Below are 115,343 nucleotides of genomic sequence, written 5' to 3' on the forward strand. Positions count from 1 at the left end.
CCTTTTATAAATAAAGGAATGATGACCGATGCAGCAGCCATTAAAAACCCAATGTAAATACACTTTTTCATCACATTTTGGTTATCTCCAATTTTTTTGCCAGCCATATATGAACTAATTGACAGTACAAGTAACGGGATTGCAAGTACACACCCTTTCCAAATACCATGAATGTCATACTTTGATTCCAGTATAGTTGACAAATAAAAGAGAATTCCGAATAAAATAAGCATAATAATTGCACCTAATGCAAAAATGGCAATTAACCATCTTCCTTTTTCTCGAAATGTAGCAAGAATTGATTTTATAAACTCTTTAAGCGGTGGTACTTCTCCTTCTTGTTTCTTTGCCTTTACTAGAACAAGTAATAAAACAATTGATACTACGCATAAAACTGGAATCGCCCAAAACGGCAAGAACCATACAATGGCAGCAAGAGCAGACCCTAAAATAGGGCTCAACACTTTCCCAAATGTATTGGATGTTTCGATGATTCCTAAACCTGTACTAACTTGTTTTTCATCTTTGTATAAATCACCAACACACGGTATAACAACTGGCATTGCACCAGCAGCACCAATACCTTGAATCGCTCTACCGATCAATATCCAAGTGTAGGGATTATCAACTTTCCAAGATACCCAACCAGTTATCGCTCCTCCTATAGCCGCAATCAGCAAACTCGGAACCATTACCATCTTTCGTCCCCATCTATCTGATAAATAACCAGCAATCGGTATAAGTAGAATCGCTACGATAGAATAAATGGTAATAATCATGGATACTTGAAACGATGAAATATGTAATTTCTTTTCAATAGTCGGCAGAATTGGGATGAGCATTGAATTCCCTAATGTCATAACAAGTGGAACTGATGCAAGCGCAATCAAACAACAGTTTTCTTTTTTTAACATGTTGGCTTCGAAACCTTTCATCATATATTTCTTACCATATAATAGCCCTGCTGGAACGTAACTTTTCATTCCACCAGGGCTATTACATTTTTACTACTTCCCATTCACAACAAAAGAAATTGGGGAAAATATAGTATTATTCCTATTCTTTGAATCCAGTTCACAATATATCCATACCAATTAATTGAAAAAAAAAGAAAGGAAGAATCCTTCCTTTCTCCTATAACCTTCTACAATTAGCGAGTATATCCGCCACCAAGTTGTTGTTCTGCCATCGCTACAAGGCGTTTTGTAATTTCACCGCCTACAGAACCGTTTGCACGTGAAGAAGTATCAGCGCCAAGTTGTACACCAAACTCTTGTGCAATTTCATATTTCATTTGATCTAAAGCCGCTTGTGCTCCATGTGATGCTAATTGATTAGAATTACGATTTCTAGCCATTACCAATCACCTCCTTATTTATATATAAATTGTGTTAAATTTCAATTTAGATACATGGTAATTTTTGGTTATTTATATTTTTAAAAAAGAGTCTCTACAATGAGAGACTCTTACATCATTTTATATTAAGAAGTTACTACTTCTAAATTTCTATTTGTTAGTACTTTCATTTCTTTTTTTTCATATATCTTTCGCATTATGTCCAAACCATTCGAGTGAAACAAAAGAGGTATACTTTACATAATAATATTATTGATATCTTTCCAACAATATGCTGTCTCTTCCACCTGTAATCTCTCTAAAAATTTTGTATCAATTTTTTCTGGATTAAATTTTTCATAAAACGTTTTAGAAGGGTTATTCGTAACAACCCATACTAAAAGTGATCGCATATTATTGTTTGTACATTCAGATAGTAAAGCTTGAAATAACTTTTGTCCTATTTTCATTCCTTGATACTCTTGTAAAAGGTAAATCACATATAATTCTCCATCACAATTATATGTACCAGTTCTTTCTGCTCCTCCATCGATGAATCCAACTATTTCTCCATTTAACGTCTCTGCTACAAATCTAAATTGATGATTACATTCTTTTTGAAAAATATTTTCCCATTGTTTTTCCCGTTGCTCATATGTTATATTTTCTAAAATCTCGTTAGGGAATATGCCTTTATATGTCGTTTTCCAACTATCAGCGTGGACCTTTGCTATACCTGGTATATCATCTTTTATCGCTCTTCTAATATGTATTTCCAACATTTCTCCCCCCTTGTTATTCACCATTATATCAATTTCTTTCCTTAAAAATCCAAATAAAAAAGAGTGAATTCACTTCACTCTTTTTTATCATCTTTATCTACTTTCCACTTCAACTGAAACAACACGATCTATCTCTTTTAGGGAACTATATAACTCTGTTGTATATAAATCTTCTGGAGCTAAAATAACCATCTCCAGTTGCTGAAATGCTCCACTATCTATATCTTTAATCTTCACGCGTTTTACATGCATTCCTAAATTTTTAATCTGCTTAAATATACCATCTAACTCATGATGCTCTTTTACAGTAATTTTAATAGACAAGTCCTTTTGTCTTAATGAATACGGTCCTGCAATTTTCACCAGTTGCGGAAGTACATTAATTGCTAAAATAATTAAAATCATAGCAACCGTCGCTTGTAAATAAAATCCTGCTCCAATCGCTATACCTAAAGCTGAAGCAGCCCACACCATAGAGGCAGTCGTTAATCCAGAAATAACGTCATTACTTCTTCGTAAAATAACACCTGCTCCAAGAAAACCAATTCCGCTCACAATTTGAGCAGCTAAACGCATGGGATCCATATTGGTATGCCCTGGAACAGAATATACATGTACAGATTCAATTGAAACCATCGTAATTAAACAACTTGCTACAGAAATAACCATACTTGTTTTCACACCAAGTGGTTTATTCTTTAGCTGTCTATCTATCCCAATGAATAATCCTAAAAAGAGTGCTAAACCTAATTTGAGTAAAAATTCATATGACATATTTCCATTCTCCTTACTTAACAATGTTTCCCTTAGAATAATTCACTATAACTCTTTTATGATATCAATTCCAGTCTTTTCTATTCATTTAACGTAAAAAACCGAAAAAACATTTGTGACGATGTTTCTCCGGCTTTTTATTACGCTTAAAACTCTTCTTTATTTCTGATCTTTAATCTTAATCTCTGCATCTTTGTAAAATGCTAATTTACTGTCATTATACTCTTTTGTAAAATTGTTAAATTGCTCTTTTGATTTTTGTGCTTCCACAGTTAATTCATTAACAGCCTTAACTTTTTCACCAATCTCTTTTAATTTCGTTTCTTTTACTTTTAATTTTTCATACAGTTCTTTTTCAGTCGCCAACGCCTTCGTATAATTTTCATTCATCTTTTGGAATGCATCATAACGGTTTTTATAAGACTCTTCTACTGCTTTCGCTTGTTTTTGTAACTTTTTATCTTCAAGCTTCTCTATATTTCCTTGAACAGATTTTGTTTCTTTCTGAGCTTTTTCTAGCATTTCTTTCTCATTTTTCAATGCTTTTTCACGATCATCTACATTTGCAGTAGCTTGCTCTATTTTCTTCATAACAGCGTCATTATGATCTTTACCTTCTTGTAAAATTTGAGAATATAGTTCTTGACCTTCCTTCTCTAACTTCTCTAATTTTTTCGCTTCATCAACTAATGATTTCTCTTGTGTCGCCGCTGTTTCAAAAGCTGTATATAAGTTTTCTTCTGGTTTTTCACCGAAACAACCTGTTAATAGTCCTACTGATAGTGCTCCAACTACTGCTACTTTTCCATACTTCAACGTTCATTCCTCCATTACATACGGTTATCATGCCAGAAATTCACTGGGAAGTGACTCTCTTCATGATAAGCTTCAAACTCATAACCCTTTTCTTTTAACCCTTTTAAAATTGCTGGCACAGCAGCAACTGATTGTGGGTGAATGTCATGCATTAAAATAACTTCCTGTGGTTTTGTTGCATTTGTTATTACATTTTGAGCAATTTGAGCTGCCGCTGCATCAACTTGCACTTTGTTATATTTCCAGTCTAATGAATCAATTGTCCAATCCCATACTTTAAAACCGCCCTCTACTACTTTATTTCGAAGACCTTCATTTAATCCAGGCATCGAACCGTATGGCGGACGTGTTAATTTAGGTGATTTTCCAATAATATTTGCGATTAAGCTTTGATCTTCTTTCATTTCATTTACATACTCGCCATTTTTATATAACTTTGCAAAATTATGTGTCATACTATGCATACCTACATAATGACCCTCTGCATTTTCACGTTTCACTAAATCCGGAAATTCTTTTACATTCGCTCCAATTAAAAAGAATGTCGCCTTCGCATCATGCTGTTTTAACATATTTAATAATTCAGCCGTATATTTCCCTGGGCCATCATCAAATGTAAGATAAGCAACTTTTCTTTCTTTCCCATTAAAACGACTTGGTGCCGTTTTATTCATTTCTACTTTCGGTTGTTCACTTGCAAGCTGTACTACGTTTTCTTGTTTTGCAACAGCCTTTGCTGGTGAAGTAATGGATTGAAACATGAAATACCCAATAGCTACTGCTGCAATCGCTATTAAAACGACTACTACTCGTTTAATGTTAAAAGCTTTTTCCATTCTATCGAATTCCTCTCCCTATTAATCTTATATATAAATCACCCAATATAATTATACATCTATTTATTTTATTACACTATATAAACAGACCTATATATGTATTATAATGGGAGTTTTATCAAAATAGTTGTTCCTATTCCTTCTTTACTTATAAAACTAAGTGTACCTCCATGAAGCTCTACCATTTTTTTAACGATAGCTAAACCAAGACCGGCACCTGTAGCATGGTTATTAATCTGGTAAAATGACTGTTCTATATACGGTAAATGCTCTTTAGCAATTCCAATCCCTTCGTCTTTCACCTTTATCACTGCTTGTCCTTCATTTTTAGTCGCTTCAATATATACTTTACCATTTTTATGTGAATATTTAATGGCATTTTGAACAATATTCAAGAAAATTTGCTTTAGTCTATTTCGATCTCCTATCAATTCGATTCGTTCTATAGTTTTGATGAATTGCATTTGCTTCTCTTCAGCATTAGGAGTTAATTGCCAAATCGTCTCCTCTAGTATATCGTATAATTGCACCTTTTGTTTATATAAATTGAAATGATTTGATTGTAATCTTGAAAAATCTAGCAATTCTTCTACTAAATGAATCAATCGGTCTGTCTCACCTGATATAATTCCCATGCCTTGCTTTATCTCTTCTTCCGTTAAATGATCTATCGTTTTTAACGTCTCACTCCAACCTTTAATTCCAGTTAAAGGCGTTCGTATTTCATGAGAAATCGAAGCAATGAATTCATTTTTCATCTGTTCCGCTTTTTCTATTTTATTAGACATATGATTTAAACTATGTGCCAATTCACCTAATTCACCAGGATAATCCTCTTTAATTTTTTTCTTTAATGTACCTTCTGCAATTTGTGAAGAAGCATGAATAATAGATTCGATAGGTCTAACAAACGAATTTGCTAATCGTCTACTGATTAAGAAGACAATTCCTGAAATAACAATGCCTACAGAAATAGTAAACATAATGATTTCGATAATCTTTGCATTTACATTCGTTAAAACAGTCGTATATTTCAAAACACCTATCGTTTGTCCTTGATGAATAAGCGGACTAATCACTTCTAATTGTTTCACATTATCTTTCGTAGTAGTCACTTGATGATACATTTCTCCTTCTAGTAACGAATACGGAATAACTATTTTACCTTTTACCTTTTGTCCACTTGAAGACTGTATAATCGTACCATGTCGATCAATTAATTGTAATTCTGTTCCTTCTAACTGAAAGCTCTCAATTATATCACCGCTGTATTCTTGCAAACGAATAAAGTATAGGGAATTGTATTCAGAGAAAAATCGTGTACTTGTCTTCGCATGAGATTCTATATATTGCACAATACCATTATAATAATAACGATAAATGGAGACTGAAAATACGACTTCAAATAATACAAGCATAAGTATAATGACCGTCATAAAATATAAAGTCACTTTTCTTTTCATCTTATACTTTCCTTCCACACATATCCTTTTCCCCACACAGTAAGAATGAATTCAGGTTCTGACGGATTACATTCTATCTTTTGACGTAATCGCCTCATATTTACATCTACTACTTTCGTCTCACCTACATAATTCGTTCCCCAAATCATATTTAAAATTTCATCACGTGAAACCGGCTTTGCAGCCTGATTCATTAAATAATGTAATATCATATACTCTGTAGGGGTTAAATCAACTAATTGTCCACTTTTATATAATCTTTCTTCTATAACATTTAATGAAAACGGGCCAGATGTGATAATATTTGCTTTTTCATCATGTACTTCTATTCTTCTTAATAACGATTGTATACGTGCAGTTAATTCCACTGGACTAAACGGCTTTGCGATATAATCATCTGCACCAATTCCTAATCCTTGTACCTTATCTTCATCTTGCACACGTGCGGTTAACATAATAATACCGATTTTTTTATTTTCTTCCCTGATCGCTTTACAAACTTGAAAACCATCCATTCCTGGTAACATTACATCAAGCAATGCTACATCAACAGTATGTTCACATAAAATCTGTAACGCCTCTTCTCCCGTACTAGCTTCTAATACATAAAATCCAGCGCGTTTCAAATTTAATACGATAAAACTACGAATAGGTATTTCATCTTCTAAAACTAAAATTGTTGGCATAATTCCCACCTCCCTACTCTTGTTGATAATCCGCTAGCGGTTTTACATATTCTTTCACCTTTTCAAAATCTGGTTGTTTCGGTACGGCATATACGTGAGAAGCCGTTTTTACTGCTGCCTCGTATCCTTTTATTTTGAACCATTCTTTCCGCTTAAATATATGGACTTCAAGCCATAGTTCATTTTTCGTAGTATCTATAAATTTTTGTACATCTGATGCTTCTTGCTGAACTGGAACAGTTATTTTTCCAATTAACGCTTGCGGGATTTTGACAAAATAACCTTTCTCTATATTTACATATCTTTCTTCTATCGGTTTAATTCCCTCTTCACTCCACTGAATATAACGTTCAAACATCGTACTCTCTCCGTACGATACCTCTTCCCAACCTTTTGGACGCACTGTACGAACAAATTCAATAATGCCGTCTTCATTTATATCTTTGCTTTCCACTACATAATCATTGAATAAGTCTTCTTTTCCATCTATATGTAGTGGCTCATAATGACCCTTATCAAATTTTGCTACATACGTTATCCCTGAATGAGCGCCAACACCTGCATCAATTACAACCGCCTTTAGTGATTTAGAAATGCGGCCCATTTGTATTCTTTGAATGCTATTTATAAACGGATCGAATGACGTTTCAGATAAAGTCTTGAATTGTTCCATGAACTCAACTGTCAATTTCTCATCCTTTTCATACGTAACTAGGCTTATATCTTTCAGTCCATTTTTATTTAAATCCTCTATGAATAACTTCGTATAACTTCGATTATATATTTCCTTCATATCTTCATTTTCTTCCGAAAAAACATACATAACATGTTCTAACGATTCACGATTGACAGAAATTCCGATTAATAGCTCCCGCTTCCCGTTCCCTGTAAAATCACCAACTTCAACGATATCTACATCTCCACCATCAAATCTATGCGTGGACTTTACTTTCCAGCCATTTCCGAATTCTTCATATACAGCTAAATATACGCTATGATCTTCATTCGGCAATTTATAAAATAAGATGGCTTCTTTCTTATTATCTTGTTTAAAATCCATTGACCAGATCATCTGTTTATCTTTATTAGACATTGGAGTTAGCAATCGATAATTTACAGGCAAATCTTTATCTATTTGCTCTTTTAGTTCATTAATCCATTTTTCATTGGCAGGAGCACCCATTAAACTTGTTGGAGCTTCAGACATTTTACATCCAGTTAACATAAAAATGATTCCCATAATGCCTATCCATTTCTGCATATGATATCTTTCCTTATTACAGATTTTAATTATTCCCCTTTACTTTTTGCTTCTCCAATATTCTCATACATATGAGTATAATTTTTCTAAAATAAAAAATCGTTACAGAAAAGTTACAAATCCATTCCGATAAAAAAAGATTGGCGAAAGCCAATCTTTTTTTATTATTCGTTTCGAACTGGTTTTGGTGTTACACCTAGATGATTATTTAATTTGTTCGAAATATCTTTCACATTTTTTTCATTTGGAATGTAATAATAAATACCTCCGATACGTTTATCTGTACCTTCTACTTGCATTTTTTCCATTTCCAAATTAGATCCTGCCATATTTTTTGTAATAGCAAGCATATCATCAAAAGTTAAGTTCGTTTTCATATTTTTATCAACCGCATCAAGTAAAGAGCCCATTTTGCTAATTGATTGAACAGACATCGCTTTTTTAGCAATTGCTTCTATTACAAGTTGTTGTCTTTGACCACGCATTGCATCACTGTCAATTTTACGCGTTCTTGCAAGTGCAAGTGCTTGTTCCCCATTTAAATGTTGGTAACCTTTCTCTAAATGAATCATACCCGCTTGGTCTTTACTATCTTGTTCAGTGAAAGTAACTGGTACATCAATGTCAATACCACCAATTGAGTCGACAATTTGTACGAATGATTCAAAGTTAAACTTCACATAATAATCCACAGGAACATTTAAAAATCTTTCCACTGTATCTCGTGTACTTTCAACACCACCAAATACGTGTGCGTGTGTAATTTTATCTAATTTCTTTCTAGATGGAATATAAACACGTGAATCACGCGGAATACTTACTAACTTAACGGACTTATCATTTTTATTAATTGTTGCTAATAAAAGTGCATCTGTTCGAACAGCTTCACCGTATTGACTTTTCCGCATTTCACTACCATCTACACCCATAATTAAAATGGAGATGTTATCCTTTAAAGGTTCAACTTCTTTATCACGCTTCGATGACTTATCAATTTGTGCATACGCATCACTTACAACCGCTTTTGCTTTGTTATATATAAACGATCCATATCCTACTCCTCCAAAAATAAGTAGGAAAAATGGAATTAAAATGAACCATTTTATTGACCTTCTTTTAGAACGTTTTTTATTGCTTCTCGTATTTTGTTCTAATTCAGAGCTCATCTTCATTCGCCTCTCTTTCTCTTTCCCTAGTATAATGTATGTCTAGCAATCTTCATATTGAATTTCCTTTCAAACACCTTACATTTTTGTAAGGTTACATAATGAATCCAATATGTATTACATTTCACATTATACTCTCGTGCTTATTTTTGGCAAGTCACTATTTTTTAACTTCAAAAATTTAACATTTCCCAACATCCTAAATTACAGATTTATAAATTTATCCGTTTCAAATCCTTCAATTTTTATGTGAAAAATTAGTAATGCAACAATACATTTCACATTATTTTTTCTCGAGCGGTGTATACATTGTTTTTTTTCCATGATTATAAATGAAAGCGGATTTTGCTTTTAGTTTCGCCTTATCTATTTCTATCTCTTCATTTGAGAAATTCACAATAACTTTAATATCTTTTCCATATGATGCAGATTGAACTAATTTATCTTCTGACAAATATACAAAGTTCGTCATTTCTTCTTTTACTGCCTTTTCATGAACTTCATTCCAAACTTTCAGGTGCTGCGTAATTTCTTGTTTATGCTTATTCCACTCTACTTCATCTAAATGATACAACGGAGGAACATTATACAATAACTCATATAACATACGGCTTCCTACCTCATCTTTTACTTTCAAACTTCCCCATTCCCAGTGATGCGTTGTAATTACAGAATCATTGTATACTAATTTATATAACGGTACCGAATATACTGGATTTAAATATACTTGTTTATATTCTTCTTTTAATGGTACTTGTTTTGCATATTTTTCTGGAACATTTTGATTCGGTGACCAATATCCGCCCACATAATACGGACTATTTTTATTTTTCCTCATATCTTCATCGTCCCATTTAATAACAGGCGTTTCAATGCCGTGAGCAAATGCAATCGTGCTACTTGCAAAGTCATTTCCGCCTTCTGAACCAACTACCATACCTTTTTCTTGCGCAATATAATCCATTCGTTGCAACCTTGCTTTTAAATCTTGTTCTTGTGTTGTTATATGTTTGGCCGAATAGTCATCATAAATTTCACCTGTCGCATCACAATCAATAAACCATGAATTATATTTAGGTCCATTTTGTAATATATCGTTCATTCTCTCTTTTACACTAGGAAGAGATAAAGTTGGATTTAATTTTCGCCCTCTACCTAAAAATCCTTGTACCTTTTCTCCATTTTTCTTCGTCACAGTTGCCTCTTCATATAACGATGGATCAGTAAAAGAAGCTGTATTCCAATTTTTATCAGCTTTTTCGTGAATAGAATGGTAAGAATCATACGGACCAACTAAATACCCCATTTTCTTAGCTTCTGTCACGAAATCAGGCTGCATATACCCTTGTTCCCAGTTCGGTAACCCAATCCATGCATTATCTATTCCTGCAGCTTTCATTTCCTTTATAATATCCGTTCCATCTGCCTTACCCCATTTACTTACTTCTTCAACTGCATCATCGAGCGCTGACTTTAATACATGCTTATTTAAGTTATATAACTCCATCTTTGATAAATGATCCACACCTTTGTTTAATAACTCACTAGCCTTCTGATCCACTCTTTGGAAAATATCCTCTTTATATAATTCCTTCATTGATAATACTTCATTTATATAACGCAAAATAACATTTTTTTGATACTTATCAATGAAATCTTGTTTACTTACTTGATCGAATACATTTAATTCTCCAGGCTCTGAACTATATTTTTGAATAAGCTCTTTTATATGGCTAAACACAGGGCTATTTATTTTCTCTCTTAGCTTTAGCCAATTTACATTACTTTCTGATAAGCCATTTTGATTCCAAAAATAAAAATGAGCTGCACCGTAAAGCTTTTCTATCTCTTTATTTTTTCTAGCCTTTTCTTTTAATGTTTTAAATTCACCTTTTCGAGCGATATTGTCTTTATACAGTTTAGCAATACTTACTGCATCATTATTTGTCACATATACTTGAAATCCATATGTTTTATTTTTATTTATACGCGGAAATTCATGTATAAAATCAAATCCTATTTTCGGATCCGAATGAAATTTCAATTCATTATTAAACATATTGTTCGAAATATATACAATCGAATATTTCGAACCATTTAACGCGAAAAACTTCATAGAAAATGATTCAGCAAATGAATAGGCATCATCCTTTAAAAACTTCTTCCAATTTTCATCATTACTCGGAATTTGTTTCCCTTCCCATAACGGAAGTGTATAATTTTCAGCTTGTACTTTCGGCCAAGTAAAGCTTTCTGCACCAGTCGATTCCACTTCAATATTTAAGTGATCTTTTTTCTTCTCTAGATTCACTTTTACTTTTTGATCTGGATATTCCCAAGATGTACGATCCTTATCTTTTTTTACATTCAACACCTTCATTTTCGGCAAAGGCTGTGATGCCAGTTCCTTTACGCCATCATGTTCTACAATTAACGTGAAAGTCTCTGGATTTACATCATAAGTAAACTCTTTATACGTCGCTTTCTTTATTTTAGACTCTTGAACAGTATTGCTACCTTTTACATCACACCCGACTAAAGTCGACAATGATATCGTTGTAAGAAGACATATTGCTATCATTTTTTTCATCTTCTGCACCTCCACCACTGAATATACAGAGGCTTTGTTACAGGAATGTGGCAAAAAAATAGAACCAGCATAATGCTAGCTCTATTTTGGGTATTAAAAATAAATATATATGGACAACTATAATCTGCTTAATATATGTAGTACAATAACCGTGTTTTTTTCATCCTCACTAATTATAAAAGCAAATCATTCAAAGCTTTAACATGCATTTCTTAACTAAAAAAATAAGTGTATATAATATACGCTAAAACTAGCAATAAAATTACTAGCGCTGTACCTTTCCAATTCATACCACCCGTCATATCAACTGGACTTCCCGTTTCAGCTCTGTTGAGTCCATCATGTAAAGAACCGGTAGGATTGTTTTTCAATTCATTTTGCCTTATACGTTCTCTTTTTTCTTCCGGTGACTCTTTCTTCATACGATCACCTCCAAATGAATACACTCTTTACTAAATTATACATTAATATTTTTCTTTTATACGCAAACATATTTACAACATAAAAAAAGCTAGCGATGCTAGCTTTTTTTATAATCCAATATGTTCTTCCTTATTTACAGTAATCCCTCTATGATCAATTTCTAGCTCACACACTTTCATAGACGTAAATACTCTTGCTAATTGCTCAGCAATTTCTTGACGTTTCTCATACGGCGTTAATATAAAAATAGACGGCCCTGCACCGCTAAGCGCTGTACCGTATGCACCGAATTCTTTTGCACATTTACGAATAGATGGTAATAACGGTACAAGCTCTAAACGATACGGCTCGTGAAAATGATCCCTCTCCATCATTTCGCCTACAACTTCCCATCTCTTTTGACATAAAGCAGCTACTAATACATTACTTATTGCACTAGCCTTAACAGCTTCATGAAACGGGAATACATCTGGTAATACAGATCGACTTTCATCTGTATTTAGCTCTTCATTTGGAATAAGAGAAATGACGCCTAATTCCTTACTTTCAATTCTTACAACCGAAACATTCTTTCCATCAAGTGCTCCGATTACAGTTCCTCCTAATATAGAAGCAGCAACATTATCAGGATGACCTTCAAAATTTGTAGCAATTTGAACTTTTTGATCAGTCGTTAAGTTCAAGTTGCCTATTTGATTCGCAAGCTCTATCCCAGCTACAATTGCTGACGCACTACTTCCTAGCCCTCTTGTTAATGGGATATTACTAGTAACTTCGATTATATGAGGTGATAAAGAAGGACTCACTTTACATGCCGTGCTAACGATTAAATTTTTATCGTCTGTCGGAATCGACTCATCAAAAGAATGGATCACTTGCCATTTATTAGATTTCTCTTTTACTACTACATGTAAATACAATGACAATGCTATTCCTACTGAATCGAATCCAGGTCCAACATTCGCTGTACTAGCAGGAACACGAATACTGAATGGTATCACGACATAATCACCCCTTTAATATGCTCTTTAATTTGTTCTATATTATTTGAAACACTTGCAATGTCTAATGTATTAGAAGAAATTGCAATATCAGGATCTTTCAAGCCGTTTCCAGTTAAAACTGCAACAACTGTTTCTCCTTTTTTGATTTTTCCAGATTGAACATGTTTCATTACGCCAGCTAATGAAGCATTCGATCCTGGCTCAGCGAAAACCCCCTCCAATTTTGCTAATACTCTATACGCATGTAAAATTTCTTCATCTGATACCATATCTATTTCACCGTGAGACTGCTCAGCAGCCTCTACTGCATATGACCAACTTGCTGGGTTACCGATGCGAATCGCTGTTGCAATTGTTTCTGGCTCGTCAATTACATGCCCTTTTACAATAGCAGCTGCTCCTTCCGCTTCAAATCCGTGAATTCGTGGCTTCTTATAGCCTTTTTCTTTCTCATATTCACAGAAACCTTTCCAGTACGCTGTAATATTCCCGGCATTTCCAACAGGAATCGCTAAAACATCTGGCGCATTTTGTAACTGATCACAAATTTCAAACGCTGCTGTTTTTTGCCCTTCAATTCGATAAGGATTCACTGAGTTTACTAATGTAATTGGCTCTTCTGCTGCAATATTTCTTACAGCCTTTAATGCATCATCAAAATTTCCTTCTATTGAAATGATTTCAGCACCATAGGCAACTGCTTGCGCTAATTTTCCATGTGCAATCTTCCCTTCCGGTATTACGATAATACATTTCATTCCAAGGCGTGCCGCATATGCGGCAGCCGATGCTGATGTATTACCTGTCGATGCACAAATAATGGCCTCTGAACCTTCTTCTTTCGCCTTCGCAACTGCCATTACCATACCACGATCTTTAAAAGAACCTGTCGGATTCGCTCCTTCATACTTACCATATAACTGAATTCCTAATTGTTTTGATATATTTAATAACGGAATAAGCGGTGTATTACCTTCCATTAAGCTCACATCAGGTGTATTTTCATTGACCGGTAAATAAGAAGCATACTGTTTTAATAATCCTTTATACATATTGTTTTTCCTCCTCAATAATGTAGTAACTGTTTATTTCACTTGCGACATCTTCTATCGCTCCTAAAACTCGTTCGAATTGATACTTTGAAGTTTGATGTGTTACAACAACGACTTCTGCAAGTTCACGATTTAAAGGTAATTGAATCACTTCTTTTAAACTTACAGAAAAATTAACAAAACATTCTGTTACTTTTTGCAACATCCCAGGTTCATCTCGTAATGAAATACGTAAGAAATATTTCGAAACAACTTCTTCATCCCCTTGTAATTCATACGGTTCTGGTTCTTTTAACGCACTTTTATTTTTCTGAACTTGATTCATATTTTTAACGATTGAAATAATATCACTTACTACAGCAGATCCAGTCGGTAACTTCCCAGCTCCTGGTCCGTAAAACATTACTTCTCCTACCGCTTGACCGTGAACATATACCGCATTAAATTCATTATTTACATTCGATAATGGATGATGACTGGGTAAAAGTGTCGGTTCTACACTTAAATGAATGGCTGACCCTTGTTTCTCTGCTTTACCAATTAATTTCATAGTAAATCCTAACTTTTCAGCCATTTGTAAATCTTCTTTTTCAACCTTTCGAATCCCTCTCACTTGCACATCATCTAAAGAAACATTCATCGAAAAACCTAAGTTTGCAAGAATCGCTACCTTTCTAGCCGCATCTAGCCCATCTACATCCGCAGTCGGATCCGATTCTGCAAAACCTAATTTTTGTGCTTCCTGTAAAGCCTCTTCATACGACCATCCATTTTGACTCATCTTTGTTAACATGTAATTTGTTGTCCCATTTACAATTCCCATTATTTTTTCAATTTGATCTGATGCTAATCCGTCTGTTAACCCTCTTAACACCGGAATACCGCCCGCTACACTTGCCTCATAACATAAATCACAATCATTATCATTTGCCAGTTGGAGAAGTTCTGCACCGTATACAGCCATTAAATCTTTATTTGCCGTTACGACATGTTTCTTATTTCGTAAAGCCCTAACAATATGCTGCTTCGCTTCTTCAATTCCGCCCATTACCTCTACTACAATATCAATATTTGAATCATTTAGAACTTCATCGACATGACTTGTTACTACGATTCCATCAATACAAACATCACGTTCTTTTTCTAAATCACGTACAACGACTGTCTTCACTTTCACTTCATATCCTGTATCAAGTGCAATTTTTTTGCAATGTTCTTTCAAAATATGGACAACACCACTTCCGACCGTACCTAATCCTAACACCCCTACATTAACAACGTTATTCATCTTCTAATCTCCTCCTACAATTTTATTTTTTATCTTTATCAATCACCTTGCTCTGCTTTTCAATCATGCAGCTGGTGGTTATTTCCGTACGTACAAATCGTTTCATGTTACAGCACCTCCTTTCAAAGTAATAAAAAAACACACTCATCCCTAGGAAAGGGACGAATGTGTTTTCGTGGTTCCACCCTTGTTCCAATCCAGACATATTTCCTCCTAGATTGCTCAAGTTCAGATAACGGCTAATACCGTCAATAATTACTAGATTACTCGTTCACTATTGAAGTTCAAAGGTGGTAAAATCATTTCTCGTGTTAGGAAGCTCACACCCTTGACTTCCCTCTCTGTAAACCGTAAAAATGATTTCGTGTCCTTATCGTTACTTTTTCGTTCATGTTTATTTGTTAACTCATTATACTCGCATAAAAAACAAAATCAATACTATTTTTTGATTATTTTAAATTTTCAATCTGTAATCCATAAAAAAACACACTCATCCCTAGGAAAGGGACGAATGTGTTTTCGTGGTTCCACCCTTGTTCCAATCCAGACATATTTCCTCCTAGATTGCTCAAGTTCAGATAACGGCTAATACCGTCAATAATTACTAGATTACTCGTTCACTATTGAAGTTCAAAGGTGGTAAAATCATTTCTCGTGTTAGGAAGCTCACACCCTTGACTTCCCTCTCTGTAAACCGTAAAAATGATTTCGTGTCCTTATCATTACTTTTTCGTTCATGTCTATTTGTTAACTTATTATAGTTATCAATTTTTTAAAAAGCAAGCCTATTTTTGTTCATTATTTTTAAAAATACGAATCATTTTATTTTAAAATAACAAATCATCTCATATAGATTTCTACTCTTGCACATGTATTCATCACTTACAAACTAACAAGATTGATATTAAAGTCTCATTCTAAAACGTTTAGAGTTTCACACCTCAACACTATATTTAAAAAGTAATTTTTTTAATATAATCTTTCCCTATAACTTTCTTCTAAAGAACGTGCAACATCTTCTTCTGAAGCATTCACTTTGGCATGCTCCAGCAACATTTTTGCTGCTGAAGGTAACTCTTTTTTATGTAACCAAGATTCCGGATCCCACATATTAGAACGAATAAAAGCTTTTGCACAATGAATATAACACTCTTCTATTTCAACAACAATTCCAAGTAGCGGATTGCGTCCATTTACCTGCATTTCTTGCAAAATTTCTTCGTCGTTTGTTATATACGCTCGGCCATTTATTCTGAGTGTCTCCCCAAGACCTGGGATGAAAAAGATTAATCCTACACGTGGATTGGAAATAATATTCAAAATGGAGTCTATACGACGATTGCCCGGTCTTTCTGGAATGATAATTTTATTATGATTTAATACGTATACAAATCCAGGTGCATCTCCTCTCGGCGAAGCGTCACACTCTCCTAATTTATTTGCCGTAGATAATACTAGAAAAGGAGATTTAGACAGAAAGTCTACGCAATGGTGGTCTAATGATGAAATAACTTTTTTTAAAGCTCGTTCACTTGGTTGCCCCAATATTCCCCGTAATTCTTCCTCTGTTGAAATAATCGATTTTATTTTCTTACTCTCTATTCCCACTAATAACGACCCCTTTTTCTTTATTTTCCCAAAATTCAATACAGTTATTGTATAATAAAATTTGCAGAAAGGGGAATTAAAATGACAGAGTGGTTAACGATATTTGATTCTGAAAGAAATACACTTGGGAAGAAATTACGTGATGAAGTGCACCGTGACGGTGATTGGCACGAAACATTTCATTGTTGGTTTGTAGAAAAAGATGATGAAGATATGTTCTTATATTTCCAATTACGCTCTAAAAATAAAAAAGAAGCCCCATGTATATGGGATATTACTTCAGCTGGACATATTATGCATGATGAAGATGTACAAATTGGTGGCCTTCGTGAAATTGAGGAAGAATTAGGTCTTTCCTTTCAAACTACTGATCTAGCATATAAAGGAATCTTTACAATAGATTATGAAATTTCAAATCTTACGGATCGCGAGTTTTGCCATATGTATTTTCACAATGTCATCGATCCACTTCCATTCGCACCGGGTGAAGAAGTAGACGATGTGATGAAAATACATGCAACTTCTTTTCTACAACTATTAAAAAGAGAGATTTCATCTTTGACAGCTACTTCTGTTTTGAGCAATAAACCGATAACGATAACCTTTGATGATATTTATCCATATGATCTTGCATACTATGAATTTGTTGTTGAACAAGGAAAAGACTTACTAGAAAAGAATAGTTTATAAATAAAATAGGACTCCTAGCATCATACTGCATGGAGTCCTATTTTTTCATTATTGTTCAAGTATTTTTAATCTACTCTCTACTCGTATAAATAAACGAATAATTAATAACAGCATAACCACCATAATCGCTATTATTGTATGTGGATATCTAAACAGTATACTAATAACACTTCCAATTAACATCATGATGAATCCGTTTTGCTTCATTACTTCTGCACTATACCTGTTACCCGCATCCCATAATTCCTTATTTTTCATAGATCGTTTCGTACGATAACCATATGCCGCATTAATATCGGTCGGTGGATTTTTTTGAAGGATAATTGCCGCAAGTATAAATATAACACCAAGCAATATGCTTATTCCTATGTTTACTAGTGCATCAATCAATTATATCCCCCCTAACTTACACTTTCATTATACGACACAAACCTTATTTTTCTAATTTATAACACATTCACTTTCTTTCTTTTGATGTCTGGAACATACTTGGAAGTGTTACAAAACGTGCCCCTTTCGTTTTTAACTGCGGAATGATTTTGTCTAGTGCATCTACAGATCCTTGTAAATGCCCACCTGGTGTTGAATGCTGGAGGATGACACTTCCAGGAAATGAATTCCCTAACACATTATTTGTAATCGTATCAGCACTTACACCTTTCCAATCAACTGTATCCACACTCCACTGTACAATCATAAAATTTTGCTCTGTCGCCCATTTTAATTGATTTTCAAGTATTTCACCGTATGGCGGACGTATAAACTTCGGTGCATAACCAGCTAAACGATTTAATATTTCTTCCGTTTTTATAATTTGATTACGGTACTCAGCCTCATTTACTTTCGCTAAATTAGGATGACTGTACGTATGATTACCAATTACATGTCCTTCATTTGCAATACGCTTTACGACATTCGGAAACTTTTCTGCATTTTCACCAAGCAGGAAAAAAGTCGCTTTTACATTATGTTGTTTTAACTTATCTAATATTTTTGGCGTGAATTCTAAATCCGGTCCATCATCAAATGTAAGAGCAACTTCCGCTTTATTGTACGGTCCTGAAAATGCGTACGCATATTTTTCAACCCAAGAAAATGGTGTCCACGATCCACGCTCATCTGCTTTTATTTGTACTTCATAATTTTGAGGGATATATGCGTATGGCAATGAGTTTATATAGTCTCCATAATAAAATGAGTTATATGGCATATAAGTATACGAAACATTTCGTTCTAGTCCCCATTGATATGGAGCAAACATTTGTGGCGAATAAAAATAATACATGATAAAAACCTCCCTAAAATTTCATATGTGATTCCTCTACACTTTGTTAGAGAAATTCTTATTCATAAACCAAAATAAGACTGTCCATAATTTGGACAGTCTTACTGCTTACTATTATTAATAAATTGATGTACTACCTTTCGGCAAAGCTTTCACGTGTTTTAAATAACTGGTCACTCTATCATCATCACCTTGCGGGTACTGATATCCATAAGCGCTAGCAATTTCATTCGCCACTTCCCTAAATAAATCACCCATGACAAAGAATGATTCCCATATGTTTTCATATTCTGCATTAGAAAATGTCTTTTTAAATTGCTCCCACATATCTCCTTCGAAATATTGCTCAAAATGCTTTCCAAACTTACCTGCATTAACTGTAAAGTCTGTTTTCATACCAATATGCCATTCTAGCATTACAATTAACATATCTCGCACTGGTCCTTCAAGCATTCCTTTTACATAAGAAAGTTCCTCGCGCCATAACCCTTTTGCCACATTCGTACTACACCACCAAAATTCATTACAGCAACCTAAAAACTCTTTTTCTGTAGGCTTTTTTATTAAGTAATCTTTATCGCTTGCTGGCGGGAATTCTTCCATACAATTATCTTTATCGAGAAGTAATTTACTTAAGCTATCTTGTCCAACGAACTTTTTTATTAAATCAACCGGAACTAATGTTAAATCAATCCGATTTCCATCCATGAACTGCATTAAATACGGAAACTTCCCGTCTCCATCTGGTGGAACTAATGACATTTCTTCTGGCATTTGTACAATCATTATTGCTCCAAATCTATGAATCCAATTATGATTAGATGTAAAAGATTGTATATCTTTTACAACATACATAATATCAAAGTCTTGAAAACAATCTTTTTTCACATTTGGATTTACACGCGATCCATTCATGATGACAGCTCGAATTCTTTCATCCTCTTTTGCTGTATTCATAATTAAGTCTAGCATTTCTTTTTCAGTTCTCATCTATTCTTAACCTCCAATTTTTAATATAAATTTATATTTTTAAGTATGCTGGAGGTCCACGAGCTAACTGCGTTGTATACGATACATGTTATAACTTTTCAAACATCTTTTTCATTCTATTTATCTCCTTTCGTTATTCTTTTACGACTGCCATTATAAATCCATCGTACCCTTTACTTCCGACTGTTTGAAGCGCTGTAGCACTTACACGTGGCTCAGCAGCTATTAGCTCATAGAAGCGACGTATCCCTTGTACGCGAGGATCATTACTCGTATTGTCAATAACTTCTCCTTCACGTACTACGTTATCCCCAATAATTACAGTGCCAGGGTGTGATAGTTTCAGTGCCCATTCAAAATAAGCAGGGTTATTTTGTTTATCGGCGTCTATAAAGATAAAATCAAATGGTTCATACTCCTCATTTTCTATTTGCTGTAAAGAATCTAAAGCTAATCCTGTTCGCACTTCAACTCTAGCATTCAAATTAGCGCGTTCAATATTGCTACGCGCAATGTCAGCATGCTTTTCACTTGCTTCCAATGTAACAACTCGGCCTCCCGATGACAATCCTCTTGCAAGCCATATCGTACTATATCCACCTAGAGTACCAATTTCCAAAATGTTTCGAGCTCCTTGAATTTGAACTAATAGTTGCAAAAACTTCCCTTGCGTTGGCGATACGTCATGTGCTGGTAAATTAGCTGCAGCGTTTGCTTGAAGAACTTCTTCTAATGTAGAATCTTTCGGTATTAATACATCACTCACATATTGATCAACGGCCGTCCATTTCTCAATCATACTCATGAAAATACCATCCCTTCAATTTTCCAATGCTTTTCTACTATCCACTTTTGATTATACCGAAAATTCTGTCTCATATACAAAAAATAAAGAAGGGATATCTACTTCATTACAAAATAGATATCCCTTCTTTTGTTTATACATGTATCCCTTACGGATTAGTAGACCAAAGTCCTGCTGATTTAATAAATGTACGTTTATTTAATTTCAACTGTGCTACGATAAACTCTGCAATATCTTCTGCTTGCATAACTTTATCAGGATTTCCATCAGTTAATCCTAAATCTACAGCCATATCAGTTGCTACTGTACTTGGTGTTAAAGCTGTTACACGAATGTTATGCTTACGAACTTCCATCGCTAACGATTCTGTTAAACCAAGAACACCAAATTTAGAAGCACTATATGCACTTGTTACAGGTGCGCCTTTTTGTCCTGCTGTAGATGAAATATTAATAATATCACCAGATTGTTGTTCAATCATGCTCGGTAAAGCTGCACGAGTTGCATAATATACACCCATTAAGTTTACTTGAATGATTTTTTCCCAATCAGCAACGTCTAGTTCTAAAAACTTACCGAACTTAGAAATACCAGCGTTATTAATTAAAATATCGATAGATCCTAAACCGTTTTTTAACGTCTCAATCGCAGTAGTCACTTCTTCATATGAAGAAACATCAGCAGTCGCAATAACAGCCTTTACGCCTTCTGCTTCTACTTCTTTCGCTACAGCTTTTAAGTTTTCTTCTGAACGAGCTAAAAGACCTACATTTACGCCCTCTTTCGCTAATGCAATCGCTACAGCACGACCAATACCTCTACCTGCTCCTGTAATTAAAGCATTTTTGCCTTGTAATAATTCTGCCAAGTATAACACTCCTTAATCGTCTCAGTTGTTTATTATTATATTAAAAGTGTAACTATATTTATGTAAAAAGGCAATGATGCACTTTCATGTGCGTAGGTTACTTGTAGGTAACTATCGAAAGTTCTTATTTATAATTCTCATGTTTTTGCCATCATTCATGTAAAATAGAAATAAATTCCACACAGGAGAGTGTATGTGTATGCGTATGAAAAGAAAAAACGGTTCTTATCACTAACCGCAGTCGGACTATGTATCATATTTTTGGCCATGTACTTTATATTTGGTAATCCACTACATTATAAAGTAATAGAAAAAGATACTAACGAATATCTCCATACTATAAAAAAGATATAAGCAAAAAGAAATACAAAACATAACCGGAAAATATACTCCTCTTTATAATATCGGCTATTATGCAGAAGTCGTATATAAAGACGAACCTTATTTTACATACTCTTATACATACGATAATAATAATATAATCCAAGACAATGGCATTTTAGGAAGACATACTGAGTCATTTGAAAATCTTAATTTAAACTGGTCATTGTTTGACGAGTTAGTAGACAGTATTCATACAAACTTACAAGAAAGAAGTTTAAGTGAAAAGATAGATTATTCTATACGCCATGTTCAATTCGTTGATATTGATGATGATAAAAACGGTGCAGAAGCATACGTTGACTTTAAAAAGATAAAGAATCTGATTACTCATACCGTATGAATAGTGAAGGAAAAGCTTATCAGTATAGCTGCAGCAATGGTAAATGTATGTATAAAGAAAAATAGTGTTAGAAGATATGCCCCTAACACTATTTCTCTTTATACTTAGGAATACACACAATAAATTCCGTACCCTTCCCTTCCTCACTCTCGACTTTTATTTCTCCTTGATGAAGGTCGAGCACTTTCTTTACAATAGCTAAACCTAAGCCACTTCCTCCATAAGCACGATTTCGTGAAGAGTCCGCTTTATAAAAACGTTCAAAAATATGTTGTTTCTGTTCTTCTGATATCCCAATTCCCGAGTCGCGAATACGCACTTCCACTACTTTCTCATATTCTTTTAATTGGATTGTAATTGTGCCACCACTTGGAGTAAATTTAATACTATTATGAATTAGATTAATCCAAACTTGACTCATACTTTCTTGATCAGCAGTAATGTGCACTTTCTCTAAATCAAGTTCCAATTCAATTTCTTTTTCAGCCCAGAGCGGTTCACTATTTAACACAATTTGTTTTAACTGCTGATCTAATCGATAAGTCGCCCTTTCTGGTGTATATTCTTCCGACTCTAAAAGGGTAAGCTTCAGTAAATTTTGACTTAGTTTAGATAATCTCGTCGTTTCCGTTTCAATAATGGTAAGATAATGCTTTCTTTTTTCCTCAGGAAGATTAGTATCTTGTAGTGCTCTAGCAAATCCTTTTATAGAAGTTAATGGTGACTGTATTTCATGAGAAACATTCGAAACAAATTCCTGGCGCATTTTCTCCATCACATTCAGTTCATCTGTCATATCGTTTATACTTTTTACGAGCACACCAATTTCCCCATCATACTTCTCTTCATTTCTTATTTTTACGGAGAAGTCCCCTTTTGCAATTTTTTGTATTGGCTCAATAATCGCCCAAATCATCGCCTCTCGCTTCGGTCTCATTAATACTCCAATCAATACCCAAATAAGAATAATAAATACAAAGCCGACCATATCACTAATTAAAAAAGTAATAAAAGGCGATACTCGTATTTCAAGGGCATTCATTACACTTGATGATACATAAAAGGCTATAGACCAAATTATAGTCAGGAAAGAAAATAGTACTATTACCGCTCCAATTACTTTCAGCACCTTCAACTTACTCATTCGTTCTCTTCTTCTCATTTACTTACCTCTAAGCGATACCCTAATCCTCTTATCGTTTTAATACTAAATTTCGACTTCTCTTCTTGAAACTTCTCACGTAACCGATTTATATGAACGTCTAGTGTGCGTTCATTCCCTTCAAAATCATATCCCCATACATCTTCAATTAATTGCTCTCTCGAACAAGTTCTCCCCGCTTTAGAGCCTAAAGTAAAGAGCAATTCGAATTCCTTTAACGGTAACGTAACCGTTTGTTCTCCAATTGTAACTTCAAATGTTTTACGATTTAACAGTACATTCCCAACTTGAATGGATTGCGATACTGTAATTTGGTAACGTTTCAATAACGCCTTAACTCTCACTACTAATTCTATCGGATCAAATGGTTTTACAAGATAATCATCCGTTCCAAGATGAAATCCTTTTACTTTTTGAGACGTTTCTCCTTTAGCAGTTAACATTAAAATCGGAATATCATAGTATTTCCTTAATTCGAAACATACATCAAACCCATCCATATTCGGCATCATAATATCAAGAATAACCATATCAACTTTCACTTCATCTATTTTTTGAAGTGCATCTATACCATCAATTGCCTCATATGTTTGAAAACCTTCTCGCTCTAAAAATACAGACACAAGTTCTCTAATATGTGGATCATCGTCTACTATTAAAATGTTAGGTATCAAAGAAACCATTTCCTTTCTAGTTAGCATCCTTAATCAAACTTTTAAAAATGAATAATCAGCGGAGTATGAGCCCCACTGATTATTCATTTTATAATGCCGCCTCTTTAATTTTCAATTGTTGCGTTGCAAATTCACGATACATGTCATGTGTGCGTAACAATTCATCATGTGTACCACTACCTGTAAGATTCCCTTTTTCTATAAAGATAATTTTATCTGCATCTACAACAGTAGAAAGTCTATGTGCAATAACTAACGTTGTTCTGCCTTTCATTAAGTTATTTAATGCCTTTTGAACGACAGACTCAGATTTACTATCTAAACTAGAAGTTGCTTCATCTAACATCAGAATTTGTGGATTTCTAAGTAACGCTCGAGCAATGGCAATTCGCTGTCTTTGTCCTCCAGAAAGTTTCACACCACGTTCTCCAACTTCTGTTGCATATCCATTTGGTAAGTCATGAATAAATGCATCAACATATGCCATCGCCGCTACTTTTTCAATTTCTTCATCTGTCACTTCTCCCTCAACACCGTAACAAATATTATCACGGATCGTTCCATCAATTAACGGACTATCTTGTGAAACGTAACCAATTTGACGTCGCCATGACTGTAATGAATAGTTCGTAATTGCATCTTTCCCTAATTTAATAGCACCGCTAGTTGGCTCATAAAAACGCTCTAATAGTGAGAATAACGTCGTTTTCCCGCTACCACTTGGCCCTACAATTGCTGTTACTTTTCCTGATTCAATTGTGAAATCAATATTCTTTAACACTTGCTCTTCTTCGTTATACTCGAAATGTACATTTTCAAGAACAATTGGTTGCTTAGCATTTGTGACTTTCACACCAGTTTCATGGTCTTCTACTTCATATTCTAAAATAGTATTAATTCTTTCCGTTGCACCAATTGCCTTTTGGAATTGTGTAAAGAACATAGATAATTGACTCATCGGCATTATAATTTGAACTAAATATAAAATAAACGCTACAAGTTCTCCTGTTGTTAATGCACCGCTAGAAACTCTCATTCCACCATATCCTACGATAATAACAAGCAATGCCATTAAAACAAACGACATAACTGGTGAAATTAACGCTTGCACTTTTCCCTCTTTCAAACCAAATTGCAATAACTTCTCGATACCTTTATTTCCAGTTTCATATTCTCTTTTTTCTGTGTTCGAAGATTTCACTAAACGAATTTCTGATAATACTTGCGTTAGCACACTTGTAAAAGAAGCTGTTTCATCTTGAAGTGCTTTTGAAATCTTATACATTTTTCGTCCTAGTGGAACTAAGATCAGTACTGATAATGGAATAACCGTTAAAAGTAAAAGTGTCATTTTCCAATCTAAAACAAATAATACGATTAATGATCCGACAATTGAAATACCGCCTGTTAATAAATTTGACAAATGCTCAGAAATCAATGTCTTCACAACACCTGTATCATTTGTCATTCGGCTAATTGTATCGCCTGTTCTATTTTGATCATAATAAGATACTGGCAATATAAGTACCTTTTTCCACAAACGTTCTCTCAGTCCGGCTACAATTTTCTGCCCGATATAATTTAGTAAATATATAGATAATCCTGCAGCTATAGTTTGCATAATAAAGAATGCAACTAGCCCAACAATTTGTCCTGTACTAATTGACGAAAGTGAAAAATTATCTACTAATCCTTTTGTTAACATCGGAATAAATAAACTCGCTCCCGTAGAAAGCAAACTCATGAATAACGCAAAAACAAGAATCCCTTTCGGAGGATTTGTATCTTGAATAAGGCGTAAAAACTGCCTCCAACTCCCTTTTTTCTTTATTTCATTTCTAACTTCCATTTCTGTCATCTCCTCGTGTTAAACAAAACTGTTCTTTCTAAAAATAGAATACAATACAAATGTAAACTGAATGTAAACACACTTTTTCTGTTTTTACAAAATATACATAAAAACTCATCTTTACAACAGATATAAATATCTGATATTATTACCTGGTGCTTAATATTGTTCTATGTGAATGATAGATAACCAATTTACAATACTATATAAATCTCCAGTTATTGAAAGGAGTATCCTTTTTGCAAACAAATATACATTCTAAAAAGGAAACAATTATTTTTATTCATGGTTTAGTCGGCAATCGTCGTGCTTTCAAAAAAGAGCATAAACGATTTTCCGCCTCTTACAACATTATTACTTATGACTTATTAGGTCACGGCGATGATAAAGGAGAAGCTATCGAATTTTCATTACAGCGTCTCGTTGATCAATTATTGAATTTATACGAAAAAGAAGGCATTCAAAAAGCTCATATTTGCGCTTTAAGTTACGGCTGTTATATCTCTACCATTTTTGCACAAATGCATCCAGAAAAAGTTTTGAGCATTTGTCATATTGGTGGACATTATAATAACCCTTCCCTTTTATATAACGTATTTCAAAAGTTTTGGGAGAAGCGAGGAGACGATTACTCGAAATGGCTCTCTCAATACGCAAATACCATTTTTCCAAGTGGCATACTAAAGGCAAATCCATTCGCAGTCATTTCAAGAAATATTTATTATCGGTTCGGATTGCAATTACATTCATCAATTATTGCCCAATCATTACGTCATCGGTTAGAATTCGATTTAAAATCTAAATTAAAATCACTTCCCCACCCTATTCTATGGGTAATGGGCGAACATGATCATCTCTATAAATCTTGTCTTTTTGATTTAAAGTCCATTCTTCCTAACGTTTTATATAAAGAAATACCGTTAGCAGGACATGCAGCAAACTTATTCCGCCCCAACTACTTTCATGATCTATACGCTCGATTTTTAAACGGGAAGTTACAGTGAAAACTATTACATCCCAATTTATGAAACTATAAAAAGGCTTCCCAAGTTTCCCTGGAAAGCCTTTTCTCTATAGGAAAAGTATATAATCTACTTTTTCTTAGTATGCTTTTGTGTAACCTAATAGGTGCTTGCTCCAGTAAGAGTTACTTACAGAACTAATACGTACACCAGTTGCATCAGTTTCTGCACTAATGAACTGACCGTTTCCTAAGTAAACACCCATGTGAGAAGGACCTGATTTATAAGTGTTTTGGAAGTATACTAAATCACCTGGTTGTGGATTGCTAGTTTTTGTTTTAGAGCTCCAGTATCCAGCAACTGTTTGACGAGCGCCTTTATGACCAGTTTGATTTAATACGTAGTGAATGAATCCACTGCAATCAAAACCAGCAGGTGTTGTACCAGCTGTTCTGTATGGTGAACCATTTAATGATCTAGCGAATCCAGCGATTGAAGATGTATCTCCACCAGTTGTTGGTTTTTGTACGTCTTTACCTGGTTGTTGAACGTTATTTGTAACGTTATTGTTATTTGTAACGTTGTTTACTCCGCCTTTTACAAACTTAACGAAGTCTGCACTTACGTAACCTGTGCGGCCGTTATGGTTAATTTTGTACCAACCATTTTCAGCGCCAGTAACGTTTAATACTGTACCGTTTGTTACACCACCGATTACAGCGTTGTATGTAGCTGGGCCTGTACGTACTTTTAAAGCACCAGTGTTAACAACATAAGAACCACCAGTTTGAACTGTAGTAGTATTGTTGTTTGTAGTTGGTTGTTGTGTTTGGTTAGATACAGCAGAACCACCTTTTGTTACGAAGTCTTTGCTTACGTATCCAGTTCCACCATTGAAGTTGATTTTAAACCAATCTTGTACTTCACCAACAACTTGTACTGTTTTACCTTTATTTACAGAGCCTAATACTGTATGAGATGTACTTGGGCCTGTACGTACGTTAAGTGAAGAAACGTTTACTGTGTAAGTACCAGTTCCTTGTTGAACAGTAGTTCCTGTTTTACCACCAGTCGTTACGAAGTCACCACTTACATAACCAGTTTGACCGTTTACAGTTACTTTGAACCAACCGTTTTCTTGTCCAATTACTTGTAGTACTTGACCTTGTTTTACTTTAGAAATAACGCTATGTCCTGTACCAGCACCTGAACGAACATTTAATACATCAGCAGTTACTGTGTATTTTAAGTCGGATTTTGTTTCTACAGTTTTTGTTTCAGTTACAGTCGTTTGTGTTTGAGTTTGTCCATTAATTTCTTTTAGCGCTTCGTTTGAAACTTGTGCATGAGCAGAATCCATACCTGGAACTGCAACACCTGCTACTGAAGCTGCTGCTAAACCTGCAATTACTTTTTTCATAAGTTGTCTTTACTTCCTTTCCCTACTATCCTCTTAAAAAAAACTTATAAACTTAATACTTTACAATATTATCAAAGTAAAATATTCATTAAGTTCCATTTTTTAACAAGAGTTTTATTTTTCACACAGAGTTCATTTTAAACGAGCGAAGTGAAATCTGTGTGAACTTCATGTGAACTTTACCATTAAACTTACTCTTTTTGCAATGCTTTTTTTATATTTCTTATGTATTTTATTGAAAATTCGACATACCATTCATTATCTTAGTATATATTTTCTATCCACTTAAAAAAATTCTATTCATCTAACACAATGCAAAGAATGTATTTCCTATTATAGTTCTTCCTATGAAGTATACTCTTATCATGACGAAAAACACTTTTTTTATCAATAGTATAATATTTTTAGAAAATTATTTTTGATACTATCTATCGCTTTTAAAAGATTTGACGATTTGTAAGATTTAACTTCAAAAATTCTGTTCTTATTTGACGAAAATGTATATTCCACTAACTATTTTCCACTGCATATGGAATTTTAAGGATATTTATATTATCATATATACAGTGGTGCCTTAATCCATACAAATATTATCCACCCTACCCGGAAACCAATCGAACTTTTACAGGTCGGTATTCTCCACTTAACATTGAATTTTGAGATGGAAGCCTTATTGCCCACAAATAGCGAAATCAAAAAGGAGGTATATTTATGAAAAATATAATAGATAATCCTATCAATAAAAATATAGAACTGTACTATGCTTTTTTTCAATTCGTTTCAATTATTACCTTACAAAAAATATCAACTATTGAAACACGTAAAAACGAATTAAAAAATCAGATGAAAAATTCCTATCAAAAAAATCCTTATTACTTATAAAAGGTGAACAGGTTGTATCCCTGTTCACCTTTTATCCCGCTATTCGCCGGACAGTAAGACCCCGATTGGTTCAACTAATAATGAGTGGGGGATGAAAAATCCCCCCACTCATTCCTACATTATTTATAAATTTTCACACGGTTTTCTAAAGGTTGGTATTCTTTTTCACCAGCAGATACCACCGGTTTACCAAACGGCATTTGCGCAGTAAGTTTCCAACTTTTTGGAACTCCCCATTCTGTTCTCACTTCTTCATCAATTAACGGATTGTAATGTTGCAATGTAGCACCGAATCCTTCAATTTCTAAAGCTGTCCAAATTGCAAATTGTAACATTCCTGAGGATTGCTGAGACCAAATCGGAAAGTTCTCTTTATATAATGTAAAGTTTTCTTGCAGTTGTTCCACCACTTGACTATCTTCAAAATATAAAACCGTTCCATAACCACTTTTAAATGCATTCATTTTTTCTTCAGTAGATGCAAAGTTATTTTCAGGTACAATTTTTCGTAACGTTTCTTTCGTAATATCCCATAACTTATCATGTTGTTCTCCTAACAAGACGACAACGCGAGCGCTCTGAGAGTTAAAAGCTGAAGGTGTATGTTTTACAGCATGATAAATCACTTCTTGAATTTTCTCATCAGAAACTACTTGCTCTTTACTAATTGCGTAAATAGATCTTCTGTCTTCAATTGCTGAGTAAAAATCCTTTGCCATCATAATTCCCTCCAATTTTCATTTGAGGCTGTTTCATATGTATATATTATAATCTGCCTCCTAAAACTTATCATTAATAAGTTTCTAACTTTATAATATCAATAAATAATATTAAACTCAAATAATAATACTCACATATTTTACCTTTTTATTCCCTAATATTAAAAATAAAAAGGCGATGTATTGTTACTGGTAATAGGTAACAATACATCGCCTTTCTTATATGAGGATCCAACTCAGTATTTCACTTAATTAACTAAGCCAAATGCATAAGACATTAGCTTATTCGTCTCTGTAAAACGCTTCGTTTTACCTTTTGTTCCCATAACAACTGTAATAATACGAGTATCACCTTGTTTTGCTGTACCCGTAAAACAATACCCTGCGCTATCTGTAAATCCTGTTTTTAATCCGTCTATTCCTTCTATATATAAAGCTTTATTATTTTTGTTTAACATATCATTTGTACTTATAACATTAATATTATTAAATGCTAACTGACTTTGACGTAAGTGAGTCACTTCTAATATTTCTGGGTAATCTTTTATAAGATGATACGCCAAGTTTGCTACATCACCAGCCGTCATTTTTGTTTCACTTCCATCTGGCTCTTGTAATCCAGAAGCATTTGCAAATTTAGCATGTTCCGACATTTTTAACTGTTTCGCTTTTGCATTCATAAGCTGAACGAAATCTTTCTCCGATTTTGCCATATGTTCTGCTAAAGCCACAGCTGAATTATTAGCTGACTCAATCATTAATGCATGATATAAATCTTTAACAGTTAATGTGTCATTAACTTGTACTGGGATTCTCGCTCCCTCTGTTTGTGCCGCCTTCGCACTCATTTTTACTGGATCTTCCCAGCGAACTTTTCCGTTATGTATACTCTCTAGTAAGAGATACGCTGTCATCATCTTAGACATACTAGCCGGTGCAAAAGCCTCATTTTCATTATATTGATAAATAATATCTCCATCACTCGCATCGATAATCATAGCTGCTTTTGCGTTAATTTCTGGTGGGATGTACTTTGGCGGGACTACTTTTTCAGTAAATCCTGCTTTAGGTAGTTCTGCCACTTGCAAAGGTTGTCCCTCTACATTCGCTATGCTCTTTTGATTTCCTTGGAATAAGAACCAACATATCCCTAAAATAATGACTAATAGGACTGTCATCCTTCCCCATTTTAACCGATTCATTTCAAAACTCCTTTAGCAAACCTTTTATACACTCACATTTAACCTTAACAACAATTCCTTTATATAGTCAAGGTAAAAAGTATATTTATTCATATACAGCAATGATTATTTTAATTTATTTATGTTAAACTTACAATATTGAAACGTAAGAATATTCAATAATAAAATCTCGTTTTAATCAGCCCCACCAATCGGGCTATCCATCAAATAGCGAGATAAACTATTTAATAGAAGGGATTCATACAAATGCTACTTCCAAAATCATTAAAATACGGAGACACAGTCGGGATCTACACCCCTTCTTCACCAGCAACCTACACTTCTCCAAAAAGATTTGAACGAGCAAAATCTTACTTACAACAGAAAGGGTTTTATATATTAGAAGGTTCATTAACAGGTCGATATGATTTCTATCGTTCGGGTAGTATACAAGAGCGTGCTGAGGAACTGAATGCTTTAATAAGAAATCCAAATGTTTCTTGTATCATGTCAACAATTGGTGGCATGAATTCAAATTCAATATTACCTTATATTGATTATGATGCTTTTCTAAATAACCCTAAAATAATGATTGGGTATTCAGATGCAACTGCTTTATTACTAGGAATTTACACCAAAACAGGAATCCCTACATTTTATGGACCAGCTCTCGTCCCTTCTTTTGGCGAATTTGAACCTTTTGTTGATTACACATATAAATATTTTGCTGAAACTTTACTACATGATCATTCTCTTCCTTATCATATAAAACAACCATTATTTTGGTCAGATGAATTTATTAATTGGGAAGAAAAGACGAAGGAGAAAGAACTTCGACCAAACGATTGGATTTCAGTAATTGACGGAAAAGCTACTGGACGTATTATTGGCGGGAATTTAAACACGATACAAGGAATTTGGGGTAGCCCTTATATGCCACATATTCAAGAGGGTGACATTCTCTTTATTGAGGACAGTTCAAAAGATGCAGCTACTATTGAAAGAAGCTTTTCATTCCTTAAAATTAACGGTGTATTCGATAAAATTTCAGGTATCATTCTTGGAAAACATGAGCAATTTGATCATTGTGGTACAAATCGAAAACCTTTTGAAATACTATTAGAAGTACTTCAAAATCAAAGAATTCCTTTTCTAGCAGACTTCGATTGTTGCCATACACATCCAATGATTACCATACCTATCGGTGTTCAAGTAGAGTTGGATGCGACAAATAAAACGATACATATTATAGAATCTTGGAAAAAATGAATACATGGCTTTTATTGTTTTACAATAAAAGCCATGATACTATATAATTTGGAATGTGAAAGATTAAACTAAATACGTTCCAATATCTATCATTAAAAAAATTAGGTATAAATATATATTTATATGCAAAAGAGAGTGAATAAATGAAACCAACTATTAAAAATTACTTATTTTTACATGTAGCTTTTTTGATATATTCTATCATTATGGTTTACATGAAATGGGCGGCTAAATTTCCCATTGCTTCCATCTCATTTTTTATTGCTTATTTCGGACTAGTTATACTTTTATTTGGATATGCAATTTTATGGCAACAAGTAATTAAACATTTCGAAATATCAAAAGCATATTCACATCGCGGGATTATTATACTATGGTCAATGCTTTGGTCAGTATTTCTATTTGGAGATACGATTCAGTGGAATCATTTACTTGGTGCAGCTATTATTATCGGCGGAATTGTGGTGGTGACAAAAGATGAATAGTTATATGTTATTGTTTATTTTCGGGATAATTTTAGCTAATTACTCACAAATATTATTAAAAAAAGCTACTTTGCAACAATACGATTCTAGAATAAAAGAATATGTAAATCCTTATGTTATTATCGGCTACTCTTTATTTGTAATTAACGCTGGATTAAATGTTATCGCCATGAAGGGCATGGCATTAAAACAAGCATCAGCATTAGAATCCTTAAGTTATATCATCATATTAATTTTCGGTTGGTATTTCCTAGGAGAAAAAATAACGAAACGTAAACTCATCGGCAACACGATTATTATCGTTGGTGTAATCGTTTATTGCATCCAATAGTAAAAGGCTCCGTTTGTGATAAACGGAGCCTTTTACTATTGACCTAAATTTTGCACCTTCTCTTTCAACTCTCGAACTTGATCTACCGTCTGCATAAGCTCAGAGTTTTTAAACTCTTCTACATTCACTTTCCCTTCTTCTATCTTTGTCATCGCCGTATCAATTAACGTATTTAACTTTTCGTTATATCCGACGATTTGCTGATGAAGATCCTTTGCTACATCAGGCGGTGTTAATTCATTAAAAACGGGTATATCTTGTTTAATTTCACTAAGCTTCGTTTCTAATTCTTTTCGAGCTTCGCTATCATTAACGGCCTTTTCAGCTAAAGCTGGTGCATCATTTGCAAACGCACTTATTTCGTTTACATAGTCTGTCGCTTTTTGAGCATAATCTATGGAGTTTTTTCCTTGTTCAACGAGTGAACATCCCATCAAACCAATTGTAACTATAAATACTACTAAAATTGATTTTTTTTTCATTTTAGGCTCCCTTCGTCTTTATAATTGTCTGTAAGTTTCTCTATCCTAACTTCTAGCTACATTACTTATAACCTTTTTTCAAATAGCTATTTACCCTCTTACATGCCCGATTACCGTTACAACATCTACTTCTATATGTACGCTAATAATATCTTCAATTATATCCGTATATCCTTGTCCTATAGCTGTTCCATAGTGTAATATAAGCCCCTTCTTTTCATACACTGACTTTGGTACTGAAAAAATAAATCTCCTCAAATTTCTTTCATCAGCCGGTTCCATAATTAAAACAATCCCATCCTCATCAAACATATACGCTCGCCCTCCAACTTTACATTCACTATGGCTCAGTATTGCCTTGGTCAGCAAAATTTAAAACATAATAAGTTAAGATACACACTCTGCTGCACCATAAAAATAAAAAACATTCCTTCTTTTTGTTAAGAAGGAATGTTTTTTAAAAAATCAATTTCTAACTCTAGCATCTTTCTTTGACGAGGTTTTATTTTTCTTACGGGAACTCCAGCATAAATATACCAATCTTCTAAACTCTTTTTCACCATACTCATCGCACCTACTGCCGTGCCTTCTCCTATAGTTACATTTGGAAAAAGAATAGAATTAGCACCAATAATCGCATGTTTTTTTAAAATAACTTTTTCTGTTTTCACATTCCTATATTGATTCGGAACGGTTGGCCCCATTAATGTATTCCCACTAAAATCATCTAGTACTGCATATACGATTGTCTTAGCTGAGATATTTGCAAAGTCATGCATTTCTATCCCAACTTCCCCTCCATATAACGCTGTATACGCTGATATGTGCGAATAACTTCCAATTGTGATTTTGCCACTTAAAATGCAAAAATCATCAATTCTTACATGATTACCAACTGATATAACACCTGGATTATATATACTTGCTTTTTTACTAATCAATACATTTTTCCCAACAGATAAAAATCCAATTTTCTTTAGCTCTTCTTGACTATAAAAACTATTCATCTGCCGACACCACCTTCTGTCCTAAACAGATTACAATTTGTTCTACTATTTCTTTCGTCATTCCTTCCCATAAAGGCAAACTTACTATTCGTTTTGCTATTTTATCCGTTTCTATTAAATCTGTAGACTTATAATTTCTAAAAAAAACTTGTTGATGGCATGATGGCGAAAAGTATAATCTAGCTTCTATTTTCTGTTTTTTCAGTTCTTCTATTACTTGTATATTGCGAACTTCTTCCGGACAAAGAATAGGCATAAATTGCTGAATAACTGCTTCTGTCTTTTGGAGTTGCCACCCTTTTTTCATTAATCCATTACTTTGTAACAATTGTTTATACCATTCAGAAATACGGGTGCGTTCTTTTAATTTGTCACCCCATTTTTTCATAGTTGCAATCCCAATCGCGGCTGCATATTCAGACATTTTACAATTAAACCCCATCATCGTACATTCACGATTTGTATCAAATCCGAAATTACCCATTTTTTTAATACGTTGTATATCTTCTTCGTTTTTACTATATATGAGCCCTCCTTCACCAATTCCAAAAGGCTTTGTTGCATGAAAGCTATATACGATCATTCCACTAAAATCTTGACCGTAATGCATCCCTCCATTCATTAATCCAAATCCCGGTGCCGCATCTACGACAACCGGAACACCCTTTTTCTCTAATTCTTCATATTCTTCTAAGTTCATCCATGAGCCAAAAGTTGCGTACGGGACAACAATTGCAACCTCTTTTTTTAATTCTTCAATCTTATCCCAGAGTACTGTTTTATCCATATACCAATCATCTATTCCAATATCAATAAAATAAGGTTCCAAACCACACCAAATAGCCGCTAATGGAGTTGCAGGGAATGTAAAACTAGGCATGAGGGCATACTTTCCTTTTTTTCTTTTCTTAAGTTGAATGGCCGTCATTAACCCTAACGTTGCGTTTGCTACTGTTGTAACAGCTCCCCTGTTCTGAAAAAATCCCGACATAATTGTTTGTTCAAAACGTTGATTTATAGGTCCATAATTCGTATATATGTGCGATGCATCAATTTCCTTCAATTCATCTAAATACTCAATTACTGGTACAGTTGAAGCACGTAAAAAAGGAATATTCTCCATATCTATCTATTCCTTCCTATCATTTTCGGACAATATAGAGCATATCTGTTTCAGATAATCCAAATTTCCTCGCACTTTTCATTCCTTGTCTTTCAGCTATGTTATATAATTCCACCTTAAATCCTGCATTCGTTAATCGTTGAATGAATCCCGATTGATTATAAATTCTCACATGATCTTCTTGACCAAAAGCTAATTTTCTTAATTGTGGTGTTACAATTAATTTATTCTCTATAATAGAATCTACATTCATTACGATTGGTACTTGAATAATTCCCCATCCATTTGGTTTTAAAACCCTATATAACTCTCGCATTGCTTTATCATCGTCAAGAACGTGTTCTAATACATGGCTACATAAAATTACATCAAACGTATTACTATCATATGTAATACTTGTAACATCAATTTCCTTCATTAATGGATCCTTTGGTTCTATATCTCCACATACATACGTAATATTTTTATACTCGTTAAACCAATCCCTTAAATTCACTTCAGGTGCAATATGAAGCATAGTATATTTTCTACTTAACAAGTCCGTTTCCGTTTCAATGTACGCACGATACAATCTTTCACGATCCATTGAACTACAAACTGGACATATCCCTGTATCTTTATTCCACATCTCAAATTTATATTTCGGAAAATCATAATCTGCTGGCCAAGGTAAAAATTTTTCAAATTGTTGATTGCAATATTGACAATAACAAGATTCTTTCTCAAACATATGAGCAACTAGCTTATTTAATCCTTTTTTAATCTTTTCATTATAAATTTGATCTAGTTCTCCATTTCTTACTGCATCCTTAACTATAAATCCCGCATTTTCTAAACAATAAGATAGGCTCTCTTTATAATCCCTCTCAGAACTTAAAAATCCACTATTATATGCATCTATAATTAATTCAATCCACTCGTCAATTGTCATGAAAATAAAATGCATTTGTTTTTGATTTTGTCCACTATGTTGTCTAAAATAACTAAGAGGCTCTTTTATATAAACTACTTTCCCTTTCCTCATCATATCTAACCAAGTTGCAATATCATTAATAGCAGAATAAGCCTTCCCTTTAAAATACCCAAACTTCCCTTCAAACAAGTTCCGATTAAACAGAACAGTTGTCGGCTCACCTACTATATTTTTTAAATTTTTCAATATGTAATTCCCTAATTCTTTTCCTTCAAAAAGTGTAGTTTCTTTCGCAATTTTCATATTCAAAGTTGAAGGTGGTAATATCTCTCCGTTCTCATCAATCAGTTCACGATAAGACGTCACAAATGAAATATTTTCTAACGTCAAAAAGTATTTCATCATTCTCTCGATCTTTTCATGATGAAATAAGTCATCATCTAATAAAAAGTTTATATAATCCCCGTTCGCAAGTTCTATACACTTATTAAAGTTTTCAGCAACTAACGGAGTTTCATTTTTAGCATATGTAATACACTCATATTCACGTAAATACGGTTGAATCATAGCATTGACTTCATTATTTGTACTGTCGTCAGAAATAATAATTTCAATATTTTCATATGTTTGATTCAGAGCGCTGTTAAGCGCCAATTCCAAGTAATACGGCCTATTGTACGCAGGAATAAGTATACTTACTTTCGGTAAAGGCGAATTATTATTTATATGTTGTTTTTTCTTTTCTATGTTTATTTTCTTTTCTTTAATTTTTTGATAATAGTCTAATGTATATAATATTGATGATGGAACTATCCTTCTTGCATAATCTAGAAAATTAGTTATCGCTTTATCTAACTCTTTTTCGTTAGATAAGAAACCATATTTTTCTCCTACTAGAATACTATGTGAAAAATCTTCTAATCCATCCATCATTTTATTAGATTCATTTAACTGTTGATCTGGATGTAACCGAAAGTAACTCAGTGTCTCTGCTATATATACTGCTTTTCCCTTACTTAATAAAGATAACCATGAAGCTATATCTACGTTACAAAGATACCTCCTCTTATCAAAAATCCCATACGGTTCTTGTAAATCATTTTTACGAAATAAAACTGTTGTCGGTTCTCCAATATAATTTTTTTGATCGACAATTACCCTATTTGCTAATTCTGTTCCCTCTATAATCGTATCCTCTTTAAATAAACGGACAGTTGAATAAATATGTCGTAGTTCTTTCCCTTTTTCATCAATTACTTGACGATGGGATGTTACAAGCTTAATTTCATTATTTAAATCATTGAAAAAATATTTCATCATTTTTTCAATTTTATCCACATGAAAGATATCATCGTCCATTAAAAAATTTATATACTCACCGCTCGCTTCATTAAATAACATTAGAGCATTTTCAAACTGTCCGAGAGTTGACCTGTTTTTTATATAAGTAATATTTGAATGATCACATAAGTATTTTTGTAATACCTTTTCTGTTTCATCATTCGTACTATCATCTCCAACTATAATTTCTATATTAGGGTACGTTTGTTCCAACACACTACATAACGCCTCTTCAAAGTAGCGTGGACGATTATATGTAGGAATTAATACACTTACCAACGGAAGTTTATCTATCATCTCTTCATTTCTTTCAATACGAGTTCTCATTTTACTCTCTCACCTCTTCGCATATTATTTATATACGCGACACAAAAATCACATTACTTTAACCGAATGGAGCCTATATACTTTTATGCAGACATGAAATGAAATATCATACTTTTCGTTCCTGAATAAACATATTTAATAACACGGACATTTTATTTGCACCTTTTTTATTCATATGATCACTATCATAAAAATCATCATCATAAAATAATGGCGAATCAAATAAATCTATAATTTGAAAAGAATATTGAGATTGAAAATCGTTTATAACGTTATAAAAATCTTCTTTTAATTTCTTACTACTACAATTGAAATAATGTGAAGTAACAGGAAATACAACAATTAGTGGTTTTATATCATGTTTTAACAATAGTTCTAAATATTTTTTGAAAATCGTTTTATTTTCAACTAAAGTATGAGGATATAACAATTTAGCATGTGAAGCTGCTCTTATTTTCCCGTGTTCTTCAAAAGGAATGTGAGGAGGAGTGGTATTCCATTCAGCGTGTATCCAGGGCAGTATCAATGATTCATCTTTTAGTTCATCTAATAAAATATACTCAAAATGCAAATTAAAAATAGAAAAAAGCGGTTTCGGCGTATCTAGGTGTGAGAACCCATCAGTGAGTAGAGGAGAATGAACTACAGTATGATGACCGTCCTGAAACAATGGATAATATACTTTGTGAATTCTATATGATTCAGATGATAACGACATGTCAAAATAAAACGAGAAATAAGCTATTCCTATCAAACAATATTGAAAGGAATGATTGTTTGATAGAAGTTGTGATGCTATTAAATAATCATAGTATAAATCTTGCGATGGAAGTGTTAGTTTTATTGACTTTTTTGAGAGGAGCTCCGTACTTATGCCACAATGCGGATAAGACAAGCCCGTCGCAAACAATTCATACGTCGGATCACCCTTTGCTTTTTTCATAGAAATGTATAAAGACATAAGATCCGGATTTATTTGATAGATAGAAATTAATTTATTCCTCCATTCATACATGTATTTTGTTAAATTAATAATTTTTGTACTTTGCACGCCCCTATTTATCAATTCATTTGTAAGTTTTGCTGCGTCTATTCTCCAAATGACTATATATTGAAAAGAATTTTCTATTTGAACAATAGATGAAACGTCTACAAGATGAACGATTGTTCTACATTTATTTTTGTCTAATGTATTTTGAATCTTCTCCCTTGATGATTCATCACTTAAAACAATAATTTTATACTGCTCCTTCATGTATATCCCCTCCATTATATGTATAATATGAAATTCATTTTTCATTCGTAATGATCATATACATTTGCCATCCATCAAAAAAAAAAGAATAGAATATTTATTTCAAAACAAAAAATAGCTCCACCATTAGGCGTAGCTATTTTTCCATTACATACTTAATAAAGTGAAACTTTAATCAGTGGGGGTTTTCTTCATCCCCCACTGATTATCAGCCCTCACCAATCGGACTTTTAGGGGCAGCCCGCCCCCCACCTAACTTCTTTGCTTTCGCTGAATTTTGAGGTGGAGGTCTTACTGCCCATTAAAGTCGGATAAAATTATATTCCTTTGTCTAACTCATAAAGCATACGATACTTTTTGTTTTCTTTCAGAAGTTGTTCATGACTACCTTGCATCACAATTTGACCACGATCAAGGAATATTACTTCATCAACATGCTCCATTCCTACAAGATGGTGCGTAATCCAAATTACTGTCTTTTCTTCCGTTGCAGAAAACATCGTTTCTATTAAAGATAATTCTGTCTTTGGATCTAAGCCGATTGTAGGTTCATCTAGTACAATGATTGGTGCTTCTTGCATTAGCGTTCTTGCAAAAGCAACCCGTTGTCTTTCCCCACCAGAAAATCTTTTTCCCATCTCATGCATTTTTGTTTGTAATCCATCTGGAAGAGAAGCAATATGCGAAGCTAATTGTGCTTTCTCTAAAGCATTCCATATCTCTTCATCCGTTGCCTCTGGTTTGCCGATTCGAACATTATTTCCAATTGTCGTATCGAATAAATGCGGCTTTTGATTCAATACAGAAATATATTTTGATAAAAGATTCGTGTGAGCATGTTCACTATTCAATAAAACTTCACCATGTAACGGGCTTAGCGCACCTGTTAACAATTTTAACAAAGTAGATTTTCCTGTTCCGCTTCTTCCTAAAATGGCGATTTTCTTTCCTGCCTTTATTTCCAGTGATACTTCTTTCAATACAAATTCATTGCTATCTGGGTAACTATACGATACATGATTTAATTCAATGTCTATATGTTTTGATGCAACATAATCTTTATCTCCATGTAATTCCTCTTCATCCTGTAAAACACTATCACCTTCTACTTGATTTAGACGATGAGCAGATTCTACATATGATGGAATTCGATCGATAGCATCTGAAAGAGGAATTAATGCGTTTGTGACAGATAACGTCATTAAGACGAAAGCCGCAATAACGGTAGGAGCAATTTGTTCTCTTGCTGCCTCATTTCCAGTCCATATAATCATTGAAATAACTACAATACCCACTACTAATTGAATAATACTGTCCCGAATATGATTCCAACGCTTCATTCTTTTTTCCGTTTTTAACAACTGAGCATTTTGCTTTACATACTTATCAATGAATTCATCTTTTCTACCACTTGCTTGCCAATCAGATAATCCAAAAACAGCATCTGTTAGTTGTTGATACAAACGGTTTCTTCCTTGTTTTAAAGTAACGTGATGTTGCTTCATTAAAAGTAACGATACAAATGGAAGCAGAAAAACGATAATAGCTAACATACACCCTGCAATAAGTGCAAACACTACGTCAAATGTACCGATAACAAGTACGAATATGCTATATACAACTAATGCTAATATGCTAGGAAATATTGTACGTAAATATAAGTTTTGCAAATGCTCTATATCTTCGGATAATATCCCTAACATATCGCCCGTTTGAAATCGTGAACGAAAAAATAACGCCTGTGGTTCTACTATTCCATATAGTTTCGTTCTCATCTTTTCTAATATGCGTAGTACAACATCGTGTCCAACTAAACGCTCTAAATAATGAAATACCGCTTGCCCTATACTAAACGCACGTGTTGCAACGATAGGAACATATACAGCCATTACATTTTCTGGTCTAAGAGCAGATTTAGAGATTAAATAACCTGAAATGAAAAGTAGCATCGCACCTGAACTAACTCCAAGCAGACCAAGGAAAATAGTTACAGTCATTCTACCTTTGTTTTGCTGTATATACGGTTTAATCCAGTTACTCATCTCTATCCCCTCTCTTTCCTGTGAACATGTAATGCCTCATTCTTTACAAGTTCTTCATACGTTCCGCTTTCTATCATTTTCCCTTTATTTAAAATAAGAATATGATCCATTTGTTTCATCCAGTGAAGACGATGTGTTGCAAGAAATACTAACTTACCTTCAAACAGACGTAACATTGCTTTCTTTATTTCAAATTCAGTTTCAATATCAAGATGTGCCGTAGGCTCATCTAATAAAATAATTGGCTTTTTACTTAAAAGTGCACGCGCCATAGCGACACGTTGTTCTTGTCCGCCACTCAGCATACGTCCACCTTCTCCAATTCTTTCATACATTCCATTTGGAAGCGATGTAACGAGTGAACGAAGACCGACTTCATTAATAACCCTTTCCACTTCTTCATCAGTTGTATTTGTTTCATAGAAACAAATGTTATCTTTTAATGAAAGCGGGAAAATATAAGGTTGCTGCGGAATATAAGCAATATTCTTTTGCCACTCTTCACGAGTAGACCCGTCAATTTCCACTTCATTTACAATCATTTTTCCACCCGAAGGAGTTAAAAATCCAGCTAATACGTCGATTAACGTCGATTTCCCTGCCCCACTTTCACCAATTACACCTATAGCACCGTTTCCATTCCAAGTAAAATCAATTCCCTCTAATATAGCTTTTTCAGATTGATCATTCTTTACTTTTACATCTTGTAATTTCAAGTTACTAGAGGAATTCCATATTAGATCTACATTAGATTCTTTCTTCCCTATTTCTTTTTGTTGCTGTAAAATCTCTTCTATTTGCTCCATTGCAAGTTGTCCATCTAACGTAGCATGATAATTTGCTCCAACTTGTTTAATCGGCAAGAAATATTCCGGAGCTAAAATTAAAATCGTAAGGGCTGGCAATAGTACAATTGTCCCATCTATTAAACGTATCCCTAATCCGACCGCCACAAATGCAATTGATAAACTCGTAAAGAAATCTAATGCAAAAGAAGAAAGAAAAGCAACTCGCAAAGTACGCATCGTTGCTTTTCTATATCTTTTACTTACTTTTTCAATCTTTCCTTCGTGTTGTTTACTTTGACCTAAATACTTTAATGTTTCTAATCCTTTTAACGTATCTACAAAATGATTAGAAAGAACACGATACGTTTCATATTGGCTATCCGCCATTTTCTGCGCTGCTAATCCTAGTAGGATCATAAAAATAATTACTATTGGAATCGTTACAACTAAAATGATTCCAGACTCAATATCTAGTGTAAAAACATATAGTACAATTAGTCCCGGTACGATACTACTTCTTATCATTTTAGGAATTGTTAATTCAATATATGTTTTAAATTTCTCAATACCCTCTATCGATAAGGTAACCAGATGACCTGTTCCAACAGTTTGAACATACCGTGGACCTAATGTGAAATACGCCTCTATTAATTGTTTTCTCAGTAGCGATCCTGTTTTTTCAGCAAAACGTTCAACTAATATTTGCGATATTCGAACCAATATGTGACGTACTGCAAACGTGATTCCAAAATACACCGTTTCATTTAACACAGATTGTACTGTTTCTCCCTGAAATAAAAACGTAATAGCCCTCGCTAAAAACACTGTTTGCGCAATAATACTTATAGCTTCTAAAATGCTAATGATTGTTAAAACTACATATAAAACTCGGCTACCAGGATACGACGGAAGTCCTCTTTTTCTTTTCATTAGTACTCCAAATCTTTATCTGACTTAACAGGTTGTCTAAACACATAGAAACTCCATATTTGACTTCCCAAAACAAATGGCAATATAGCAATTGAAAAATACGTCATCAGTTTTAGTGCATAATCTCCTGATGCTGCATTATAAATTGTTAAATCGTATATTGACCCTAACGAACTAATTAAAACACGTGGGAACATGCCGGCAAACACACTCGCACTTAGTAAAATGATTGTTAAACTCGTCATAACGAAAGCCCAACCATCTCTTCTTCTTTTATTTAATAATGTTGACGCGCATAATGCTACAAAAGCTCCAATCGGAACCATAATCCACTCTGTACCATGACCAGTGAATATATCTGTTTTCCATAACCCTACACCCGCAAAAACAAGAAGTACTATAATTGCAAGTGGTGCAATTTTCAACGCGGCAATACGTGCACGTTCTCTTAACTTACCTGTTGTACGTATAGTAAGGAATTGCAATCCGTGAACAATACATAACAGAAGGAACATAACTCCTCCAAGTAATGCAAATGGATGAAGTAATTGTAAGAATCCACCTACAGCATTTTTCGTCTCATCAATTGGAATACCTACCATAAAGTTAGCAATGGCAACTCCCCAAAGGATAGGCGGTAGTAAACTTCCTAAAAACATACCCCAATCCCAAAAGCCTTTCCATTTATGATTATCTATTTTCGCACGGAATTTAAAGGAAACACCTCTAATAATTAAAGCAAGAAGCATAAATACAAACGGAATGTAAAACCCACTAAATAAAGTTGCATACCAATGCGGGAATGCCGCAAACATAGCGCCACCTGCACAAACAAGCCATACTTCATTCGCGTGCCAAAATGGACCAATTGTATTTAAATATATTCTTTTCTCTAAATCGTTTTCTCCTAAAAACCTTGAAACTATACCTACACCGAAATCGAAACCTTCAAGTACAAAGAAGCCAACGAATAAAACTGCAATAATAATAAACCACAACTCATTAAGAGATAACATACTCATCCTCCTTATCAAATGGATCATGGCTTTGAGAATCCTGTTTCGCTTTCTTATTCTCATGACCTTTAATGATACGAACGAATAAGTAAATAGTAATTCCACCTATAATTAAATATAGTGATGTGAATGAAACTAAAGAGAATAACACTTCCCCGAACGTAACATTTGGAGATACAGCATCTTCTGTTTTCATAACACCGAAAACTACCCAAGGCTGACGTCCCATTTCAGTCATAATCCATCCTACTGTATTACCGATAAACGGTAGTGAAATTGCATACACCATTAATTTTAAATACCAAGTTTTTTCAGCTAATCGATCTTTTCTTGATAAGAACCATCCGTACGCTCCTAGAAGAAGCATAAATGTTCCACTCATTACCATCGCTCTAAAGCTCCAGAACATCGTGTGTACTGGTGGAATATAATCTCCAGGCCCATATTTTTCTTCATATTGCTTTTGAATTTGGTTCATACCTTCTACTTGACCACTAAATTTATCAAATGATAATAGACTTAGCATATACGGGATTTGAATTTCAAACGAATTTTCTTTCTTCTCTGCATCAATTTTCGCAAATACTGTAAATGGCGCTGGATCTTCACTCGTATTCCATAACGCTTCAGCTGCCGCCATTTTCATTGGGTGTGTCTTAATTAATTGTTGTGCTTGCGCATGACCGAAGAATAATACAAGCGCAGTTGTAAGTGTTCCAACAATGATAGAAATACGGAACGATTTTTTAAATACCTCAGTTTCTTGCGCTTTCGTTATTTTCCATGCACTTACACCTGCAATAAAGAATGCACCAGTTGCAATTGCCGCTGTAATTGTATGCGGGAATTGCACCCATAATTGTGGATTTTGAATAATTGCTAAGAAATCATTCATTTGTGCACGTCCATCTGCTGCCATTTCATATCCTACTGGCGATTGCATAAATGCACTTGCAGTTAAAATCCAAAATGCTGATAACATTGTTCCAATTGAAAGGAGCCAAATACATAATAGATGAATTCGCTTCGGTAATTTATCTTCACCGAATACCCATAACCCTAGAAATGTAGACTCAATGAAAAATGCTAATAAACCTTCAATCGCAAGTGATGGACCAAACACATCACCTACGAAACGTGAATATGTTGACCAGTTCATACCAAACTGGAATTCTTGTAAAATACCAGTTACTACACCTACCGCAAAGTTTACAAGGAATATTTGTGTCCAAAACTTCGTCATCTTCTTATAAATTTCTTGTCCCTTTACCACATACAACGTTTGCATTAGCGCAATGATAAAAGCTAAACCAATAGACAGCGGAACAAAAAAGTAATGGAAAATCGTTGTTGATGCGAATTGTATTCGTGCCAATTCGAGCGTTTCCATACTACAATCACTTCCTTCATAGTTTTTATAATAAAAGTTAATTGAGCAATCTTATCAAACTCAATTATTAAGAAATACGAAAAGACAAAAATATTTTGTATGTATTGTCGAAAAATATGAAGTTTCAGTTTTTCAAACTATTGTAATGCTATTTTTTACCTTTTCACTATTTCTGTAGTGTTTTATTCGTTAATCGAATTGTATAATATACCTGCATAGTAAATTCAGCTGATTTTTGACGTATTATTGACATCATTTTGTCTGAAATATGTCTTTTGGTATTTTTTTGAATTAGATTTTTCTCATCGATAAAATGTGTTTTTTTAATATGAGACTTATCTTTGCATCAATAAAATAATCGTTTTTCTCTTTATACACTTGACTTTTCCACAAAAAAATGTCCTATTAACCAATGAGTAAATTCGTTATTTTTTTGTCAAGAGAAAATTGTATTTCTAAAATTCAAACACAAAATAATGTTATTCAAAAATAGAAAACATACTCCCTCTTTCTAGACTAAAAATTCATTTTATTGTCATTTTTTTAAACTAAATTCATACATAAAAAAATACCGAGAATCGATTAGACCCTCGGTATTTTTCAAATTATTTTGCTGTATGTTTTCTAATAGCCGGTAAAATTTCAGTAGCAATTAATTCAATGTTTTTCTCAATTTTATCAAATGGTACACCACCAAAATCAATTTCTGCCATAAAACGTTGTTGCCCAAACAATTCATATTGGTAAAGCATTTTTTCGATAATTTGTTGCGGGCTACCAACCATTAACGCGTCACGGTAATCTATTGCATTTGTAAATTGTTGTTTCGGATACCCACCACCGCGTAGCGTAAGCATACCAGCATTAATATGAGGATAGTATTCACTAAGTGCATCTTGTGAATTTTTTGCTGTGTAAAATAAACTCGTTGTTGCAACTGGCAAACTCGCTGGATTAAATCCACTTTGCGCAGCCGCCTCACGGTAAGCATCTACTGATCCTTTAAAGTTAATAGCTGGGCCACCTAGTGTTGTTATCATCATTGGTACACCTGCACGTCCTGCTTTAATCGCACTAGCTGGTGGGCCACCAACTGCACGCCAAATCGGTAAGTTATTATTTTTAGCTCTTGGAATAACCGATGCATGCGCAAGCGGTGCTCTGAACTGTCCATTCCATGTTACATGTTCCTCTTTATTGATTTTTAATAAAAGATCCATCTTCTCTTCAAATAACTCTTCATAATCATTCACGTCATAACCAAGTAAACTATATCCCCCAATACGAGATCCACGACCAGCCACAATTTCTGCACGTCCACTAGAAATCAAATCAAGTGTAGCAAAGTCCTCGTATACTCGTACCGGATCAGATGTACTTATTATCGATGCTGAACTTGCAATTTTTATATTTTTCGTAGCTTGTGCAATCGCCCCTAAAATCACTGTATGAGCTTGCGTTGTAAAATGCGTTTGATGACTTTCACCGACAGCAAATACATCAAGTCCAGCTTCATCTGCTAACTTAGCTGTTTCAATTAATTCATGAATTCTTTGTTCCGCACTAATTTTCTCTCCATTATGCGGATTTAAAACATGATCCCCAATCGAATATAATCCAAACTCCATTCCTTTACTTGTATCCATGCGGTATTTTTCCATATTTGTTCTCTCCTTTAATAAAGTGTTATTCGTTTCTCTTATTAAAACGTTGGTAAGTCAAGTGTATATCGCTATTATTTACACCATCACTTGACTAATCAATTGATGGTGTAAAAAAAATTACTCATGTGGTAATTCTTTTTTTTCGCTATGCTTATGAACTTTCGTCATTAGCTCGTATAATATTTTCTGCTCTTCTTCATTTAATACATCATCAAAAAACGAAGATTGAAATGCAAGTTGCTCTGGCAGTGCTTTTTCTAAAGCTGCTTCCCCTTGCTCTGTAAGACTAATTGTTTTCGTTTTCCAGTCTTGTTTTCGCACAATATATCCTTCTTTTTCAAGACGTGTTAACATTCGAGAAATACCGCCTTGTGTAACAGTTACCTTTTCAGCTAACTCCATTTGTGTTAGTGGTTGATACGTACGTATTTGCAAAAGCACATCAAATTGAGCAGTCGTTAAATCAAAACGTTTTAAAAACTCATTTGACATCTGATTACTTTGGTTCGTAAATCGTATTAAACGTAACCATATTAATGATCCTATCGTATTATCACGCATGTTTGATCACTTCCTATCGTGAATCTTACTATCACTTTACTACGCAAGTGATAAAAAAGCAAGAGAAAACGTGAAAAATATCTCATTAAGAGTATTGCATAAATAATGATAAGAAAGAATTCATGTTTAAATGAATTCTTTCTTATCATTATTCTTAACTTTCCATTTCATTCATTGCTATATGTAAAGCTCCCACTGCTTTGGGCCAACCAACATAAAAAGCCATATGTGTTATTAATGCAATCAATTCATTTTCTTTAATTCCATTTTGTTTGGCCAGTCGCAAATGAAATGGTAATTGTTCTGTCTGATTAAGACTAATTAATGCCGCCACTGTGCATAAACTTCTTTCTCGTAATGTTAAAGTGTCATCCCTCCACACTTCCCCGAACAGTATCTCTTCACTATAATGTGCAAATACAGGTGCCATTTCTCTCATTTTCTTTTGAATACAATATTCAATGGATTCATTCATTATTTCACTCCCCTTTCATTTTTACCAATTGCGCTAATCCTTGACCAAACGACCAATTTTCAGCAACTGTCTCGGTTAGAGTAATAAAAATGTCTGCACTTTTTATACTAGAACATTCAGAAACCTTCGAGGATATCGACTGATATAGATCACTTTTCTGTTTTATCGTTCTTCCCGGTCCACATGTGATAGAAACATACATCATATTCTCTGTTCTCTTTTCTCCTCTTTCTAATAAATAATATGGATTATATAAAAAGTGATTTTGTTGATAAGGTAAAAACATTTGAAAAAAATCATTTTCAGGGATGTTAAAATGTTCAATTAATGAAAGATGAATACATTCACTTATCTTTTTCAATTCTTCATTTAATATATTTTCATGATAATAAACGTTCACAAAAGGCATACATTTTCATTCCTTTTCTTAATCTAACTTCAACATACTTTCATAGTGAAATGTGCAAAATCTCATATACTGTAACACCTTTACTCGCTGTAATATCAGGCTTCTCTTCATAAAAATTAAACTGGCTATATCCCCATTTATCTGGATTATATACTATTACATTTCCTAAACAATTTTCTACCTTTTGATCCACAATGATAGATTGAATCCCACTCAATGATTCACTTGGAGAAATACTTCCTTCATATTCAACAACATATCTGCATTTCTTAAAATCATTTTTTACATTAACAACTAATGGAACACCTATATTTATTTGTTGCCATCCAAACGATTGTAAAATATTATCGTAATACCCTTCAAAGATAAATTTGTTCATTCCTTCATGGCAATTCCAAATATATAAAGGTGCATAACAGTTATAGAAATTTCCGTCCTTATCTGCCTCAGTAATTAAATAAGCTTTAAAATTCAGGTCTTGAAAACCATCCGTTTTATACCCATTATCCTTTACCCTTTTCTTAATAATCTCCATATCATAATCTTTTGGCAAAATGACCTTATATTGCATTCCATTCATGTTTATCACTCACTTTCCATCTTATATACACAATGATAAACCGATGATTAACTAACGTAAAATAGGTATAAATTATGTTTGGTATCATTTATAATGATATCGTATAAGGGGCTGTGATAAATGGAAATAAATGATCTTATTATATTCAAAACTGTGGCTAGCGAAGGTTCTATTAGTAAAGCTGCGAAAGAGTTAGGGTATGTTCAACCGAACGTAACTGAGCGAATTAAAAAATTAGAACAAGAGTTAGAAACACCTTTACTACATAGAGATAACAAAGGCGTTTCTTTATTACCTTCTGGTGACATTTTATTAGACTACACAAATCAAATATTAACACTATTAGAAGAAGCGAAAGATAAAATTAAAACGAGTGGGTCTTCTTATATAATCGCGACGTCACAATCGATTTTAACTAATTATGTAAGTAAGCGCATTAAAGAAAATTTCAGGAATTATCAAATATATGTAGAAAATAGTAGTCATTTGCAAAAATTACTGCAACAACAAAAAGTTGATATGGTCATTACTTATGAGGATTACCCGGACACAGTGTTTAAAAAAGGATTTTCCACTTCAATTTCTATAGGCTTATTAAAAGCGAAAGAAAAGTGTACCATTGACTTTTCAAAGGAACTCTTCTTCGTTAGTAATGACAAAAAGTGCCCTTTTAGGAATAAGACCATACAATTTCTAAAAGAAAATAATTTATCTCAGCGTCAACTTCAACAATTAGATTCTTATTCGCTTATAGAAGAGTTTATTCAGGACGGAAAAGGAATAGCCTTTTTACCGATTAAAAATGATAAATTAGTACCAATTGAAAATGTTCCAATTGAGAAATTAGCTGTTCATTTCTTTACGAATCAAAGTTCTTTCAAACAAATCCCTGATGAACTATTTGATTAATATAATAGCTATAAACGAACTAAATTTACATACAGCAATAAAAATCCCTCCTTTACGAATCTAAAAGAGGGATTTTCATATTCTATACAATTGATTTTTCACACATTTTGCTCCACTTCTGCACTTTTCTCCTTCTTATTCCGTTTCATATTCTTCAGTCCCTTAACCGTGCCAACTAATCCTTTCGGGAAAACTAGCAATACGATAATGTACAATAAACCGAGAATAATCGTCCATCTTTCAAAAATCGGATACTCTGTGGCTAGTTCTGATAAATAATATTTCAGAGATTCAATAATTCCAGCTCCTGCAATTGCTCCAATTAACGTTCCAACGCCTCCAATCATTGTCATCAATAATGCATTTAATGTCATTTCAATTGAAAATACAGCTGTATTAACAAAGCGTAAAGTGATAACAAATAAACCACCGCTAATCGCAGCTACTACTCCTGCAACAATGCTAGCAATAATTTTATAATGAAGAACTTTATATCCTAGTGCTTCAACACGTTGCTCATTTTGTGAAATTGCCTTTAATACTTTTCCAATAGAAGATTTGGTGAAAAGACGTAACAGAACAAAAATGATAAGTAAACATATAAGTGTTACATAATAAAACGTAAAACGATCACGGAATACGTCTGGTACACCAAATGTAAAACCATCCCCTCCATGAGTAAGCCCGCGCCATTTTTCAGCAAGTACGAAAAATAACTGTGAAATAGCAAGTGTTAACATTGCATAAAAATGACTTTTCAGACGTAAAGAAAGCAAGCCGATTATATAACTAACAATTGCTGAAATGATGATTGCAGCTACTAGTCCTATTAAAAAGTTTGTTATAGATACTCCTTGCCGATCAAATAAAAGCGCTACGCTATATGCTCCGATTCCAAAGAACATACAATGGCCGAACGATACAATTCCGGTATATCCAAGCAATACATCAAAACTCATTGCAAAAATAGCAAAGATGAAGATTTGAGTGAACAAAATTAATAAACTCCGTGAATCATTTACGAATGGAAATACACTTAAGCAAATGAGCATACATACTCCGAAGTATACTTTAATTCGATTTGATGTGTTGTTCACCATTTCACCCCTTTTCACCAACAAGTCCGTTTGGCTTCACTATTAAGAAAAATAGTAACATTAACATATTGATTGCAAGTGATAAATCCGGTATAAAATATGCTGTAAAAGCACCCGCTAATCCGACAATTAAAGAAGCAATTGCCGAACCTTGCACGCTTCCTAATCCTCCAATGATGACTACTATGAAAGCCAAAATCGCATACTGCATACCCATCTCGGCGAAAATAACGCCTGAATACGGTGCTAATAAGAAGCCTCCCAACGCTGCCATTCCTGCTCCTAATAAAAAGACGAAAGAAAATATCGCTTTTACGTTAATACCGAGCGCTTGAACCATCTCTTTATCCATTACACCTGCGCGTATCATAAGACCTATCTTTGTTTTTTTGAGTAATAATAGTAATGCAATGTATATGATGATCCCAATTATGATAACGAATAGACGATATTTAATTAATATAACGCCTCCGAATGTAAAACTTCCTTGTAGCCATAACGGTAATTTCGCACCAATTGGATTAGGTCCCCAAAATATTTTAATACATTCACTAAGTACAAGCATTCCTCCAAGCGTCACAAGAAGCTGGCGAACATGATTGCCATATACCGGTCTAATAAGGAATCTTTCCAAAATGAACCCAAGGAACATTCCCATAGCTATTGCTCCAATTAACGCTAATACATAACTACCTGTCATATTAAATAGCCAAACACCTGTAAACGCTCCCCACGCAAATAAACCACCATGTGCAAAGTTTAAAACGCTCATTAAACCGAAAATAAGTGAAAGACCTGATGCTAATAAAAAAATGAGCATCCCTGTTGAAATCCCATTTACAAATAAATTGATTAACACATCCATCCTTCTCACCCCGGATTCATGTTAAGAGATTCCTAAATATTTGTGACACATTTCCTTATCCTCTTTTAATTCATGCATAAAACCGTTATGAACAATTTTTCCGTTATCCATAATATAAAAGTAATCACCAATTTGACTAGCCATCATAAAATTTTGTTCAACGAGTAAAACTGTTGTTTTCTCCTTCATTTTCAAAATAGCTATCATTAATTTTTCTATCATAATAGGAGACAAGCCTTTACTCGGCTCATCAATAAGTAGTAAACCATCACTATTAATAAATGCTCTTGAAATTGCTAACATTTGCTTTTGTCCCCCGCTTAGGAGTCCGCTTTTTTTGTGCCAAAATTGCTTTAAATCTGGAAATAGTTCAAGCATCCATTCTATTTTTTCTTCCGCTTCTTCACCCTTACCTCTAGCAAGAGCGAATGTTTCTTCTACTGTCAGATCGTGAAAAATACCTTGATTTTCTGGTACATACCCTATTCCTTTCCTTGAAATTAAATGTGTAGATAATCCATTTACTTGTGTACGATCGTAATAAATTTCACCATGTGCGATATGATGAAATCCCATAACCGAACGTAATGTCGTAGTCTTCCCTGCCCCATTTCTTCCAAACAGTACAGTAATCGTTCCTTTTTCAACAGCAAGAGACACCCCTTGTAAAATATGAAACTGATCTAAATACGTCTCTATATTATTCACTTGTAATAGTGCCACTATATAATCCCCCTAAATAAGCACTTTGTACACGCTCATCTTTCATCATTTCTTCGGGTAAACCTTCAGCCAATAACTCTCCATGAAATAAAACGATAAGATGGTCTGACAAACCTAGTACCATATCCATTTTGTGTTCAATCAGTACAATTGTACTCTCTGGATGTTTCTTAATATTTTCAATCACTTGTAATATAGCTGGGACTTCCTCAACCGAAATACCTGCCGTCGGCTCATCCAGTAATAACACATCTGTTTTTAAAGCTAATAACATTGCAAGCTCTAACTTTCGTTTTTCTCCATGCGCTAAATCTTTCGCTAATACATGTTCTTTCTCCTGAAGTAATACTGTTTTTAAGAAACGTCTCGCCTCTCCAACTTGTTGCTTTAATTTTGCTGGACTCGGGAAAAAACTATAGTAATCTTGTACGAATGATTGAACACTTAAACGGACATTTTCAAGTACCGTTAACTCTGGGAATATATTTGTAAGTTGAAAAGAACGACCAATTCCTAATCGAGTTCGATCTGAAATTGATAAATTTGTAATCTCTCGTCCTTTAAAATATACTTCACCCTTTGTTGGAGAAATTTGTCCACTTAGTAAATTAAATAACGTTGTCTTTCCTGCACCATTCGGTCCAATAATGGAAATGAGCTTTCCTTTTTGTACTGTTACATTCACATCATTAATAACATGATGCTCGCCAAAAGATACACTAAGATTTTTCGTTTCTAGCAAATGTGTCACGAAATCCCTCCCTTTAAAGCTTTCAGTATGAAAGCAATACGTATAAAGAGGGTATCCCCCTCTTTATACAAAAACAACAGAAAATTCAGTCTATTTATTTTGAACTGGTGGTTCTGTCTCTTTCATCGTTAATTCTCGCTCTAATACTGGCACCGGATAATCAACACCATCTTGTTTTTTCAATGTGATAGAATAAAGCGTCTGCATCGCTTGATGATCCTTCTCTCTAAATTTCATCTTTCCTTTCGGTGTATCAAATTCCATTCCTTCCATTTTCTTAATTAATGTATCTACATCTGTATCACCTTTTGTTTTCTTTAAAGCTTCTACAATTGAAATTGCCGCTGACATTCCCCCTGCTGTAAATAAATCTGGCACCGCACCATTAAATCGTTTTTTATGTTCTTCCACTAACCAATCATTCACCTTATTTTTCGGGAGTGTATGATAATAAACAGAAAAACCTTGCATTCCTACTAACGCATCCATCGTTTTTAATGCTGGTATATCTGGTGCACCTGTAGAAATTTTAATACCTTGCGCTTCCACATTCATATCTTTCAACTGTTTCCAAGGTGAATTTGCCCCTGCCCAAACGATAAATAAATAATCCGGTTTTGAACTAATGATATTTTGAATATTTGCAGTGAAGTCAGTCGAATTTGTATCTGCATATTGCTCGTTTACAATGTTCGCACCTAATTTCTTTGCTCCAGCTTTAAACGCCGCAATTCCTTCACGGCCGTATGCGTTATCTTGTGCCAACGTCGCTATTTTCACATCTTTTTTAGCGATTGCCGCCGCACCAGCGACTGCATCTTGAGATGAATTTCTACCTGTTCTAAAAATATATTTATTCCAGTTCTTCCCGGTAATACTATCCGCTACTGCTGGTTCTACAACCATTATTTTTTCGTACTCTTCAGCTAGTGGTAAAACCGCTAATGTATCACTTGAACTAGACGATCCGACTAAAAAATCGACTTTCTCTTCTTCTAATAACTTCGTAGCTTTTTTAACCGCTACATCCGCTTTTGTTTCCGTATCTTCTACAACAAACTTAATCTTCTTCCCTTCAACTTTGCCAGTTCCACCAGTTGCATAGTCTAACCCTAATTCAAATCCGTTCATGGTTTGTTTTCCATATGATTCTAATGGACCTGTTAATGAAGCAAGAACACCTACCTTAATCGTCTTGTCACCCTCTGTACTTGTTTTCTTTCCTGAACAAGCTGCGGTTATTAATAATGAACCTAAAACACAACCAGTAGCCATCATTCTTAGCCATTTACGTTTTTTCATCGACATTGTGATCCTCCCCATACTTTACTTTCTGATAGAATCAAACACGCCAAAGTTACCCAACCGTAATTATGACTTTTCCTTTGAATCATACAAACAAATCCGTTGAGAAAATTTAATGAAGTACCACTACATTCGCCACCCCTTTCCAAATACCTCCATTTCTCATATGTTCATTTCGAATTTTTCACCACCTAATCACAGTAGCTGCCCACGTATACCCAGTCCCTGCACTAACTACTACTGCAATATCTCCGGCCTGTAATTTTCCCTGTTCATTTGCAAAGTGAAGACCAATGCAAGGATCAAGCGCTGACATATGTCCATAATGATCTAAATATACAACTTGTTCTTCTGCTAGCCCTAGCCCCTGTATCAATTCTATTAACATAGAACGTTTTGTATGCAGTGGTAACAATACTTTAATATCTTTAGGAGTAAATCCACTTTTTCTTAACGACTCCCGAATAACCTTGTCAAAATTAGGAGTTGAAATCCTGTCTAGACGTTCTTTCATACTAATAGGATCTATTACATCAATATAATGCTGTCGATTCTCAACTGTATCGTAGCTCGCAACCTGCTTCGATCCACCTGCTGGAATACGAACATCTTCATGAAATGAACCATCTGTTATAATCGCACTTCCTAATATTTCACCGTTTCTAGCGTCTTTTTTCACTAAAGCTGCACTTCCGCCATCAGCGAAATTAAACATAAAACGCGAACGTGGATTATCATAATCTACAATTTGAGATTCTTTACATCCACCTACTAATAATATATTTTCAATTGAGTTATCGGAGTAGAGCATATCTTTTGCGACTTTGAGAGCAATAGGAAAGCAAGAACTAACATTCATAATTTCAAAAGCATAAGCATTTTTCAATCCAAGTTCATGCTGAATTTTTGGGGCACTAGACCATACGTGGTAATCTTTATGTGGACTGCCAAAATAAATGACTACATCAATCGATTGAGGATCTATTTTTGATAATATTGGCTTTGCAGCAGCAATAGCTAAATCTGATGCATGCATCGTTTCATCTGCGACATGTTTTTCATATAAACCAAACTTTTCTATAATAATTTTCTCAGGGATGCCTGTTTTCTTAGATAGATCTGCAGCCGTCTCTACGTCTTTTGGGAAGAAAACACCAGTCGATTCAATCCCAATATTCATTAGACTACTCCCCCTTCTTTTGGCACCATCATTGTAGCTACACCTGTTAATACTAAATCTCCTTTTTGGTTATGACACTCTGTTAACAATTTCAAAACTCTCTTTTCTATCATAAATTCTTGTACTGTAGCCGTTGCTGTAATTGTATCTCCTATAAAAACTGGCGCTGTAAATTTAATAGTTTGCTCCATATAAACGGATCCTTTTCCAGGTAAATGAATACCAAGCAATTGCGATAATAGACTAGAAGTTAGTAAACCATGTGCTATTCTTTGATTAAATCTAGTTTTTTTCGCATACTCATGATCTATATGGATCGGATTAAAATCCCCACTTAAACCTGCAAATAATACAAAATCCGTTTCTGTTATTGTTTTACTACATGACGCCTTTTGACCCGTGCTATACATCGTCATCTCTTCACCTACTTTTCAATTGATTTGTTAACTGTGCTTTTTGAATTTTACCAGTTGCATTTTTAGGCAACTCTTTTAGAAAAATAATCTCTTTCGGTATTTTATATTTTGCTAGAAATAAACGACAATGTTCAATGACTTCCTTTTCAGTTAATACACTGTTACTCTTTTTCACAATAAAGGCGATTGGAGTCTCTCCCCACTTTACATGTTTCCTACCAACGACCGCTACCTCATATACGTCCGAAAGCTTATTAATGACTTGCTCTACTTCAAGTGGATAAATATTTTCACCACCGGAAATTATCATTTCTTTTTTTCTACCGACAATGTATACAAAACCCTCTTCATCAACTTTAGCTAAATCTCCCGTATATAACCAACCATCTTGAATCGTTTCTTTTGTTGCATCTGGCCGATTCCAATACTCTTTCATTACATTTGGCCCTCTTATAAGTAACTCTCCAACTTCACCAATCTCAACTTTATTTTTGTTTTCATCAATAAGTACATAATCACAAAACAAAACTGGTTTCCCAATTGAGCCTACTTTACGTCTTGCATCTTCTTCTGAAAGCATAAATACGGTTGGTGATGTTTCAGTCATACCAAAGCCTTGACCAAATAAAAATCCTCTATTTATAAATTCTCTCATCAACTCTGCTGGACATGGAGCACCACCGTTATAAAACCAGCGAACTGATTGTAAATTTGTAGTTTCGAACTTTGAACAATTTATTAATGCTTGATGAATTGTAGGTACTCCCATCACAACAGTCACTTTATGTTTTTCTATCATAGAAAGAGCTTTGGTTGGCTCAAATTTTCTTGGAACAATGATTACACCGCCTGCAAATAAAGTTGGAAATGCGAATAAGCCTATACCACCAATATGAAATAAAGGCAATAATACAATAGAGCGGTCATGCATAGTTAGATCAATCGCAAATGTATTATTAAGCGCATTCCAAAACATATTTTCTTGTGTAAGTACAGCTCCTTTCGGTTTTCCAGTTGTCCCTGAGGTATAACATATAATAAAGGATGCGCTTTCATTTATCTCTACAAAGTTAACAATTTTTCTATCTTCTATTTCTTTTAAACTTGTAATCGAAATAACTCTTTGTACATACGATACCTTCTGCATTGACAATGCCATATTTTGAAATGTTTCCTCTACAAATAAAACTGTAGTTCCACTATCTTTCAACTGAAATATAAGTTCATTTTCTGTTAACCGTATATTTAGTGGAACAGCAATACATTCTACCTTTGCTATAGCAAACAAAAGCACAATATATTCCAAGCTATTTTGCGATAAAATAGCTATCCTTTCTCCTTTTTTCACATTTAATTCGTAAATGAAATATGCGGCTACTTTACTTACATACTCATGTAACTGCTTATATGTCATTTCCTCCTCTTCTGTAATAATGGCAATGCGATCTGGATGTAAATAGGCCCGTTTTTCAATCCAATAAGCAATGCCTTGCATATGTTCCCCACTCCCTTATCTCTTTCTCAATCCTTCAAATATTAATGACATCGCTGCTTCAAATACATCTTCTGGAACATCTTTCTCTTCCCAATACCCCCATCGCATACCTAGAAATTGCCCAATTGACATAAGACAATACGCAATTGTTTCTGTATCAAGTTGTTTAAACTCTCCTGCTTCCATACCAGCTGATAAACTTTTTAAAAATCCATTTGCGAGCTTTGCATAGTACCATCTATATAAATTATCATCAACTACTACCGCCTGTTGTACAATGTTATATAGATTAGGACGATCTTTCACCCACCGAAAAAATGCCTGAAAACCTCTTCTTTGTGCCTCTTCATAACTTGATATCCCCTTCATTTCTTCTTTAATAATTAAGCGTAACTCACGGTTCAATCTGCGAATCAATTCATCAAATATATCTTTTTTAGATGGAAAGTAATTATAGAAAGTTCCGTGCGCTACCTTTGCTTCTTGTGTAATATTCACGATAGAAGCCTCGTAATACCCTTTACTACCAAATACTTCTTCTGCAGCACACAATAATTTCTCTCTCGTTTCTAATCCTTTTGTTGTTAGGTTTTTTACATCCATTATTATTTTTTCTGACACCTGAATCACCTCTTAGATTTGATTATAAATATATTTCCGAATTTTACAATTATTATTGTTAGACAAAATCTGCAACTGTCTTTCTATACCCCAATAAAGATCGGCTTCTTTTGACTAACTATTAATTAATGAGCATTTTATAATGCATTCCTAATCAGAATATATAAACGCCCGTCAGTTGAATTTTTTACACTTCCCACCCTCTCATAACACCATATACATTTAAGAAATATTATGAAAATAAATCCATATTTTACAAAATCGAAATATCCTAATATAATATATAAATGATTATCACTTATAAGTATCGGATATGAGTGAGAAAAATTTTTTATATACCTAGGAGGAATCATAATGAATTTTAAACATGTACTCGCAACAGGTTTAATTACCGCCACATTATTTGGTGCAACGAATGCTCATGCACAAACTGAACATTTCATTGATGTACCAACGAATCACTGGTCTAAAGATTCGATTGACCATTTAACTGAGCAAAAGATTATTAGTGGTTATGGTAACGGAAAATTTGGATTTGGGGACAATGTAACTCGTGGACAAGTAGCTGCGATTATTTCAAGATACTTAAAACTAGAAAATACCGGATCTACAAATAAACATTTCTCTGATATTCATGGGCATATGTTTGAAAACAATATTAAAGCAGTTGCTCAAAAAGGACTTATGACAGGGGACAGTAACACTGACAAGTTTAGACCTGATGATACATTAACTCGATATGAAATGGCTGTTATCTTACAAAAAGCATTTCATCTACCTGTAAAAACAAATGACCTTTTCTATGATGTCCCAAATAATCATTGGGCAACAAACTCTGTTCGTTCATTGTATAGTAATGGCATTACAAAAGGAATTGGAGACTATAAATATGGCGGAGAAATGAATGTAACAAGAGAACAATTTGCAACGTTTATGTATAAAGCAATTAATGTAAACCCTTATTTTATTCCTGATTCTATTCCTGCAAAAGATGAGGATAAGTATAAAGAAATTGAGAATATACTAATTGATTCTGGATTTTTAAAAACCGATTATAACTATGTATATACTAAAACTGGTCAAACATATGATGGCATTATGTATTTTAATTTTTCTCCCTATGATGACAGCGCATATAGAATGTCTATTCATAGTGATGATTCTGTATTAAACGAGCCGGTGAAAAAAATTCTAAACACACTACTACCAACTAAAGCGGATAATCTGTACAGTCTAATTAAAAACCCTACTGCAAGCTCTCGAACAACAGAATTAGATGGTCGCAAAATTGAATTTAGAAGAGACTCTAGTACTAGTGTAAACGTTTCTCTTGGAAAACGAAAATACTAAAAGAGTGACTATTTAAAATGAATACAAGTATCTATATGCTTATTCATAAAAAATAAAAGACTGCCCCATAAGTCGTTTTCAGCAACTTATGGGGCAGCTCCCTTTAATGTTAGTTAGAATTAAGTTCCACTTTCTCTAACCCTTCAGCCAATTGGTTCTTATCTAGCCCTTCCCCTATTACTACTAAGTTCGTTGGGAAACCGAAGTCTTGTTCCAGTAAAGTCGGCACTCCGAACGAATATTGGAATAGGTGAGGGTATTTATCTCCATGGAATTTTACAAAACCTTTTACACGATAAATACTATCTGGTAAGTTCGAAAGCCATTCATATAATTTGTCTTGATCAATCGGTTTCGTAAATTGATACGTCATCGTTTGTATATGTAAATGCTGTTTTACATGTAGTGTCTCATGTTCCCCATCATTCGTAAATTCAGCTTCCTCTATGTCTTCTAAAGATATATTACAATATTTTGTTTCAAACAATTTTGCATGATTATTTATTGCTTTCACTTCTTCAATTACTTTGTTCTTATCCGCATCTGTTAGTAAATCTGATTTATTAATTAAAACATGGCTACCAAACTTCAATTGCTCATGCAATAATTGCTGAACATTTGCACTTAATATACTTCGATTTAACCACCTTACTGCATCTAAAACGACTACTATTGATTTCACTTCTAAGAAAGGTGCTAAAATTGGTGATACACATGCATCTAACACTTCAATTGGATGCGCAACACCTGTCGTTTCTATATAAATGACATCTGGTCTTTCTTGTTGATATAACGAATGTAATTGTATTTCAAGCTCTTCTTTTAATGTACAACAAATACATCCTTTCAGAAGTTCTCTTAAAACATTCTCTTTTCCAATAATATCTGTATCTACCGAGTATTCACCAATCTCATTCATTAATACTGCAACTTTTCTATTCTTCTTTTTCTCTGCTAACAATAAATTTTGTAATAATGTTGATTTTCCGCTACCTAAAAAACCACCTAATATATGAATCTCCACTTTATTCATTCAACCGACCATCCATTTCTTTACTTCAAATGTATTCAAAGCGTAATAATTACGATTTATATTTATCATTTTATTAAAAGAATGACCATTTGTAAATATAAGAGATTCACTGTTCATTTACTTCATATGCAACTCTAACTCCAGACTCTATTGCTCCTTGCATCCATCCGTGTGTTAATGTCGTATGCTCTCCTGCAAAGTGTACTTTTCCAGATGGTGGTGTAATATACGGAAATAACTCGAGCTCTTGGCCTGGTTCGAAAGCTGTAAATGCACCGCAAGAATACGGATTTTTACTCCAGCTAAAAGATGTTCCAGTGATAAACTCACTATAGACGATGTCACCGTATATTTCTGCTAAATTTTTTAATGCGTAACGAATACGATCTCTTTGCGGGAGACTATCCCATGTTAATGCCTCATCTGCCCACGTATAACTTGCTATAACGATAGCTGGTCCTGGAGTATGAATGCCATAACTCGGATAGTATGTAAACCGTATCGGTAAATCAGTCATAGATTTCCCACCACACTGTCCCGCTTTCTCCCAAAATCTACTTTTAAACTCTATTGCAATTTTAGTTGCAGCAATATAATTTAATTCACGAATTGCCCGTCTTTTAAAATAAGAGAATAAATGATATGGCTGAACTTCTACAAATCTTAACGCTGAAAATGGAATTGTAATAATAGCAAAATCACTTGTTATTGTAAATTGCTCTAACGTTTGTTCATGATTTCCTTGTAACATTACTTTATTATCTTCTTGTATAATTTTATCAACCTTATACTGCATTAAAATATGTTCCCTTAATTGTGGTAAGAATGCATTCGATAACTTATCCATTCCACCAGTTATTTCATAATATTTCGTTGTTGAAGTAAAGAAAATCATTTCACGTAATACTTCAATTAAGGACATTCCCATATAAGCTTCCATATCAAGAAGTACCCCAATCATATCTATTGCACCATCTGAATAATACTCCATTAAAAATGAACCAAGCGAATACGTTTTATACTTTTTTTCAACGATAAGCCAATTTTTATCAGGATCCTTCTTAATGTAATTTAGTATTGGTTCTAATACCTCAAGCATTAGCTCTTCTGCCGTTTTTCCTCTTTCTTTATCCAAAACCGGATATTCAAGTACACTTGGATCATTTTCAAACACATTCAATCTTGTTTGAATGTTATTCGTATAAATGATATCTGCAAAAGTTTTATTTATAAAAAGGTTTAAAGGTAGTTTAAATTTATGAATATACGCTAAGGTTAACTTATGGGTATCAGGGATTCTCATCGGTCCAGCATTAAAATATAAACCCACACTAAATGGTTCCCGAATCGTATGCACCCTGCCACCTATTCTGTTATTTGCTTCTATAATCGTTACTTCATGCCCAGCCTCTTTTAATAAAGAACCTGCAACTAATCCAGAAATCCCTGCACCGGCAATCGTAATTCGTTTTGGGTTATTCTTTTTAACAAGCCCTGCATGAATAATATGAAGCATTTCTTCCATTGTTAATGGGTTCCCCATGCCATTTCCCCTTTTACAAAGGATTTTACTGAATTATATTCGGTTCACTTACTTCCTATGTTTCATGCAAAGAATTGCACGGATACATTTTCAAATACTTGAATATCTTTTATAAAATGTAATAAACTAGATATGATTCTGTAGAAGTAAGACGTATTATCTTACATAATAAAATTAATGAAATTGCGAGGAATTTTGAAATGAAAAAAGGGATTAACCGTGTTGTATTAGTAGGAACAGGAGCAGTTGGATGTAGTTATGCTTACTGCATGATTAACCAAGCTGTAGCTGAAGAATTTGTTTTAGTTGATGTAAACGAGGCAAAAGCTGAAGGAGAAGCAATGGATTTAAGTCATGCCGTTCCATTTGCTCCAGCACCAACTAGAGTATGGAAAGGTAGCTATGAAGATTGTAAAGATGCTGACCTTGTAGTCATTACGGCTGGATTACCACAAAAGCCAGGTGAAACACGTTTAGATTTAGTTGAGAAAAACGCTAAAATCTTTAAACAAATCGTTCGCAGTATTATGGATAGCGGGTTTGATGGCATTTTCTTAATCGCAACAAATCCTGTAGATATTTTAACTTACGTAACTTGGAAAGAATCTGGTTTACCGAAAGAACGTGTAATCGGTTCTGGTACAACGCTTGATTCCGCTCGTTTCCGCTATATGTTAGGTGAGTACTTCGATATTGGTCCACACAACATTCACGCTTATATTATCGGCGAACATGGCGATACTGAACTTCCAGTTTGGAGCCACGTTTCCGTTGGTATCCAAAAACTACAGACACTGCTTGAAAAAGACAACACGTATAATCAAGAAGATTTAGACAAAATTTTCATAAACGTTCGTGATGCAGCTTACCATATTATTGAGCGAAAAGGTGCAACTTACTACGGTATCGGTATGTCACTTCTACGTGTTACTAAAGCGATTTTAAATGATGAAAATAGTGTATTAACTGTATCGGCTTACTTAGAAGGTCAATATGGTCAAAAAGATGTGTATATTGGTGTACCTGCTGTTTTAAATCGCGGCGGTGTTCGTGAAATTTTAGAAGTAGAATTAAGTGAAGACGAAGAATTAAAATTCGATCACTCTGTTCAAGTATTGAAAGAAACAATGGCTCCAGTTCTTTAATATGTATAGCAAAAAGCAATCCAAAATTTGTTGGATTGCTTTTTACTTTATTTTCTATTTTTCAATCGATTCCTCATTATTTACATCAAGTACATCTAAGAAAAAGATAAAGATTGGTATCCCAATAATAAGCCCCCATATTCCAAGGAAATGTTCTGAAAAGATGAGAATCATAAATGTATAAAAGATTGGTAAATTCGTTTTCGCAGACATAAACTTCGGGTTTAAAAAATAACTTTCAAGAGCATGGATGACTGTAATGAACATAAGTATGTATACAACGTACATAACTCCGCCTACGTTATAAGCAATGATACTAAGTGGAAATAAAGAAATAATTACACCTGCAACCGGAATTAATCCTAGTAGAAAAATCATAACAGCTAATACGAGAAGCTGCGGAAATCCTAAAACAATTAATGCAATAACAGTAAGAATACAATTTACAACTGCAATCAAAAACTGCGCTTCAATTACTTTACCGAACGATCTTGCAAACCTTTCGCCAAAATATGCAATCTCCTCATAAAAAATCTTTAGCTTACTCTCTTTAAATTTAGAAGTAAATGTAATAATACGCTCTTTTTCTAATAAGAAAAATAGGCTTAATATGAGAGACAATAATATTTGTAAACTTACCTTCCCTATATTTGCTATCGATTGATAGATGACATCTACACCTTGTTCTATATACTTTGATACTTCCATTCCGTTAATTGTCGAAAGTGCATATTTAATGATTTCATTATCAGGCGGGTTTTGAAAAAACAATTTAAATTGATAAATCAATTGCGAAATTTGTATCGTTAACACAGGTAAATATTTATACAATGTCGTGCCAATAAAGGAAACTAATATGATATACAAACAGGCAATAACAATTTTCCGATTCACTTTCAATTTCTTTGAAATAAAACGTTGAAATCGATCCATTAAAAATGTCAGTATAAACGTAATTAATATTAAATTGATCATACTTTTTAATCCATATAATACTAACGCTAATATTATTAAAACGAGAAACCGTTGAAACCCTCTACTTCGAAAGAAATTTTTCACTTCATTCATTAAAATTTAACCTCCCCCTTCAATGGATGGAAATTGAATATATTACATTTTATGAACTTCTATAGACAATCTTTCTTACTAATTAGGAAGAATCCTTTTTTTCTTTTTATATTGTTAGATTCTATTTATATTAGCCCACCTACTTACTTCAGTTGAGCTCTTTTTTTCGTTTAACCTTTTACAATTTAGGTGATTTTCTATTTTTAGACTGCTGCTCATACGCATATCCAATATTGAAAAGCTCTTTTTCACCAAACTGTTTCCCTACAAACACTACACCGATTGGTTCTCCATTTTTATCATATCCAGCAGGAACCGCTAATTCCGGATAACCAGCTACAGCGGATAGAAGAACTTCATCGTTATTAATCATAACTAGAGCATCCAAACCTTTTTCTAGTAAATATCTATCTAGCTCTTTTCTTGCATTTTCTTGACTCGTTTGCACTACTTTTTCAAACTCATCTTTCGTTATAGCAGATTTTTCAGATCCCTCAATTAATGTTTGTCCATATTTTATTCGTCTATTACTATCCTTTTTATTAAACGCTATAATCTCTTCTAACGATTTTACCGGTACATTTTTTTGCTTTGAAAGAAAATCGTTAACATTATGTTTGAATTCATATTCTAATGTTTGTAGATTATCTACACCCTCAGCGTTTAACTGAATATCATCAGTCAATATTGCACCTGCATCTTGAAGGTCTTTTCTTATCTTTTGTGCTACTTCTTTTCTATTGTCATCTTGTCGATCTATTGAAAATAGTACTCCTACTTTTTTCCCTTTCAAACCGTCTATTGATAAGTCCTTCGTATAATCCATTCTTTCTTTATCTTTCATTTTTTCTGTCATAGCATCTTTTTCATCATAACTTACCATTATGTTAAATAACGTTGCAGCATCCTTTACCGTTCTTGCCATCGGTCCTGCTGTATCAAGTGTTTCAGCTAATGGAATAATGCCTGATCTACTCACCATACCTAGTGATGGACGTAATCCAACTACCGATTGCTGCGTCGCTGGTGCTACAATCGATCCAGTCGTTTCTGTTCCGATTGCAAGCGGCGCAAAATCTGCCGCAACTACTGTAGCAGATCCTGAACTTGATCCTGAAGTATCAAATGTGATTGGACCGTACGGATTTAAATTTTGTCCTTTCTTCCCACTATATCCGCTAGGCATTGTAAAGGATAAATAATTTGCCCACTCAGACATATTCGCTTTTCCTAAAACGAAAGCACCTTCTTCTTTCAGCTTCTTCACGATCGTCGCATCTTCATCTGCAATCCAGTCTTTTAACACATACGTGCCTGCACTTGTCGGCATCACCTTTTCTGTTTGTATATTATCTTTTACGATAACCGGCATGCCGTATAAGTTTGACTTCTTATTGAAAGACCTTTCTTTATCTAACTTTCGCGCTTCCTCCATTGCATTTGGATTAATCTCTGTAACAGCATTTAATGTTATTCCATTTTGATCATGTTCTTGTATTCTAAAAAGATAAATACTCGTTAATTCTTCATATGATAATTTCCCATCATCAATCATTTTTTGAAGCTCATCTACAGTCGCATTTACGACTTCTTTTTCTTTTATCTTTACATTTTCTATGTTAATTCCTTTGAGCTGATTATGTATCGGTTTTAACACTCTTTCTTTATCATATACAATACGCTCAGGTTCCTTTGGAAAATAATTTTTATGCACGTAATACCCTCCGGCACATGCCAATAGGACAATACCTCCAGCGATCGATAACGTTATCTTTACCCACTTCTTCATGTTGTTTCCTCCACTCTAACAGTTGCTCAATTGCATTGAAAAAGAGAGTTATCTTTATAACTCTCTTTAATAAAAATGCTAAATGAAAAAATGAAGAATTTCAATTTCATTACTTCTTTTTTTGCATTTGCTTCGCTAATAATTCCTTCACTTGATTATACGTTAACCCTGAATTTTTATTTAAACGCTTTACTTCCTCAACATCAGTACCTACCACTGTATATTTTTTCTCATCATTCATTTTTCTAATTCCCTTCTCACCGGATTATTTCTTATATTTCTTCCCTAAATGCGCATAATTTAACACCACTACAAAAAAGGAAGCTGTTTTTAAGTACAGCTTCCTTCTCGTTACATATTGTATATCTTAATAAAATTTCAATACATCTTCAGTAGGCAAGAACGTTCTTTCTGCTGGTTGTTCGTTTGGTTCACCAAATGGCATTTGACCTACTAAGCTCCACTCTGCTGGAATGTTCCAAGTTTCTTTCACTTCAGCATCTACGATTGGGTTGTAATGTTGTAATGACGCCCCAATTCCTTCAGCAGATAATAACATCCACACAGTATGTTGTAACATCGCATTTCCTTGATGAGACCAGAATGGGAATTGATCTTTGTATAATGGGGCATTTTCTTGCATTTTTTCTACAGTTGCTTGATCTTCAAAGAATAGAACTGTTCCTACACCTGCATGGAAGCCTTTTAGTCTTTCTACAGTCGCCTCAAAATTTTCTGCTGGTACGCGGGCTCTTAGTGTTTCTTTCACAATATCCCAAAACTTTTCATGCTCTCCATCCATTAATACAACCATACGACCACTTTGCATATTGAAAGATGTTGGTGCGTGTAAAGCTGTTTTTAACACTTCTTCAATTCTTGCTTTCGTAATTGCATCGTTTTTTGTTACTTTACGAATCGAACGGCGGTTCACGATTGCTTCTTTTAAGTTTGTTGTAGTTGCTGACATTTTAATTCCTCCAAATGTTTGTTTTATAATTTATTTTGTTATTTCATAACAAGCGAATTAGCAATATCCATCGGTATTACATTGCATACCTTCAAATGAATTTGTTTTATCCTTTTCAATTTCTTTATCAATGACCCTTTCTAGTGTTTCTTTACTAGCAAGCCCTTGAATGACTTCATCTCCAATCATGACAGTTGGAACAGCCATAATATTCGCTTCATCATATGCGTGCTGAATTGCTTCTTGATGCTTTTCTTTATATTTACGAGTTACTAAAGCAGCTTTAAATTCCGCCTCAGGAAGTCCTACTTCTACCGCTAATTTTGTTAACACATCAATATCTTCAATGTTTTGCTCTTCTTGGAAAAATGCTGTGAATACGCGGTGATGATACTCATTACCTAGTCCATGTTCTTTCGCAAATTGACATCCTTCGAAAGCTAAATGTGTATATGGATGTGGTGAAACACGTGGCAAGCGCATATCAATTCCTAACTTCTTCGCTGTCGGAAGAATGAAAGCATCCCATGAACCTAATTTTTCTGGCTCATTCCATGGATCTATTTTTGAATATGGACTTGGACGTAATTCAAATGGCATCCATTCAATCTCTACATCTTTCTCTTTCGCTACCTCATCTAATGGACCTTTTGCTAAAAAACAAAACGGACATATAAAATCTGAGTATACTTTCATTTTTACAGTCATAACTTTTACACCTTACCTTTACAGTTGTAATCAAATCAGTTACATTAATGATAAAAAAATATAAATATTATTTAAACATTCATTTTTTCTTGCAAAGTTTCAAACAACTGCCCCATCGTAATATTTCTCAAAACTTCTTCCATCGCGGATTGTGCCTGAATTAAAATAATTTCTAACACCGCTTGAATGTTCGCCCCAATTGGACAATCTGGATTCGGTTGCTCGTGAATATGAAATAACTTGTCTTCTTCGACTACGTTCACTGCATGATACACATCTAACAATGTGATTTCATGTAAATCCTTTAGTAATCCCGCGCCACCCGGTCCACGATTTACGTAAACAAAGCCAGCTTGTTTCAAGTACGACATCATTTTACGAATGACTACCGGATTCGTATTGACACTTTCAGCCATATAGTCTGAAGTACAAAGTGAAGATGGATTGTTTTTCAAAATAGATAAAATATGAACAGCTATGGAAAAGCGGCTACTAATTTTCATCGTAATCACCACCTCGATGTAATCATTATAGTTACAACTAAAAAATAAGTCAATCCTTTTCATAGATTTTTTATAAGCAAATTAAAAAGTGCCCCATTATGATATATGAGACACCCCTTTTTATTCTGCAAATAGCGCTTGAAATTCTTCAATAAATAGCTGTACAGCGATTGAAGAATCCTTTAATGAAGGAACAGCTAAAGCAATTTCTCTCCATACTTGCGGTTCCAATTCTCTCGTTTGCACATTCTGTGGTAAATTCGTTAAAGATAATTCAGCTAATATTGCAATACCTAGCCCTTCTTGAATCATATTTAAAGCGGTAGTAACGGTCGAAATTACATACTCAGCCCGAAGTGGTACGTTGGCTTGTTTAAACATATCAATGATGGGTGGTTCGTATCCGCCCTTACATAATATGATTGGTTCATTCTCCAAATCACGAATTGTAATAGAGTCCTTCTTACAAAGGGGATGATCCTCTCTTAAGATAGCAACCATTTTTCCCTTCGTTAACGGGACAATCTCCATCTCTTTATTAGGCAAAATAACAATTCCTATATCAACAACCCTCGATATTAACCAATCTTCAACTTCTTTAATTGTTCCTTCGCAAAGAACGACCTCTAAGCTCGGATACTTCTCCTTAAAATGGTTTATCATTTTCGGTAAGAAATGTGCAGAAGCACTCGGAAAACTCCCAATTCGAATCGTCCCCACTTCGTGTCCTTTCTCCATCGCAACTTCTTGTTCAATCTTCTCTACACTGCTTAAAATCTCTCTAATATGTACAAGAATTCTGTTTCCTACATCCGTAACGAGTAATCCTTGTCGTTTATCACGTATAAGAATCGTAACTCCTAACTCTGACTCAATACTTGAAATGGCATGACTTACAGCTGGCTGCGTCATATTTAACACCCTGGCAGCCTTTGTAAAACTACCTAACTCAATAGTTTTTATTAATACTTGCAGTTGTGTAATGGTCATAACTAATCACTTATACTCCTTATAAAAAAGATTCATTTTATTTATTACATTCGATATCATATCATAGTGAAATGAATAACAACAAGGAGGTCTTACCGTGACACAGCTTTCTCGAACTAAGACGGCCATAATCCTTACCTTCCTCGTTTTTATGTGGGGAATCAATTGGCCTTTATCTAAGTTTGCCCTGCATTATACACCACCCGTTTTATTTGCAGGCGTTCGAACTTTAATTGGAGGATTCATTTTACTCCTTTTCGCTCTACCCAAATACAAAGAATTACATTTAAAAGAAACGTGGCATTTATACGTTATTTCTTCTTTACTTAACATCATTATATTTTACGGGTTACAAACTGTTGGTCTGCAATATATGCCTGCTGGTCTATTTTCCGCTATCGTATTTTTACAACCTGTTTTACTTGGTATTTTCTCATGGATATGGCTTGAAGAAACAATGTACGGTTTAAAAATTTTCGGGCTTGTACTCGGATTTATTGGTGTAGGTGTTATTAGCTCTAGTAGTTTAACTGGACATATTTCTGTCATTGGCATTCTTCTTGCATTAGGATGTGCGATTGGCTGGGCACTTGGAACAGTATTTATTAAGAAAACTGGTCACCGTGTGAATGCCATTTGGATGGTAACAATTCAGCTTCTTATCGGTGGTCTTTGTTTAATCGGATTTGGCTCAGAATTTGAAAGTTGGTCTAGTATTGCTTGGAGTATGCCATTTGTTAGTGTACTACTCTTTATTTCATTCTTTGTTATTGCAATGGGGTGGCTTGCATACTTCACACTCGTTGGAGCTGGTGAAGCGAGTAAAGTAGGGGCTTATACATTCCTTATTCCCCTTATCGCTATTATTGTAAGTTCAATCTTCTTACATGAAGCCATTACAATGAGCTTATTTATTGGCCTATTATTTATTGTTGTGAGCATTTGTTTTGTAAATATAAAGCCGAAAACACTTGCTGTAAGGCAGCAGGTTGAAGTGAAATAAATATGAGAAAGAGCCTACTATTTGTAGGCTCTTTTTTATATCTTATTTTTTACGACGCACTACAAAAACACACGTAACTACCGAAGATACAATTGCCAAAATAGATAAAACAATCGCTATCAATTGCATATTACTAGTACCTTCATTCTTTTCTACATTAGATACTTCACCATGTTCTCCTGTTAATGACGTACCTTTTGCAATTGTAGTAAGTGAATGCGGTTTTTCAGCTTTCTCATCGCCTGTCCATTCAACAATTTCTCCGTCTTTATATTGTTGATATGCATCCCAAGCTATTTTTTGTTCTTTATCCGGATTTTTAGCGACGAAAGTAAACCGCTGGAATTGGCCAGGTAAAATCCCTTCTCCTGTTGCTTCCCATACTACAGTTTTCACTTTTCCGGCATTATCTTTTTGCTCTTCTATTTTCCACCCTGGCACTGGTTCATACTGTTGGAATTCCACACCAGACGGTATTTTCAGTGTAACTTTTGTTGTTGCTACATTCTTTTCAACTGGTACTTTTATCGTGTAAGTCTCCCAAGAACCGATGTCAGAAGTTGCTGGCTTCACAGTAACGTGCGCACTAACAGGTAACGAAAAAATTCCCATTGCAATTACTGTTGCGATCATTGTTGTTCCTAATTTTTTTATGCGTTTCATTTTCTATTAGCTCCTTTTTATCTATACCTACTCTTTATCCCGCTATTCGCCGGGTAGCCCAATTGATGAGGGCTGCTTAAAGTTTCACTTTATCTGCCACCTACAATAAATTTATAATCCGTATCGAAGCTATCAAGCGATTTCGTTAATCCATGTACTTGTATATTCCAGTTGCCTGTCATGTTAATATACATACCTTCTGCTTCATATTCTCCCGGTGAAACTGCCGAAACTTTAAATGATCCTTTTCCCATATTCATATCTAACGATTGAGTCGTTAATATGATTTGTTCCATATCAGTAACGGGTTGTCCGTTCTCATCCTTTAAAGTAATATGGAATATATTTTGTCCTACTCTATTAGGACTTACATTTAGCGTCATTTCATATCCATTATCTAATTGTTTACTCTCTGTAAAAGGTCCAGTAGGAGGCATCGGTGGTGTTTGTACATTTGTCATAAAAGCTACGATTACGAAAATGATAATTCCAATGATAAACTCTACTTTCACCGTAGCACCTAATCCTTGCTCCGCTCTCATTCTCCCTTTCACATAATGAATAATTCCCAATATCCCCATGAAAATGAATAAAAGTACCTTTGCTAATAAAGCTAATCCATACTTCGTATCAAATAACGAGTGGATTGTTGGAATAAAAAATGTACTGTTAAAAAGACCTGTTATTAAAATCACAATGACAGCACATGTTGCCCACGGTGAAAAACGCTGAATCATATCCCAATACATACTCCACTTGTCGTCCTCTTTACGTAAAAGAAGAATAATGGTTGATAGACCGCCAATCCATAATGAAGCTGCGAATAAATGTAGAAAATCCATAACGACAGCAATGTCTTTAAACTTTAAACCATAAGCGTGACTATTAAAGGCTTTCATAACAAGTATCCCGATAAACAATACTATTGGAATACTCCATACTTTAAACGACGATAGTTTCTCACGCCTCATCGCAAAATACGTAACGATTATTAGCAAACTAATTAAAGCCATTTGAGTGACCCATACATAACTAAAAACAGAAAGCTGTAACGTTTCTTTTAATAGTAAAGGATTGAATGCTTCTAACCATGAAACATCAGCATTTATTTTCGCTTGCAGTGGTAGATTGAATAACAAGCTAATCAATATCCCTAATAAGGAGATCCATATTATATTCTTACTCCTTGATCGAACCGAGGTTGCATTCCCTTTATACATAATAAGGTTAAAAAATATCACTCCTATAAACAGCGAGAAACTTGTATATAAAATTCCACGTTCCATAATCATGTCTATTTGTGGGACATACCCCATCTCTTCTACTTGTATATCGTCTGTTCCCGCTTCTGCTGATCCAATTCGGAACGGAATAACTCCTTGAATTGGATGTCCATCAGCTGAAATCACTTTCCACTGAATAGAGTAGAGACCATTTTTAAGATTCTCTTTCAATCCAGCTTCTAATAGCTTTTTATTTTTTTTATCAATATGAGCATCTTTTAAATCGACCCTTTTACCTGATGTATCTCTCACGTACAATGTATTAAAACTTGAGATTTGTATGTCCTCATCGAACTCGATTTTCACAACAGACGGTGCTTTCTTCAATGTTTCATTTTCAGTAGGGTTTGATTTCACAACGTATGCATGAGCAGATGCACTTTTCGGTATCAATATGATAAGCACACATACAATGAATAACAATGTCCCTAACCTTTTCATTACTTTCACACTCATTTCACTTCTTTCTTCCTCATCGCTATATTTTCATTATTTTTACTTCCCGAGTTGGATTCTCGGACGAAATATTAACCTGATTAAATATAATCTTCTATACAGTATAACTATTTATTTCTCTCTCACCTCTAAACTTCTAATACAATAGTAACTACCTTCATAGATACAACTTACATTTTTAAAGTAGATTGTTATTATATCATAAAATATATTTATGTAAGTTCCTGAAGAGGAAAAGTTATCGTGAATCATTTGTGAAGAAAGTGTGAAATGCATAAATAAAAAAGGTATTACGTTATTACGTAACACCTTCTTAAAAATATCCTTCTTCTATTTCTCTTCCGGATAATCACAATACTCTATGATTGTTCCCTCTGTATCCGCTGGATTAAGATAGATTAATCTTCTGCCGTGTTTATTAATTCGAAGCGTATGCTCTAACGTTCGAATGTCTTGTTCTTTCAATTCCTCTAAAGCTACATCTAAATCATCTACTCGATATGCAACGTGATGAACACCTTTACCTTTTTGTTTTATAAATCGGGCAATTGGTGAAGTGGTGTTATTTGTCGGCGCAAGCAATTCAATTCTATCTCCATCCACTTCAAGAATGGCTACTTCACTTTCAACACCAGGCGCTTCACTTACGTAACGATCTATTAAAGTTCCTGACAACACTTTTTCATAAAAACGTATCGTACTATCTATATCTCGAACTGCGATGCCGATATGATCAATTGTTTTTTTCATTTTATTTCCCCTACTACTTTATTTTTTCTCATTATTAATAGTAACAAAAAAAGTTATAGAAACAAGTTCTATAACTTTTTTATTTAACCTATTTTCTTATCCGCTCTAGTTGCTGGTTGAACTTGATTTTTTGCTTTTACAACGCTAATGCCATATCCGATAAATCCACCGATAATCGCTGGGAAGATCCAGCCTAATCCTACTTCCTGCATCGGAAGGAATTTAGTGAACACTTGGCTTACTACTTCAATGTTAACTCCAGCTGCACTTAATCCATCAAATAAGCTGATGATAAATGTTACGATTAAGCTCACTTGATAAACTTCAGCTCTTCCTTTGAATAATGAATGGAAGAATGTTAAGAAAATCAATACGATTGCTAGTGGATAAATTGCTGTTAATACTGGAACAGAAACTGCGATTAACTGTGTTAATCCTACGTTTGCAACAATTGCACTAAATACACATAGCGTGATTGCAATTGCTTTGTAAGGAACATTTGGGAATAACTTATGGAAGAATGAAGAACATGCTGATACAAGTCCCACACTAGTTGTTAAACAAGCTACTGTAATCATTAACCCTAATAATACTCCGCCATATGATCCAAAATAGTAGTTAGAAACTTTCGCTAATACTTCTCCGCCGTTCTCTAAATGTCCAAGCTTTGCAACACTTGAAGCACCCATATAAGAAAGTGCTGTATAGATAATTGCTAAAATAGATGCTGCAATGATTGTTGCTTTTGCACAAACGACCATAATTTGTGTTTTCGTTTTTGCACCTTTTTCTTTAATTGCATTAATGATGATGATTCCGAATACGAATGATGCAAGCGTGTCCATCGTTAAGTATCCTTCTTGGAATCCTTTAAAGAATGCATGTGATGTATAAGCTTCAACTGGTGCTTGCATTTCTCCAATCGGATGAATAAAAGCAACGATTACTAAAATACCGATGAAAGTTAACTTAATTGGCGTTAAGATTTTTCCAACAATATCGACAATTTTCGCAGGATTTAGCGAAAAAAAACAAGTGATGCTAAAGAATACAATTGTGAAAAGAATTAAAGGTGTAGAACCTAATCCCTCTGGCATAAACGGTTTAAGACCAATTTCATAAGAAACATTTCCTGTTCTTGGCATTGCAAATAACGGGCCAATCGCCAAGTATAAAACTGTTGTAAACACAATCCCGAACACTGGGTGAGCGCGACTTGCTAATGACTGTAAATCATCTTTACCCGAAAAACCAAATGCTAGTACACCTAGTAATGGTAATCCAACACCTGTTACTAAAAATCCAGCGTTAGCAATCCATACATTTTCTCCTGCCGATTGACCAAGCATTGCCGGAAAAATTAAATTTCCTGCTCCAAAAAATAGTGCAAATAACATTAATCCAATAACTACTATGAACGAAAACGGTACTTTATTCGCCATAATATAACCCCCATTCAAATTTCCTTATCTCATTTTCCAATTTTAACTAATTGAATTTTCTGAATATTTAATTTAATTATCAACTATTCTTGAACTCATTATAGTTTGCTATATAATATTTTGCAATACTATTTTCAAACTTTTCTTTTATTTTATAAATATACATTTTTTAACATGAAAAATAGACTAAAAAACCAACATGGTCATCCATGTTGGTTTTTCCATTTTACTATCAATTAATTAAAATTTCGCTGCTACTTTCTTAACGTTCTCTAGACCTTCTTCAACAATTTGTTGTGAGCGATCTGGATATTGGTTGTGCCCTTCAATTACAACAGTCTCTGGATTTGTAATGCCCCAGAATCCAAGTACAGTTGTTACGTAATTAACTGCCATTTCCATAGGAGCCATTTGTTCTGAAGAGTAATCTGAACCACGAGCACCTAACACAACTACTTTCTTACCACCAGCTAAACCTTCTGGGCCATTAGCTGTATATTTAAACGTTTTTCCAGCTTGAGATAAGTATGAAATATATGTGATTAATGGTGCTGGTACTGTAAAGTTCCATAATGGGAACGCAAATACAACTTTATCAGCTTCTAAAAACTGATTTAAATATTGATCTACTGTAGCAACTGCCTTCTCTTCTTCAGCTGTTAACTCCATACCTTGGCTACGTTTGTATCCACCTGAAATAGCAATATTTCCGTAATAAGGAAGATCTAATGCAAATAAATCTAACTCTGTAATTTCTGTATTCGGATTTGCTTCTTTATAAGTACTTACAAATGTTTCATACATTTTTGAACTAACTGCTTGCTCCGCTGGACGATCGTTTGCTTTTACAAATAATACTTTTGACATTGTTTTATTCCCCTCTACTTTTGTATTTTCTTCTTTTTTACCAAATAACGAGCTAAATAATCCCATTTTTTCCACCTAAACTTTCTTATCATATTCATTATTCATCATCACAAAAATTCTTATTCTAATAAAAAGTTCCAATAGATACCTTAAGTAAAGATACAAAAAACTTTTTGTTATTTAATTACCTTATGTAAGTGATTGTAATATAGTCACTTACTTTAGTCAAGTAGCTTTTAATAAAAAAATAAATCTCAAATTAAAAACATTAACTAAAATACAATTGAACACCAAATACACCTCTATTACTTGTATAATAAAATTAGAGAGGAAAATTCATATTTAGAAAGGATTTATTCATGAGCACTATAGAAAAAATTCAAACTTTTATTATTCTTTTTGCTGTTACATGCGGCATTATACTCGGGCAATTTAATTTCATACATATGTATTCAGACAAATTTATTGTTCCCTTCTTATTTTTCATGCTATATGGATTATTCCTCAGCATCCCATTAAAAGAAATAAAAAACGGATTTCGCAATTTAAAATTTGCTGGAACAAGTCTTACTATTAACTTCTTATGGACACCTTTACTCGCTTGGGGATTAGGAGCACTATTTCTTTCAGATCACCCAGCACTTTGGGTTGGATTTATAATGCTAATGGTTACTCCATGTACAGATTGGTACTTAATCTTTACTGAAATAGCGAAAGGAAATGTAGCACTTTCCACTGCGATTTTACCTGTAAATTTAATTTTGCAAGTACTACTACTTCCCATTTATTTATTTTTATTCGCTGGTGTCATGAAGACTGTAGCCGTTTCTGTTTTAATAGAGAGTATTGTTATCGTAATCGTCTTACCATTTTTACTTGCACACGCTACAAAATTCATTATGAATAAACTGAAAAACGCTGAAACGCTTGAGAATAAACTCATTCCGTTTTTCAGCTCTGCCCAAATTGTATTTTTAAGTTTAGCAATCGTAGCGATGTTTACATCACAAGGTAAATATTTACTACAAAATATGAATGTCGTTTTATTATTACTCATTCCTGTTCTATTGTTCTTCATCATTAATTTTGTACTAGGACAATTTATCGGGCGCGTTATGCGTTTATCTTATAAAGATACAGTAAGTCTAAACTTAACAACGTTAGCAAGAAACTCACCTGTTGCACTCGCTATTGCTGTAACAGCTTTTCCAGATGAGCCTCTTATTGCTCTCGCATTAGTTATTGGACCATTGATTGAGTTACCGGTACTTGCTTGTGTTTCGCAAGTTTTGTTGCTTATTAAGAAAAAACGGCAATATATATAATAAAAAACGTCCTACTTTGGGACGTTTTTTATTACCAAGAAATTATAGGATGAACGATAATTATCAATTCTAAAGATTTTATACGTTATAGAAGAATTAACTTGTCGTTACATTAACAAAACCTTCCTAATTAAAAATTATCGGAAACGTAAATATAACGAAAGCTGCCCAAAGTCCGTAAATTGGCAAATACTTCGTAACGGCATCTTGGATAGCTGTCGGTCCTGATTTGTTTTGCAAAAAACGCATATAGGAAAACATAATCCAAATTAAATTTGCCCAGATCAGTATGTTTACCCCTAACACAGCAAGTCTATTAGGTGTAATCCCGTAAGAAGAAAGTCTGAATATGATGGCTGATAAAGCGACAGTGTCAATAATAAGTGCCAGAACAATCAAGGCAAAATTGATATAATCTGAAATGTTCTTTTTCTCGTCTGAGTCACTCTCAACGATAGAAAATATAGTAACAGCCAATATACCAAGGAGTATTCCGTTAAAGGCCATTAAGAAATTGCGGTCCAAGAATGGATTTTTCCCGACCCAAATTACCGTTATTAGATAGATAAACAATGTAATCAAGACAAGCGGACTAAAAATTTTAGATATGTATGGTGTAATATTTTTAGCAAGTTTAAGATTCAATGATACTAAGTATGCAGCCACTACAGCGAGAGCGGCAGCTCCAAATAAAACAACATTACTAAAATAGAACTCTCCTATATCCAAGTCAACAAAGCTAAATAATCGCATGGTGAATACTGCTAGTATCATTCCACTCACTGCCATGCTCGCGTAGAGAAGACCATATTCTAAATTAAATTTAATATAAGCTAATCTTGTACTACCTTTTGAATATTCATTTCCGGTAAACGCAAGCCCTACTAAGACCCATAACAATATAGGAAGATGTAAATAAACAAGAATACTACTGTCTTTATAATTTAATGGCAACATATTAAGATACAAACCGGCAATTAAGAACAGCGCTGCAAGGAAATAAATAATACTTTTTTTCGGGGTATTATTGTAAACAAAATAAGCAGCGATAAAGGGAATTACACCAAAAGCTAGGTTAATTGGAGCAATTGCTTCCTGCTCGACAAAGTGGAAAATGATTCTAGTGCTTAGCCCAGCTAGAATAGCTAACATGCCCATGAATAAGAAACCTTTTTGAAACAGTGATATTTTTTCTGCATTTGTCTTTCCCTTGAAATGCAACCTTTCATACCAGGCAGCTAGCACCTGAGAATCAGAGTTTTCATCCCATGCTTGTGAGAATGACTTTTTAAAAGCTTTCGGGTCTTTTCTATACATTCTCTCCAACTCATGAGGGTTATCCATATTTTCGATAATCAAATTTTGATTGTTCATAGTTTTACCTCCTCTAATAAAGTGAAACTTTAATCAGTGAGGGTTTTCTGCATCCCCCACTGATTATTAGTTGAACCAATCGGACTTTTATGGGCAGTTGATTCCCCACCTAACTTCTTTGCTTCCGCTGAATTTTGAGGTGGGGGTCTTACTGCCCATTAAAGCGGGATAAAAAACAGCGTTGTTACCTTTCTATAAAAAGCATCTCACTGATTTATTATGATAATGATTTTAATACACAATTTATTGTTTTACAATAAATAATTATCAATTATAAAGATTTTTTTATTGTATATTTTATTTCAAACCAAAATATATAGTACTACTTATTCAAAAAAATATCCTATAGAATAGACTTTTTTAAGCGTCTATTCTATAGGATATAATTTAATTATCATATTTTTATTTGTTAAAACAACTTAATTCTCAAACACAAAATTAATCTTATTATCTTTCCACTCTAACTTCGCATCAAATGTTTTCTCGCCTTTTTTAAAGCCTTTAATTAAATCTGTCTTTTCACCTTTTAAGAGCTTTGTCATATTCTTTTGCGAGATTGTTTTACTTAATATTTTCTTCGAGATGGTAAAGTCACATTGTGTCGTGTTGTAATTAGAACAGCCGTAAAACGTTGACTTATCAATTACATCGCCATCACATTTTTTACAGCTACCAACCTTTTTACCTGTTGTAAATTTCGAGCCTTTTCGTTCAATCGATTCAACATGTAATCCAGTGAAATCCCACTTCTCAGACATTTCAACTGCATCTTCTATAATTTTAGCTGATAACTTTTTCGTCTGTTCCATAAATGTAGCTGGTGATGCTGTACCTTCCCCAATTTCTGCAAGACGTTGTTCCCATTTTGCAGTCATTTCCGGTGAAGCTAGTATTTTATCACCGATTGCGGTAATTAATACTTTTCCTTTATCAGTCGCATACACTTGGTTTTTCTTCACATCTATATATTTACGGTCTTTCAGCATCGTAATAATTCCAGCGCGAGTTGCCTCTGTACCTAAACCTTCTGTTTTCTTTAATACTTTCTCCAGCTCTTCATTCTCTAAATACTTACCAGCTGTTTTCATTAACGTAATAAGTTGTCCTTCTGTATAGCGCTTCGGTGGCTGTGTTTTTCCTTCTTTCACTTTCACCTTTACAACTTTTCCTTCTTCACCTTCAGCTACAATTGGAAGAATGGTTTCGTCATCTTTATCGTCTTGGAAAATAACTTTACGCCAGCCTTCTTGAATTTGCTGTTTTCCTTTTGAAATGAATTCAGCACGTTCATCTACAAGCGTTACAATCGTTGTATAGTCAAAAATCGCAACTTCATAGTGGGCTGCAATAAGCCTTCTTACGATCATATCGTAAATTTTCTTTTCATCACCTGATAATCTACTTGGATTTGTAACTTGCTCTGTCGGAATAATTGCGTAGTGATCTGTTACTTTCTTTTCGTTCACATAACGCTTATTGTTCATAATCGATTCAACCGGAGCTGGTAATAAATCTTTATATTCATCAAACTGACTTAACTTCTGTAAAATATCCGGGAACGTCGCTGCCTCTCCTTGGGTAACATAGTTGGAATCCGAACGAGGATAAGAAACAATCCCTTTTTGATATAGTGCTTGCGTTATATCAAGCGTCTTTTTCGGTGAAAACTTAAAGGCTTTATTTGCCGTTGCTTGCAGTGATGATAAGTTAAATAAAAGTGGCGGCTGAAATTCTTTACGCTCCGTTTTCATTTCCTTCACTACTGCCGGTTTACCTTGGCAAAATGCCGCAATTTTATTCGCCATATCAGGGTCTTTTAAGCGGGATTCACTATCCTTCTCCCATTTCCCCTCATACTTCTTTCCTTCTATATTAAAGGTTGCAAATACTTCCCAAAACGGCTCTGACTTAAAGTTTTCTATTTCCTTTTCACGCTTTACGATTAACGCGAGTGTCGGTGTTTGTACACGACCAGCTGAAAATACATCATTCATTCCTTTTTTCTTTAACAAAATACTAAACACACGTGATGCATTCATACCAACGACCCAATCCGCACATGACCTTGTATACGCCTCATAGTACGTATTGATTGTATCTGATTCGTCAAGCAAATTTTTAAATCCTTGGTAAATAGCTTGCTTCGTTAAAGATGAAATCCAAAGACGTTTCATCGGCTTCTGTACGTTACAAAGGTTAATAATGTTTCTTATTATTAATTCCCCTTCACGCCCAGCATCGCCCGCGTGAATAATTTCTGTTACCTGTGGATTATGTAACAGCTGTTTCACAACATTAAATTGCTTATACTTTGACTTTGTTACTTCAAATTGAAAACGCTCTGGAATCATCGGTAACGTATTAAGTGACCATTTTTTCCACTCTGCGTGATAATGTTCTGGATTACATAACTGCGTCAAATGACCAATTGCCCATGTACAGTACGCTCCATTTGGAAATAACTCATTTGCTTCTACTTCTAAATAACCATCTTTCCGGCGATATTTAAATTGTGAAACAAGAGCCAAACCTTGATCTGGTTTCTCGGCAATAATTAATTTCATTTTATAACTCCCTATCTGTATTCCAGTGTTACTTTCATTGTCTATCTGTTTAGAAGCGATGATAAAACAACAATCTTATTTATCATTCGCGGGTTATCCCGAGTAATGGGATAACTATAATATTATACGCTTATTCTTTATTGCTTCACAATAGAAACTCACTATATAACAATTTCTTTCACATACTCACAAATAAAAAAGGAGCTCAAAAAAATCAAGCGCCTACTTGCTTACATTTATTAAATTGTGCAGATAATTTGCAGATATAAATAAGCATAAGAACTCTCCATATGAACATATGATGAAATGAATGATAGGACAGGGAGGTATCATAATGTTCGCTTACACATTAACAGCCTTAACACTTTGTTGTATCTCGATTCTTATTACATCATATATGTCTAAACATAAGGGTACCCTAATGGAGTATATGGTATTTATTATGTCTTTTAGTATGAGTATCGGTTTAAGTATCGGTTTTTATTTCGGTTTTCTTTTTAAAGGAGAATTACTCTATTCTACTTTGCTTGCTATATTAATTAGTGGTTGTATCGGTTTTTTAGTTGGTCTACGTTTTCACCTGTACACTGCTTTAGAAGGAATGTTCTCTGGATTAATGGCAAGTATGATGGGAGCAATGATTACAGAAATGCTAAATGCTCAACAAGCTCATAGTATACTGTTCATTAGTCTTTTACTTACTATAACGATAACTATGTCATGTATGATTCAGCTTTTATCAGAAATCTTTTCTGCTTTTATTCAACGGCGTTTTTTGTTATTACTTTCAATTAGTGTGGTAATTATCATTGTCGTATTCGTGACATTCCCAGATCATACTCCCCCATCTTCATCCGGGCATAATCAACATATACATTGACATTTGGAATATAATTGACTTTATAAATTGAAGATGCTTTTCGAAGAAATATCGCGGTTTCAAATGAACAAAATAAAAAGACGCTCAAACTTGAGCGTCTTTCCCAATCGTTATTTCGTAACAACCTCATCTTCTTTTACATGTACATTATTTTCTCTCATAAACTCTTCAATCTCTTCCACTTCTCTAATGATATCTTTTGACAAGTTTTCGTATCCGTCTTTCGTTACAAGAATATCATCTTCAATACGAATACCAATTGATTCTTCTTCAATATAAAGACCAGGTTCAATTGTAATAACCATACCTTCTTCTAAAACTCTATCTTTGTATGTCCCTACATCGTGCGTATCTAAACCAAGGAAATGACTGACACCATGATAATAATATTTAGAAAGCTCTTCGTCTTCTTGAATTAAACCAACCGCTTTACACCCTTCTGCAAGTACTTTTTTAGCATGCTCATTTAATGCAGCGAACTTTAAGCCTGGTTTAATAATCTCTGTTGTTTCTTTCAATGCTTTTAATACAATATTATAAATTTGTTTTTGGCGACTAGAGAATGTTCCATTTGCCGGGAATGTATAACTAATATCAGCGTTATAGTAGTCTTTTTGAGCACCTAAATCTAGTAATACTAAGTCACCATTTTGAATTTGTGCATCATTATCTTCATAATGAAGAACTGTAGCATTTTTCCCACTCGCCAAAATTGTATTGAACGCATGATGCTTAATGCCAGATGACTTCAGTGTGAAATCAAACTGGGCTTCTAATTCATATTCCATCATGTTTGCTTTTGCATGCTTAAGTACGTTGTAAATACCGTCTTTCGTTACAGCAATCGCTTCTTTCATAATTTCAATTTCTTCTTCTGTTTTAAACACTCGTAATTCACAAATATTTGGATATACATTACTAATTGTTACGTGCGGGTATTGTTCTCTTACATGTTTAGCAAACGCTAATGTTTTTGTCTCTGTACCATTCCACTCACGACGCTCTAAATCTAAAAATAGATGCTTCACATTTTCTGTAAAAAATATATTTGACATTGTCTTTTCAAAGCTATCTAAATATACAACTTTCTTTATACCTGAAATTTCCTCTGCCTCTTCGCTAGAAACTGTTTTACCGACCCACTTTTCCATTACTGGATCTGACTTTTCAATGAATAGTGTTTCTTCAACACTCTTTCCAATTTTCTTCAACATGAAAATAACATTTGGTTCATCGATTCCTGTTACATAATAAAAATTCCGATTCGGCACAAACTTATAATGTGCATCCGCTGACATATGAGGTGCTTGTCCAGCAAATAAAATTGTAATTGATTCATCTGGTAATGTGTTTACTAATCGTTCTCTATTTTGAGCAAAAAATGTTGATTTCATAATAATCCCCCTAGCGTTCTATGTATGATTAAAAAAATAATTATCTAATCAATTCATTTTATTATTGTTACAATTTTTCGTCAATTTTTAACCTTTTTAGATGTTGTTGACATAATTAAAATTAAACGTTACAATAACTATATATTAGTAAGTAACTAATATTATTAAATCTAACTAGAGGTGAAACAAATGAAAAACATTTTATTCCGTATTAACGAATTATCAAAAAAAGAAAAAGTATCTGGATTAACAGTTGATGAAAAACAAGAACAACAAATGTTGCGTCAAAACTATACACAAACATTTCGTGGAAGCTTAGATTCCATTTTATTAAACACAAAAATTGTTGATCAAAATGGTCTTAACGTGACACCAGCTGCATTACAAGATGCTCAAATACGTTTAAAATTAAGCAAATGAGTTCTACGCTAAAGAATTTCAATAAAACATAAAAAGAGCTGGATTTCCTATATAGAAATTCCAGCTCTTTTTATTGTCTTTTCTAATTTAGTAAACGAACGATACATCGTAATTCTCCACGACACAATCATCGCAAATGCGAGTAAGAAAAACATTCCACTTAACTCCGCTAAATCAATTGATTGACTTAAATATGATTTCATTACTACTCGCACTGCTAATAATCCAACTAAAATAAATATGAATGCTTTTGACGGTTTCATATATATATGTTCATTTCTTATTTCAAACTTCGTTGTTTTAATAAGAAATATAGAGAAAATAAGTCCTATACTAATCGCCTCTACTATTTCTAACGATGTTAATCGAAACGCTGGTAAGAAGTACATCATTGCGCCAGTACTCATAAAAATTGGCGGCAATATTATTTTCTTTTTCGTTACCGGCTTTTTCGCTGCTTTCAAGCGAAGAAACATTACCCCAACAGCCATACAAACTGCTACAATACTTGATAAAAGTGCTATCATCCTCTTCACTCCTATCTATTTAACAGACTTTTTGAGCAAAATCATAAACCAAACGAGCCCGATACTTATAATAACGTGACCTAATCCAGCCATATGGCTTAAACCGTTAAAGTCAGTTCCATTTACTTGTAGAAGACCTCTCCATAGCATTGTAGCAATAGTAAAGATTACTCCTACATTATAAACAACAAACCATGCACAAAAGCTCTTTGATTCTTGCATTTGAAACACTTTAAATAAAGCAAAAGCAATTAAAAAGAATACGAAACCGAGCACTAATACATGTGTATGCACCAATTGCAACATTGTGGACCCTTTAATCCCTTGTGCTTTCGAGTATTCTCTTGCAAATACTCCTGATAATAAACCGATAATTAAGTAAATGAATGCTGCATTATATAATTTCTTCATTCTATTCCTCCTGCTGTAAACTTTCCATATTCGCTGCAATCATTTTACGCAAAGTTTATGAACGGAATATGAACAAAATATTACATTCAATATTTAAATATAAAAAAACATTCCACAATTCATATTTGTGGAATGTTTTTTCAACTTATTTTAAATCTTCTATTGAGAAAGCACCTGGCAGTAACTGCTCAACAGTCACTTCTTTTTCATCGCCTTTTACATTCGTTAATAATACAGGCATTTTCGAATCACAGAATTCAGCGATTACTTGTCTACAAGCACCACACGGTGAAATCGGTCCGTCCGTTTCTCCTGTAATAACTAAGTAACTAAAGTCGCGCTCACCTTCTGATACTGCTTTAAAGATCGCTGTTCTTTCTGCGCAGTTACATAAGCCATAAGAAGCATTTTCTATATTACAACCAGTATAGATTTTACCTTCTTTCGTAACTAACGCTGCACCAACAGGAAATTTTGAATACGGAATATATGCTTTTTCTAACATCTTATTTGCTTCTTCAATATATTTTTTCTTATCCATATTATTTCCCCCTCAAAGTAAGTGTAATGATGATTAGTCAGTAATAACTGTATGCACTAATTTAGGAGCCTCTGCTGTTTCAGCGATAGAAATGTTCTCATAAATTTTAGCTTTTACATCTTCTACATTTTCGCGATTTGCATAGATTGTTACGAATGGCTCGCCTTCTTTTACTGCATCGCCCACTTTTTTACGTAACATTAGTCCTACCGCTAAATCAATTTCGTCTTCTTTCGTTGCACGGCCAGCACCAAGTAGCATAGCTGCGATACCGATTTCATCTGCAACAATGTTAGAAATAACACCTGAAGTTTTTGCAGGTACATCAATTACATACTTCGCTTGTGGCATTTTTTCTGGATTGTCTACAATTGAGCTATCTCCGCCTTGATTGCTTAAGAACTCTTTAAACTTCTCAGTTGCTTTTCCGTTCTTCATCACTTCAATTAACATTTCACGAGCTTCTTCTAATGTATTTGCTTTTTTCGCAAGTACGACCATCTGACTTCCTAATACGAGTACTAATTCTGTTAAATCTTCTGGACCTTCACCTTTTAACGTATCAATCGCTTCTTTCACTTCTAGAGCGTTACCAATTGCAAAACCAAGTGGTTGTGACATATCTGAAATAACAGCCATCGTTTGACGTCCTACATTATTTCCGATACGTACCATTGCATGTGCTAATTCTTTTGCATCTTCTTCTGTTTTCATAAATGCGCCAGCACCTGTTTTCACATCAAGTACGATTGCGTCAGCACCAGCTGCAATTTTTTTACTCATAATTGAACTTGCGATTAAAGGAATTGAGTTAACCGTTCCTGTTACATCGCGTAATGCATAAATCTTTTTGTCTGCAGGTGTTAAGTTTCCTGTTTGCCCAATAACAGCTACTTTGTCACGGTTTACAATATCAATGAACTGCTCTTTCGTAATTTCAACGTGGAATCCTTCTACCGCTTCTAATTTATCAATTGTTCCGCCCGTATGTCCTAAACCACGACCAGACATTTTTGCTACTGGTACATCTAAAGCAGCTACTAATGGTCCTAGTACTAATGTTGTTGTATCACCAACACCGCCAGTTGAATGTTTGTCTACTTTAATTCCTTCAATTGCTGATAAGTCGATTGTTTCTCCGGACTCCACCATTGCCATCGTTAAATCTGCACGTTCGCGATCTGTCATATCTTTAAAGAAGATTGCCATTGCAAGTGCACTTACTTGATAATCAGGAATACTTCCGTCTGTATATCCATTAATAAAGAATTTGATTTCTTCAGTCGTTAATTCTTTACCGTCACGTTTTTTCGCAATAATATCTACCATTCTCATTACAATCACCATTCCTTTTTATATGATATGAATCTATTAAAATAATAAGCCTACGATTGTTGCTGATAAGAAACTTACTAATGTTGCACCGAAAAGTAATTTCAAACCAAATCTTGCGACTACATTCCCTTGCTTTTCATTTAAGCTCTTAACCGCTCCTGCAATAATTCCAATTGAAGAGAAGTTTGCAAATGAAACTAAGAATACAGATATAATCGCTGTCGTTCTATCTGAGAAATTAAAGTTTCCTTGTGCTAAATCTGTCATAGCGACAAATTCATTCGATACTAATTTTGTTGCCATAATATTTCCGGCATTAACAGCTTCATGCCAAGGTACACCCATAATAAATGCAAATGGCGCAAATACATAACCAAGAATTTCTTGGAATGAAATACCGATTACACCTTTAAATACGGCATTAATGAATGCGATAAGAGCAACGAAACCAATTAACATAGCTGCTACTGTAATCGCAACTTTAAATCCGTCTATAATATATTCTCCTAATACTTCAAAGAAAGTCTTTTTCTCTTCCTCTTGTACTTCTAACATATCTTCTTCTTCAGTAACTTCATAAGGGTTAATGATAGAAGCGATAATAAAGCCACCGAATAAGTTAAGCACTAAAGCGGTTACAACATATTGCGGTTTTAATAACACCATATACGATCCAACGATAGACATTGAAACGGTAGACATTGCAGATGCACATAATGTATACATTCTTTTCTCTGGCAATAATCCTAGTTGTTTCTTAACTGAAATAAACACTTCAGATTGTCCTAAAATTGCAGAAGCAACAGCGTTATATGATTCTAGTTTCCCCATTCCATTTACTTTACTTAATGCTAAACCGATAGATTTTACGATAATAGGTAACACTTTAATGTGTTGCAAAATACCGATTAAAGCTGAGATAAATACGATTGGCATTAATACACTTAAAAAGAACGAAAACTCTTTTTGATTTACTAATCCACCAAATACGAAATTCACACCGTCAGCGGCATATTTTAATAGCTCTCCAAAACCATCTGCTATTCCGCTAATTAATATATTCCCTATACTTGTATTTAATAATAAAAACCCCAAAATGAATTGTAATATAACCATCGTTATGATTGGGCGATATTTGACTTTTTTTCTATCATTACTAGCAAGCCAAGCGATACCTAAAATCAATACGAGGCCAAAAATACCAATTAAGTATTTCATAAGCCGTCTCCTCCCATTCGTATCCGCTTACATTCTTTTCAATTGTTAAAGCAATAGATACACTTTACTTTGTGTATCTATTGCTTTTGACATCATTAATGATTAGTAGTTATCTGTAGCACCTTTTGCATCATTTAATACGATTGCAACACTAGCACTTGCTCCAACGCGAGAAGCTCCAGCAGCTACCATTTTTTCTGCATCTTCACGCGTACGAACGCCACCAGATGCTTTTACACCAACGTTTGGTCCAACTGTTTTACGCATTAATGCGATATCTTCAGCAGTGGCTCCGCCAGTTGAGAATCCAGTTGAAGTTTTTACGAAATCAGCACCAGCTTTTACTGATAATTCACAAGCGCGTACTTTCTCTTCATCTGTTAATAGGCAAGTTTCAATGATTACTTTTACAAGAGCTTTTCCTTTTGCTGCTTGTACTACTTCATAAATGTCTTTTTCAACAAGTTCGTTATCGCCATCTTTTAAAGCGCCTACGTTGATTACCATATCAACTTCAGTTGCACCTTTTGCAATCGCATCTTTTGTTTCAAATGCTTTTGTTTCAGTCGTGCTTGCTCCTAATGGGAAACCGATTACAGTACAAACATCTACATCATGTCCAGCTAATTCTTCAGCAGCTAGCTTTACCCATGTAGGATTAATACAAACAGAAGCGAATTTATATTCCTTTGCTTCTTCGATTACTTTCATAACATCTTCTTTAGTAGTATTAGCTTTTAAAATTGTATGGTCAATTAACTTTGCAATGTTCATTATCTTCACTCCTCATATCTTTTAACAACTTCATTCTAACCCTTAGTTGAACAAATGTAAATACACTTTTGAAATTTTGTTCATTCTTTTCAAAAAGGATTTTCCCTGTAGTAAGTAAAGCTCATTTTAACTAAGAAACGCTTACTATTTAAAATCCAAACTTTTCTATTAACAATGGTAGTATGTATCTCAATATCCATAATTATTTTTTAAAAAGGATATTTGTGTTCCAAAAAGGACTTCTATACTTCATACATAACGAAATAAAAGGCTTTCTCAAAATTAATATCTTGAGAAAGCCTTTTATTTTTAACCTTTTTGATAATGCAACAATTCTTTAGCCGTATGTTGATCGATAATTAATACATTTGCATACCCACCACGTAACGCACCATCAATTGCTTTTATTTTTCTATTACCACCTGCAACTAAAATAGAGCGTTTCTTTAATTTCAGTTCCTCTAGCTCAATTCCAATTGTACGCTTATTAATTTCTTCGCTACTAATATTTCCGTCTCCATCAAAGAAACGTGAACAAATGTCACCGACCGATTGTTTTTTGAGTAAATTTGTTTCATCCTTATCGAAATAACCTAATCGAAATAATAGCGCTTCGTCTCGCACTGTTCCTACAGTAAAAATTGCAATATTCGCTTGTTTTCCCATTTCGATAATGTGATGAATATGTCGATCCTGCTCTACTAATTCTTTTGTAACTGCATTATCAAATATAACTGGAAGAGGTAGATTTCTAGGCGTCGTTTGAAAAGCATCTGCAAATAAAGCTATCGTCTCATTCGCATATGTATTTACACTCGAATGACTAATACCACCTTTTAGCTGGACAACTTCTACACCTTTTACATGTTGCGGTACGATTTTTCTAGCGATTTCATACATCGTCATTCCCCAGCTTACACCAACGATATCACCATTTTTAACCGTCTTTTCCATATACTCAGCAGCATATTTACTTATATACTCTGTAATCGTTGCATATTCTGGAACAGGTGAAAATACGACATGCGCCTCTAACAAGTTGTACTTTTCTTTCAGTAAATTTCCAACGTTATCTAAATCAGCAAATGGATCAGCTATACTAATTTGGACAAATCCTTTTTCTTTCGCGTATTTTAATAATCTAGAGATCGTCGGTCTTGAAATATTTAATTTATTAGCAATTTCTTGCTGACTATAATCTGATTGATAATATAATCTTGCAACTTCGACACTTAATTGTTGTTTATCTTTATCCATAGTAACTCATTACAAATCCCTTCCTGTATTTCCCTTTCGTTACAAGCATTATACAGCTTTATGCAAAAAAATTCGACTATCGAATTTTATCTAACTGAACTTCTATTCTACGTATTATATACAATGAAACCTTATTGTGTAGATTTACAAACTCAATATAGAAACACTTACAACATATAAATCAGTTTATATGTAATTCATTCTTTATTGCTTTTTCTGTATTAACGATAACAAAGCCGTTCAATAAGAAACATGAAACATCATCTAAAAAGCTCCCTTTGCTAAAGTCTATTCAAATACCCCTCATAAACAGAAGATACATTTTATGAAGGGTATATATTCAATTTAAATTTATAAAAATCGTATGGAAACAATGCAAGTTCTCACTTATTTAGAATAAGAGAAAAGATGATGTTTTATTTGTTCAATAAAATAATGATGGTGTATATTATCGTTAGATACGCGACTTGCCATAATAGCTCCCTCCATTGAAGATGAAAGAAAAGAAGCGAGTGATATAATATCTATATCTTCTTTAAGCTCTTGTTTCTCTATTCCTTCCTTTATGAGAGAGGCCATTAACATTACTGTATTATCATAACCTTTTGCTGCTGCTTTTTGTAATTCTGGAAATACTCCAGTACTTTCGATTGCGCTATTAAGTAATGGACAGCCTCCAGCAATAGGAGGATTATTAGCTGCATCTTGATATACAAGGAAAATTGCAAGAATTTTATCGATTGCTGTCTTTTTATTTTCCATTGCTTTATGAAAATGACTCCACATAATCTCACCACTTTTGTCGTAGGCAGCAAGGACAATTTCTTCTTTACTTTTAAATCTACGATAAATAGATCCTTTAGGCAGTTCAGTAGCTGTCATTATATCCTGGATGGATGTGCGAGTTATCCCATTAGTATTAAATAAATATAAAGATGTTTCAATAATTTTTTCTTTTACCTTATCAACTTTAGTCATGCTTTGTAATCCTCCTAATAAAAACGAGCTTAATATCCCAAATAATTTTTTATTGTAATTATAAATAAGTTTGGTACAGAAATATAGTATCACTCCTACCTTGTGGAAACCTCAAACAATACAGTTTGAAAAGAGGTTAGTCAAATTTCATTATCTATATCATCCGAATGAACTTTCTGTCAAAAGAAACATGACCAATTGTTTAATTCGGTCATGTTATACAACTAATTTTACCTAAAATCGTAGAACATGTAAAAATTATATAGTTAATTTTAGTGTATAGACATATGACTATTATATAGTTTTTATTAATATGTTTAGCTAAAGGGTTTAAACTACTCTCACTCTCACTTCATTCTATTGAAAGGTTAATCATTAATGATTACTGGAATTAAATTGCAACAAAGCAACTGAGATATAAATATATTTGCTTTTTTACTATTTTGATTTTGTTAATACTTTGGAAAAAGGGTTTAAAAAACTAAAAACTTATAGTATCATTAGATTCCGGACCGAACCGTCCGGTTTGAAATCTTATATAAATAAAGGAGAACGTTATGCAGAAAGAAAAATTAAAGATTATAAGTAATTTAATTATGGGGGCAATAAAGTGAACTTTATAAAAATGAACAAAAAAGAAATTATTATGCTAATAATTTATACACTGTTTGCACTACTTCAAATTGGTTTGTTCCTATTATTTGGCATATCACTTTTAACTAACAGCAATATAGTTGAATCAGAATTTGCTCTTAGTGCCATCGGTTTGACTATACCTGCTATTGTGGGAATAATTTTCTTTAGGAAAGAAATTATTGAAAGTTTTACTTATTTCAAAGAGAAGACAATTCTAAAAATAGTAAGTATTCCTATGGTAGTTTTATTTACGGTAATTGTGGAACAGATTGTTATGCGTTTTCTAGCAACTGGTCAGCCAGAGAACCAAGAACAGCTCCTTGAAACGGGTACGGAGATACCTCTTATATTTACATTACTTGTATTTGGTATTCTAGGTCCAATGCTTGAAGAAATTGTATTTCGTCATATAATATTAAATCGTTTTTCGCATTACATTGGTACTGCAATTGCATCTATCATTTCGATTATAATTTTTACAGTTCTTCATACGAACCAGCTTTCGGATATTGCTATTTATTTACCTGGCTCGGTGATACTTACTGCGGCTTATCTTATTTCTAAGAGATCCATTGCATATGTTATGGCAATACATATGTTAAACAATTGCATTACTTTCATTCTAAACTAGACTTGTTCCTGTTGCAGAGTTAAAAAATTTGAAATAAATATTAATAAACAGGGATTACAAGTTAGATAGCGACTAATGATTTGTGTAATTCCTTGCACTTCAAAAAACCACAGTTTGGATGTAAACTGTGGTTTTTTTACATCTTTATTTTTGGAAAAATAATCTAACTCCAAATACTAATAGTACTGTGCCCGTAATCCCCTCCATTATACGGTTCACTCGTTCTTTTCTTAAAAAAGTTCTTAATTGACGTATGAGTGAGATATAAAACAAATACCATATTGCGGTCAAAGTCGTAAATGTGAGCCCTAACAAAAGAAATTGGAGGAAATGATTTTGATTACTCACAATAAATTGGGGTAGAAAACTAAGGAAAAACACAGCCGTTTTTGGGTTTAAAATTGCCGTAGTAAACCCTTGTCTAAAACTTTTCATCGCTCCAATATCCTTAGAGTCCATTTCTACTGAACCTGACATATCTTCTTTTTTATGTAAAGCATTTTTAATTGACTTTACAGCTAAGAAAATCAAATAAAAAGCCCCAGCATATTTTATAAATATAAATAACATAGAGAATTTCATTAGGATGGCAGAGAGTCCTAGCGTAGCCATTATTGTATGAATCATCATTCCAGATATCGTTCCTAAAACAGTCTTCATCCCACCATTTTTGCCATGCGAGATAGTATTTTTTGTAACTAGTGCAAAACCAGGACCAGGCATTATTATGATTAGCATTGCTGTAAGGATAAATAACAAATAATTTTCCATGTTCTAGTATTTCCTTTCCAATTTTTAATTTTGCTTACAGTATAGCTTTTTTCATTAAAACATTACATATAAAAGGCTTGATTAGAAATTTATCTAGGTTATTAGTATCAATTTGACTAAATATTACCCCAAAGCCTCATGGATAAAACACATGAAAACTTATATATAAAATTACAAGTTCAACTCTCACAAAAAACAAGATAAAAAAATAAACAGCAGAACTAGTCCACTGTTTACTTTGCCACACCTTCATGTAATTTTTCTGTATAATCCTTTACATCTTTCCAGCTATCTTTCGCTGTACGTAAATCTTCTTTTATAAACGTAAACTCTTCCGGACTAATTCCTTTTACGTTTTGTAGTAAATTATTGTATTTTGCACCTACTGTATACCATTGATTTGATATGTTTTGTAGTGCTGTAATTGCTGCATCGATCGTTTCAGTCATATTTGTTGTTTTATTTTTTACATCCGTTAAAATTGCGACTTCTGCTTGTGCTCCTGAAATTCTATCTTTTAAATTGGCGATTTCTCTTTCTGCATTTGCGATATCTTTTTTCGCAACCGCAATCATCGGCCCGCCAGCAAGACATGTTATTAGCGCTACGCAAAGTACGCCACCAGCAATGACCATATCATTACTCTTTTTAATCGAATCGTTATATGTATTTATTTGTTGCTCTAGAGCTGGAATACCAGCATTCGTACTTGCCAATATCGATGTTAACTGATTTGTATCCTCTTTGAAACTATTTGTATCTTTCGCCATTCTATCGCGAAAAGCTTTCAAATTCCCTAATAATCCATCTACCTCATTTTGATTCTTTACAATATCCGCATACAACTTTTCTAAATCCGCTTTTAATTTTCCGCTATCCTTTTGATCAATCGCTATTAACATGTCATTATAATACGATTGAAAAGTATTATTGTAATTTATAATATTTTGATCCGTTTTCATAATTTGAGGCTTCATATTATTTAACCAATATGTTGCATTAATTTTTGCATCTCTTTGATGCTGAATCATATTCCCTTTAAATTCACTATTAATCGAACTTATTTTACTTAAATCCGTCTCTTGTTGATTTTGAATTAATTTTGCATATGAATCCATTGCAAATATACTCGATGTCGTTTGTGCCATTACATCTCGGAATCCAGCTGGTCCAAGGGAATAGTTTTTCACATTTTCTTGTAGCACCTTTACATTTTGTTCTGCTGCAAAAGGATATAAAGGAAATGCGTTACTCGTTGCCACTCCAGCAATCATTACCGCTAAAAGACATTTTTTATAAAATCTTTTCTGCATATTTTTCACCTATTCTCTTTATAAGGATATCAAAAGCTCCTGCTCACAACTGAACAGGAGCTTCAAATCATTCATCAACACTTAACGCTCTAACGATTCGTATTCAATTATGCTTTTTTCGTATCTACTACTTTAATATCTTCAGCATAAATCTTTTCTGCATAGTCTTTAATATTTTTCCAGCTATCTTTCGCAATGTTTAAATCTTCTTTAATGAAAACAAGGTCGTTTGGACTAATTGAATCCACATTTTGAAGTAAAGAATTGTATTTTGATCCCATTGTATACCATTGGTTTGAAATGTTTTGCAACGCTGTAATTGCAGTATCAATTGTATTTGTTAAATACTCGGTTTGTGTTTTAATATTCGTTAACCCAGCTACTTCTAATTGAGCAGTTGTAACTTGTCCTGTTATTTTTTGAATTTCAGCTTGTGCATTATCAAGTTCTTTCTTCGCTAATACGATACCAGCTGTACCACCGCCTACAGCCGCTGCGCCTCCCGCAATTAATGCTACCCCTAGTGGTGTTCCTGCACCTGTAGCAATAACTACTGCACCACCGATAATTGCAATTGGCCCTAGAGCTGTCGCAACAGATGAACCGATAATAATTGCATTATATTTACTAATCGCTTCATTGTACGTTGTAATCTGATTTTGCAATAGCGGAATCCCTGCATCTTGACTAGCTAAAATAGATGTGATTTGATTTGCATCACCCTTGAAGTTTTGCGTATCCGACGTCATTTTATTTCGAAATTTTTTCAAGTCTTCTACTAACTGATCCACTTGCGCTTTATTTTCATTAATACTACTTGATAATCTAGTTAAACCTTTCGTAAGAGTCGCTTTATCTTTTGCATCTACCGCAGCAACTAAAGTATCATAATAGTTTTGGAATTTCGTATTGTAGTTAATGATATTTTGATTCGTTGAAATAAGCTGTGGCTTCAATACATCTAACCATTGCTTCGCATTTCCTCTAGCTGTATCCTGGTGCTGAATCACTTTCCCTTTTAAAGCCGCATCAACAGATGATACATTTCCAAAGTTAACATTACCTTGTTTAATAATTGTTAAAGCGTACAGATCCATTACTAAAGCGTTTGAACCTGTTCTTTCCATTGCATCTTTTAAGCCTTCTGGTCCTAATGAGTATTCCTCATAGTCATTATAAGCTTTTGCTACCGCATGAACTGGAGCTTGTTTCACTGTACTTTCAGCTGCATACGTATGGGCTGGCATAATGTTTCCTGCTGCAAATACTGCCATAAGTGCTGATAGAGCCATTACTTTATAAGGTTTTTTTGTCATTTTTCTTCTCTCCCTATATCGTTACTTATTTTTAATGTACTTCAACGTTTGTAACGTAATCTTCAAATTGATTTGTTTGCTTATTCATTTCATCACTTACTTTTTTAATTTGATTGAAATGTTTTTGAAGTAAACTACTATCTGTATATGTGCCTTCTTCAACATTCTTTTGAATTTGGATCATATTATTGTTTAGAACTTTCCAATCTGTTAATAACGTTTCTAAAGTTGTAATTTGACGATCGATTAATTCTGTAAAACTACTTACTTGATCTTCAACGAATGTAATTTGTGTCGCCTCTGCTTCAGTTTGTGATAACCTTTGAATAAGTGGTAGTAGCTCTTTTTGCTTTTGCTGAATGCGAAGAGCGGCTTCTCTTGTTTGACTATCGGCAGCATTTACAATTTCATTACTTAAAGTACCGATAGAAACAAAATCGATTGTTTTCGTTTGTGCAGTTTGATTTGTGATTGTAAATACTTGTTTACCAATATTAATAGAACCTTTAATGATTTCTTGAGGTCTATTCAAAATAGTAGTTAGTTCAGCTTGAATTTCCCCTTGAATTCTTTTAATATCTTCTCTTAATTTCACAATATCTCCACTTGATCCTTGCAGTGTTTTTATTGCTTCATCAGCTTTAATTGATAAGTTGTTACTATCTTTGTCCAATACCGTTTTAAATCGATTTAACTCTAATAAGTCTTGCTCCATACTCTCTTGGATATTTTGTACTTGCAATTGTAGTTTTCCATATGCATTTGTAAAATCTGCTTTTGATTGTTCATCCTCATTTACGTTCCCTGCTAGTTCATAGAGCTTACTGTAATAACTATTAAATCTAGTACTATATCTCATCATCTCTTGATTTAAGTCAATTAGCTTCGGATTATATTCATCAATCCACTCTCTTACATTTGCCTTTGCAAACTTTTGATGATTCGTCAAACTACTCATCGCATTCACCTTAATATCTGGCTGTTGTAAAATAACTAGTCCGTATGCTTGTATTAGCGGTGACTGTGATCCTAACATTCTAATTGAATTGGATAATGTATTTGGAGCAATTACATTTTGTGCATATACTGTTTTCACTTCTATTTGCCCCTCCTTAGCGTAAGCGCTTACAGGAATGAAGCAACTCGTAGATACTGCTGTAACCAATAACCCTGTAATTAAAGTCTTTTTCACTTTAACTCCTCCTATGTATTAGCAACTATTACTATCGCATTTTATTATTCTATTTTCTTGCCCATAATTTGAGATGGTTAAAATAGAGAACGTTCTCACCGCGATTCACGCACGAACCATCTCTCCCCAATTTTATTGCTACAGTACTTACTTATCGTTATAAAACTTTTCATATGTGGTTAGTATGAATAACATTGCATGAATTTTCTATTTCATCTTATTTCCCACATTGATACAGTGAATATATTACATAAAAATATTATTCATTTTAAACTAATTCACATACATAAATATGAAATTCCATTTTGTTTTCATATAAGTTTTGTACTGTAAGGTCATTTAAACACAGCTATTTATATAACGTAAAGAAGTATTTTCATTCCCTTTATTTTCAAGCTTTCATGTCTTTATTTTAAAATATAATCCACTTTACTTTTTCAATTGAAATATCTATATATCACAACAAAAACCTCTACTTACTCACAGATGTAAAAATTATATCAATATATCTTTTGGACTCGTATGCAATTATGCATAGCGTATACACAAAAAGGATAGCTTCACTTTCGTAAAGCTATCCTTAAAAAACCTTCTTATTTTTTCAAATGATATGGTACTGTTGTAATAACAACATTTCTTTTATAGAGTAAATACGCACGAATGAGTAAACTAGACTGATTATGAAGAATGTTATGCCAACCTTTTTTCGGAATGAATTGTGGTATAACGACCGTAACTCGGTAATTTGATTCACTCGCTTTATACTGTACTGTATCAATGAACTTTGTTAGCGGTTGAATAATACTTCTATAATGAGAATGTAAAGTAACAAGCCTTACTTCAGGTTGCCACTTCTTCCATTTCTCTTCAAATTTCTTTTCCTCTTCTCTGTCAAAAGCGACATATACAGCAATAACTTGATCTGCTGAAAGAGACTTTGCATAGTTCAATGAATTTTCTACTACATGTGTCATACCAGCTACTGGAACGACAATTACATTTCCTTCAATCGGAACAATCCGTTCACAAGTTTTTAAACTTAGTTGGTCTCCTACTGCATCATAATGCTTCTTAATTCGGTGGAATAAGAAGATAATTACAGGTAAGAAAATAAGGATTGACCAAACTTGTGCAAATTTAGTTAAAAAGAACATACTCATTACGATAAAACTAATGACTGCACCAATTAAATTGACCGTTAATCGTAAAGCCCATCCTTCCGGTTTTTCACGAAGCCATTTTAATACCATACCACTTTGAGAAAGGGTAAATGGAATAAATACACCTACTGCATATAACGGAATTAAATGCTCTGTTTGCCCTTGGAAAGCTACAATTAAAATAATCGATGCGATTCCAAGTATAATAATTCCATTTGAGTAACCTAGGCGGTCTCCTCTAATCGTAAACATTCTTGGTATAAACTTATCTTTTGCAAGGTTTACTGCTAATAACGGAAACGCAGAATATCCTGTGTTAGCAGCAAGGATTAATATTAAAGCTGTTGTACCTTGTATGAAATAGTACATGAAATTACGTCCAAATGTTTGTTCAGCAATTTGTGAAACAACTGTTACTTCTTTACTTGGAGAAATTCCGTAATAATAAGCTAAGAACACAATTCCTGAAAATAAAACTGCAAGTAATGCACCCATTGCAAGCAATGTTTTTGCAGCATTGTTTGGCGCAGGATCTTTAAAGTTCGGAATTGCATTTGAAATTGCTTCAACACCTGTTAAAGCAGAACTACCTGATGCAAATGCTCTTAATAATAAAAATAAACTAATCCCTGCAACTGGTGTTCCAATCGGCGTGTGTAAAGTTGGTGACACGTGCCCCGTTAAAATATTGTATATCCCTACACCAATTAATATAAATAGTGCCAAAACAAATAAATAAACAGGATATGCTAAAACGGAAGCTGATTCCGTTACACCTCTTAAATTTAAGATGGTAATAAATATAACAAATATAATCGCAATGATTACATTATGTGCATGTAAACTAGGAAAAGCAGATGTGAGCGCATCTGTACCTGCAGACACACTTACCGCAACAGTTAAAATATAGTCAACTAATAAAGATCCTCCAGCAATTAAGCCTGGATTCATCCCTAAATTTTCTTTTGATACAACATACGCGCCCCCGCCATGCGGATAAGCAAAAATAATTTGACGATAAGATAAAATAAGGGCCGTCAATAATACTAATACCCCAACAGCGATCGGAATGGAATACCAATAAGCGATCGCTCCAACACCTGCTAAAGCAATTAAAATTTGCTCTGGACCGTAAGCAACTGATGACAATGCGTCAGAAGATAAAATAGCTAAAGCTTTCGTTTTATTAAGCTTCTGTTCTCCAAGCTCTGTTGATTTTAACGGTCTTCCAATTAAAAATCTTTTAATAGATGAAACCAATGCTGTCCACTCTCCAATAATTTTGTACGAACGATTCTGCTTGTTACAGCCAGCAAACTATTTCTTCAGAAAACAAAAAATGTCTACAAGCCATAGCGAAATAGACTTGTAGACATTATTTTTTTTGTCGCACAAGCTCCACCTTCCTTCTCAATATAACGCTTACGAGGTTAGCTGTCGGATTCGGGCCTATGAGTAGCCCTACCTTTTTCAAGGATTCACCCCATCGGATTATGTACTAATCCGTAAAAACGGGTCCCCCGTACCATGCGGTTTCAGCGATTTAGAAAATTGAAACTGTGGATTATAATACTCCTTTATTTTCAAAAAGTAAACAAAAATTTTTAATAAGAAAAAAATTAAAATGATTGTGCATAATCCACTGAGAAATATACATAATGAATACTAAAAAATCGATAAAGGAGACCCATATGTCTAAAGAAAAGAAGCCTATTTTTTCCGATTCCTATTTAGATGCAGTAGCAAATGAAATTAATCAGTTATATGGTAAACGTGAACAGGAAATAAATTTGACAGATAGAACAAAAAGAAATAAATAATTTGTCATAAAAAAAGAAAGCAATACACTTATATATTGCTTTCTTTTTTATTTTTTCATACATCTAATTCTATTACAGATCTGTTAAAGGTCATCTCTTCATACACCTTTAAATTTTGATATATAGTGCCTAATAATGGTGCCGCTATTGAAAATTGCTCTGCTACATCCAGTAAATATCCTTGCAAGTGCTTCCCTTCAATAAACGAACCCTTTTCCATATCACGTTGCATTGATGACTTCATATCATACGAAATTTTATCAATCGTTTTCATATGTTCCTCGGCAATATTTTCCTTTACGGGAGCTCCTAATACTCTCATGATTTGTACAGATTCCTCAAACACATTACGGATAAAATCACGGCCGCCTTCACTTTCACGGATTGGTCCAATTGGTGCACGCATTAACGTTGTCACACCGGACATTACAGTAATAAATAAATATTTATGCCACATATCTTGCGTAATATTTTCACTTAAAACAAAACTAGATTTCGTACCTGCAAATGCTTTAGAAATATGCTTCACTCTCTCTGAATTTTGAGACTTAATTTCTCCAAACACAAGTCTGTTGGCAGCGCTAGTTTGTACAATTTCTCCTTGATCGTTTAACGTCGTCTCGATAAAGCATAAACCGCCAATTACTTTTTCTTCACCGAATTCTTTTTGTAATAGCGATAAATGAGCGATACCATTTAACAATGGAATGATTACAGTATTTTCGCCAACAAACGGCTTCAAATCTTGAATTGCCTCTTTTAAGTGATACGCTTTTGTTGAAAATAAAATAACATCAAATGGAGAAGTTCTCTCTTCTTTCGTTATTAATTTCGGTTGAAACGAAAAATCCCCGTTAACACTCCGGATTACAAGTCCTCTTTCCTCTAATTGTTTTTTTCGTTTACTACGAACAAGAAATGTAACATCTTCTCTCTTTTCGACTAATCTGCCACCAAAAAATCCTCCGACTCCACCAGCGCCTAATACTAAAATCCTCATACAGCATCCCCCTTTTCAAAATACAATTTTATAACTTTTAATATACATAATATTATACATGTCCTCTGCTAAATAAGCTGAATTTTCACTCTCAATTGAGTATAAAACAGTGGTTATTTTCAAATAAATTTGGGCATGTTGTTTCTATAGCATATATGGAAAGGAAACAATATAGATGGAGGCAATACAAGTAATTGAGGAAAAAGATGTAGCAACAGCTATATTTCAATTTATATTCCCGTTTTCGTTTAAAGCTGGATATGAACAACAGATGTTCCCTTTCTTACAAAAAAACGATTTTCGTCCTTTTCGGCTCGATCATCTCGATGATGAAAATACATATTATGGGGAGTTTAAAGTTTCACATCAAAATATGGAAGCATACTATCTTTCATTTACCAATAAAATTCTCTTTCCTCACTCAGAGCATCAAAAGGGCTTGCAACGTTATTCAAAGGACCTTAACTTAGCTGGACATTTAACAACAAACCTTATTTCAATCCCATTCAAGATACACTCTATTGATGTAACACTTTGTCCTTATGAACTTGGCTTCTTAACAATTCGAACAGAAGTAAACACTGCTCCAAACATGACTTTATCCGAAGCAATCGAATTCGCTGCTCGCTTCCGTGTACTTGAAACTAAAAATGATACAAATGAGACTATTTGTATTGAATGTAACGGAAAAAAGTATTCCCAAGTTGAAAAATTCATTTTTGGTTATTTATTTCATGGCGTAACTGATTTCTTTGAAAAGAAGAGATTAAGAAGTTCATACTTTCAAACCTTCCCTTTCTTCGAAGACCAAAGAATGTACGTCCAAACTTTATTGTCACTAAAAGAAGGAATGGAACTTAATGAAGTGGATGTTTATCGTACTTCTAGTCTTTCCGGATTAACAAGTGATGGTAAGCCATATGTGAGTGCGAATAACCTTCCTTACATTCATGACTATTTAAAAAAACACGCTTACCAGAGATGGGCTCCAAATCGTTATTTCATAATGGAAGAACATATTTTTACATGTGTAACAAATGAAGGAGAACGTGAAATCGCTAAACTTGCTAGTCAAATGTACGGAGAATTTTATTACGCTTTATTATTAAACCTATTCCATAAAATTGTTTTATTAAAAATGGCTAACGCCTATGCTGAGCTAAACATTGAACAAGATACTAATGAAATAGAGAAATTAATTTATTCGATCAATTCGTTCACTGCTAATTATTTTTCTTTAGAATTAGTATCCCAATCACAAAGTGAAGATATTTTCTTTCGTTTAAGAAAACTTTTTAATATTGAGGTTCTATACTCGAACGCGAAACAAAATCTTGATAGTTTGTTTAAATATCAAGAAAATGTCGCCTCTAAAAAAGATAGCCTCTTATTATTAATTTTAACGCTCTACTCTGTAGTGGGCCAAATGTTAGGGTTTACTATGATTGACCTTTTAAGAAACACCGATTCAAACAAAATATCGTCACCTCTTGAATTTTTCGCCCTATTAATTGCGATTAGCGGCATTGTCATTTCACTTATTTTAGGTGCGCAAAGTTTATACCAATGGAGTCTACAACATAAACGAAGAAAAGCTTGGGTTAAACAAACTGTATTGTCTGCTGTGAAAGAGGAAGACGATAAGAAGTAAAGAAAATTAATTTCAAATTACAAATACGTAGCGCGCTGCAGTAAGTGAAATTTTTATGAGCGATTTTCCGATTATATCGGCGCAACTCGAAATATATCAGCGATTTTTTTAATATATCGACTTACCGACAAAAACCGACAAATAACAGGACCGGATAATAAAAAAGGGTGCTCCAAAATAAAACTTGGAGTACCCCTTTTATTATACGAATTCAGTTTACTTCCCTGCTTCGATTTTCTCTAATGCAGCAGCTACTTGCTCTTCCGTTAATTCATGTTGTATTACGTAGCGGTTACGTGGACTTACACGACATTCATGAGAACATGCACGTAAATATTTCGCTTCGTTTTTTTCAGAACATAAAATTTTCTTGTTACATTCTGGATTTGAACAGTTTACATAGCGTTCACAAGGTTCACCTGTAAAATGGTCTTTACCAACGATAACATGTTCTTTTTGGTTTACTGGTACAGCGATACGCTCATCGAACACGTAACATTGTCCATCCCAAAGCTCACCTTGTACTTCTGGGTCTTTTCCGTACGTTACAATTCCGCCGTGAAGCTGACTTACATCTTCATAACCTTCACGAACTAACCAACCAGAGAACTTCTCACAACGAATTCCGCCTGTACAGTACGTTAAAATCTTTTTACCTTCAAGTACTTCTTTATTTTCACGAATCCAATCTGGTAATTCACGGAATGATTCGATATCAGGTTTAATCGCACCTTTGAAGTGACCTAAATCAAATTCATAATCATTTCGCGCATCAATGATAACTGTATCTTCTTGTTTCATTGCTTCATAAAAATCTTTTGGCTCTAAATACTTCCCAGTTATTTCGTGTGGGTTAATGTCATCTTCTAGACGAAGTGTAACTAACTCTGGACGAGGACGTACGTGCATTTTCTTAAATGCATGACCATCAGCTTCATCTATTTTAAATACGATACCGTCAAAACGTGGATCATTATTCATTGCTTCCATGTATTTCTCTGTTTGTTCTACAGTTCCAGAACAAGTTCCGTTAATACCTTCTTTTGCTACAAGAATTCTTCCTTTTAATTCAAGTGAATTACAAAATGCTAAATGCTCTGCCGCGAATTCTTCTGGGTTTTCAATTGTTGTGTACATGTAATATAGTAATACTCTGTATGGTTTTGTAGTTGCCAATGTATTTCTACCACCTATCTAATTTTTTAAATCATGTATAAGTTAACGTTCATATCAAAACATATATAATAAGAAAATGAATTCCATTTTCTTTTCTTTATACTATTTTCTATCAGTTAACAAAAATAAAAAACAAGATTACACATCAAAACACTATGGTTATGTTGTAATCCCAATATATTATATATCATACAAATGCAATTCCATCAATTAATATGCTGTATTATCAGCTTTATGTTCACATAAATTTCAAAAACAGCCCTTTAATTCATTATGTTTCCCCGCCTCATCACACCATAAACTCCCAATTTTTAATAACACCACACCATTCATTGTATTAAGGCATATAATTTGCACTAAGGAAACATTTATGTTCAAATAAAAAATATAACCTAATACATTTAAATGTATTGAAATAAAGAATAAGAATACTTACAATAATTTCAACAAGTTAACATACCAAAGGGGAAAACTACTATGAATAAAGATATATCAAAAGATGAACATGTCCCTTCTCAAAGTACAACTGTTCAATCAGCGCATTTAGCATTAAGCGGACAAACGAAAGGTTTAAAAAGACTATTACCATTCTTAGGTCCTGCTTTCATCGCTTCAGTCGCTTATATTGACCCTGGCAATTTCGCGACAAATATTGCTGCTGGATCACAATATGGATATTTATTACTCTGGGTAATTCTTGCTTCTAATTTAATGGCAGTATTAATCCAAACTTTATCTGCTAAATTAGGAATCGCTACAGGAAGAAACCTTCCTGAAATCGCTCGAGAAAACTTCCCAAAACCTGTTTCCATCGGTTTATGGATTCAAGGAGAGCTCGTTATTATGGCGACTGATTTAGCTGAATTTATTGGAGCTGCACTCGGATTGTACTTATTATTTGGGATTCCGATGTTACCGGCAGCTTTAATTACAGCTGCTGGATCATTTATTATTCTTGAATTTCAACGTAGAGGCTTCCGTCCATTAGAAGCTATTATAACAGGAATGATTTTTATCGTTGTTATCGCTTTTGGTGTACAAGTCTTTTATGCAAAACCGGAATTAAGCCCTTTACTTTCAGGACTATTTATTCCAAAATTCCAAGGTGTAGACAGTATATTACTTGCAGCCGGAATTTTAGGTGCGACAGTTATGCCGCACGCAATCTATTTACATTCCGCCTTAACGCAGCGCCGCGTAGTCGGAACAAATGATGAACAAAAGAAAAAGATTTTCCGATTCGAATTTATAGATATCATTATCGCAATGGTTATCGCAGGAGCAATTAATGCAAGTATGCTAATTGTTGCTGCTGCACTATTCTTTAAAAATGGCTTGCATGTCGAAGATCTTGATGTCGCTTTTAACCAGTTTAGCAACTTAGTCGGTCCTGTATCAGCTGCTTTATTTGGAATTGGTCTCTTATCAGCAGGACTATCTAGCTCTTCTGTCGGTACAATGTCAGGTGATATTATTATGCAAGGTTTCATTCGAATGCATATTCCGTTATACTTACGCCGATTTATTACAATGATTCCACCATTAGTTATTATCGCTTTAGGTGTAAATCCAACTTACGCTCTAGTCATGAGTCAAGTCGTCTTATCATTCGGTATTGCCTTTGCATTAGTACCACTTATTATGTTTACAAGTAGTAAAAAAATTATGGGTGCACTCGTTAATCACCGCATCACTACCTTTATCGCTTGGATCATTGCTATACTTGTTATCATTTTAAATATTTTCTTACTGTATCAAACATTTGTAGGGTAATGAGAAAAGGTATTCCAGTTTATTGGAATACCTTTTCTAGTGAAGTAATTCTCTTCTAATTACCTCTTATATATGTCCCTCTTTCCGGCATCATCGCACCTTTTTCAGTTTGAAAGTACAGTGGCAATCCTTCTGCTAAAAACATACTTACCTTTGATGGATCCTGCCTTTGATGATGAATATGTAAATGGGGCTCACTTGAACTTCCTGAATTTCCTACTTGAGCAAGAAACTCTCCTTCATTCACATGTTGTCCTTCCCTCACATGAATTGACCCTTTCTTTAAATGGGCAAGAATCAGAAATGTGCCTGTTTCATCTAGTCGTAAATAGATATGATTTCCCGCCATTGACTGAAAATCATCTGATCCTGGAATTAAATCTGTTTCATCATTATTGATTGATACAACTGTTCCTGAAGCTGGTGCTAGTAGATCTGCACCATATATTCCATAATCCTCTAACTTACTACTTTTGACTTCAGTAGGCGGGATAATAATATCATATGCCCATCGTTCATTTGGTTTTATAACATGATAGTTCGTTTCTAATCGATCACCGCCCCATCCCACTAACGCTCGTTCATTCAAAGGAAAGCGCACGACTACTTTAGGGCTCATAGAATGTATATCTGCTGGGTAAGCAAGTCCCCCTATATTAGCAAACCATCCTAAGGGCCAAGCTCCAATTATAGAAAAAAGAACTATGAAGAGGAGCATACTATCTATCCGCTTTCTAAAAATGCCTTTCCACACAAATAGTAATACTGACCCTATCAAAATAAAGCTTGATACGAAGCTAAAGGCTTGTATACTCCACCACACAATGACTGATATGACACCTTTAGCTAAATAAACTACACTCCAACTTATAAGTAAAAAAGCAACTAAAATTACTAATACATATTTCTTCCACATGTTGTATCCCTACTCTCATATCTTTGTTCTACATGATACGAATTGAAAATTACAACATACGTAAGAAATACTTACGACTTTCTTACATTTCTTTATACTGCGGTAAAACGATAGTGAAAACTGTTTCTGTATCGTTACTACGTACAGAAATATCCCCTTTATGAAGTTTTGCTATACTTCTCGCAATTGCAAGTCCCATTCCTTTTCCACCTGTATGAGAGCTGCGTGATTTTTCACCACGATAAAACTTCTCAAAAACGTAAGGAAGGTTCTCATCTGGAATACATTGTCCAAAATTTTTAATTTCTATTTCAACATTCATGTCTCTTTTAGAAACTTGAATTAAAATCTCCTTTCCATCTTTCCCGTACATAATACTATTACTAATTATATTTTCGAATAACCTCACCATAAGCGCTACATCCATTTCCACATGTAACTCCTTATCACCTTTCATACAAAAACTCATATTAGCATCATCTAGTTGTGGTACAAAATCAATCATAATTTGTTCCATTAACGCTTTCATATTTACTACACTTTTATGTAATTCAATCTCTCTATAATTTATTTGACAGTATTCTAATAATTCATCTACTTGATTTTTTAATTCATAACTTTTTCGCTTTAATATGCTTACATACTGTTCACATTCTTCTCCATTTGCATGCAGCTTATTTCGTAATAAGTCCGCATAACCGATTAAAGATGTTACAGGTGTTCGTAAGTCATGCGAAATATTACTAATCATTTCATTTTTCATTTCCTGTGATTTTTTTTCATTCTCGACAGACTCTTTTAAACTTTTGGCCATTCTATTTACATTCGTCGCTAATTCACCAATCTCGTCATTTTTTGAAATAGGTATATGTACTTCAAAATTACCATTACTTATTTCCTTCACGTTCTTATTAATTTCAGACAATCTTTTCATCATTGTTTTTGTCATACATGCAAAGTATGTCGTAGTAAAAATCAAAAAAACTATAAAATATAAAAATGAATATTTTTCCTCTAATGCAGTAACATGACTATATATATTTCCAATTAAAATTTGAAACACTATTATACTTACAGTTGCTAACAAGATGCTACATATGAATGCGGTAAAAAACTTAGCTCTAATGCCTTGTAATGATTTAATCTTCAATTTTATATCCGACTCCCCAAACATTTTGAATAAACTTCGGTTCTTTTGGATCCTCTTCAATTTTATTTCTTAATCTTGCGATATGAACCATTACTGTATTATTGCTTTCATAGGCTCTTTCTTTCCAAACGCTCTCATATATTTCTTCAATAGTAAATACACGATTCTTTGCAGCTGCCATTAAATACAAAATATCATATTCCGTTTTTGTAAGATTGATTGTTTCTCCATATAACATTACTGTTCTAGACACTTCATCTATTTCTAAACCTCTAATGTTTATTTTCTTTTCTATCACTTGGACAGCATGTTGATTGAAATATGTATACCTTCTTAACTGGGCTTTCACTCTCGCTATAAATTCAATTGTACTAAACGGCTTCACTATATAATCATCTGCTCCCGTACTAAATCCAACAACTTTATCTACATCCGATGATTTTGCACTTAAAAACATAATTGGTAAACTATGTTTCTCTCTAATCCTTCTGCACAATTCTATCCCATCCATTTGTGGCATCATAATATCCAAAATAGCAAGTTGAATGCTATTATTATTTATAATTTCTAAAGCCTCTTCTCCATTATGAGCACTAAAAACTTTAAAACCTTCTTGCATTAAATTCACGTTCATAAATCTAATAATATCTTGATCATCATCTACAATTAAAATTGAATTTTTCTCCATATACAAACCTCTTTTTGAAATATATTCCACAATCAATTTTATCACAAATCAAAACTATAATTCCCTCTTGAATAATCTTTATTTTCAGACTAAATTATATAATAACAACACATTCTAGTTTCAAAAGAAATGGAGTGAAAGTATGTTTCCTATATTGAAAACTGAACGACTCATTTTACGAGAACTTACCGAAGAAGATGCACTGAGTATACTACAATGCTTCTCTAATACTGACGTACTACGCTATTATGGGCAAAAGCCATTACAGGATATTGATCAAGTAAAACAAATCATTCATAACTTTAAGTTGAGTTACAATGCAAGAAGTGGTATAAAATGGGGAATCGAATTAAAAAACAAGAAAGAACTCATTGGAACAATTGGTTTTCACGATTGGTCTTCTGAGCATAAACGGGCCAATATAAGTTATGCCTTTCTCCCTGAACACTGGGGTAAGGGATATGCGACAGAAGCTGTTTCTGAAGTTATATCATACGGTTTCCACACACTTCATTTAAAACGGATCGGAGCAATTGTCTTTCTTGAAAATGAAGCTTCCAATAAAGTGCTATTAAAATTAGGCTTTGAAAAAGAAGGCGTTCTAAAAAATTATATGTATCAAGATGACATTCTCTATGATACGAATTTTTATTCTTTATTAAAATCGGTTTAATAGAATACATGTGTAAAAAACTTGTTTCAGTACAACAGTTATAGGTAGCGAATTTTTAATGACGGATGCGAAGTACTATACATTATAAAACATTAAAAAAGGGCTGTGAGTAAGCTTTTACTCATAGCCCTTTTTTATGTTCTTTTTCTGTTTTCGCAATGCTTTTGGTACGTATACGCAGAAAGGCTCACTTTCCATATAATCCCCCGTCATTGCATATGCTCTAGAACGAGATCCCTCACAAACACCACACTTCCCCTTATCCTTATCTGTATTACGAAGGTTTTGAAACACAGGGGCGTTTTGATAAATTTCAGCTAGCGATGTTGTTCTAATATTCCCGGTTTTAATCGTCACTACCCCACTTGGATATGTTTCTCGGTATAAAGTTAAGAAATTAGGAATTTTTCATTACTCTAAAAATACGCTCTTTAACTGAAGACTATTAAATTAAGTTTCTTAAAATTATATTTTTAAAGGTTTTCAACATCATTACCTCTTTTCTAAAACCATAAAGAATGTACTATCCGGTAGCGCAACAGCATTCCCAGACTCATCTTTAAACTCGATTTTCTCGCTAAGATGTTGTGTATATCCATCCTGTAAATAGTTCATAGCTTGAACGATGTTTACTTTATATCCAAAGATACCCTTTACGAAGTCCTTATATTCGTTTGGCGTAAATATTCCAAACTGCTCTTGCACCTCATGAACGAAGGAATCCTCGCCCCATGTATACGTATATAAGAACTCCATTGCATCGTTAACAGACATTTTGACTGTATTGTCTGCAAGTACCTCATACTGGATTATACGCCCCTTAAATTCATGGGCATACTGCTCTAAGAACTTCATTCCGCCTACATCTTTAAAATGAATCACACGCATTAACGTTTTATCTTCGGTCATGATGCCATCACGAATGATAATACGCCCTCCTGGCTTTAACACCTCATAGGCACTCTGCAGCCCCTTTTTAATTACTTCATGATTGAATTTCTTACCTTCATACTCGATATAAGAGAACAGCTCATGAAGGATAGAAGAATATACAATCGTATCAACCGATTCTTTTTCAAATGAGCTGCTTAAATTGATTGCATCCCCTTTAATGACGTTCCAAGAACGCCCCTCGTTCTGCTTCTTCTTTTTCAACGTATCAATCACGTTTTCGGAAATATCGATACCGTAGATTCGTTTATCCTCGGTCTCTTCTTCAATCATGTCTAGCATGACACCACCACCGGCTCCGACATCTACAATCGTATCTCCCTTTATATAATCAAGAATAATTCGTTTATCATCAGCCGAGCTATTCATATGCTCCAGATACACTTCTTCGTTATGGAATCTATCATATGCATCCTTTCGTAACCCGAAGAAATCAAACAGCAGCACATTTGCCCGAGCATGCATCATATCTACCTTTTCTGCCTCTACACAGAAGGTTATTAACGCCTCACCTACAGCAGAAAACCGAAACGACACATACGCAGTCTTCATATCTTCATCGACTTTAACCTGAAAAGAAACATGCGTTGTATTCGGTTTCTCGTTCTCACGGTACTCCCGTAGATACTTCTCAATAACTCGCTTACGGTACACGTTGTCCTTTTTTTCGCCTTTGAAATCATAATGTAGCTGCTGCATCAATTTCTCGAAATGTATATGCTGAACTTTTCTAGTGCCTATCTCATTCTTTAACATAACAAAAACTGTCCAAATATCCTCAAAGCTAAGAGCATGCATAGAAGGTTCTACATACCACAAATCCTTATTAGATAGGAATGTTTGAACGTCACTCTTCTCGCTCCCCATAATTATATCTTTTTCAAATGCTGACTCCTTATGTTTTGGCGTTAGTCTATGTATACGAGAAGTAAATGGCTCCATATAACCATCAAACAGACCATCAATTGTAATCTTCACATCGTTCTTTACTTCACTCCACAAAGCTTTTGATACGCCCTCAATAATGCATTGGTTAAGATAGTATAGAATCTCCTTTAACCTAACGTCTCCGTATTCTTCTTTATATGTGTTAATTAAATCAACATGAGAATCCAAACGAGCCTCCCCGCGTATATACTGCCCGATTAATCCATGTGTTCTAATTAAATCTTGAATAAACAAATACTCAGTAGAGTTTAAGTTTGTCTCTACACGTTCAATAAACTGAATATCACTAAAGATATCAGCAGAACCCTCGTTATGTACCAATAGATTGATCCCTTTTTTCTTCCATTGCTCCCGCTGTTTTAAAGATCCTACCTTTGCAAGCTCACTATACGTTAGTACCTTTTCAATAATACGATATGCTTCTTCATCTAAAGACAGTCCATCCAACACTTGCAGCGTACGGTGTACATAGTACAACACCGCATCTGTTTTTAATGCACCAAGTACTTGTACATTCTCATAGTTTTGATGTATCTCCTCTGCCTCAATTAGATGCTTTAACCACGTAGGGATTGCAACAGAACTCCCTTCAATATATGTATTTAGAACTTCAATGCTTTTCAACTTATTTCCCCCCATATATAATCAATATCGGTAGTAAGATCTAGGACACCTTCTCCAAAAAGAGCATCACCTTATGTCCCTTCTCCTAAATACTACTACTTGCTTTTTACCATCTACATCTCTTTCGAATAAAAATGTATCAAACCCAGTCTTTTTATCGTGTAAAAGAGAGTTATAAATTCCGTTACTACCACGCCAAGGTTGTAACATATTTTTTGTTGATCTCTTATTTTAACTTCATTAGGAATTTCGGAAGATCACCTCTTAAATTGATAAACATATGTTGTGACAGAATCAACTGAAAACGGAAACGGCAAGCGGGTGCACTCCACTTGCCGTTTTTTCATAGCTTAGTATGTATTTGAATTTCTTTTGCTTTCTCTTTTTCACCCTTCACGCGTACAATTAAATCATATGATCCGGATTTTGAAGCTTCAAAAGAAAGCAAACCTTCTTTTTGAGAAGTGATTTCTTCTTCATAAATAACCTTATCATCTTTTGTAACTTGTAATAAAATCGTACCTTCTTCAACAGCTGCTTCATAAGGGATTTCCACATTTCCTTTTTCAGCTTTAAGTGTTTGTACATCGTAATACCCTTGCAGAGAACCAATTTTTAAAGTCGTTTCGCCATTTTTTTGAACCTTTGTAACTTGTGTCGCTGTATTGCACGCGCTTAACAATACAACAAGAGTGAGAATCATAAATAAACGTAATGATTTCATAGAAATTCCCCTTTTTTATGTATATGTGAATTAAGATTTATTCTTTAACTATTTCAAAAACACCAACACCTAAAAAGAATCACTGCTTTTCTTCAATTTCTTTTTTAAATAATTTTTGAAACTCTAATCATTAAAAACCCTACTTTTTCTTACTTTAATTGTTTCTAAAATGTAGAAAAGAACCCCTAAACCAAATATCTTTTCAGCATTAGAAATATTATTACCTAATTTAATAATAGGTACATTTAATCCGAATCTTTCGCTCCATTCCAAAGGCATATATCCTCTTTTACAGTTTATTAATATCCGGTTATCCATTGTACGAAAAGAAGTTTCGAAAAAATCAAATTCAACTTCTACTTCAGAAAGTCTTATCTCTTTTTCATTCATTAAAGAACCACGTACCATTCCAAATCCTTGTATCATATTTTCTTTAAACATACCTACACAATTATAATTTGAGTCATAAATAGCCCAATCATAGTTTTCAACTTCACTATGAAAATATGCAAGAGTTTCCCCATCCTTTGCTTCCAATCCAATAACTTGCTTGTTTTTTAAAAAAGGTAATTTTGAAGAAATTATATCAGTTGAAACCATAGTTGTTCCTACTATATAGGCCCCATCGGGAGTATATAAACCGTAATGTTTATTATTTTGAGGTAATTCTAGTAAAACATAAGTATCAATATCCCAAAACTTCAAATCATTTTTAGCTATATTCTCTTCTAATAAGTTCCCTTTTCTTAATTGCCAAAATCCAATCCCCCCAAAAACAAACGAAGCTATAACCATAAATATTATTTCTCCCCAATTAACATCACCCCAACTATTATACAGACAATATAATCCAAAGAGAAAAATCCCTGTCCCAATTAAACACTTAAACCGTCCCCTTTTTTTATAATACTCAAATAATTCCACACAAACACCTCTATCAATTCATCTTAATACCCCAAATTACCTTTTAAGTATACCAAGGACAAAATATATAACCTAATATTTTTTTATATAATTAAAAACAAACATAGTTACAGAAAGAAAATGCTTGTATGCTGATCTGTACTACATTCCCTTATTCCTTGTATGCTATATTTCTATTCTTCTCTTTACTTAAACAAACTGCTCAATATTATTTGTTGCAACTTCTTATGAATGTGTAACTACAATTTTGCACTTCTCTTCTTTATATGCTAGGAACACCACCAAAGGATTTCCCGGTCCTCTGTAAAAAAAACCTTACTTTTAAAAAGTAAGGTTTTTTGTATTTATTCATTAGCAATATAAGCATTCTTATAAGTATAAATACCACCAAATTGATGCTTTTCAATTCCTTTTACATAATCCTTTTGTACGTAAGCTGAGCCAATTTGGTAAAGCGGTGCGACCGCAGCATCTTCTAATAATACCTGCTCAGCTTCTAGCAATGCTCCCCATCGTTTCTCTGGTTCTAGTACAAAATCAGTTTTCGCTTTCTTTATTAACTCATCATAATGAAGGTTAGAATAATTCATTTTGTTATTCAGATTACCCGTCGTAAATAGTTCTAAATAACTAATTGGATCTTTATAGTCAGGTCCCCAATTTGCCATAGATATATCGTAAGCTCCTGTTTGTTCTAACTGTAATTTTTGCTTAAATGGCTGTTGTTTAATTTGTATCGTTAATCCTTGCAAATTCTTTTCTAAATCACCTTTTATATATTCTGCCATACGTTTTGCATTATCTTGTTCAAACGTTAAAAACTCGAGGTTTACTTGCTCTACTCCAAGTTCTTTTTTCGCTTCTGCCCAAATCTTTTTCGCATTTTGCAAGTCGTATGAAGAAAGATCTCCGTTTTCTTTTCTAAAATCTTTACCAGTCTCTTCATTTACATGACCAACTGGTACCAATCCACTGGCAGGTTTTGCCCCGTTATTAATAAAATGAGCAACAAAGTCCTCTTTATTTAACGCAAATGAAATAGATTGACGTACCTTTTTACTTGCTAACGCATTATTTTGTTCGTTAAAACGTAGCATAGCAATTCCAGGTTCGCTCGACATATGTAATTCCTTACTTCCTTTATACTTGTCTACAAATTGAGAATTAATAGGCACCCGGTCCAAATCACCAGCTTCGTACAAATTAACAACCGTCATTGTATCCTTTACAATTTGAAAGTTTATTTCGTCTAATTTCACTTTCTTTTCATCCCAATAAGTAGCATTTTTCTTTAATTGAAACTCTTGTTCATGCTTCCATTTCTCTAATACAAATGGACCGTTATATATAAGATTATTAGGTTCCAATGCATAATTTTTTCCTTGTTCTTTCAAAAATGATTCATGCTGTGGTAAATATATAGGTAGTGCTAACAACTGTAAAAAATAAGGAATTGGCTGCTCTAGTTCCACTTCTAACTTATAATCATTTATAACTTTAACCCCAAGTGCATCAAGAGGCATTGTTCCCTTATTAATCTCTTTCGCATTTTTCACGTAAAAGAGCATGGACGCATATTGAGACGCTGTTTCAGGGATAATTGCACGTTTCCACGCAAACATAAAATCATGCGCTGTCACATTGTCCCCATTTGACCATTTTGCATCTTTACGCAAATCGAATGTATATTTTTTACCAT

The 115,343-nt window shown here is 33.9% G+C and carries 109 protein-coding genes, 2 pseudogenes, 1 riboswitch and 2 other annotated features (2 of these 114 cut by a window edge); of the genes and pseudogenes, 19 read left to right on the forward strand and 92 right to left on the reverse strand.

What is annotated here, in order from left to right; genetic code table 11:
- The 16 genes from AC0NJG_RS13620 to AC0NJG_RS13695 all read right to left on the reverse strand — a co-directional run.
- Nucleotides 1–914, reverse strand: the 5' portion of a protein-coding gene (locus tag AC0NJG_RS13620; protein ID WP_140168477.1) for an MFS transporter. It extends 316 nt beyond the left edge of the window; only the first 914 of its 1,230 coding nucleotides appear in the window; it begins with the start codon at nucleotides 912–914; its stop codon lies off the left edge, out of view.
- A 236-nt stretch (nucleotides 915–1,150) separates the two neighbouring features.
- Entirely contained in the window at nucleotides 1,151–1,357 is a 207-nt protein-coding gene (locus AC0NJG_RS13625) for an alpha/beta-type small acid-soluble spore protein (RefSeq protein WP_000113545.1), read from the reverse strand.
- Nucleotides 1,358–1,593: 236 nt separating this feature from the next.
- The gene (locus AC0NJG_RS13630) at nucleotides 1,594–2,118 is read right to left on the reverse strand and encodes a GNAT family N-acetyltransferase (protein ID WP_474063146.1); all 525 of its coding nucleotides are present in this window, start codon (nucleotides 2,116–2,118) and stop codon (nucleotides 1,594–1,596) included.
- 93 nt (nucleotides 2,119–2,211) lie between these two features.
- Nucleotides 2,212–2,892 carry an MgtC/SapB family protein gene (locus AC0NJG_RS13635; protein ID WP_000119508.1) on the reverse strand — a complete coding sequence of 227 codons (681 nt, stop codon included), beginning with the start codon at nucleotides 2,890–2,892 and terminating at the stop codon, nucleotides 2,212–2,214.
- Between the two features lie 159 nt (nucleotides 2,893–3,051).
- Nucleotides 3,052–3,708: a YkyA family protein gene (locus AC0NJG_RS13640; RefSeq protein ID WP_000873553.1), complete on the reverse strand. Its 657-nt coding sequence runs from the start codon at nucleotides 3,706–3,708 to the stop codon at nucleotides 3,052–3,054.
- A gap of 14 nt (nucleotides 3,709–3,722) precedes the next feature.
- Nucleotides 3,723–4,544: a peptidoglycan-N-acetylglucosamine deacetylase gene (locus AC0NJG_RS13645; protein ID WP_016717244.1), complete on the reverse strand. Its 822-nt coding sequence runs from the start codon at nucleotides 4,542–4,544 to the stop codon at nucleotides 3,723–3,725.
- 101 nt (nucleotides 4,545–4,645) lie between these two features.
- A complete protein-coding gene (locus AC0NJG_RS13650) occupies nucleotides 4,646–6,007 on the reverse strand; it encodes a sensor histidine kinase (protein WP_308901087.1) in 1,362 nt (453 codons plus the stop codon).
- Entirely contained in the window at nucleotides 6,004–6,693 is a 690-nt protein-coding gene (locus AC0NJG_RS13655) for a response regulator transcription factor (RefSeq protein ID WP_016717242.1), read from the reverse strand. Before AC0NJG_RS13655 ends, AC0NJG_RS13650 begins: the two co-directional genes overlap by 4 nt.
- Before the next feature lie 13 nt (nucleotides 6,694–6,706).
- On the reverse strand, nucleotides 6,707–7,954 hold the full coding sequence (locus tag AC0NJG_RS13660) for a hypothetical protein (RefSeq protein ID WP_308901084.1): 1,248 nt from the start codon (nucleotides 7,952–7,954) through the stop codon (nucleotides 6,707–6,709).
- Nucleotides 7,955–8,118: 164 nt separating this feature from the next.
- Entirely contained in the window at nucleotides 8,119–9,120 is a 1,002-nt protein-coding gene (locus AC0NJG_RS13665) for an LCP family protein (RefSeq protein WP_016717240.1), read from the reverse strand.
- A 283-nt stretch (nucleotides 9,121–9,403) separates the two neighbouring features.
- The gene (locus AC0NJG_RS13670; protein WP_143881035.1) at nucleotides 9,404–11,710 is read right to left on the reverse strand and encodes a glycoside hydrolase; all 2,307 of its coding nucleotides are present in this window, start codon (nucleotides 11,708–11,710) and stop codon (nucleotides 9,404–9,406) included.
- Nucleotides 11,711–11,922: 212 nt separating this feature from the next.
- Entirely contained in the window at nucleotides 11,923–12,132 is a 210-nt protein-coding gene (locus AC0NJG_RS13675; RefSeq protein ID WP_061182727.1) for a DUF6366 family protein, read from the reverse strand.
- A 108-nt stretch (nucleotides 12,133–12,240) separates the two neighbouring features.
- Nucleotides 12,241–13,134: a homoserine kinase gene (gene thrB, locus AC0NJG_RS13680; RefSeq protein WP_061182726.1), complete on the reverse strand. Its 894-nt coding sequence runs from the start codon at nucleotides 13,132–13,134 to the stop codon at nucleotides 12,241–12,243.
- Entirely contained in the window at nucleotides 13,131–14,189 is a 1,059-nt protein-coding gene (gene thrC, locus AC0NJG_RS13685) for a threonine synthase (protein ID WP_087952878.1), read from the reverse strand. The genes thrB and thrC overlap by 4 nt, the downstream gene beginning before the upstream one ends.
- The gene (locus AC0NJG_RS13690) at nucleotides 14,182–15,477 is read right to left on the reverse strand and encodes a homoserine dehydrogenase (protein ID WP_143881033.1); all 1,296 of its coding nucleotides are present in this window, start codon (nucleotides 15,475–15,477) and stop codon (nucleotides 14,182–14,184) included. The genes thrC and AC0NJG_RS13690 overlap by 8 nt, the downstream gene beginning before the upstream one ends.
- A gap of 154 nt (nucleotides 15,478–15,631) precedes the next feature.
- Nucleotides 15,632–15,863, reverse strand: a binding site (T-box leader).
- A gap of 114 nt (nucleotides 15,864–15,977) precedes the next feature.
- Nucleotides 15,978–16,209, reverse strand: a binding site (T-box leader).
- A 237-nt stretch (nucleotides 16,210–16,446) separates the two neighbouring features.
- The gene (locus tag AC0NJG_RS13695; RefSeq protein ID WP_061182722.1) at nucleotides 16,447–17,085 is read right to left on the reverse strand and encodes a pyridoxamine 5'-phosphate oxidase family protein; all 639 of its coding nucleotides are present in this window, start codon (nucleotides 17,083–17,085) and stop codon (nucleotides 16,447–16,449) included.
- Nucleotides 17,086–17,166: 81 nt separating this feature from the next.
- On the opposite strand from AC0NJG_RS13695, the gene AC0NJG_RS13700 reads away from it, so the two are divergent.
- Nucleotides 17,167–17,775 carry an NUDIX hydrolase gene (locus AC0NJG_RS13700; RefSeq protein WP_087952881.1) on the forward strand — a complete coding sequence of 203 codons (609 nt, stop codon included), beginning with the start codon at nucleotides 17,167–17,169 and terminating at the stop codon, nucleotides 17,773–17,775.
- Between the two features lie 48 nt (nucleotides 17,776–17,823).
- Here AC0NJG_RS13700 and AC0NJG_RS13705 read toward each other — a convergent pair whose 3' ends face one another.
- The 5 genes from AC0NJG_RS13705 to AC0NJG_RS13725 all read right to left on the reverse strand — a co-directional run bounded on the left by AC0NJG_RS13705 (nucleotide 17,824) and on the right by AC0NJG_RS13725 (nucleotide 21,723).
- Complete coding sequence (locus AC0NJG_RS13705; RefSeq protein WP_140421228.1) at nucleotides 17,824–18,162, reverse strand: SdpI family protein; 339 nt, start codon at nucleotides 18,160–18,162, stop codon at nucleotides 17,824–17,826.
- A 70-nt stretch (nucleotides 18,163–18,232) separates the two neighbouring features.
- Nucleotides 18,233–19,060: a peptidoglycan-N-acetylglucosamine deacetylase gene (locus AC0NJG_RS13710; RefSeq protein WP_088327296.1), complete on the reverse strand. Its 828-nt coding sequence runs from the start codon at nucleotides 19,058–19,060 to the stop codon at nucleotides 18,233–18,235.
- Nucleotides 19,061–19,177: 117 nt separating this feature from the next.
- Nucleotides 19,178–20,050 carry an aminoglycoside 6-adenylyltransferase gene (locus AC0NJG_RS13715; protein WP_087952884.1) on the reverse strand — a complete coding sequence of 291 codons (873 nt, stop codon included), beginning with the start codon at nucleotides 20,048–20,050 and terminating at the stop codon, nucleotides 19,178–19,180.
- A gap of 133 nt (nucleotides 20,051–20,183) precedes the next feature.
- Complete coding sequence (locus AC0NJG_RS13720) at nucleotides 20,184–20,855, reverse strand: O-methyltransferase (RefSeq protein ID WP_087952885.1); 672 nt, start codon at nucleotides 20,853–20,855, stop codon at nucleotides 20,184–20,186.
- Nucleotides 20,856–21,003: 148 nt separating this feature from the next.
- Nucleotides 21,004–21,723, reverse strand: coding sequence for a 3-ketoacyl-ACP reductase (locus AC0NJG_RS13725; RefSeq protein WP_000818985.1), 720 nt, complete (start codon nucleotides 21,721–21,723; stop codon nucleotides 21,004–21,006).
- Between the two features lie 267 nt (nucleotides 21,724–21,990).
- Between AC0NJG_RS13725 and AC0NJG_RS13730 the strand changes: the two are divergent.
- Nucleotides 21,991–22,512 (forward strand): annotated as a pseudogene (locus AC0NJG_RS13730) (DUF3139 domain-containing protein).
- Between the two features lie 23 nt (nucleotides 22,513–22,535).
- Here AC0NJG_RS13730 and hitS read toward each other — a convergent pair.
- From hitS to AC0NJG_RS13745, 3 genes are all read right to left on the reverse strand, one after another.
- Nucleotides 22,536–23,609 carry an envelope stress sensor histidine kinase HitS gene (gene hitS, locus AC0NJG_RS13735; RefSeq protein ID WP_140168469.1) on the reverse strand — a complete coding sequence of 358 codons (1,074 nt, stop codon included), beginning with the start codon at nucleotides 23,607–23,609 and terminating at the stop codon, nucleotides 22,536–22,538.
- Nucleotides 23,606–24,283, reverse strand: coding sequence for a response regulator transcription factor (gene hitR / locus AC0NJG_RS13740; RefSeq protein WP_217368355.1), 678 nt, complete (start codon nucleotides 24,281–24,283; stop codon nucleotides 23,606–23,608). Before hitR ends, hitS begins: the two co-directional genes overlap by 4 nt.
- Nucleotides 24,284–24,371: 88 nt before the next feature.
- Complete coding sequence (locus tag AC0NJG_RS13745) at nucleotides 24,372–26,132, reverse strand: ABC transporter ATP-binding protein (RefSeq protein ID WP_087952887.1); 1,761 nt, start codon at nucleotides 26,130–26,132, stop codon at nucleotides 24,372–24,374.
- A gap of 239 nt (nucleotides 26,133–26,371) precedes the next feature.
- On the opposite strand from AC0NJG_RS13745, the gene AC0NJG_RS13750 reads away from it, so the two are divergent.
- On the forward strand, nucleotides 26,372–27,136 hold the full coding sequence (locus tag AC0NJG_RS13750; RefSeq protein WP_001194311.1) for an alpha/beta fold hydrolase: 765 nt from the start codon (nucleotides 26,372–26,374) through the stop codon (nucleotides 27,134–27,136).
- 97 nt (nucleotides 27,137–27,233) lie between these two features.
- Here the strand turns inward: AC0NJG_RS13750 and entFM are convergent, their stop codons facing one another.
- Nucleotides 27,234–28,514 (reverse strand): enterotoxin EntFM, encoded by a 1,281-nt coding sequence (gene entFM, locus AC0NJG_RS13755; protein ID WP_000755519.1) that lies wholly within the window; start codon nucleotides 28,512–28,514, stop codon nucleotides 27,234–27,236.
- Between the two features lie 711 nt (nucleotides 28,515–29,225).
- Between entFM and AC0NJG_RS13760 the strand changes: the two genes are divergently transcribed.
- Complete coding sequence (locus tag AC0NJG_RS13760; RefSeq protein WP_088327292.1) at nucleotides 29,226–29,396, forward strand: DNA mismatch repair protein MutT; 171 nt, start codon at nucleotides 29,226–29,228, stop codon at nucleotides 29,394–29,396.
- A 119-nt stretch (nucleotides 29,397–29,515) separates the two neighbouring features.
- On the opposite strand, the gene AC0NJG_RS13765 is transcribed toward AC0NJG_RS13760, so the two are convergent.
- On the reverse strand, nucleotides 29,516–30,118 hold the full coding sequence (locus AC0NJG_RS13765) for a nitroreductase family protein (RefSeq protein WP_173601407.1): 603 nt from the start codon (nucleotides 30,116–30,118) through the stop codon (nucleotides 29,516–29,518).
- 245 nt (nucleotides 30,119–30,363) lie between these two features.
- Complete coding sequence (locus tag AC0NJG_RS13770; RefSeq protein ID WP_087994509.1) at nucleotides 30,364–31,317, reverse strand: D-alanyl-D-alanine carboxypeptidase family protein; 954 nt, start codon at nucleotides 31,315–31,317, stop codon at nucleotides 30,364–30,366.
- Between the two features lie 246 nt (nucleotides 31,318–31,563).
- Between AC0NJG_RS13770 and AC0NJG_RS13775 the strand changes: the two genes are divergently transcribed.
- The 3 genes from AC0NJG_RS13775 to AC0NJG_RS13785 all read left to right on the forward strand — a co-directional run bounded on the left by AC0NJG_RS13775 (nucleotide 31,564) and on the right by AC0NJG_RS13785 (nucleotide 33,381).
- Nucleotides 31,564–32,565: a S66 family peptidase gene (locus AC0NJG_RS13775; RefSeq protein WP_474063147.1), complete on the forward strand. Its 1,002-nt coding sequence runs from the start codon at nucleotides 31,564–31,566 to the stop codon at nucleotides 32,563–32,565.
- A 143-nt stretch (nucleotides 32,566–32,708) separates the two neighbouring features.
- The gene (locus AC0NJG_RS13780; RefSeq protein WP_048552020.1) at nucleotides 32,709–33,050 is read left to right on the forward strand and encodes an EamA family transporter; all 342 of its coding nucleotides are present in this window, start codon (nucleotides 32,709–32,711) and stop codon (nucleotides 33,048–33,050) included.
- On the forward strand, nucleotides 33,043–33,381 hold the full coding sequence (locus tag AC0NJG_RS13785) for an EamA family transporter (RefSeq protein WP_087952892.1): 339 nt from the start codon (nucleotides 33,043–33,045) through the stop codon (nucleotides 33,379–33,381). The genes AC0NJG_RS13780 and AC0NJG_RS13785 overlap by 8 nt, the downstream gene beginning before the upstream one ends.
- 35 nt (nucleotides 33,382–33,416) lie before the next feature.
- Here the strand turns inward: AC0NJG_RS13785 and AC0NJG_RS13790 are convergent, their stop codons facing one another.
- The 15 genes from AC0NJG_RS13790 to AC0NJG_RS13860 form a co-directional block, all read right to left on the reverse strand.
- Nucleotides 33,417–33,863, reverse strand: coding sequence for a DUF6376 family protein (locus AC0NJG_RS13790; RefSeq protein WP_474063148.1), 447 nt, complete (start codon nucleotides 33,861–33,863; stop codon nucleotides 33,417–33,419).
- Between the two features lie 90 nt (nucleotides 33,864–33,953).
- Nucleotides 33,954–34,175 (reverse strand): hypothetical protein, encoded by a 222-nt coding sequence (locus AC0NJG_RS13795; RefSeq protein ID WP_140168468.1) that lies wholly within the window; start codon nucleotides 34,173–34,175, stop codon nucleotides 33,954–33,956.
- A 128-nt stretch (nucleotides 34,176–34,303) separates the two neighbouring features.
- Nucleotides 34,304–34,870: an acyltransferase gene (locus AC0NJG_RS13800; RefSeq protein ID WP_062821935.1), complete on the reverse strand. Its 567-nt coding sequence runs from the start codon at nucleotides 34,868–34,870 to the stop codon at nucleotides 34,304–34,306.
- The gene (locus tag AC0NJG_RS13805; protein ID WP_474063149.1) at nucleotides 34,863–35,993 is read right to left on the reverse strand and encodes an aminotransferase class I/II-fold pyridoxal phosphate-dependent enzyme; all 1,131 of its coding nucleotides are present in this window, start codon (nucleotides 35,991–35,993) and stop codon (nucleotides 34,863–34,865) included. Before AC0NJG_RS13805 ends, AC0NJG_RS13800 begins: the two co-directional genes overlap by 8 nt.
- Nucleotides 35,994–36,012: 19 nt before the next feature.
- Complete coding sequence (locus tag AC0NJG_RS13810; protein ID WP_308901067.1) at nucleotides 36,013–38,574, reverse strand: glycosyltransferase; 2,562 nt, start codon at nucleotides 38,572–38,574, stop codon at nucleotides 36,013–36,015.
- A 106-nt stretch (nucleotides 38,575–38,680) separates the two neighbouring features.
- Nucleotides 38,681–39,829 carry a hypothetical protein gene (locus AC0NJG_RS13815; protein WP_088327284.1) on the reverse strand — a complete coding sequence of 383 codons (1,149 nt, stop codon included), beginning with the start codon at nucleotides 39,827–39,829 and terminating at the stop codon, nucleotides 38,681–38,683.
- Nucleotides 39,830–40,146: 317 nt separating this feature from the next.
- Nucleotides 40,147–41,871, reverse strand: coding sequence for a thiol reductant ABC exporter subunit CydC (cydC, locus tag AC0NJG_RS13820; protein ID WP_308901065.1), 1,725 nt, complete (start codon nucleotides 41,869–41,871; stop codon nucleotides 40,147–40,149).
- 2 nt (nucleotides 41,872–41,873) lie between these two features.
- Complete coding sequence (gene cydD, locus AC0NJG_RS13825) at nucleotides 41,874–43,589, reverse strand: thiol reductant ABC exporter subunit CydD (RefSeq protein ID WP_308901063.1); 1,716 nt, start codon at nucleotides 43,587–43,589, stop codon at nucleotides 41,874–41,876.
- Nucleotides 43,589–44,605, reverse strand: a complete 1,017-nt coding sequence (gene cydB, locus AC0NJG_RS13830; RefSeq protein WP_087952901.1) for a cytochrome d ubiquinol oxidase subunit II — start codon at nucleotides 44,603–44,605, stop codon at nucleotides 43,589–43,591. The genes cydD and cydB overlap by 1 nt, the downstream gene beginning before the upstream one ends.
- Nucleotides 44,592–45,995, reverse strand: coding sequence for a cytochrome ubiquinol oxidase subunit I (cydA, locus tag AC0NJG_RS13835; protein WP_000448877.1), 1,404 nt, complete (start codon nucleotides 45,993–45,995; stop codon nucleotides 44,592–44,594). The genes cydB and cydA overlap by 14 nt, the downstream gene beginning before the upstream one ends.
- Nucleotides 45,996–46,600: 605 nt before the next feature.
- Nucleotides 46,601–47,656, reverse strand: a complete 1,056-nt coding sequence (locus AC0NJG_RS13840; RefSeq protein WP_087952902.1) for an LLM class flavin-dependent oxidoreductase — start codon at nucleotides 47,654–47,656, stop codon at nucleotides 46,601–46,603.
- A 120-nt stretch (nucleotides 47,657–47,776) separates the two neighbouring features.
- The gene (locus AC0NJG_RS13845; RefSeq protein WP_087952903.1) at nucleotides 47,777–48,220 is read right to left on the reverse strand and encodes a MarR family winged helix-turn-helix transcriptional regulator; all 444 of its coding nucleotides are present in this window, start codon (nucleotides 48,218–48,220) and stop codon (nucleotides 47,777–47,779) included.
- 154 nt (nucleotides 48,221–48,374) lie between these two features.
- Nucleotides 48,375–48,695, reverse strand: a complete 321-nt coding sequence (locus AC0NJG_RS13850) for a carboxymuconolactone decarboxylase family protein (protein ID WP_140168467.1) — start codon at nucleotides 48,693–48,695, stop codon at nucleotides 48,375–48,377.
- 4 nt (nucleotides 48,696–48,699) lie between these two features.
- Complete coding sequence (locus tag AC0NJG_RS13855; protein ID WP_087952905.1) at nucleotides 48,700–49,104, reverse strand: tautomerase family protein; 405 nt, start codon at nucleotides 49,102–49,104, stop codon at nucleotides 48,700–48,702.
- A gap of 40 nt (nucleotides 49,105–49,144) precedes the next feature.
- Nucleotides 49,145–49,684, reverse strand: coding sequence for a DUF4865 family protein (locus tag AC0NJG_RS13860; protein ID WP_474063150.1), 540 nt, complete (start codon nucleotides 49,682–49,684; stop codon nucleotides 49,145–49,147).
- Between the two features lie 120 nt (nucleotides 49,685–49,804).
- Here AC0NJG_RS13860 and AC0NJG_RS13865 point away from each other — a divergent pair, with 120 nt between their 5' ends.
- Nucleotides 49,805–50,593 carry a LysR family transcriptional regulator gene (locus AC0NJG_RS13865; protein ID WP_087952907.1) on the forward strand — a complete coding sequence of 263 codons (789 nt, stop codon included), beginning with the start codon at nucleotides 49,805–49,807 and terminating at the stop codon, nucleotides 50,591–50,593.
- Between the two features lie 98 nt (nucleotides 50,594–50,691).
- On the opposite strand, the gene AC0NJG_RS13870 is transcribed toward AC0NJG_RS13865, so the two are convergent.
- The 9 genes from AC0NJG_RS13870 to AC0NJG_RS13910 form a co-directional block, all read right to left on the reverse strand.
- Entirely contained in the window at nucleotides 50,692–51,645 is a 954-nt protein-coding gene (locus AC0NJG_RS13870) for a branched-chain amino acid ABC transporter permease (RefSeq protein WP_140168475.1), read from the reverse strand.
- Between the two features lie 49 nt (nucleotides 51,646–51,694).
- Nucleotides 51,695–52,555 carry a branched-chain amino acid ABC transporter permease gene (locus AC0NJG_RS13875; protein WP_087952910.1) on the reverse strand — a complete coding sequence of 287 codons (861 nt, stop codon included), beginning with the start codon at nucleotides 52,553–52,555 and terminating at the stop codon, nucleotides 51,695–51,697.
- Nucleotides 52,556–52,576: 21 nt separating this feature from the next.
- Nucleotides 52,577–53,278, reverse strand: a complete 702-nt coding sequence (locus tag AC0NJG_RS13880) for a branched-chain amino acid ABC transporter ATP-binding protein (RefSeq protein ID WP_001196686.1) — start codon at nucleotides 53,276–53,278, stop codon at nucleotides 52,577–52,579.
- Entirely contained in the window at nucleotides 53,256–54,029 is a 774-nt protein-coding gene (locus tag AC0NJG_RS13885) for an ABC transporter ATP-binding protein (protein ID WP_474063151.1), read from the reverse strand. The genes AC0NJG_RS13880 and AC0NJG_RS13885 overlap by 23 nt, the downstream gene beginning before the upstream one ends.
- 90 nt (nucleotides 54,030–54,119) lie before the next feature.
- On the reverse strand, nucleotides 54,120–55,337 hold the full coding sequence (locus AC0NJG_RS13890; protein ID WP_061182825.1) for a substrate-binding domain-containing protein: 1,218 nt from the start codon (nucleotides 55,335–55,337) through the stop codon (nucleotides 54,120–54,122).
- 181 nt (nucleotides 55,338–55,518) lie between these two features.
- Nucleotides 55,519–56,514, reverse strand: a complete 996-nt coding sequence (locus tag AC0NJG_RS13895) for a 3-oxoacyl-ACP synthase (protein WP_001020508.1) — start codon at nucleotides 56,512–56,514, stop codon at nucleotides 55,519–55,521.
- The gene (locus AC0NJG_RS13900; protein WP_001976845.1) at nucleotides 56,514–56,930 is read right to left on the reverse strand and encodes a MaoC family dehydratase; all 417 of its coding nucleotides are present in this window, start codon (nucleotides 56,928–56,930) and stop codon (nucleotides 56,514–56,516) included. Before AC0NJG_RS13900 ends, AC0NJG_RS13895 begins: the two co-directional genes overlap by 1 nt.
- Nucleotides 56,931–56,934: 4 nt before the next feature.
- Nucleotides 56,935–58,425, reverse strand: a complete 1,491-nt coding sequence (locus AC0NJG_RS13905; protein ID WP_087952916.1) for an o-succinylbenzoate--CoA ligase — start codon at nucleotides 58,423–58,425, stop codon at nucleotides 56,935–56,937.
- A 15-nt stretch (nucleotides 58,426–58,440) separates the two neighbouring features.
- A complete protein-coding gene (locus AC0NJG_RS13910; protein ID WP_001290800.1) occupies nucleotides 58,441–59,046 on the reverse strand; it encodes a TetR/AcrR family transcriptional regulator in 606 nt (201 codons plus the stop codon).
- Between the two features lie 354 nt (nucleotides 59,047–59,400).
- Between AC0NJG_RS13910 and AC0NJG_RS13915 the strand changes: the two genes are divergently transcribed.
- Entirely contained in the window at nucleotides 59,401–60,396 is a 996-nt protein-coding gene (locus AC0NJG_RS13915; protein ID WP_173601401.1) for an S-layer homology domain-containing protein, read from the forward strand.
- Nucleotides 60,397–60,505: 109 nt separating this feature from the next.
- Here AC0NJG_RS13915 and AC0NJG_RS13920 read toward each other — a convergent pair whose 3' ends face one another.
- From AC0NJG_RS13920 to AC0NJG_RS13930, 3 genes are read right to left on the reverse strand one after another with little or no spacing between them, the layout of a single operon-like run.
- Nucleotides 60,506–61,429 (reverse strand): CobW family GTP-binding protein, encoded by a 924-nt coding sequence (locus AC0NJG_RS13920; protein WP_048551979.1) that lies wholly within the window; start codon nucleotides 61,427–61,429, stop codon nucleotides 60,506–60,508.
- Nucleotides 61,430–61,546: a hypothetical protein gene (locus AC0NJG_RS13925; RefSeq protein WP_001987043.1), complete on the reverse strand. Its 117-nt coding sequence runs from the start codon at nucleotides 61,544–61,546 to the stop codon at nucleotides 61,430–61,432.
- Nucleotides 61,536–62,972, reverse strand: coding sequence for a flavin monoamine oxidase family protein (locus AC0NJG_RS13930; RefSeq protein ID WP_087952918.1), 1,437 nt, complete (start codon nucleotides 62,970–62,972; stop codon nucleotides 61,536–61,538). Before AC0NJG_RS13930 ends, AC0NJG_RS13925 begins: the two co-directional genes overlap by 11 nt.
- Before the next feature lie 200 nt (nucleotides 62,973–63,172).
- On the opposite strand from AC0NJG_RS13930, the gene AC0NJG_RS13935 reads away from it, so the two are divergent.
- On the forward strand, nucleotides 63,173–64,117 hold the full coding sequence (locus tag AC0NJG_RS13935; RefSeq protein ID WP_000715321.1) for an L-lactate dehydrogenase: 945 nt from the start codon (nucleotides 63,173–63,175) through the stop codon (nucleotides 64,115–64,117).
- A 54-nt stretch (nucleotides 64,118–64,171) separates the two neighbouring features.
- On the opposite strand, the gene AC0NJG_RS13940 is transcribed toward AC0NJG_RS13935, so the two are convergent.
- The 7 genes from AC0NJG_RS13940 to AC0NJG_RS13970 form a co-directional block, all read right to left on the reverse strand.
- Complete coding sequence (locus tag AC0NJG_RS13940; protein ID WP_087952919.1) at nucleotides 64,172–65,185, reverse strand: AI-2E family transporter; 1,014 nt, start codon at nucleotides 65,183–65,185, stop codon at nucleotides 64,172–64,174.
- 178 nt (nucleotides 65,186–65,363) lie between these two features.
- Nucleotides 65,364–66,974 carry an amidase family protein gene (locus tag AC0NJG_RS13945; RefSeq protein WP_087952920.1) on the reverse strand — a complete coding sequence of 537 codons (1,611 nt, stop codon included), beginning with the start codon at nucleotides 66,972–66,974 and terminating at the stop codon, nucleotides 65,364–65,366.
- 109 nt (nucleotides 66,975–67,083) lie between these two features.
- Nucleotides 67,084–67,215 (reverse strand): hypothetical protein, encoded by a 132-nt coding sequence (locus AC0NJG_RS13950; RefSeq protein ID WP_000997341.1) that lies wholly within the window; start codon nucleotides 67,213–67,215, stop codon nucleotides 67,084–67,086.
- Between the two features lie 126 nt (nucleotides 67,216–67,341).
- Entirely contained in the window at nucleotides 67,342–67,944 is a 603-nt protein-coding gene (locus AC0NJG_RS13955; RefSeq protein ID WP_087952921.1) for a nitroreductase family protein, read from the reverse strand.
- A gap of 57 nt (nucleotides 67,945–68,001) precedes the next feature.
- Nucleotides 68,002–68,652, reverse strand: a complete 651-nt coding sequence (locus AC0NJG_RS13960) for a DsbA family oxidoreductase (protein WP_000216664.1) — start codon at nucleotides 68,650–68,652, stop codon at nucleotides 68,002–68,004.
- 71 nt (nucleotides 68,653–68,723) lie between these two features.
- Nucleotides 68,724–69,155 carry an Rrf2 family transcriptional regulator gene (locus tag AC0NJG_RS13965; protein WP_042515328.1) on the reverse strand — a complete coding sequence of 144 codons (432 nt, stop codon included), beginning with the start codon at nucleotides 69,153–69,155 and terminating at the stop codon, nucleotides 68,724–68,726.
- Nucleotides 69,156–69,275: 120 nt separating this feature from the next.
- Nucleotides 69,276–70,145, reverse strand: coding sequence for a LysR family transcriptional regulator (locus tag AC0NJG_RS13970; RefSeq protein WP_087952922.1), 870 nt, complete (start codon nucleotides 70,143–70,145; stop codon nucleotides 69,276–69,278).
- 97 nt (nucleotides 70,146–70,242) lie between these two features.
- Between AC0NJG_RS13970 and AC0NJG_RS13975 the strand changes: the two genes are divergently transcribed.
- On the forward strand, nucleotides 70,243–71,148 hold the full coding sequence (locus tag AC0NJG_RS13975; RefSeq protein WP_000192817.1) for a DMT family transporter: 906 nt from the start codon (nucleotides 70,243–70,245) through the stop codon (nucleotides 71,146–71,148).
- A gap of 42 nt (nucleotides 71,149–71,190) precedes the next feature.
- On the opposite strand, the gene AC0NJG_RS13980 is transcribed toward AC0NJG_RS13975, so the two are convergent.
- From AC0NJG_RS13980 to AC0NJG_RS14000, 5 genes are all read right to left on the reverse strand, one after another.
- The gene (locus AC0NJG_RS13980) at nucleotides 71,191–71,811 is read right to left on the reverse strand and encodes a YcnI family copper-binding membrane protein (RefSeq protein WP_087994500.1); all 621 of its coding nucleotides are present in this window, start codon (nucleotides 71,809–71,811) and stop codon (nucleotides 71,191–71,193) included.
- An 89-nt stretch (nucleotides 71,812–71,900) separates the two neighbouring features.
- Nucleotides 71,901–73,550, reverse strand: a complete 1,650-nt coding sequence (locus tag AC0NJG_RS13985) for a copper resistance CopC/CopD family protein (protein WP_140168465.1) — start codon at nucleotides 73,548–73,550, stop codon at nucleotides 71,901–71,903.
- Between the two features lie 330 nt (nucleotides 73,551–73,880).
- A complete protein-coding gene (locus tag AC0NJG_RS13990; protein ID WP_000750836.1) occupies nucleotides 73,881–74,300 on the reverse strand; it encodes a VOC family protein in 420 nt (139 codons plus the stop codon).
- Nucleotides 74,301–74,383: 83 nt separating this feature from the next.
- Complete coding sequence (gene brnQ / locus AC0NJG_RS13995) at nucleotides 74,384–75,742, reverse strand: branched-chain amino acid transport system II carrier protein (RefSeq protein WP_087952925.1); 1,359 nt, start codon at nucleotides 75,740–75,742, stop codon at nucleotides 74,384–74,386.
- 240 nt (nucleotides 75,743–75,982) lie between these two features.
- Nucleotides 75,983–76,675 (reverse strand): FMN-dependent NADH-azoreductase, encoded by a 693-nt coding sequence (locus tag AC0NJG_RS14000; protein WP_000522524.1) that lies wholly within the window; start codon nucleotides 76,673–76,675, stop codon nucleotides 75,983–75,985.
- A 293-nt stretch (nucleotides 76,676–76,968) separates the two neighbouring features.
- On the opposite strand from AC0NJG_RS14000, the gene AC0NJG_RS14005 reads away from it, so the two are divergent.
- Nucleotides 76,969–77,934 (forward strand): arsenic resistance protein, encoded by a 966-nt coding sequence (locus tag AC0NJG_RS14005; RefSeq protein WP_308901044.1) that lies wholly within the window; start codon nucleotides 76,969–76,971, stop codon nucleotides 77,932–77,934.
- Between the two features lie 126 nt (nucleotides 77,935–78,060).
- Here AC0NJG_RS14005 and AC0NJG_RS14010 read toward each other — a convergent pair whose 3' ends face one another.
- Both AC0NJG_RS14010 and topB read right to left on the reverse strand, forming a co-directional pair.
- The gene (locus AC0NJG_RS14010) at nucleotides 78,061–79,308 is read right to left on the reverse strand and encodes a DUF4153 domain-containing protein (protein WP_308901042.1); all 1,248 of its coding nucleotides are present in this window, start codon (nucleotides 79,306–79,308) and stop codon (nucleotides 78,061–78,063) included.
- A gap of 419 nt (nucleotides 79,309–79,727) precedes the next feature.
- Nucleotides 79,728–81,872 carry a DNA topoisomerase III gene (topB, locus tag AC0NJG_RS14015; protein ID WP_087952928.1) on the reverse strand — a complete coding sequence of 715 codons (2,145 nt, stop codon included), beginning with the start codon at nucleotides 81,870–81,872 and terminating at the stop codon, nucleotides 79,728–79,730.
- Nucleotides 81,873–82,206: 334 nt separating this feature from the next.
- Here topB and AC0NJG_RS14020 point away from each other — a divergent pair, with 334 nt between their 5' ends.
- Complete coding sequence (locus AC0NJG_RS14020) at nucleotides 82,207–82,752, forward strand: hypothetical protein (protein WP_474063152.1); 546 nt, start codon at nucleotides 82,207–82,209, stop codon at nucleotides 82,750–82,752.
- Between the two features lie 110 nt (nucleotides 82,753–82,862).
- On the opposite strand, the gene AC0NJG_RS14025 is transcribed toward AC0NJG_RS14020, so the two are convergent.
- Nucleotides 82,863–84,146 (reverse strand): aminopeptidase P family protein, encoded by a 1,284-nt coding sequence (locus tag AC0NJG_RS14025; RefSeq protein ID WP_474063153.1) that lies wholly within the window; start codon nucleotides 84,144–84,146, stop codon nucleotides 82,863–82,865.
- A 189-nt stretch (nucleotides 84,147–84,335) separates the two neighbouring features.
- On the opposite strand from AC0NJG_RS14025, the gene AC0NJG_RS14030 reads away from it, so the two are divergent.
- Nucleotides 84,336–84,566, forward strand: a complete 231-nt coding sequence (locus AC0NJG_RS14030; RefSeq protein ID WP_000789788.1) for a DUF896 domain-containing protein — start codon at nucleotides 84,336–84,338, stop codon at nucleotides 84,564–84,566.
- 47 nt (nucleotides 84,567–84,613) lie between these two features.
- Here AC0NJG_RS14030 and AC0NJG_RS14035 read toward each other — a convergent pair whose 3' ends face one another.
- The 8 genes from AC0NJG_RS14035 to AC0NJG_RS14070 all read right to left on the reverse strand — a co-directional run bounded on the left by AC0NJG_RS14035 (nucleotide 84,614) and on the right by AC0NJG_RS14070 (nucleotide 91,607).
- Entirely contained in the window at nucleotides 84,614–85,093 is a 480-nt protein-coding gene (locus AC0NJG_RS14035; protein WP_087952933.1) for a CcdC family protein, read from the reverse strand.
- Between the two features lie 15 nt (nucleotides 85,094–85,108).
- Nucleotides 85,109–85,504, reverse strand: a complete 396-nt coding sequence (locus AC0NJG_RS14040) for a DUF2871 domain-containing protein (protein ID WP_087952934.1) — start codon at nucleotides 85,502–85,504, stop codon at nucleotides 85,109–85,111.
- 145 nt (nucleotides 85,505–85,649) lie between these two features.
- Nucleotides 85,650–86,045 (reverse strand): cytidine deaminase, encoded by a 396-nt coding sequence (locus AC0NJG_RS14045; RefSeq protein ID WP_474063154.1) that lies wholly within the window; start codon nucleotides 86,043–86,045, stop codon nucleotides 85,650–85,652.
- 33 nt (nucleotides 86,046–86,078) lie between these two features.
- Nucleotides 86,079–87,380, reverse strand: a complete 1,302-nt coding sequence (locus AC0NJG_RS14050; protein ID WP_002081390.1) for a pyrimidine-nucleoside phosphorylase — start codon at nucleotides 87,378–87,380, stop codon at nucleotides 86,079–86,081.
- Between the two features lie 36 nt (nucleotides 87,381–87,416).
- Entirely contained in the window at nucleotides 87,417–88,598 is a 1,182-nt protein-coding gene (locus AC0NJG_RS14055; RefSeq protein ID WP_000876168.1) for a NupC/NupG family nucleoside CNT transporter, read from the reverse strand.
- A 102-nt stretch (nucleotides 88,599–88,700) separates the two neighbouring features.
- Nucleotides 88,701–89,372 (reverse strand): deoxyribose-phosphate aldolase, encoded by a 672-nt coding sequence (deoC, locus tag AC0NJG_RS14060; RefSeq protein ID WP_001017446.1) that lies wholly within the window; start codon nucleotides 89,370–89,372, stop codon nucleotides 88,701–88,703.
- A gap of 309 nt (nucleotides 89,373–89,681) precedes the next feature.
- A complete protein-coding gene (locus AC0NJG_RS14065; RefSeq protein WP_087952935.1) occupies nucleotides 89,682–90,629 on the reverse strand; it encodes a sugar-binding transcriptional regulator in 948 nt (315 codons plus the stop codon).
- 387 nt (nucleotides 90,630–91,016) lie between these two features.
- A complete protein-coding gene (locus tag AC0NJG_RS14070) occupies nucleotides 91,017–91,607 on the reverse strand; it encodes a TetR/AcrR family transcriptional regulator (RefSeq protein WP_087952936.1) in 591 nt (196 codons plus the stop codon).
- 610 nt (nucleotides 91,608–92,217) lie between these two features.
- On the opposite strand from AC0NJG_RS14070, the gene AC0NJG_RS14075 reads away from it, so the two are divergent.
- A complete protein-coding gene (locus AC0NJG_RS14075) occupies nucleotides 92,218–92,874 on the forward strand; it encodes a CPBP family intramembrane glutamic endopeptidase (RefSeq protein WP_087952937.1) in 657 nt (218 codons plus the stop codon).
- 144 nt (nucleotides 92,875–93,018) lie between these two features.
- Here AC0NJG_RS14075 and AC0NJG_RS14080 read toward each other — a convergent pair whose 3' ends face one another.
- The 5 genes from AC0NJG_RS14080 to AC0NJG_RS14100 form a co-directional block, all read right to left on the reverse strand.
- A complete protein-coding gene (locus tag AC0NJG_RS14080; RefSeq protein WP_088327267.1) occupies nucleotides 93,019–93,645 on the reverse strand; it encodes a LysE family translocator in 627 nt (208 codons plus the stop codon).
- 233 nt (nucleotides 93,646–93,878) lie between these two features.
- The gene (gene nheC / locus AC0NJG_RS14085) at nucleotides 93,879–94,958 is read right to left on the reverse strand and encodes a non-hemolytic enterotoxin NHE subunit C (protein WP_474063155.1); all 1,080 of its coding nucleotides are present in this window, start codon (nucleotides 94,956–94,958) and stop codon (nucleotides 93,879–93,881) included.
- Nucleotides 94,959–95,065: 107 nt separating this feature from the next.
- Nucleotides 95,066–96,274, reverse strand: a complete 1,209-nt coding sequence (nheB, locus tag AC0NJG_RS14090) for a non-hemolytic enterotoxin NHE subunit B (protein ID WP_000162968.1) — start codon at nucleotides 96,272–96,274, stop codon at nucleotides 95,066–95,068.
- Between the two features lie 31 nt (nucleotides 96,275–96,305).
- The gene (gene nheA / locus AC0NJG_RS14095) at nucleotides 96,306–97,466 is read right to left on the reverse strand and encodes a non-hemolytic enterotoxin NHE subunit A (protein WP_087994492.1); all 1,161 of its coding nucleotides are present in this window, start codon (nucleotides 97,464–97,466) and stop codon (nucleotides 96,306–96,308) included.
- Nucleotides 97,467–98,059: 593 nt separating this feature from the next.
- Complete coding sequence (locus AC0NJG_RS14100; protein WP_000254896.1) at nucleotides 98,060–99,886, reverse strand: APC family permease; 1,827 nt, start codon at nucleotides 99,884–99,886, stop codon at nucleotides 98,060–98,062.
- A 144-nt stretch (nucleotides 99,887–100,030) separates the two neighbouring features.
- Nucleotides 100,031–100,177, reverse strand: a riboswitch (cyclic di-AMP (ydaO/yuaA leader).
- Between the two features lie 140 nt (nucleotides 100,178–100,317).
- On the opposite strand from AC0NJG_RS14100, the gene AC0NJG_RS14105 reads away from it, so the two are divergent.
- The gene (locus AC0NJG_RS14105) at nucleotides 100,318–100,446 is read left to right on the forward strand and encodes a hypothetical protein (RefSeq protein WP_000031873.1); all 129 of its coding nucleotides are present in this window, start codon (nucleotides 100,318–100,320) and stop codon (nucleotides 100,444–100,446) included.
- A 55-nt stretch (nucleotides 100,447–100,501) separates the two neighbouring features.
- On the opposite strand, the gene panE is transcribed toward AC0NJG_RS14105, so the two are convergent.
- On the reverse strand, nucleotides 100,502–101,446 hold the full coding sequence (panE, locus tag AC0NJG_RS14110) for a 2-dehydropantoate 2-reductase (protein WP_001221929.1): 945 nt from the start codon (nucleotides 101,444–101,446) through the stop codon (nucleotides 100,502–100,504).
- 175 nt (nucleotides 101,447–101,621) lie between these two features.
- Between panE and AC0NJG_RS14115 the strand changes: the two genes are divergently transcribed.
- Entirely contained in the window at nucleotides 101,622–103,097 is a 1,476-nt protein-coding gene (locus AC0NJG_RS14115; RefSeq protein ID WP_061401800.1) for a hypothetical protein, read from the forward strand.
- Between the two features lie 216 nt (nucleotides 103,098–103,313).
- On the opposite strand, the gene trhO is transcribed toward AC0NJG_RS14115, so the two are convergent.
- Nucleotides 103,314–104,273 (reverse strand): oxygen-dependent tRNA uridine(34) hydroxylase TrhO, encoded by a 960-nt coding sequence (gene trhO, locus AC0NJG_RS14120; RefSeq protein WP_474063156.1) that lies wholly within the window; start codon nucleotides 104,271–104,273, stop codon nucleotides 103,314–103,316.
- Between the two features lie 477 nt (nucleotides 104,274–104,750).
- Here trhO and AC0NJG_RS14125 point away from each other — a divergent pair, with 477 nt between their 5' ends.
- Nucleotides 104,751–106,046, forward strand: a complete 1,296-nt coding sequence (locus tag AC0NJG_RS14125) for an Nramp family divalent metal transporter (protein ID WP_001030649.1) — start codon at nucleotides 104,751–104,753, stop codon at nucleotides 106,044–106,046.
- 55 nt (nucleotides 106,047–106,101) lie between these two features.
- On the opposite strand, the gene AC0NJG_RS14130 is transcribed toward AC0NJG_RS14125, so the two are convergent.
- The 3 genes from AC0NJG_RS14130 to AC0NJG_RS14140 all read right to left on the reverse strand — a co-directional run bounded on the left by AC0NJG_RS14130 (nucleotide 106,102) and on the right by AC0NJG_RS14140 (nucleotide 108,800).
- Nucleotides 106,102–106,962: a M23 family metallopeptidase gene (locus tag AC0NJG_RS14130; RefSeq protein WP_087952945.1), complete on the reverse strand. Its 861-nt coding sequence runs from the start codon at nucleotides 106,960–106,962 to the stop codon at nucleotides 106,102–106,104.
- 82 nt (nucleotides 106,963–107,044) lie between these two features.
- Nucleotides 107,045–108,112, reverse strand: a complete 1,068-nt coding sequence (locus AC0NJG_RS14135) for a HAMP domain-containing sensor histidine kinase (RefSeq protein WP_308900618.1) — start codon at nucleotides 108,110–108,112, stop codon at nucleotides 107,045–107,047.
- Nucleotides 108,102–108,800, reverse strand: a complete 699-nt coding sequence (locus tag AC0NJG_RS14140; RefSeq protein ID WP_087952947.1) for a response regulator transcription factor — start codon at nucleotides 108,798–108,800, stop codon at nucleotides 108,102–108,104. The genes AC0NJG_RS14135 and AC0NJG_RS14140 overlap by 11 nt, the downstream gene beginning before the upstream one ends.
- A gap of 142 nt (nucleotides 108,801–108,942) precedes the next feature.
- Between AC0NJG_RS14140 and AC0NJG_RS14145 the strand changes: the two genes are divergently transcribed.
- Nucleotides 108,943–109,473: a GNAT family N-acetyltransferase gene (locus AC0NJG_RS14145; protein ID WP_474063157.1), complete on the forward strand. Its 531-nt coding sequence runs from the start codon at nucleotides 108,943–108,945 to the stop codon at nucleotides 109,471–109,473.
- Between the two features lie 117 nt (nucleotides 109,474–109,590).
- Here the strand turns inward: AC0NJG_RS14145 and AC0NJG_RS14150 are convergent.
- The 5 genes and pseudogenes from AC0NJG_RS14150 to AC0NJG_RS14170 all read right to left on the reverse strand — a co-directional run.
- Nucleotides 109,591–109,848: pseudogene (locus AC0NJG_RS14150) on the reverse strand (SPASM domain-containing protein); the annotation flags it as partial.
- Between the two features lie 117 nt (nucleotides 109,849–109,965).
- A complete protein-coding gene (locus tag AC0NJG_RS14155) occupies nucleotides 109,966–112,011 on the reverse strand; it encodes a class I SAM-dependent methyltransferase (RefSeq protein WP_087994308.1) in 2,046 nt (681 codons plus the stop codon).
- Nucleotides 112,012–112,339: 328 nt separating this feature from the next.
- Nucleotides 112,340–112,720: a BA_1872 family lipoprotein gene (locus AC0NJG_RS14160; RefSeq protein WP_000838922.1), complete on the reverse strand. Its 381-nt coding sequence runs from the start codon at nucleotides 112,718–112,720 to the stop codon at nucleotides 112,340–112,342.
- 123 nt (nucleotides 112,721–112,843) lie between these two features.
- On the reverse strand, nucleotides 112,844–113,644 hold the full coding sequence (locus AC0NJG_RS14165; RefSeq protein ID WP_002164570.1) for a hypothetical protein: 801 nt from the start codon (nucleotides 113,642–113,644) through the stop codon (nucleotides 112,844–112,846).
- A gap of 344 nt (nucleotides 113,645–113,988) precedes the next feature.
- Nucleotides 113,989–115,343: the 3' portion of a peptide ABC transporter substrate-binding protein gene (locus AC0NJG_RS14170; protein ID WP_088327259.1), read on the reverse strand. It continues 274 nt past the right edge of the window; 1,355 of the gene's 1,629 nt are visible here — the last part of the coding sequence; the start codon falls outside the window, past its right edge; it ends in the stop codon at nucleotides 113,989–113,991.

The organism is Bacillus sp. SSR7 (assembly GCF_055902415.1).

What these genes read in the sequence shown, in the direction of transcription:
- AC0NJG_RS13625 (WP_000113545.1), bottom strand. Translation starts at nt 1,357, where the DNA reads ATGGCTAGAAATCGTAATTCTAATCAATTAGCATCACATGGAGCACAA.
- AC0NJG_RS13630 (WP_474063146.1), bottom strand. Translation starts at nt 2,118, where the DNA reads ATGTTGGAAATACATATTAGAAGAGCGATAAAAGATGATATACCAGGT.
- AC0NJG_RS13635 (WP_000119508.1), bottom strand. Translation starts at nt 2,892, where the DNA reads ATGTCATATGAATTTTTACTCAAATTAGGTTTAGCACTCTTTTTAGGA.
- AC0NJG_RS13645 (WP_016717244.1), bottom strand. Translation starts at nt 4,544, where the DNA reads ATGGAAAAAGCTTTTAACATTAAACGAGTAGTAGTCGTTTTAATAGCG.
- AC0NJG_RS13650 (WP_308901087.1), bottom strand. Translation starts at nt 6,007, where the DNA reads ATGAAAAGAAAAGTGACTTTATATTTTATGACGGTCATTATACTTATG.
- AC0NJG_RS13655 (WP_016717242.1), bottom strand. Translation starts at nt 6,693, where the DNA reads ATGCCAACAATTTTAGTTTTAGAAGATGAAATACCTATTCGTAGTTTT.
- AC0NJG_RS13660 (WP_308901084.1), bottom strand. Translation starts at nt 7,954, where the DNA reads ATGCAGAAATGGATAGGCATTATGGGAATCATTTTTATGTTAACTGGA.
- AC0NJG_RS13665 (WP_016717240.1), bottom strand. Translation starts at nt 9,120, where the DNA reads ATGAGCTCTGAATTAGAACAAAATACGAGAAGCAATAAAAAACGTTCT.
- AC0NJG_RS13670 (WP_143881035.1), bottom strand. Translation starts at nt 11,710, where the DNA reads ATGAAAAAAATGATAGCAATATGTCTTCTTACAACGATATCATTGTCG.
- AC0NJG_RS13675 (WP_061182727.1), bottom strand. Translation starts at nt 12,132, where the DNA reads ATGAAGAAAGAGTCACCGGAAGAAAAAAGAGAACGTATAAGGCAAAAT.
- thrC (WP_087952878.1), bottom strand. Translation starts at nt 14,189, where the DNA reads ATGTATAAAGGATTATTAAAACAGTATGCTTCTTATTTACCGGTCAAT.
- AC0NJG_RS13690 (WP_143881033.1), bottom strand. Translation starts at nt 15,477, where the DNA reads ATGAATAACGTTGTTAATGTAGGGGTGTTAGGATTAGGTACGGTCGGA.
- AC0NJG_RS13700 (WP_087952881.1), top strand. Translation starts at nt 17,167, where the DNA reads ATGACAGAGTGGTTAACGATATTTGATTCTGAAAGAAATACACTTGGG.
- AC0NJG_RS13710 (WP_088327296.1), bottom strand. Translation starts at nt 19,060, where the DNA reads ATGTATTATTTTTATTCGCCACAAATGTTTGCTCCATATCAATGGGGA.
- AC0NJG_RS13715 (WP_087952884.1), bottom strand. Translation starts at nt 20,050, where the DNA reads ATGAGAACTGAAAAAGAAATGCTAGACTTAATTATGAATACAGCAAAA.
- AC0NJG_RS13720 (WP_087952885.1), bottom strand. Translation starts at nt 20,855, where the DNA reads ATGAGTATGATTGAGAAATGGACGGCCGTTGATCAATATGTGAGTGAT.
- hitS (WP_140168469.1), bottom strand. Translation starts at nt 23,609, where the DNA reads ATGAGAAGAAGAGAACGAATGAGTAAGTTGAAGGTGCTGAAAGTAATT.
- AC0NJG_RS13745 (WP_087952887.1), bottom strand. Translation starts at nt 26,132, where the DNA reads ATGGAAGTTAGAAATGAAATAAAGAAAAAAGGGAGTTGGAGGCAGTTT.
- entFM (WP_000755519.1), bottom strand. Translation starts at nt 28,514, where the DNA reads ATGAAAAAAGTAATTGCAGGTTTAGCAGCAGCTTCAGTAGCAGGTGTT.
- AC0NJG_RS13760 (WP_088327292.1), top strand. Translation starts at nt 29,226, where the DNA reads ATGAAAAATATAATAGATAATCCTATCAATAAAAATATAGAACTGTAC.
- AC0NJG_RS13765 (WP_173601407.1), bottom strand. Translation starts at nt 30,118, where the DNA reads ATGATGGCAAAGGATTTTTACTCAGCAATTGAAGACAGAAGATCTATT.
- AC0NJG_RS13770 (WP_087994509.1), bottom strand. Translation starts at nt 31,317, where the DNA reads ATGAATCGGTTAAAATGGGGAAGGATGACAGTCCTATTAGTCATTATT.
- AC0NJG_RS13775 (WP_474063147.1), top strand. Translation starts at nt 31,564, where the DNA reads ATGCTACTTCCAAAATCATTAAAATACGGAGACACAGTCGGGATCTAC.
- AC0NJG_RS13780 (WP_048552020.1), top strand. Translation starts at nt 32,709, where the DNA reads ATGAAACCAACTATTAAAAATTACTTATTTTTACATGTAGCTTTTTTG.
- AC0NJG_RS13785 (WP_087952892.1), top strand. Translation starts at nt 33,043, where the DNA reads ATGAATAGTTATATGTTATTGTTTATTTTCGGGATAATTTTAGCTAAT.
- AC0NJG_RS13790 (WP_474063148.1), bottom strand. Translation starts at nt 33,863, where the DNA reads ATGAAAAAAAAATCAATTTTAGTAGTATTTATAGTTACAATTGGTTTG.
- AC0NJG_RS13795 (WP_140168468.1), bottom strand. Translation starts at nt 34,175, where the DNA reads ATGTTTGATGAGGATGGGATTGTTTTAATTATGGAACCGGCTGATGAA.
- AC0NJG_RS13800 (WP_062821935.1), bottom strand. Translation starts at nt 34,870, where the DNA reads ATGAATAGTTTTTATAGTCAAGAAGAGCTAAAGAAAATTGGATTTTTA.
- AC0NJG_RS13805 (WP_474063149.1), bottom strand. Translation starts at nt 35,993, where the DNA reads ATGGAGAATATTCCTTTTTTACGTGCTTCAACTGTACCAGTAATTGAG.
- AC0NJG_RS13810 (WP_308901067.1), bottom strand. Translation starts at nt 38,574, where the DNA reads ATGAGAACTCGTATTGAAAGAAATGAAGAGATGATAGATAAACTTCCG.
- AC0NJG_RS13815 (WP_088327284.1), bottom strand. Translation starts at nt 39,829, where the DNA reads ATGAAGGAGCAGTATAAAATTATTGTTTTAAGTGATGAATCATCAAGG.
- cydC (WP_308901065.1), bottom strand. Translation starts at nt 41,871, where the DNA reads ATGAGTAACTGGATTAAACCGTATATACAGCAAAACAAAGGTAGAATG.
- cydD (WP_308901063.1), bottom strand. Translation starts at nt 43,589, where the DNA reads ATGAAAAGAAAAAGAGGACTTCCGTCGTATCCTGGTAGCCGAGTTTTA.
- cydB (WP_087952901.1), bottom strand. Translation starts at nt 44,605, where the DNA reads ATGTTATCTCTTAATGAGTTGTGGTTTATTATTATTGCAGTTTTATTC.
- cydA (WP_000448877.1), bottom strand. Translation starts at nt 45,995, where the DNA reads ATGGAAACGCTCGAATTGGCACGAATACAATTCGCATCAACAACGATT.
- AC0NJG_RS13840 (WP_087952902.1), bottom strand. Translation starts at nt 47,656, where the DNA reads ATGGAAAAATACCGCATGGATACAAGTAAAGGAATGGAGTTTGGATTA.
- AC0NJG_RS13845 (WP_087952903.1), bottom strand. Translation starts at nt 48,220, where the DNA reads ATGCGTGATAATACGATAGGATCATTAATATGGTTACGTTTAATACGA.
- AC0NJG_RS13850 (WP_140168467.1), bottom strand. Translation starts at nt 48,695, where the DNA reads ATGAATGAATCCATTGAATATTGTATTCAAAAGAAAATGAGAGAAATG.
- AC0NJG_RS13855 (WP_087952905.1), bottom strand. Translation starts at nt 49,104, where the DNA reads ATGCCTTTTGTGAACGTTTATTATCATGAAAATATATTAAATGAAGAA.
- AC0NJG_RS13860 (WP_474063150.1), bottom strand. Translation starts at nt 49,684, where the DNA reads ATGAATGGAATGCAATATAAGGTCATTTTGCCAAAAGATTATGATATG.
- AC0NJG_RS13865 (WP_087952907.1), top strand. Translation starts at nt 49,805, where the DNA reads ATGGAAATAAATGATCTTATTATATTCAAAACTGTGGCTAGCGAAGGT.
- AC0NJG_RS13870 (WP_140168475.1), bottom strand. Translation starts at nt 51,645, where the DNA reads ATGCTCATTTGCTTAAGTGTATTTCCATTCGTAAATGATTCACGGAGT.
- AC0NJG_RS13875 (WP_087952910.1), bottom strand. Translation starts at nt 52,555, where the DNA reads ATGGATGTGTTAATCAATTTATTTGTAAATGGGATTTCAACAGGGATG.
- AC0NJG_RS13890 (WP_061182825.1), bottom strand. Translation starts at nt 55,337, where the DNA reads ATGTCGATGAAAAAACGTAAATGGCTAAGAATGATGGCTACTGGTTGT.
- AC0NJG_RS13895 (WP_001020508.1), bottom strand. Translation starts at nt 56,514, where the DNA reads ATGAATATTGGGATTGAATCGACTGGTGTTTTCTTCCCAAAAGACGTA.
- AC0NJG_RS13900 (WP_001976845.1), bottom strand. Translation starts at nt 56,930, where the DNA reads ATGACGATGTATAGCACGGGTCAAAAGGCGTCATGTAGTAAAACAATA.
- AC0NJG_RS13905 (WP_087952916.1), bottom strand. Translation starts at nt 58,425, where the DNA reads ATGCAAGGCATTGCTTATTGGATTGAAAAACGGGCCTATTTACATCCA.
- AC0NJG_RS13915 (WP_173601401.1), top strand. Translation starts at nt 59,401, where the DNA reads ATGAATTTTAAACATGTACTCGCAACAGGTTTAATTACCGCCACATTA.
- AC0NJG_RS13920 (WP_048551979.1), bottom strand. Translation starts at nt 61,429, where the DNA reads ATGAATAAAGTGGAGATTCATATATTAGGTGGTTTTTTAGGTAGCGGA.
- AC0NJG_RS13925 (WP_001987043.1), bottom strand. Translation starts at nt 61,546, where the DNA reads ATGAACAGTGAATCTCTTATATTTACAAATGGTCATTCTTTTAATAAA.
- AC0NJG_RS13930 (WP_087952918.1), bottom strand. Translation starts at nt 62,972, where the DNA reads ATGGGGAACCCATTAACAATGGAAGAAATGCTTCATATTATTCATGCA.
- AC0NJG_RS13935 (WP_000715321.1), top strand. Translation starts at nt 63,173, where the DNA reads ATGAAAAAAGGGATTAACCGTGTTGTATTAGTAGGAACAGGAGCAGTT.
- AC0NJG_RS13940 (WP_087952919.1), bottom strand. Translation starts at nt 65,185, where the DNA reads ATGAATGAAGTGAAAAATTTCTTTCGAAGTAGAGGGTTTCAACGGTTT.
- AC0NJG_RS13945 (WP_087952920.1), bottom strand. Translation starts at nt 66,974, where the DNA reads ATGAAGAAGTGGGTAAAGATAACGTTATCGATCGCTGGAGGTATTGTC.
- AC0NJG_RS13950 (WP_000997341.1), bottom strand. Translation starts at nt 67,215, where the DNA reads ATGAATGATGAGAAAAAATATACAGTGGTAGGTACTGATGTTGAGGAA.
- AC0NJG_RS13955 (WP_087952921.1), bottom strand. Translation starts at nt 67,944, where the DNA reads ATGTCAGCAACTACAACAAACTTAAAAGAAGCAATCGTGAACCGCCGT.
- AC0NJG_RS13960 (WP_000216664.1), bottom strand. Translation starts at nt 68,652, where the DNA reads ATGACTGTAAAAATGAAAGTATACTCAGATTTTATATGTCCGTTTTGT.
- AC0NJG_RS13965 (WP_042515328.1), bottom strand. Translation starts at nt 69,155, where the DNA reads ATGAAAATTAGTAGCCGCTTTTCCATAGCTGTTCATATTTTATCTATT.
- AC0NJG_RS13970 (WP_087952922.1), bottom strand. Translation starts at nt 70,145, where the DNA reads ATGACCATTACACAACTGCAAGTATTAATAAAAACTATTGAGTTAGGT.
- AC0NJG_RS13980 (WP_087994500.1), bottom strand. Translation starts at nt 71,811, where the DNA reads ATGAAACGCATAAAAAAATTAGGAACAACAATGATCGCAACAGTAATT.
- AC0NJG_RS13985 (WP_140168465.1), bottom strand. Translation starts at nt 73,550, where the DNA reads ATGAGTGTGAAAGTAATGAAAAGGTTAGGGACATTGTTATTCATTGTA.
- AC0NJG_RS13990 (WP_000750836.1), bottom strand. Translation starts at nt 74,300, where the DNA reads ATGAAAAAAACAATTGATCATATCGGCATCGCAGTTCGAGATATAGAT.
- brnQ (WP_087952925.1), bottom strand. Translation starts at nt 75,742, where the DNA reads ATGGCGAATAAAGTACCGTTTTCGTTCATAGTAGTTATTGGATTAATG.
- AC0NJG_RS14000 (WP_000522524.1), bottom strand. Translation starts at nt 76,675, where the DNA reads ATGGGATTATTTAGCTCGTTATTTGGTAAAAAAGAAGAAAATACAAAA.
- AC0NJG_RS14005 (WP_308901044.1), top strand. Translation starts at nt 76,969, where the DNA reads ATGAGCACTATAGAAAAAATTCAAACTTTTATTATTCTTTTTGCTGTT.
- AC0NJG_RS14010 (WP_308901042.1), bottom strand. Translation starts at nt 79,308, where the DNA reads ATGAACAATCAAAATTTGATTATCGAAAATATGGATAACCCTCATGAG.
- topB (WP_087952928.1), bottom strand. Translation starts at nt 81,872, where the DNA reads ATGAAATTAATTATTGCCGAGAAACCAGATCAAGGTTTGGCTCTTGTT.
- AC0NJG_RS14020 (WP_474063152.1), top strand. Translation starts at nt 82,207, where the DNA reads ATGTTCGCTTACACATTAACAGCCTTAACACTTTGTTGTATCTCGATT.
- AC0NJG_RS14025 (WP_474063153.1), bottom strand. Translation starts at nt 84,146, where the DNA reads ATGAAATCAACATTTTTTGCTCAAAATAGAGAACGATTAGTAAACACA.
- AC0NJG_RS14030 (WP_000789788.1), top strand. Translation starts at nt 84,336, where the DNA reads ATGAAAAACATTTTATTCCGTATTAACGAATTATCAAAAAAAGAAAAA.
- AC0NJG_RS14035 (WP_087952933.1), bottom strand. Translation starts at nt 85,093, where the DNA reads ATGATAGCACTTTTATCAAGTATTGTAGCAGTTTGTATGGCTGTTGGG.
- AC0NJG_RS14040 (WP_087952934.1), bottom strand. Translation starts at nt 85,504, where the DNA reads ATGAAGAAATTATATAATGCAGCATTCATTTACTTAATTATCGGTTTA.
- AC0NJG_RS14045 (WP_474063154.1), bottom strand. Translation starts at nt 86,045, where the DNA reads ATGGATAAGAAAAAATATATTGAAGAAGCAAATAAGATGTTAGAAAAA.
- AC0NJG_RS14050 (WP_002081390.1), bottom strand. Translation starts at nt 87,380, where the DNA reads ATGAGAATGGTAGATATTATTGCGAAAAAACGTGACGGTAAAGAATTA.
- AC0NJG_RS14055 (WP_000876168.1), bottom strand. Translation starts at nt 88,598, where the DNA reads ATGAAATACTTAATTGGTATTTTTGGCCTCGTATTGATTTTAGGTATC.
- deoC (WP_001017446.1), bottom strand. Translation starts at nt 89,372, where the DNA reads ATGAACATTGCAAAGTTAATTGACCATACAATTTTAAAAGCTAATACT.
- AC0NJG_RS14065 (WP_087952935.1), bottom strand. Translation starts at nt 90,629, where the DNA reads ATGGATAAAGATAAACAACAATTAAGTGTCGAAGTTGCAAGATTATAT.
- AC0NJG_RS14070 (WP_087952936.1), bottom strand. Translation starts at nt 91,607, where the DNA reads ATGACTAAAGTTGATAAGGTAAAAGAAAAAATTATTGAAACATCTTTA.
- AC0NJG_RS14080 (WP_088327267.1), bottom strand. Translation starts at nt 93,645, where the DNA reads ATGGAAAATTATTTGTTATTTATCCTTACAGCAATGCTAATCATAATA.
- nheC (WP_474063155.1), bottom strand. Translation starts at nt 94,958, where the DNA reads ATGCAGAAAAGATTTTATAAAAAATGTCTTTTAGCGGTAATGATTGCT.
- nheB (WP_000162968.1), bottom strand. Translation starts at nt 96,274, where the DNA reads ATGACAAAAAAACCTTATAAAGTAATGGCTCTATCAGCACTTATGGCA.
- AC0NJG_RS14105 (WP_000031873.1), top strand. Translation starts at nt 100,318, where the DNA reads ATGTCTAAAGAAAAGAAGCCTATTTTTTCCGATTCCTATTTAGATGCA.
- panE (WP_001221929.1), bottom strand. Translation starts at nt 101,446, where the DNA reads ATGAGGATTTTAGTATTAGGCGCTGGTGGAGTCGGAGGATTTTTTGGT.
- AC0NJG_RS14115 (WP_061401800.1), top strand. Translation starts at nt 101,622, where the DNA reads ATGGAGGCAATACAAGTAATTGAGGAAAAAGATGTAGCAACAGCTATA.
- AC0NJG_RS14125 (WP_001030649.1), top strand. Translation starts at nt 104,751, where the DNA reads ATGAATAAAGATATATCAAAAGATGAACATGTCCCTTCTCAAAGTACA.
- AC0NJG_RS14130 (WP_087952945.1), bottom strand. Translation starts at nt 106,962, where the DNA reads ATGTGGAAGAAATATGTATTAGTAATTTTAGTTGCTTTTTTACTTATA.
- AC0NJG_RS14140 (WP_087952947.1), bottom strand. Translation starts at nt 108,800, where the DNA reads ATGGAGAAAAATTCAATTTTAATTGTAGATGATGATCAAGATATTATT.
- AC0NJG_RS14145 (WP_474063157.1), top strand. Translation starts at nt 108,943, where the DNA reads ATGTTTCCTATATTGAAAACTGAACGACTCATTTTACGAGAACTTACC.
- AC0NJG_RS14155 (WP_087994308.1), bottom strand. Translation starts at nt 112,011, where the DNA reads ATGGGGGGAAATAAGTTGAAAAGCATTGAAGTTCTAAATACATATATT.
- AC0NJG_RS14160 (WP_000838922.1), bottom strand. Translation starts at nt 112,720, where the DNA reads ATGAAATCATTACGTTTATTTATGATTCTCACTCTTGTTGTATTGTTA.